The 110,099-nt window shown below is 71.0% G+C and carries 86 protein-coding genes; 47 read left to right on the top strand and 39 right to left on the bottom strand.

Features of this window, described 5'->3' with window-relative positions; translation table 11 throughout:
- Nucleotides 1–12: 12 nt before the first annotated feature.
- From KRR26_RS27245 to KRR26_RS27260, 4 genes are all read left to right on the top strand, one after another.
- Entirely contained in the window at nucleotides 13–522 is a 510-nt protein-coding gene (locus tag KRR26_RS27245) for a hypothetical protein (RefSeq protein WP_217081226.1), read from the top strand.
- Nucleotides 523–735: 213 nt separating this feature from the next.
- Nucleotides 736–1,665: a hypothetical protein gene (locus KRR26_RS27250; protein WP_147422919.1), complete on the top strand. Its 930-nt coding sequence runs from the start codon at nucleotides 736–738 to the stop codon at nucleotides 1,663–1,665.
- Between the two features lie 169 nt (nucleotides 1,666–1,834).
- Nucleotides 1,835–3,772 carry a serine/threonine-protein kinase gene (locus KRR26_RS37025; protein ID WP_236069254.1) on the top strand — a complete coding sequence of 646 codons (1,938 nt, stop codon included), beginning with the start codon at nucleotides 1,835–1,837 and terminating at the stop codon, nucleotides 3,770–3,772.
- Between the two features lie 10 nt (nucleotides 3,773–3,782).
- Nucleotides 3,783–4,274, top strand: coding sequence for a hypothetical protein (locus KRR26_RS27260; protein ID WP_217081227.1), 492 nt, complete (start codon nucleotides 3,783–3,785; stop codon nucleotides 4,272–4,274).
- A gap of 9 nt (nucleotides 4,275–4,283) precedes the next feature.
- Here KRR26_RS27260 and KRR26_RS27265 read toward each other — a convergent pair whose 3' ends face one another.
- Nucleotides 4,284–5,060, bottom strand: a complete 777-nt coding sequence (locus KRR26_RS27265; RefSeq protein WP_120204445.1) for a transglycosylase domain-containing protein — start codon at nucleotides 5,058–5,060, stop codon at nucleotides 4,284–4,286.
- Nucleotides 5,061–5,116: 56 nt separating this feature from the next.
- Between KRR26_RS27265 and KRR26_RS27270 the strand changes: the two genes are divergently transcribed.
- Nucleotides 5,117–5,809 (top strand): ferredoxin reductase domain-containing protein, encoded by a 693-nt coding sequence (locus KRR26_RS27270; RefSeq protein ID WP_120204444.1) that lies wholly within the window; start codon nucleotides 5,117–5,119, stop codon nucleotides 5,807–5,809.
- Here the strand turns inward: KRR26_RS27270 and KRR26_RS27275 are convergent.
- The 4 genes from KRR26_RS27275 to KRR26_RS27290 all read right to left on the bottom strand — a co-directional run bounded on the left by KRR26_RS27275 (nucleotide 5,803) and on the right by KRR26_RS27290 (nucleotide 11,408).
- Nucleotides 5,803–7,428, bottom strand: a complete 1,626-nt coding sequence (locus tag KRR26_RS27275; RefSeq protein ID WP_217081228.1) for a WD40 repeat domain-containing protein — start codon at nucleotides 7,426–7,428, stop codon at nucleotides 5,803–5,805. The two genes, KRR26_RS27270 and KRR26_RS27275, sit on opposite strands and share 7 nt — an antisense overlap.
- Nucleotides 7,425–9,575 carry a penicillin-binding protein activator gene (locus KRR26_RS27280; protein WP_199723723.1) on the bottom strand — a complete coding sequence of 717 codons (2,151 nt, stop codon included), beginning with the start codon at nucleotides 9,573–9,575 and terminating at the stop codon, nucleotides 7,425–7,427. The genes KRR26_RS27275 and KRR26_RS27280 overlap by 4 nt, the downstream gene beginning before the upstream one ends.
- A gap of 168 nt (nucleotides 9,576–9,743) precedes the next feature.
- Entirely contained in the window at nucleotides 9,744–10,868 is a 1,125-nt protein-coding gene (dnaJ, locus tag KRR26_RS27285) for a molecular chaperone DnaJ (RefSeq protein WP_120204438.1), read from the bottom strand.
- A 99-nt stretch (nucleotides 10,869–10,967) separates the two neighbouring features.
- Nucleotides 10,968–11,408 carry a hypothetical protein gene (locus tag KRR26_RS27290; RefSeq protein WP_120204437.1) on the bottom strand — a complete coding sequence of 147 codons (441 nt, stop codon included), beginning with the start codon at nucleotides 11,406–11,408 and terminating at the stop codon, nucleotides 10,968–10,970.
- A 156-nt stretch (nucleotides 11,409–11,564) separates the two neighbouring features.
- Here KRR26_RS27290 and KRR26_RS27295 point away from each other — a divergent pair, with 156 nt between their 5' ends.
- Nucleotides 11,565–13,328, top strand: a complete 1,764-nt coding sequence (locus KRR26_RS27295) for an ABC transporter ATP-binding protein (RefSeq protein ID WP_217081229.1) — start codon at nucleotides 11,565–11,567, stop codon at nucleotides 13,326–13,328.
- Nucleotides 13,329–13,514: 186 nt separating this feature from the next.
- On the top strand, nucleotides 13,515–13,895 hold the full coding sequence (locus KRR26_RS27300; RefSeq protein ID WP_217081230.1) for a hypothetical protein: 381 nt from the start codon (nucleotides 13,515–13,517) through the stop codon (nucleotides 13,893–13,895).
- Nucleotides 13,896–14,892: 997 nt separating this feature from the next.
- Here KRR26_RS27300 and KRR26_RS27305 read toward each other — a convergent pair.
- Complete coding sequence (locus KRR26_RS27305) at nucleotides 14,893–15,522, bottom strand: hypothetical protein (protein WP_199723722.1); 630 nt, start codon at nucleotides 15,520–15,522, stop codon at nucleotides 14,893–14,895.
- Between the two features lie 127 nt (nucleotides 15,523–15,649).
- On the opposite strand from KRR26_RS27305, the gene KRR26_RS27310 reads away from it, so the two are divergent.
- The 4 genes from KRR26_RS27310 to KRR26_RS27325 all read left to right on the top strand — a co-directional run bounded on the left by KRR26_RS27310 (nucleotide 15,650) and on the right by KRR26_RS27325 (nucleotide 17,933).
- Nucleotides 15,650–15,886 carry a hypothetical protein gene (locus KRR26_RS27310; RefSeq protein ID WP_120204433.1) on the top strand — a complete coding sequence of 79 codons (237 nt, stop codon included), beginning with the start codon at nucleotides 15,650–15,652 and terminating at the stop codon, nucleotides 15,884–15,886.
- Nucleotides 15,887–15,902: 16 nt separating this feature from the next.
- Nucleotides 15,903–16,667 (top strand): hypothetical protein, encoded by a 765-nt coding sequence (locus KRR26_RS27315; protein WP_120204432.1) that lies wholly within the window; start codon nucleotides 15,903–15,905, stop codon nucleotides 16,665–16,667.
- A gap of 3 nt (nucleotides 16,668–16,670) precedes the next feature.
- Nucleotides 16,671–17,225 (top strand): hypothetical protein, encoded by a 555-nt coding sequence (locus KRR26_RS27320; protein ID WP_120204430.1) that lies wholly within the window; start codon nucleotides 16,671–16,673, stop codon nucleotides 17,223–17,225.
- Between the two features lie 102 nt (nucleotides 17,226–17,327).
- Nucleotides 17,328–17,933 carry a hypothetical protein gene (locus KRR26_RS27325; RefSeq protein ID WP_217081231.1) on the top strand — a complete coding sequence of 202 codons (606 nt, stop codon included), beginning with the start codon at nucleotides 17,328–17,330 and terminating at the stop codon, nucleotides 17,931–17,933.
- A gap of 12 nt (nucleotides 17,934–17,945) precedes the next feature.
- On the opposite strand, the gene KRR26_RS27330 is transcribed toward KRR26_RS27325, so the two are convergent.
- From KRR26_RS27330 to KRR26_RS27355, 6 genes are all read right to left on the bottom strand, one after another.
- A complete protein-coding gene (locus KRR26_RS27330; protein ID WP_147422918.1) occupies nucleotides 17,946–19,013 on the bottom strand; it encodes a hypothetical protein in 1,068 nt (355 codons plus the stop codon).
- Between the two features lie 166 nt (nucleotides 19,014–19,179).
- The gene (locus tag KRR26_RS27335) at nucleotides 19,180–19,911 is read right to left on the bottom strand and encodes a VOC family protein (RefSeq protein WP_233576776.1); all 732 of its coding nucleotides are present in this window, start codon (nucleotides 19,909–19,911) and stop codon (nucleotides 19,180–19,182) included.
- Nucleotides 19,887–20,840 (bottom strand): hypothetical protein, encoded by a 954-nt coding sequence (locus KRR26_RS27340; protein WP_120204425.1) that lies wholly within the window; start codon nucleotides 20,838–20,840, stop codon nucleotides 19,887–19,889. Before KRR26_RS27340 ends, KRR26_RS27335 begins: the two co-directional genes overlap by 25 nt.
- 3 nt (nucleotides 20,841–20,843) lie before the next feature.
- A complete protein-coding gene (locus KRR26_RS27345; RefSeq protein WP_321202759.1) occupies nucleotides 20,844–22,352 on the bottom strand; it encodes a pilus assembly protein in 1,509 nt (502 codons plus the stop codon).
- 23 nt (nucleotides 22,353–22,375) lie between these two features.
- A complete protein-coding gene (locus tag KRR26_RS27350; RefSeq protein WP_217081232.1) occupies nucleotides 22,376–23,167 on the bottom strand; it encodes a TadE family protein in 792 nt (263 codons plus the stop codon).
- 131 nt (nucleotides 23,168–23,298) lie between these two features.
- The gene (locus KRR26_RS27355) at nucleotides 23,299–26,352 is read right to left on the bottom strand and encodes a helicase-related protein (protein WP_120204420.1); all 3,054 of its coding nucleotides are present in this window, start codon (nucleotides 26,350–26,352) and stop codon (nucleotides 23,299–23,301) included.
- A gap of 315 nt (nucleotides 26,353–26,667) precedes the next feature.
- Here KRR26_RS27355 and KRR26_RS27360 point away from each other — a divergent pair, with 315 nt between their 5' ends.
- From KRR26_RS27360 to KRR26_RS27400, 9 genes are all read left to right on the top strand, one after another.
- The gene (locus KRR26_RS27360; RefSeq protein WP_236069255.1) at nucleotides 26,668–28,917 is read left to right on the top strand and encodes an ATP-binding protein; all 2,250 of its coding nucleotides are present in this window, start codon (nucleotides 26,668–26,670) and stop codon (nucleotides 28,915–28,917) included.
- 265 nt (nucleotides 28,918–29,182) lie between these two features.
- A complete protein-coding gene (locus KRR26_RS27365; protein WP_217081233.1) occupies nucleotides 29,183–31,039 on the top strand; it encodes a cytochrome c3 family protein in 1,857 nt (618 codons plus the stop codon).
- Between the two features lie 28 nt (nucleotides 31,040–31,067).
- The gene (locus tag KRR26_RS27370) at nucleotides 31,068–32,228 is read left to right on the top strand and encodes an FIST signal transduction protein (RefSeq protein ID WP_120204417.1); all 1,161 of its coding nucleotides are present in this window, start codon (nucleotides 31,068–31,070) and stop codon (nucleotides 32,226–32,228) included.
- Nucleotides 32,229–32,231: 3 nt separating this feature from the next.
- Complete coding sequence (locus tag KRR26_RS27375; RefSeq protein WP_120204415.1) at nucleotides 32,232–35,186, top strand: response regulator; 2,955 nt, start codon at nucleotides 32,232–32,234, stop codon at nucleotides 35,184–35,186.
- On the top strand, nucleotides 35,179–35,592 hold the full coding sequence (locus KRR26_RS27380) for a response regulator (RefSeq protein WP_120204413.1): 414 nt from the start codon (nucleotides 35,179–35,181) through the stop codon (nucleotides 35,590–35,592). The genes KRR26_RS27375 and KRR26_RS27380 overlap by 8 nt, the downstream gene beginning before the upstream one ends.
- Before the next feature lie 220 nt (nucleotides 35,593–35,812).
- Nucleotides 35,813–37,645, top strand: coding sequence for a tryptophan 2,3-dioxygenase family protein (locus tag KRR26_RS37030; protein ID WP_120204411.1), 1,833 nt, complete (start codon nucleotides 35,813–35,815; stop codon nucleotides 37,643–37,645).
- Nucleotides 37,642–38,790 carry an aminotransferase class V-fold PLP-dependent enzyme gene (locus tag KRR26_RS27390; RefSeq protein ID WP_217081234.1) on the top strand — a complete coding sequence of 383 codons (1,149 nt, stop codon included), beginning with the start codon at nucleotides 37,642–37,644 and terminating at the stop codon, nucleotides 38,788–38,790. Before KRR26_RS37030 ends, KRR26_RS27390 begins: the two co-directional genes overlap by 4 nt.
- Nucleotides 38,787–39,821 carry a methyltransferase gene (locus KRR26_RS27395; protein WP_199723721.1) on the top strand — a complete coding sequence of 345 codons (1,035 nt, stop codon included), beginning with the start codon at nucleotides 38,787–38,789 and terminating at the stop codon, nucleotides 39,819–39,821. The genes KRR26_RS27390 and KRR26_RS27395 overlap by 4 nt, the downstream gene beginning before the upstream one ends.
- A gap of 102 nt (nucleotides 39,822–39,923) precedes the next feature.
- A complete protein-coding gene (locus tag KRR26_RS27400; protein ID WP_236069256.1) occupies nucleotides 39,924–40,718 on the top strand; it encodes a dienelactone hydrolase family protein in 795 nt (264 codons plus the stop codon).
- Between the two features lie 88 nt (nucleotides 40,719–40,806).
- Here KRR26_RS27400 and KRR26_RS27405 read toward each other — a convergent pair whose 3' ends face one another.
- On the bottom strand, nucleotides 40,807–41,868 hold the full coding sequence (locus tag KRR26_RS27405) for a PAS domain-containing sensor histidine kinase (RefSeq protein WP_217081235.1): 1,062 nt from the start codon (nucleotides 41,866–41,868) through the stop codon (nucleotides 40,807–40,809).
- Between the two features lie 129 nt (nucleotides 41,869–41,997).
- Between KRR26_RS27405 and KRR26_RS27410 the strand changes: the two genes are divergently transcribed.
- Together KRR26_RS27410 and KRR26_RS27415 are read left to right on the top strand one after the other, a co-directional pair.
- Nucleotides 41,998–42,381, top strand: coding sequence for a response regulator (locus KRR26_RS27410; protein ID WP_120204406.1), 384 nt, complete (start codon nucleotides 41,998–42,000; stop codon nucleotides 42,379–42,381).
- Between the two features lie 141 nt (nucleotides 42,382–42,522).
- A complete protein-coding gene (locus tag KRR26_RS27415; protein WP_120204936.1) occupies nucleotides 42,523–42,918 on the top strand; it encodes a response regulator in 396 nt (131 codons plus the stop codon).
- A gap of 12 nt (nucleotides 42,919–42,930) precedes the next feature.
- On the opposite strand, the gene KRR26_RS27420 is transcribed toward KRR26_RS27415, so the two are convergent.
- The gene (locus KRR26_RS27420; RefSeq protein ID WP_217081236.1) at nucleotides 42,931–44,238 is read right to left on the bottom strand and encodes an ABC1 kinase family protein; all 1,308 of its coding nucleotides are present in this window, start codon (nucleotides 44,236–44,238) and stop codon (nucleotides 42,931–42,933) included.
- 77 nt (nucleotides 44,239–44,315) lie between these two features.
- Nucleotides 44,316–46,124, bottom strand: coding sequence for a serine/threonine-protein kinase (locus KRR26_RS27425; protein WP_199723720.1), 1,809 nt, complete (start codon nucleotides 46,122–46,124; stop codon nucleotides 44,316–44,318).
- Between the two features lie 629 nt (nucleotides 46,125–46,753).
- Here KRR26_RS27425 and KRR26_RS27430 point away from each other — a divergent pair.
- From KRR26_RS27430 to KRR26_RS27440, 3 genes are all read left to right on the top strand, one after another.
- Nucleotides 46,754–48,472, top strand: coding sequence for a cobalamin-dependent protein (locus KRR26_RS27430; protein WP_217081237.1), 1,719 nt, complete (start codon nucleotides 46,754–46,756; stop codon nucleotides 48,470–48,472).
- A gap of 200 nt (nucleotides 48,473–48,672) precedes the next feature.
- Nucleotides 48,673–50,199: an acetaldehyde dehydrogenase ExaC gene (gene exaC, locus KRR26_RS27435; RefSeq protein WP_120204399.1), complete on the top strand. Its 1,527-nt coding sequence runs from the start codon at nucleotides 48,673–48,675 to the stop codon at nucleotides 50,197–50,199.
- 10 nt (nucleotides 50,200–50,209) lie between these two features.
- A complete protein-coding gene (locus KRR26_RS27440) occupies nucleotides 50,210–50,599 on the top strand; it encodes a DUF779 domain-containing protein (RefSeq protein ID WP_120204398.1) in 390 nt (129 codons plus the stop codon).
- 18 nt (nucleotides 50,600–50,617) lie between these two features.
- Here KRR26_RS27440 and KRR26_RS27445 read toward each other — a convergent pair whose 3' ends face one another.
- Nucleotides 50,618–53,302 carry a PAS domain-containing sensor histidine kinase gene (locus KRR26_RS27445; protein ID WP_120204396.1) on the bottom strand — a complete coding sequence of 895 codons (2,685 nt, stop codon included), beginning with the start codon at nucleotides 53,300–53,302 and terminating at the stop codon, nucleotides 50,618–50,620.
- Nucleotides 53,303–53,662: 360 nt separating this feature from the next.
- Between KRR26_RS27445 and KRR26_RS27450 the strand changes: the two genes are divergently transcribed.
- On the top strand, nucleotides 53,663–54,316 hold the full coding sequence (locus KRR26_RS27450; RefSeq protein ID WP_158611419.1) for a peptidoglycan-binding domain-containing protein: 654 nt from the start codon (nucleotides 53,663–53,665) through the stop codon (nucleotides 54,314–54,316).
- A 20-nt stretch (nucleotides 54,317–54,336) separates the two neighbouring features.
- Entirely contained in the window at nucleotides 54,337–56,286 is a 1,950-nt protein-coding gene (locus tag KRR26_RS27455; RefSeq protein ID WP_120204395.1) for an HNH endonuclease family protein, read from the top strand.
- A gap of 6 nt (nucleotides 56,287–56,292) precedes the next feature.
- Here the strand turns inward: KRR26_RS27455 and KRR26_RS27460 are convergent, their stop codons facing one another.
- Nucleotides 56,293–56,706: a response regulator gene (locus KRR26_RS27460; protein ID WP_233576773.1), complete on the bottom strand. Its 414-nt coding sequence runs from the start codon at nucleotides 56,704–56,706 to the stop codon at nucleotides 56,293–56,295.
- 145 nt (nucleotides 56,707–56,851) lie between these two features.
- Here KRR26_RS27460 and KRR26_RS27465 point away from each other — a divergent pair, with 145 nt between their 5' ends.
- Both KRR26_RS27465 and KRR26_RS27470 read left to right on the top strand, forming a co-directional pair.
- Nucleotides 56,852–58,198 (top strand): short-chain fatty acid transporter, encoded by a 1,347-nt coding sequence (locus tag KRR26_RS27465; RefSeq protein ID WP_120204931.1) that lies wholly within the window; start codon nucleotides 56,852–56,854, stop codon nucleotides 58,196–58,198.
- A gap of 85 nt (nucleotides 58,199–58,283) precedes the next feature.
- Nucleotides 58,284–58,793, top strand: coding sequence for a hypothetical protein (locus KRR26_RS27470; protein ID WP_120204391.1), 510 nt, complete (start codon nucleotides 58,284–58,286; stop codon nucleotides 58,791–58,793).
- An 85-nt stretch (nucleotides 58,794–58,878) separates the two neighbouring features.
- Here the strand turns inward: KRR26_RS27470 and KRR26_RS27475 are convergent, their stop codons facing one another.
- The 4 genes from KRR26_RS27475 to KRR26_RS27490 form a co-directional block, all read right to left on the bottom strand.
- The gene (locus KRR26_RS27475) at nucleotides 58,879–60,711 is read right to left on the bottom strand and encodes a DUF4397 domain-containing protein (protein ID WP_147422917.1); all 1,833 of its coding nucleotides are present in this window, start codon (nucleotides 60,709–60,711) and stop codon (nucleotides 58,879–58,881) included.
- Between the two features lie 64 nt (nucleotides 60,712–60,775).
- Entirely contained in the window at nucleotides 60,776–63,484 is a 2,709-nt protein-coding gene (locus tag KRR26_RS27480) for a hypothetical protein (RefSeq protein ID WP_217081238.1), read from the bottom strand.
- Nucleotides 63,485–63,593: 109 nt separating this feature from the next.
- Nucleotides 63,594–63,887 (bottom strand): virginiamycin B lyase family protein, encoded by a 294-nt coding sequence (locus tag KRR26_RS27485; protein WP_217081239.1) that lies wholly within the window; start codon nucleotides 63,885–63,887, stop codon nucleotides 63,594–63,596.
- Between the two features lie 208 nt (nucleotides 63,888–64,095).
- A complete protein-coding gene (locus tag KRR26_RS27490) occupies nucleotides 64,096–65,139 on the bottom strand; it encodes a type 2 periplasmic-binding domain-containing protein (protein ID WP_217081240.1) in 1,044 nt (347 codons plus the stop codon).
- Between the two features lie 780 nt (nucleotides 65,140–65,919).
- Between KRR26_RS27490 and KRR26_RS27495 the strand changes: the two genes are divergently transcribed.
- The 3 genes from KRR26_RS27495 (at nucleotide 65,920) to KRR26_RS27505 (ending at nucleotide 69,613) form a co-directional block, all read left to right on the top strand.
- Nucleotides 65,920–68,427: a sodium-translocating pyrophosphatase gene (locus KRR26_RS27495; RefSeq protein ID WP_120204383.1), complete on the top strand. Its 2,508-nt coding sequence runs from the start codon at nucleotides 65,920–65,922 to the stop codon at nucleotides 68,425–68,427.
- Nucleotides 68,428–68,718: 291 nt separating this feature from the next.
- Nucleotides 68,719–68,922 carry a cold-shock protein gene (locus tag KRR26_RS27500; RefSeq protein ID WP_120204381.1) on the top strand — a complete coding sequence of 68 codons (204 nt, stop codon included), beginning with the start codon at nucleotides 68,719–68,721 and terminating at the stop codon, nucleotides 68,920–68,922.
- 331 nt (nucleotides 68,923–69,253) lie between these two features.
- Complete coding sequence (locus KRR26_RS27505; protein WP_233576772.1) at nucleotides 69,254–69,613, top strand: hypothetical protein; 360 nt, start codon at nucleotides 69,254–69,256, stop codon at nucleotides 69,611–69,613.
- An 18-nt stretch (nucleotides 69,614–69,631) separates the two neighbouring features.
- On the opposite strand, the gene KRR26_RS27510 is transcribed toward KRR26_RS27505, so the two are convergent.
- The 6 genes from KRR26_RS27510 to KRR26_RS27535 form a co-directional block, all read right to left on the bottom strand.
- Nucleotides 69,632–70,126, bottom strand: a complete 495-nt coding sequence (locus KRR26_RS27510; RefSeq protein ID WP_407931742.1) for an NUDIX hydrolase — start codon at nucleotides 70,124–70,126, stop codon at nucleotides 69,632–69,634.
- A 71-nt stretch (nucleotides 70,127–70,197) separates the two neighbouring features.
- Nucleotides 70,198–71,715 carry a TolC family protein gene (locus tag KRR26_RS27515; RefSeq protein WP_217081241.1) on the bottom strand — a complete coding sequence of 506 codons (1,518 nt, stop codon included), beginning with the start codon at nucleotides 71,713–71,715 and terminating at the stop codon, nucleotides 70,198–70,200.
- 45 nt (nucleotides 71,716–71,760) lie between these two features.
- On the bottom strand, nucleotides 71,761–74,883 hold the full coding sequence (locus KRR26_RS27520; RefSeq protein WP_217081242.1) for an efflux RND transporter permease subunit: 3,123 nt from the start codon (nucleotides 74,881–74,883) through the stop codon (nucleotides 71,761–71,763).
- Between the two features lie 57 nt (nucleotides 74,884–74,940).
- Nucleotides 74,941–76,044, bottom strand: coding sequence for an efflux RND transporter periplasmic adaptor subunit (locus KRR26_RS27525; protein WP_217081243.1), 1,104 nt, complete (start codon nucleotides 76,042–76,044; stop codon nucleotides 74,941–74,943).
- Nucleotides 76,041–76,811, bottom strand: coding sequence for a TetR/AcrR family transcriptional regulator (locus KRR26_RS27530; protein ID WP_120204372.1), 771 nt, complete (start codon nucleotides 76,809–76,811; stop codon nucleotides 76,041–76,043). Before KRR26_RS27530 ends, KRR26_RS27525 begins: the two co-directional genes overlap by 4 nt.
- A gap of 134 nt (nucleotides 76,812–76,945) precedes the next feature.
- Nucleotides 76,946–77,623 (bottom strand): DUF2293 domain-containing protein, encoded by a 678-nt coding sequence (locus tag KRR26_RS27535; protein ID WP_120204370.1) that lies wholly within the window; start codon nucleotides 77,621–77,623, stop codon nucleotides 76,946–76,948.
- Between the two features lie 117 nt (nucleotides 77,624–77,740).
- Between KRR26_RS27535 and rnz the strand changes: the two genes are divergently transcribed.
- Nucleotides 77,741–78,664 (top strand): ribonuclease Z, encoded by a 924-nt coding sequence (gene rnz, locus KRR26_RS27540; protein ID WP_120204368.1) that lies wholly within the window; start codon nucleotides 77,741–77,743, stop codon nucleotides 78,662–78,664.
- Between the two features lie 42 nt (nucleotides 78,665–78,706).
- Here rnz and KRR26_RS27545 read toward each other — a convergent pair whose 3' ends face one another.
- Nucleotides 78,707–79,222: a hypothetical protein gene (locus KRR26_RS27545; RefSeq protein WP_233576771.1), complete on the bottom strand. Its 516-nt coding sequence runs from the start codon at nucleotides 79,220–79,222 to the stop codon at nucleotides 78,707–78,709.
- Nucleotides 79,223–79,484: 262 nt separating this feature from the next.
- Here KRR26_RS27545 and KRR26_RS27550 point away from each other — a divergent pair, with 262 nt between their 5' ends.
- Entirely contained in the window at nucleotides 79,485–80,786 is a 1,302-nt protein-coding gene (locus KRR26_RS27550) for an NAD(P)/FAD-dependent oxidoreductase (RefSeq protein WP_217081244.1), read from the top strand.
- Between the two features lie 85 nt (nucleotides 80,787–80,871).
- Complete coding sequence (locus tag KRR26_RS27555) at nucleotides 80,872–82,572, top strand: amidohydrolase (RefSeq protein ID WP_217081245.1); 1,701 nt, start codon at nucleotides 80,872–80,874, stop codon at nucleotides 82,570–82,572.
- 14 nt (nucleotides 82,573–82,586) lie between these two features.
- Here KRR26_RS27555 and KRR26_RS27560 read toward each other — a convergent pair whose 3' ends face one another.
- Nucleotides 82,587–83,588: a LysR family transcriptional regulator gene (locus tag KRR26_RS27560; protein ID WP_236069258.1), complete on the bottom strand. Its 1,002-nt coding sequence runs from the start codon at nucleotides 83,586–83,588 to the stop codon at nucleotides 82,587–82,589.
- Between the two features lie 121 nt (nucleotides 83,589–83,709).
- Here KRR26_RS27560 and KRR26_RS27565 point away from each other — a divergent pair, with 121 nt between their 5' ends.
- On the top strand, nucleotides 83,710–85,002 hold the full coding sequence (locus KRR26_RS27565) for an MFS transporter (RefSeq protein ID WP_120204361.1): 1,293 nt from the start codon (nucleotides 83,710–83,712) through the stop codon (nucleotides 85,000–85,002).
- Nucleotides 85,003–85,018: 16 nt separating this feature from the next.
- On the opposite strand, the gene KRR26_RS27570 is transcribed toward KRR26_RS27565, so the two are convergent.
- A complete protein-coding gene (locus KRR26_RS27570) occupies nucleotides 85,019–87,013 on the bottom strand; it encodes a hypothetical protein (protein WP_217081246.1) in 1,995 nt (664 codons plus the stop codon).
- A gap of 140 nt (nucleotides 87,014–87,153) precedes the next feature.
- Here KRR26_RS27570 and KRR26_RS27575 point away from each other — a divergent pair, with 140 nt between their 5' ends.
- A complete protein-coding gene (locus KRR26_RS27575; protein WP_120204357.1) occupies nucleotides 87,154–87,477 on the top strand; it encodes a DUF4286 family protein in 324 nt (107 codons plus the stop codon).
- A gap of 61 nt (nucleotides 87,478–87,538) precedes the next feature.
- On the opposite strand, the gene KRR26_RS27580 is transcribed toward KRR26_RS27575, so the two are convergent.
- Complete coding sequence (locus tag KRR26_RS27580) at nucleotides 87,539–87,976, bottom strand: organic hydroperoxide resistance protein (RefSeq protein ID WP_120204355.1); 438 nt, start codon at nucleotides 87,974–87,976, stop codon at nucleotides 87,539–87,541.
- A gap of 26 nt (nucleotides 87,977–88,002) precedes the next feature.
- The gene (locus KRR26_RS27585; RefSeq protein WP_120204353.1) at nucleotides 88,003–88,437 is read right to left on the bottom strand and encodes a MarR family winged helix-turn-helix transcriptional regulator; all 435 of its coding nucleotides are present in this window, start codon (nucleotides 88,435–88,437) and stop codon (nucleotides 88,003–88,005) included.
- A 139-nt stretch (nucleotides 88,438–88,576) separates the two neighbouring features.
- Here KRR26_RS27585 and KRR26_RS27590 point away from each other — a divergent pair, with 139 nt between their 5' ends.
- The 3 genes from KRR26_RS27590 to KRR26_RS27600 all read left to right on the top strand — a co-directional run bounded on the left by KRR26_RS27590 (nucleotide 88,577) and on the right by KRR26_RS27600 (nucleotide 90,779).
- Nucleotides 88,577–89,359, top strand: a complete 783-nt coding sequence (locus KRR26_RS27590) for a HipA family kinase (protein ID WP_217081255.1) — start codon at nucleotides 88,577–88,579, stop codon at nucleotides 89,357–89,359.
- Entirely contained in the window at nucleotides 89,337–89,735 is a 399-nt protein-coding gene (locus KRR26_RS27595; RefSeq protein ID WP_120204350.1) for a DUF3037 domain-containing protein, read from the top strand. The genes KRR26_RS27590 and KRR26_RS27595 overlap by 23 nt, the downstream gene beginning before the upstream one ends.
- 69 nt (nucleotides 89,736–89,804) lie before the next feature.
- Nucleotides 89,805–90,779, top strand: a complete 975-nt coding sequence (locus KRR26_RS27600; protein WP_120204348.1) for an endonuclease/exonuclease/phosphatase family protein — start codon at nucleotides 89,805–89,807, stop codon at nucleotides 90,777–90,779.
- Between the two features lie 5 nt (nucleotides 90,780–90,784).
- Here KRR26_RS27600 and KRR26_RS27605 read toward each other — a convergent pair whose 3' ends face one another.
- Complete coding sequence (locus KRR26_RS27605; RefSeq protein ID WP_217081247.1) at nucleotides 90,785–91,534, bottom strand: DnaJ domain-containing protein; 750 nt, start codon at nucleotides 91,532–91,534, stop codon at nucleotides 90,785–90,787.
- 141 nt (nucleotides 91,535–91,675) lie between these two features.
- On the opposite strand from KRR26_RS27605, the gene KRR26_RS27610 reads away from it, so the two are divergent.
- Nucleotides 91,676–94,306, top strand: coding sequence for a M1 family aminopeptidase (locus KRR26_RS27610; protein WP_120204344.1), 2,631 nt, complete (start codon nucleotides 91,676–91,678; stop codon nucleotides 94,304–94,306).
- Between the two features lie 27 nt (nucleotides 94,307–94,333).
- Here KRR26_RS27610 and KRR26_RS27615 read toward each other — a convergent pair whose 3' ends face one another.
- On the bottom strand, nucleotides 94,334–96,484 hold the full coding sequence (locus tag KRR26_RS27615) for a M13 family metallopeptidase (RefSeq protein WP_217081248.1): 2,151 nt from the start codon (nucleotides 96,482–96,484) through the stop codon (nucleotides 94,334–94,336).
- A 268-nt stretch (nucleotides 96,485–96,752) separates the two neighbouring features.
- Here KRR26_RS27615 and KRR26_RS27620 point away from each other — a divergent pair, with 268 nt between their 5' ends.
- Nucleotides 96,753–98,696, top strand: a complete 1,944-nt coding sequence (locus KRR26_RS27620; protein WP_120204341.1) for a PAS domain-containing protein — start codon at nucleotides 96,753–96,755, stop codon at nucleotides 98,694–98,696.
- Between the two features lie 142 nt (nucleotides 98,697–98,838).
- The gene (locus KRR26_RS27625) at nucleotides 98,839–99,006 is read left to right on the top strand and encodes a hypothetical protein (RefSeq protein ID WP_199723719.1); all 168 of its coding nucleotides are present in this window, start codon (nucleotides 98,839–98,841) and stop codon (nucleotides 99,004–99,006) included.
- Nucleotides 99,007–99,008: 2 nt separating this feature from the next.
- Here the strand turns inward: KRR26_RS27625 and KRR26_RS27630 are convergent, their stop codons facing one another.
- The 4 genes from KRR26_RS27630 to KRR26_RS27645 all read right to left on the bottom strand — a co-directional run bounded on the left by KRR26_RS27630 (nucleotide 99,009) and on the right by KRR26_RS27645 (nucleotide 104,091).
- Nucleotides 99,009–99,659, bottom strand: a complete 651-nt coding sequence (locus tag KRR26_RS27630; protein ID WP_217081249.1) for a hypothetical protein — start codon at nucleotides 99,657–99,659, stop codon at nucleotides 99,009–99,011.
- Between the two features lie 35 nt (nucleotides 99,660–99,694).
- The gene (locus KRR26_RS27635; protein WP_217081250.1) at nucleotides 99,695–102,742 is read right to left on the bottom strand and encodes a CHAT domain-containing protein; all 3,048 of its coding nucleotides are present in this window, start codon (nucleotides 102,740–102,742) and stop codon (nucleotides 99,695–99,697) included.
- A gap of 2 nt (nucleotides 102,743–102,744) precedes the next feature.
- Nucleotides 102,745–103,392: an RNA polymerase sigma factor gene (locus KRR26_RS27640; RefSeq protein ID WP_158611417.1), complete on the bottom strand. Its 648-nt coding sequence runs from the start codon at nucleotides 103,390–103,392 to the stop codon at nucleotides 102,745–102,747.
- Between the two features lie 180 nt (nucleotides 103,393–103,572).
- Entirely contained in the window at nucleotides 103,573–104,091 is a 519-nt protein-coding gene (locus tag KRR26_RS27645) for a TspO/MBR family protein (protein WP_217081251.1), read from the bottom strand.
- A 116-nt stretch (nucleotides 104,092–104,207) separates the two neighbouring features.
- Between KRR26_RS27645 and KRR26_RS27650 the strand changes: the two genes are divergently transcribed.
- The 4 genes from KRR26_RS27650 (at nucleotide 104,208) to KRR26_RS27665 (ending at nucleotide 108,889) form a co-directional block, all read left to right on the top strand.
- Nucleotides 104,208–104,798 carry a DUF924 family protein gene (locus tag KRR26_RS27650; protein ID WP_120204331.1) on the top strand — a complete coding sequence of 197 codons (591 nt, stop codon included), beginning with the start codon at nucleotides 104,208–104,210 and terminating at the stop codon, nucleotides 104,796–104,798.
- A gap of 137 nt (nucleotides 104,799–104,935) precedes the next feature.
- On the top strand, nucleotides 104,936–107,281 hold the full coding sequence (locus KRR26_RS27655; RefSeq protein ID WP_407931743.1) for a CHASE2 domain-containing protein: 2,346 nt from the start codon (nucleotides 104,936–104,938) through the stop codon (nucleotides 107,279–107,281).
- Between the two features lie 31 nt (nucleotides 107,282–107,312).
- A complete protein-coding gene (locus tag KRR26_RS27660; protein ID WP_328707223.1) occupies nucleotides 107,313–107,888 on the top strand; it encodes an SH3 domain-containing protein in 576 nt (191 codons plus the stop codon).
- Complete coding sequence (locus KRR26_RS27665) at nucleotides 107,885–108,889, top strand: M48 family metalloprotease (RefSeq protein WP_120204328.1); 1,005 nt, start codon at nucleotides 107,885–107,887, stop codon at nucleotides 108,887–108,889. Before KRR26_RS27660 ends, KRR26_RS27665 begins: the two co-directional genes overlap by 4 nt.
- A 33-nt stretch (nucleotides 108,890–108,922) precedes the next feature.
- Here the strand turns inward: KRR26_RS27665 and KRR26_RS27670 are convergent.
- Nucleotides 108,923–110,099, bottom strand: a 1,177-nt coding sequence (locus tag KRR26_RS27670) for an extensin-like protein (protein ID WP_328707224.1), incomplete at its 5' end; no start/stop codon positions are given.

Raw genomic sequence — 110,099 nt, forward strand, 5'->3', positions numbered from 1 at the left:
GTTGTGTTTAAGTTGTTGCCGGCCGCGCAGGTGCAGGTCCCCGCCGCGCTGCCCGCGAGCGCCGCTCGGCCGCCACCCGCCAAGCCCGCCGCGCCCACGCCTCCTCCCGCGAAGCCCGCCGCCGCCGCGCCGCCGCGCCCGCCGCCCATGGAGAGCGACGACGACAAGACGCCGCCGCCCACGCGCAATCCCTTCGGCCGCGCCGACGCCGCGGAGGAGTCCACCAACGCCGGCCCGATGCCGTCCGAGGCCAAGGTGGAGGTGTCCGAGGACCTGCTCGCCGATGACCCGAGCGCGCGGCCCCACATCCCGCGCCGGCCCGCTCCCGCGCTGCGGCCCTCGCCCAGCACGCCCCCGAGCGCGCGCCCCGCCATTCCGCCGCGCCGTCCCCCGCCTGGGATGCCGCCCGCGCGGCCCGCCGCCGAGGCCCTGGACGACGAGGGCGAGGACGACGCACTGCCCGAGCCGCAGAACTCGGAGAAGACGCAGATTCGGCCCGCGCCGGATCGCCCGCGTCGGTAGCGCGGCGCCCGACGTCTCGCGTTGCCCGGGAGCGCGGACCTCCGCGTCCGCGCTTCGGCCACGCCCCCACGCCCCGGGTGCGCTCCGTGACGGACCCGCGGCATGCTCGGCGCGAGGTGGGGACCTGTCGCACTGTCATGCGAACGGGCCCGTGTTGCGTGCGCATGCACCGTGTCCTTGCGAGACGGGCAAGTCGGGGAGAAAGTGGCCGATGTGTTGATTCCGCTCCTCGTCGCGCTCACCGTGGCCGCTGCATCTCCCGAGGCCCCCGTCACCGTGCTGCTGGCTCCTCCGGATGCGTCGGGCGTCCCCAGGCACATCGCCGAGTTCGCCCAGGAGCACGTGGCCCAGCAGCTCAAGTCGCGCGACCTCCAAGTGGTGCGCATCGAGGAGGTCACTCGGAAGCTGACCGCCCGGCAGCGCAAGGCCGTGCTGCGGTGCGATCGCACGGAGGCGGGCTGCATCGTGTCGCTGGGCGCGGCGGGGAAGACCGAGGTGGTGGTCGTCTCCGAGGTGGTCCCCTTCCTCAGCGGCTTCCGCGCGGGCATCCGCGCCTACCAGTCGCGCGATGGCCAGCTCCTCGCCGCGAATCAGGTGTCCGGCGTGAAGGAGGACCAACTCCTGGATGGGCTGACGCAGGCGCTCGATGTGGTGGTGCCCAAGGTGAAGAACACGCTGCGTCCGCCGCCGCCCGTGGTCGCGCCGCCTCCGCCGCCCGTGGTCGCCGCGCCGTCGCTGGTCGTTCCGCCGCAGCCCGTCGTGCCCGTGACTCCGGAGCGTGCTGCGCCGACGCATACGTGGAAGACGCCCACGGGCATCGTGGGGGTGAGCGCGGGCGCGCTGGCCATCGCGGCGGGCGTCCTCTTCAGCACGCAGGCGAAGAGTTCGCGCGACGACATCGACGCGGCCTATCGCGACAATCCCGCGGGCCCCACACAGGAAGAAGTGCGCGGCTCGCTGTCGAACCACTACGACGACCTCAAGCGACAGCGCACGTTGGCCCTGGCCAGCGGTGGCGTGGGGCTCGTGCTGGCGGGCGTGGGCGCGTACCTGTGGCTCTCGGATGGCCCTCCCGAGCGCGCGGGCAGCACGCGGGTGATCGCCGGCCCCACCAGCGTGGGCGTCCTGGTCCGGCTCCCCTGATGAAGCGGGACGCGCATCGCCATCCGCCCAACACCCGTCTGACCCCGCCGACGGAGAACTGTTGGCTGGCGGGAAGACGGGCGGCCGGGCCATGTCCGCTCGCGGGCCCTGACTCGCTCGGACGCGTCGCGTCTCGGGTATCCACCTGTTACCCTGCGTCTCGTTTGCGATGGCACCCGAGCTGATCTGCGAAACCTGCGGCCTCGCTGTCCCGTCCGACACCTCGGTGTGTCCGCGCGACGGAACGGTGCTGCTTGCCTCGTTCAGCGTGCCGGCCTCCGCGGAGCCGACCGTGGTGGTGCGGCAGAGCGCGTCCGAGCCGCCTCCCGTTCCCCCTCCCGCCGAGCCGCCCCGCGACCCGCTCATCGGGATGAAGCTGGGTGAGTACGAGCTGCGCTCGCGCATTGGCGTGGGCGGAATGGGGCTGGTGTACGACGGCATCCAGCCGCTGATTGGCAAGCGCGTGGCGGTGAAGGTGCTGCGGCCAGAGCTGGCGCACTCGGCCGAGCAGGTGGCCCGCTTGCTCGCCGAGGCCCGCGCGGTCAACGCCATCCGTCACCGCGGCATCATCGACATCTTCGGCTTCGGGCAGGTGCCGGACGGTCGGCAGTACATCGTCATGGAGTTCCTGGACGGGCAGCCGCTGGACGCGGTGCTCGCGGAGAAGGGCCGGCTGCCCGTGCACGAGGCGCTCGCGCTGCTCGAGGAGGTCCTGGGCGGATTGGCGGCGGCGCATGGCGCGGGCGTGGTGCACCGCGACCTGAAGCCGAGCAACATCTTCCTGGTCCAACAGCCCGACGGCTCTCGCTACGTGAAGCTGTTGGACTTCGGTCTCGCCAAGCGCGGCGAGGGCCCCACCGGTCGCACGGCGCAGACGCGCACGGACATGGTGGTGGGCACGCCCGAGTACATGGCGCCGGAGCAGGCCCGCGGCCAGGAAGTCGGGCCGATGACGGACCTGTACGCCATGGGCGTCGTCACCTTCGAGATGGTGACGGGCCGCCTGCCGTTCGTGGGCAGCTCTCCGGTGGACCTGCTGATGAAGCACGTGGAGGCGCGCCCACCGCGTCCGTCCGAGTTCGTCCCCGACCTGCCGCCCGCGCTCGATGCCTTCGTGTTGCAGATGTTGACGAAGGACCCCGAGACGCGCCCCAACTCAGCGGACACGCTGCGGCAGCAGCTCCAGCGCCTGCGGCGCACGCTGCGCGCGACGCGGACGAACCCCACCGCGCCCGCGCCCACGGAGCCCGCCAGTGCGCCGGCGCGCGCGGAGCTGGCGGATTCACGACGGCCCACCACGAACGTGCCCGCGCCGGTGCCACCGGAGCTGACGACGCAAGAAGTCCGAGCGGTGGGGCGGAACACGCTCGTGCGGCGGCTGCTGCCCGCGGGACTGGGGGCCGCCGCGTTGCTGGCCGCCGTGGGCGTGGTCGCCGTCACGCGAGGCGCGGGAGAAGGGGCCACCGCGCAGGCCGGCACGGCCGCAGGTGGCGCACAGCCGCAGCCCTTGGGCGCTCAAGGTGCTCCGTCGGGCACGGCCGTTGGCGGCGCTCAAGCGGGTGCGCCGACGCAGGTCGTGGACGGTGTCGCGGCCGGCGTACAGGCGGGCCCGGGCGCAGGAGGCACGCAACCTGGAGCACCCGCGCAGGGCGGGAGCGCCGCCGGCGTTCAGCCAGGGGGGGCCCAAGCCGGTGCACCGACGCAGGCCGTGGGCGGTGTCGCTCCCGGCACGCAGGCAGGCAGCGTCCAGGCGGGTGCATCGGCGGAAGCAGCGGGCGGCGTCGCCACAGGCGCGCAGTCAGCACCGGGCACGCAGCCCGGCGCACCGGCTCAAGCCCTCGCCGGAGCGAGCGCGCCTCAGCGCGGCGTTGGCACCGCGAGCACCAAGCCGGGCGCTCCTTCTCAGAAGGACCTCTTCGCCCGCATCCGCCGACTGGAGACGCGGATGAACGTCGTCTTCCCCATCGGCTCGCAGAGCGGCGACGGGGCTCGCAACTCGCTGGAGGGGCTGCGCCAGAAGACGAAGCTCGCGCAGGACGAAGGCAGCCGGCTCGACATCGCCAGCGCCCTGAACTCGTGGGAGCGGATGTTCCTCAAGAAGCGGTAGCCCTCGCTCCATGACCGAGCCGAACGGCGCGGAGTCGCCGGGACTCCTCGCGGTCGACCTGGGACTTCGCTCAGGACTCGCGCGCTATCAGCGCGACGGGCGGCTGCACTGGTATCGCTCGCAGAACTTCGCCACCCAGTCCCGCCTGAAGCGCGCGGTGCCCCAGGTGCTGCACGCCGCGGCGCCGCTCGCGTGGCTCGTGTTGGAGGGCGGTGGCCCCGTGGCCGAGGTCTGGGAGCGCGAAGCCCAGCGACGCGCCCTGCCCGTGCTGCGCGTCTCCGCCGAGGACTGGCGCGCCCGCCTGCTCTACGCCCGCGAGCAACGCAGCAGCGCGCTCGCGAAGGACGCCGCGGATGGGCTCGCCCGCCGCGTCATCGAGTGGTCCCACGCGGACCGGCCCACCTCGCTGCGCCATGACGCGGCGGAGGCCGTCTTGCTGGGACTGTGGGCCGTGCTCGAAGTGGGCTGGCTCGACCAGGTGCCCAACGGCCTGCGCCGCTGAGCGCGGGCCCTACTTCGTCGACAAGCACGCCACCGGCTCGGCGATGGCATTGCGCGCGCGGTCCTCGCTGACGAGCTGCCAACCCGCGAGGTCGCGCAACAACAGGTCGCGGTTCTGCCGGATGAGCGTGGCGTTCTTGCACTGCTTCAGGTCGGTATAGAAGCCGTAGGGCGGCAGCGCGAGTTGCAGCTCCGCCAGCTCGGACAGCGACAGGTCCGCCAGCGGCTGACCGAAAATCTTCTGCGCCGCGTCCTCCACGCCGACGATGCCGCGCTCGAAGCGGATGATGGCCAGGTCATAGGCGATGAGCTGGTCCTTCTGAAGGAAGCTGTGGAGCCGGTGCGCCGCCACCGCCAGCTCCAGGTTGTCCTTGATGCCGAGCGCCCGCGCGATGCGCACCGCCAGCAGGCGCTCGCACGCCCCATCCCCCGGCGGACGCGCGCCCAGGGCCACGCCCGCGAACAGGCGCCACGCCCAGGCCCGCCCATCCTCGCGGGGGGTCTGGAAGTAGGTGGGGCACTCCATCTGGCGGATGTAGAGCGCCACCAGGTCCTTCGGCAGCCGAGAGAAGTCCGGCTTGGCGAAGGTCAACGGCTTGTTGCCTCGGTCGACGAGCCCGACCGCCACACTCATCCGCTCATCCTCGATGCTGTGGCGCAGCTGCTTCTCGACGTCCGTCTCGTTCTCCAACGGCGGCAACTTGCTCGCCGTGTAGAGATACGTCAGCGGCACCACCACGCCGGTCAGCCCGACGAGGAACATGAGGATCCAGAACACGGTCTTCACGTCCCCTAGGCTACCAGGGGCAGCACTCGGATGGCGCGCAGGTTAAAACTGGGCCTATGACCGACTGGCACCCGGCAGCCATCGCCGCCCGCTCGCCCGCCGCGGATGGCCTCACCGACCTCGTCCTGGACATTGGCGGTACCCCGCTCGTGGGCGCGCATGCTCGGCCCGGTCAGTACGTGCGGTTGCGGATGCCCGAGCACAAAGAGGCCCTCTTCGCCATCGCCTCCCCCCCCGACCCCCAGGGCACCCGCTGGGAGTTCCTCCTCAAGGGCGGCAGCCCGCTCGCCGACGCCCTCATCCACCTGCCCGTGGGCACGCGGGTGGAGGCGTCCCGCCCCGAGGGCAAGGGCTTCCCGCTGGAGCAGGCCCGGGGACGCGACGTGCTCTTGTTCGCCACGGGCTCGGGCATCTCCGCCATCCGGCCCCTCATCGCCAGCCTGCGCCAGGAGCGAGGCGCCTACGGCCGGGTGACGCTCTACTTCGGCGCGCGCACCCCCAGCGCCTTCGCCTACTCGGACGAGTTGCACGAGTGGGAGGCGGGCCACGTGCGCGTGGTGCGCACCGTGAGCCAGCCCGGCGTCAGCGGCTGGCAGGGACTCACCGGCTACGTCCAGGCCCACCTGGGCGAGGAGCCCCTCCAGGACGCCATCGCCTTCGTCTGCGGACAGTCCGAGATGGTGCAGGGGGTCATGGCGCAGCTCCGGGAGCGAGGCGTGCCCCGGAGCGCCATCTTCCTCAACTACTGAGCCGCGACGGGCGGCTCGCGCCGCTCGACGATGGGCGCCACGTAGCGCACCCCGGTGAGCACCGCGGAGGGGTCACTCTCCTGATTGCCGGTGGCCTTCTGGGGCGTCCAGGCCGCCACGCCCAGCCACTGCCCATCCGGGCTGAAGCGCACCCGCCGCACGGACCAGCCGAACGCCCGCTCACCCCGAGGCGCGTCCTCGCCCTCCGCGAACAGGTACACGCGCTTGTCCCACCCCCCCGAGGCCAACGCGCGCCCATCCGGAGAGATGGCCGCCGTGGACACCACCCCGTGGTGGCGCTCCCACTTGCGCAGCACCTGCCCCGTGGCCGCGTCCACCATCGCGCCGGCGTTCCACGGGCCGCGCGGCTCCTCGATGTTCTTGCGCTCGCGCTCGTAGACGGTGCGGGAGCGCTCCGCCTTCTCCTCGCTGAAGGCCACGCCCAAACGGGCACCGCGCGCGTCCACGGTGACGTCGTTGACGTGCCCCTCGTAGGAGAAGTCCGAGCGAGGCTCCAGCACCAGCGTGGCCACCGCGCTCGCGTCCGACGGCGCCCCGCCCTTCAAGCTCAGGAGGGCCTCACCCGCTGCCTCGTCGAAGCTCACCTCCACCCGGTCGGTGAAGGGCGCGCCGAGGACCCCCTGAAGGCCCTGCGGCACGCACGCGTCGCAGATGGCCACGTCCACGCCATCCACCGCCAGCGACTTGAAGCGCAGCGACTGGCCATGCGCCACCCGCGCCACCGTCGTCCCCAGCGCGCCGGGCACCGAGAGGCTGTCGGTGAGCGCGGCCACGTTGATGCCCGCCGCGCCCGCCGCCGCCGTCGTCAGCAGCACCGCGGGAGCGCGCGCATCCAGCGCGAGCGCCACCGGGGCCTTGCCCTGGAGACTGCCTTGCACCACCGCGAAGCCGCCCTGCCGCGCGAAGCGCGTGCGCGCATGGTCCGCCCGCGCGCGCTGCTCGGACGCGCGGAACGCGCGCAGGTGCTTGTCCCAGCCGCCCGTGTACAGCGTCCCATCCAGCGCGAACGCGAGCGCGCTCACCGGCCCCGTGTGCGCGCGCAGCTCCGTGGCGAACGTCAGCCCCGGCACCGACACGACGGAGACAAGGCCCTGCGCGCTGCCCAGGGCGAGCCAGCGGCCGCTCGGGTGGAAGGCCACCGACACCAGCGGCTCCTCCGTGGTGAAGACGCCCTGCACCTGTCCCGAGGCCGCGTCGAACACGCGCACCGAGCCGTCGCGGCTGACCGCGGCCACGCGCGCGCCGTCCGGCGAGAAGGCCACGCCCTCCACGTCCCACTGCTGCGCGTTGATGTCCGGATCCGTCATCAGCCGAGGCTCCGGCGTCAGCGACCAGACGGACAGGTTGTAGGCCTTGAGCCCCAGGCGCGAGTACGCGACCCGGCCGCCCTCGGGCGCGAAGTCCAACGCCCAGATGAAGTCCTGGTTGTTGAGCACGGAGGTGTCACCTCCGAGTCCCATCACCGGGCCTGCCAGATAGCCCCGCGGCGTCTCGGCCAGTCGCGCCAGCGTCTCGGGGGGAACCGAGGGCGCGTGCGCGCAGCCCTGCGCCAACGCCAGCCCCGCCACGAGCGCGAGGCGCCCCACCCCCGCCTTCATGTGCCCGAGCCTCCCGCCGCCGCCTTCTCCTTCTCCACGTTGATCTCGGAGACGCCCTTGTTGTCGATGGCGATGAGGAACAGCTGCTTCTGCGCCTCGCGCTTCTCGTTCATGGACGTCTTGCCGGTGGCGCCCTCGAAGTCCTTCAGGTTCGCCAGCGCCTGCCGCATGTCCGCGCGCGTCTGAGGCCGCTGCTTCTCGATGATGTTCCGCAGCATGCGCGCCGAGTCGTAACCAATCGCCTCCAGCAGACCGGGGTCACGCCCGCCCTCGCGATACGCCTCGCGGTAGTCCTTCACGAAGCGGCGCGTGGCCGGCCGCTGCGAGTCCACGAAGAAGCCATCCACGTACACCGAGCAGGTGACGAACTTGCCGCCGCGCTCCAGCAGCTCCGGCAGGCCCGAGCGCCCCTTCGGGCTGCTCCACTGGTTGGTGCCGAAGAGCGTCACCGTCTTCAGCTCCTTCTTGCCCGTCGTCTTGCGGATGCGCTCCAGGTCGCGCGGGTCGCACGCGTTGGTGACGATGTCCTCCACCGCCAGCGCCGGCGCCACCAGGCTCACGCGGCGCCAGTCGTCCGGGATGAAGAGGCCCTCGAAGTCGATGATGGGCTCCACGCCGCTGCGCGCCTTCTCCATCGCCTTGCGGCGGCGGAACGCGTCCAGGTTCTCGCCCTGCACGTCGCGCACGGCCTCGGCGTAGTCGCTGCGGTCATCCAGGTAGTAGCGGCCCACCAGCTTCTTGGCCTCGCTGGTGAATGTGGTCTGGTCGTGCGCGTAGTTCTCCGCGCCGCGCATCACCCCGCCGTGTTCCAGCACCTCGTCCCAGAACTCGTTGGCCAGCTCCACGCCATACGGGATGTTCGGGTAGAGCACCGCGAATCGCTTGTAGCCCTTCACGTTCATCGCGTAGTCCGCGATGGCGCGCGCCTGCGCGGAGTTGGTCAGCATGTTGCGGAAGACGTAGGGCCCGATGTCGGTGATGCCCTCCTGCCGGCTCATGGTGAGCAGCGGAACCTGAAGCTCCTCGGCCGCCAGCGCCGCGCGCTTGGTGTCCTCCGTCAAGAGCGGCCCGAGCGCCGCGATGGCGCCGTCATCGAACGCGAGCTGCTCCATCGCCTGGCCCGTCTTGTTGACGTCGCCCTGCGTGTCCTTCACCACCAGCTCGATGTCGCTGCCGTGGAGCGCCAGCTGCACGCCGCGCAGCACCGCCTCGCCAATGGGCTGGTAGCGGCCCGTCATGGGCAGGAGCACCGCCACCGCCTTGGGCTTGGCCTCCACGCGGCGCGTGGCCCGCGCCAGCAGCTCGCGCGCCTGGGGGGCGAAGCTGCTGTTGGGCGCCTCGCGCAGGAAGCGCTGGAGCGTCTCCTCCAGTCGGGTCCAATCGCGCAGGTGGTAGTAGATGCGCGCCAGCTTGAACGTCAGCACCGGCCACGCGGGGTTGGACGAGGACAGCCCGTCCGCCACGCGCGCGATGTCCACGAAGTCCGCGCGGCCCTCCACCAGCTGCTCCACCTTGGCCACCGCCTGGGCCTGGGCCTCGGCGCCCTGGGCCTCGCCGGCGTCCTTCACGGCCATGGTCAGCGCCTGCGAGTACAGGCCCGCGCCCTCGGCCGCGCGCGACAGCTCCTTGAGCAGCTGCTCCTTCTCCGCGCCCTCCGCGCGCTCGGCCAGGCTGGAGAGCGTCTGGTACGCGTCGCGGTAGGCGCCCACCGCCATCGCGGAGAGGGCCAGCTTGTGCTTGGCGTCATCCGCGCGCGGATACAGCGGGTTCTCGAAGAGCAGCTCGTTGAAGGACTTGCGCGCGTTCACGTAGTCCCGCGACTCGTAGAACAGGACGCCCGCTTGATAGAGCGCCTCCTGGCTCGCGGTGGTGGCGGGGTACGCCTTGCGCACGGACAGGTAGGCCTCGGCGGCCTTGCGCTTGTCCGCGCTGCCCTGCGCGGTGGCCCGAGCCTGGGCGAGCGCGGCGTCCGCGGACGCGTCCTGCTTCGCCTCCAAGCTGGGCCGGGTGGGGAACGGCTCGCCCTCGGGGTTCTCGCCCGGGCCACCCGTCCCGCCAGCGGTGCGGGTGGGCGCCTTGGGACAGGCGGACATCAGCAGGGCCAGCGCCAGAACGAGCGCGCGGCGCGAAGCAGAGAGGACTTCCATGGCGAGGTGCATAGCAGCGCGGGTGCGCCTCCGTCGACAACGGAGCAGGGGGAAGATTCCCCAGGGAAAACTCCCACCCCATTGCACCGCGCATGCCCCCCGCCCACCCCTCGAAGCGCGGCTGCGGGGCCACGCGAACGTGGCCCGCGGCGCACGCCCCGATGCTCGCTAGCCGAACAGCTCCTTCACCTTGGCGAAGAAGCTCTTGGACTGCGGGTGGCTCTCCTCGCCGGCCAGCTCCGCGAAGCGCTCCAGCAGCTCGCGCTGCTTCGAGGACAGCTCCGTGGGCGTCTCCACCACCACGCGCACGTGCTGGTCGCCCCGCTGCTGGCTGTGCAGGTGCGGGATGCCCTTGCCGCGCAGGCGGAACACCTTGCCGGACTGCGTGCCCGCGGGGATGGTCATCTTCACCTTGCCGTCCAGCGTGGGCACGTCGATCTTCGCGCCGAGCGCCGCGTGCGTGAAGGAGATGGGCACCTCGCAGAAGACCTCGTACTCCTCGCGCTGGAAGAGCGGGTGCTCGCGCACGATGACCGTCACGTACAGGTCGCCGGGAGGTCCGCCTCGGTCGCCGGGCTCGCCCATGCCCGCCAGGCGCACGCGCGTGCCGTTGTCCACGCCGCCCGGGATGGCCACCTCGATGACCTCGTCCGAGGGAATCTTGCCCGAGCCCCGGCAACGCGCGCACGGGTCCTGGATGGTGGTGCCCGCGCCGCCGCAGTCACCGCACGGGCGCGACACGGCGAAGAAGCCCTGCGTGTAGCGCAGCTCGCCGCTGCCGCCGCACGAGGCGCACGTCCGAGCCCCCGCGCCGCTCTTGCTGCCCGAGCCCGAGCACGTGTCGCACTTCTTGGGACGGGGGATGGTGACCTTGGGGCGGCAGCCGAACGCGGCCTCCTCGAAGGAGATCTCCAGGTTGTAGCGCAGGTCCGCGCCCCGGCTCGTCTGCCGCCGGCCGCCGCCACCCCGCGCGCCCCCGAAGATGTCTCCGAAGATCTCCCCGAAGATGTCGTTGATGTTGACGCCCTGGAAGCCGCCGCCCGCGCCCTCGAACGGGTTGCCGGCGTGGCCGAAGCGGTCGTACTTCGCGCGCCGCTCCGCGTCGCTCAGGACCTCGTAGGCCTCGGAGGCCTCCTTGAACTTGTCCTCGGCGTCCTTGTTCCCCGGGTTGCGATCCGGGTGGTACTGCAGCGCGACCTTGCGGAACGCGCTCTTGAGTTCCTGCGCCGACACGGTCTTCTGGACGCCCAGGACCTCGTAGTAGTCGCGCTTCTGCCCCGCGGCCGCTGCCATTCCGTCAAACCCCTGGAAATTGCTGGTGTTTTCCTACTGCGTACAAATCCGAATCACTATAACGCAGCGAAACGCACCAGCAATCCAGGGGTGTTGGCCCTAGACGGTCCACACGCGATTGACGGTCAGCTCCATGCGGGCCAGCCGACGCTTGAGCGCCGGGTCGACGGGGCCATGGGCGGCCCATTTGGGGACCACGAAGTGCAGCTCGGCGTTGTAGAGCTTGGCGGCGCTGGCCAGCAGGCTCCACCGGTTCTCCGCGAGCGGGTCATCCACCAGCTCCGGGGTGACGATCTCCAGGATGATGGGCGTGTGGGCGGAGTCCGATTGGCGACAGGTGAAATCCGGCCGATGGTCCTCGATGGTCCCGGACAGGATGGGCGGAGGCATGAAGCCCGGCAGACGGGCCTTGATGTCCGTATAGCCAATGGTCCGGAAGTACTCGGCCATCAGCCAGAGCAGGCGACGACGGTCCTCCTCTTCCACCACCGGTTCGCAGCCCGGATTGAACAGGGCCTCTTTCTCGTTGTTGGTCTCCATGGCTCCCGGAAACCTGTCCGCCGGGTCCACGGGGAGCAACGAACGACCCTGCGGGCTGCGTCCGCATGGCCGCCCGGCAGCCAACGGACACGGGGCCGGGATGCCCCTTTGGCTTGGACGTCCTCGTCGCATCGATGACAGAGTGCGCGCCCACCCGTGGCTCCCCGTCCTTCCGCGCATGTCTATCGCCGGCTGCTCGGCTACCTGCGGCCCTATCGCCGGCTGCTGGTGGCGGGGACCTCGGCGTCGCTCGTGGCCGCCGTCGCCACCTCGGGTTACGCCTGGTTGGTGGGCCCCCTGCTGCGCGCGGTGCTGACCGGCGCGCCTGTCACGGTGGCGGGCGTGGCGCTCCCCATGGACGCGCTGCTCAAGCGACTCCCCTTGTTGGTGGTGGCGGTGGCCCTGGTGAAGTCCACGGCACAGTTCCTCCAAGGGGGACTGATGCAGCGGCTGGGCCAGCGCGTCATGGCGGACCTGCGCGGCTTCCTCTACGAGAGCCTGCTCGCCCAGCCGCCCGCGTTCTTCGAGCGGCGGCACTCGGGGGAGCTGGTGGCGCGCTTCACCGCGGACGTGCCGCTGGTGGAGTTCTCCGTCACGCAGGCGCTCACGTCCTATGTGCGGGACGGGCTGCAAATCCTCGCCCTGCTGACGACGTGCTTCCTCATCGACGGGAAACTGTTTCTCTTCACCTTCGTGGTGGTGCCGTTGACGGTGCTGCCCATCAACCGCTTCGCCCGCTCGCTGAAGAAGGTCGTCACGCGCTCGCAGGCGAGCCTGGGCGCGCTCACCGCCATCACCGCCGAGCAGCTCCAGAACCTGCCGGTGGTGCAGGCGTACGGCACCGTGCCCCGCGCGCTCACGCGCTTCGACGCCGAGGCGGATGAGTACCTGTCCGAGATGCGCCGCTCGCTCTTCATCCGCGGCGCGGTGAGCCCCACGGTGGAGCTGCTGGGCATCGTGGGTGTGGCGGTGGCGGTGGCCTGGGGCGCGCGCGCGGTGTCGGTGGATCCAGGGCTGGCGGGGCGCTTGCTGTCCTTCATGGCCGCGGCGCTGCTGCTGTACCAGCCGGTGAAATCGCTGAGCGGCACGCTGTCGCAGGTGCTCACGGGGCTGGCCGCCGCCGAGCGGCTCTTCTCCCTGGCGGATGAGCCCGCGCCGCCGGACGTGGGCGCCGAGGCCGCGCCGCTCTCCCGAGCGCTCGAGCTCGCGGGCGTGCGCGCCACCTACTCGGATGGACGCGAGGCGCTGCGCGGCGTGGATCTGACGGTGCCTGCGGGCGCGCGCGTGGCGCTGGTGGGCGCGTCGGGCGCGGGCAAGACGACGCTGTTCTCCGTGCTGCTGGGCTTCCTCTCCCCGAGCGGCGGGCAGGTGCGCTGGGATGGACGGGCCTTGTCGGAGCTGAAGCCCTCCAGCGTGCGCGCGCAGCTCGCGTGGGTGCCGCAGGAGCCCGTGCTCTTCTCGGGCACCGTGCGCCACAACCTGCGGCTGGGTCGTCCCGAGGCCACGGACGAGGCGCTGTGGGAAGCGCTGCGGTTGGCGCACGCGGAGGACTTCGTGCGCCAGCTCCCCGGCGGACTGGACGAGCCCGTGGGTGAGCGAGGCGGGCGGTTGTCCGGAGGGCAGCGGCAGCGGTTGGCGCTGGCGCGCGCCTTCCTGTGCCGGCCGTCGGTGCTGCTGTTGGATGAGCCCACGAGCGCGCTGGACGCGGCGAGCGAGGCCGCCGTGAGCGAGGGGCTCGCCGCGCTCATGAAGGGGCGCACCGTGCTCGTCATCGCGCACCGGCTGTCCACCGTGCGCGACGCGGACCTCATCGCGGTGATGGAGGCGGGCCGCATCGTCGAAGCGGGCACGCACGAGGAACTGCTCGCGCGCCGAGGCCGCTACGCGCGGTTGCTCGGAGAAGGCGCCGTCGCCGCCTGATTCGTCGCGGCGCCGCGTGCACCCCCTGATGCGTGCGCCTGGACGCACCGCCTCGGGGTCCGAGTTCTCGCAGCACCGCGCCAATCCCCGTGCACTCGCGGAGCATGGCCCTTCGCGGTCCGCGCCATCGCGGTGCCCGCGCTTGCGCGTGCATCCGTGCTCTGCCACCGTCACGGGCCCACGCTCATGCCGTCGCCTCGGGAGCCCCTGTCCCTCAACGCGCTGCTGCTGGTGCCCGCCCTCGCGCTCGCGGGGCTGGCCTGTGTGGCCGTGGCCGCTCGGCACTTCGCCCTCGCCACCGCCACCACCCTCACGCTCGCGCTCGTCCCGCTCGTCTTCCGGCTGTGGACGCGCACCTGGTATCGCGGCCTCGTCCTGCGCGGCCTGGGCCTCTTCGTGGCCGGAATGAACGCGCCCATCCTCGTGGGCGGCGTCATCGCCTACGGCCGCCTGGGCTGCGAAGGCCCCGAGTGCGGGCACCTCCTCCTCGTGGGCATCCTGCTCGCCCCCGTCGTCGGCACCCTCTGCTCCGTCGTGTATTGGCTGGTGGGTCGTCCCCCAGTCTGAATTCACAGCTTTAGCAGGAGAGACTACTATTGCCGGAAATGCTTGTTCCGGCCCGTCCTCGCCTCACCCCAGGTCTGCTCGGCGCGGCGACCCTGCCCGCCATCGTGGCCCTGTCCAGCCTCGTCCTTCCGCCGCTCTTGGGCGATGCCGGGGGGCTGTCGGGCGTCGTGAGGGCGGCGGGTCCGTTCGCGGCGCTGGTGGCGCTGACGCTGCTGGTGGCGGTGCCGCTGCTGACGTTGATGCTCGCCTACACGGGCCTGGGGCGCCCGGTGCCGCTGGCGGTGATGGTGGGCGTGGCCACGCTGCCGTGGATGTTGGGGCTCTTGGGGTCCGAGGTGCAGTTGGAGGCGGCCTGGGGGGAGCCGCCTTCGCTGGAGCTGCTGGACGCGGGCGGGCTGTTTCCGTCGGGCAGCGCCGCGGCCATGGCACCTCGGCTGTTGGGGGCCTGGACGAGCGCGATGCTGCTGGGCGCGCTCGCGGTGGGACTCGCGCTGGCGCGGCTGGCCCCCGCATGCGCCCGAGAGCATGGCGCGCGGCCGGGGACGCGCGGCGTGCTGTTGCTGGGCAGCGCGCTGTCCGCCGTGCTCGCGTGTGTGGCGCTGGTGGGCGCGATGGAGGCGCATCACCTGTTCGCCCTGCTCAATCGGCTCGGGGAGGGGCCGGACCTGGAGCTGCCCGAGGGCCTGGGCGATGTGGCCTCGCTGCATGCCGCGCGCTGGACGTGCATCGCGTTGTTGGCGGTGCTCGCGTTCGCGATGGGGGCGCGGCGCGCGAGGGAATGTCGGCCGCACGCGATGGAGTGGATGGGCGGCCTGGTCCTCACCGCGGCGCTGGCGGGCCTGCTCGTCCTGGACGCGCATCCGCCGAGCGCGACGGGCCATGGTGAGCGCGCATCCCCGCTGGCGCCCGCGCAGCACGCCTCCGGGTGGGGCTTGGACATGCGGCGGCTGCTGGGACAGCGGAGCCTGGCGCCCCGCCCCGCCCCGCGGCAGGTCCATCAGAGAAGCCAGAAGAGCAGGACCACGGTCAACGCGGTGGCCACGCCAAAGACGGCGAGCATCACCAGCCCCTCCGAGTGGCGCACCACCGGCGGCAGCACCTCGTTGGGCAACGACTGACCGAAGCGCAGCGGCGCCGCGGGCGGCGCGGGCTCGACCACGGGGGGCTCGGGTTCGACGACGGCGGGCTTCGCGCGCGTGGCCTCCACCCGCGCCAGCTCCAGGCCCTCGCGAGCGAGCGCCAGCACGCGCTGGATGTGGAGGATGTAGCGGTCCTGCCCTTCGTATGAGGACAGCGCGCTCGCCGCGTCCAGCACGCGCCCGGGCACCAGCTCCGCGTCCGTCTGGACCACCGAGGACGCGGGGCCTCCCGGGGCGCCCTCGCCACGCTCGACGCGGCCGGTGCGCACGCCCTCGCCGCTGGCCCACACACAGTGGTCCTCCAGCAGCGTGAGCTCCTGGCGCTGCACGCGCCCGTCGCGATCCACGAGAGACAGCAGCTCGGCGCCGGCCGCCCCGAGGTGCCAGACGGTGCGCAGCCCGTTCTCGCCGGGCGGTCCCTCCACCGCGCGAACGCCATACAGGGCCTGCATCGCGCGCTTCCGAGTCTCTTGCGAGGGGTCTGACATGAAGGGCGCCAGACTAGGAGCGCGCGCGCGGAAACGGAAGACAACTGGACGCTCGTCCGCCCGACCGCAGACGCCATGCCCGGCGCTGCACAGCTTGAAGTGTCCTGACCCTGACTGGAGGTCTTCCATGGCCATCGAGATTCCGGATTCGCCGCTCGACACCCCGTTCAGCGTCCCGCCCTGGCCCCGCACGGAGGTGACGGACGAGCCTCCTCGCCTGCCCGGCTTCGACCCGCGCTACCCGGACGTGAGCTGGGACGGCGAGGCGCAACATGGCGGGGGGCACGTGCCCGACGACTTCGCCTGGACCGGCAATCCGAAGGAACACCAGGACGAGTTGATGGGCGAGTGGCCCGCCCATTGATACGGTCCGCGCGCCCATGAGCCGCAGCCGCGACCGAGGAACCGAGTTCACCCGTCAGTTCGAGGGACCGCAGACGCTGGATGGATTGTTGGACCTCGCGGGCAGCCCCTGCGACACCCCCGAGGTCCTCACGCGCATGCGCGAGGCGCGCGCGAAGGGACGGACGCACAGCGACGTCATCCCCACGCTCTTCCCCGAGGAGCCGCGCTTCCCTTCACCGGAGCTGGCGCGGCGCCTGTACCAGAACCTGCTGGGCCTCTGGGACCTGGTGGAGGAAGGCGGCGCCATCCGACTGGAGGACGAGGGGCCGCGTGCCCCCCGGCCGAAGAAGGAGCGGCGCGTGGCCCCCGCGCCCTTCCATCCAGGCGAGCCCTCCAGCGAATTCGTGGAGGCCGCCTGGCGTTATCTGGAAGACGACGAGAAGGCGCGCACCCGGCTCTTGCACGCGTTCGAGAACCGGCAGGATGGCCTGCTGGGCGCGCTTGACGCCGCGGGGCTCACGGACGAAGGATACGGCGTCGCCCGCCACCTGCTCTTCGAGCTGCACGCCATGCTGGAGCTGGGCTGCCCGCCGGGGCCTGGGTTCGTGGATCCGGCGGCGCTGGAGAAGGACTCGGACGCTCCGCCCGTGCCCGTCAGCCTCCAGGCATACGCGGACGAAGCGCTGTTCGAGGCGGAGCAAGACGAGGAGCAGCCCCTGTCCCCCGAGGAACTGGAGCGGTTGCGTCCCCTCGTCCGGCGAGGACTGGCGGCGCTGTGGCAGGCCCGCAAGGGGAGATGAAGGATGGCGAAGGACGACAACGACGGTGGTGGCTTCAGCGGCAAGCGCAACAAGAGCTGGCGCGAGCTGGATGCCCAGCGCGGCAAGAGCCGCTACCACTCCCGTCAGGACGACCCGGCGCAGCAGAAGATTGAGCGCAGCGCCAGCTACCAGAAATACAAGACGGCGGCGGACGCGCTCTTCACGGGCGGCGAGCTGCCCGAGGGGCTCGCCAAGACGTTCGACCCCGAAGGCAAGCGCAAGGCCCAGAAGCAGGCGATGATGAAGGTCCAGGAGTCCGAGACGCGCGCCGCCTGGGTCACGGCGGTGGTGGACTACCTGGAGAAGTATCCGGACCTGCCCGACGACGCGTACTTCCTCGACAGCCTCCTGGACCACCCGCGCGAGCGCATCGTGGACAAGGCGCTGGCGAAGCTGGAGGCGCTCCAGGAAGAGGGCAAGCTCAAGGCGAAGGTGCCGCAGAGCCTGGAGCAGCGCCTGAAGTCCGTGGAGCTGACGGGCTCGGACCCGGACACCCAGGGCCGAGCGAAGGCGCTGCGCGAGAAGCTGCGCACCTGACCGCCGCGCGCGTCCCGCCTGGGGCCCGCCCGCTCGGGTGTTGTCCCCCCCGCGCTCGCGCTCCACCTTCCTTCGCGGGGTGAACACGCCAAGGGGGCAGGCATGAGGGCGGGCATTGGACTGGGGCTGTGTGTCGCGCTGCTGGCGGGCGAGGCGATGGGCACGTCGCAAGGCGCCTCGGCCCGGCACGCCGGCTACATCGACTGGAGAGGGCCCTACTTCCTCTTCGCCGCCGGCGCGGAGGGCTACACCGGCAAGCTCGCCCCCAACCTCAACCCTGGGCTGGCCTACGGCGTGCTCGTGGGCTACCGGGCCACGAACCTGCTGGGCGTGGAGGTGGGCTACAGCGGCGGCATCAACGACGTGCAGGGCTCGCGCGGCAACGGCGGCCCGGACATCGTGCGCAACGGCGCGCAGGCCGCGTTCACCGTGGCCGTCACCTCCACGCGGCTCCAGCCCTTTGGTTACGCGGGCCTCGGCGTGGAGCGCTACTCCGTGCGCCACGGCTTCTCGTTCCAGTTCATCGACGACACGGGCGGCTACGCGCCCCTCGGCGCTGGCTTGCGCTACCAAATCACCCCGTCGTTCACCGCCGAGTTTCGCGGCGGGTTCAGCTTCCTGTTCGGCCAGGACTTCGCCTTGGTTCCTGGACAGGAGGCCCTGGACGGGCGCTACCACGCGCTGTTGCAACTGGGTGGCAGCTACTGACGCCCGCGCGGCTCACCAGATGTAGCGGAGGATGAGCTGCGCGTAGGTGAGCGTGGGCTTGCCGGACTCCTGGTCGCGGCCCTCGGGGCCCAGGCCCTGGAGGGGCTCGGCGGACAGGGTGGCCACCGCGCCCAGGCCCACCTGGAGGCTGGGGCGGCCGGTGTAATAGAGCCCCAGGGCCAGCGTGCTGAGGCCGAGCGTGCGGTTCTTGCGGAACACCTCTTGTTGCGTGCCCGTGCGCAGGGCGTACTCGCCCATGAGGCCCACGGGGACGTGCACCACCGGCTGGAAGTCCACGGCGGCGGCCAGCGCCAGGTCCACGCGCACCGCGTGCGTCGCCTGCTCGGTGCGGGTGCCCAGGGACACGTCGAAGGGCTTGCGTTTCTGCCATGCGTACTCGGCGCTGGCGGAGGCCTGGAGCGAGAGCCACGTGCCGAGCGCCTGCGCCACGAAGAAGCCGCCCCCCGCCGTCTTCTCCGTGCGAGGCAGCAACACGAGTTGGCCCAGGCGGCCCTCGCCCACCGAGTCCACCGTGGGCTGGGGCGAGTTGACGATGGCATTCACCAGGGGAAGCACCTGGATGCCACGCTGATTGCTGAGGCCGAAATGTCCTCGGACGGAGAGCTGGGTGCCGGTGTCCTCGATGCGCAGCACGCGCCCCACCACGCCCAGCTCGCCGAGCAACTCGAACGACGCGCCGCTCGCGACCAGCGACGCGGCGTTCACGCCGCTGATGACGTTGGCGCGAGCAAAGCCCGTCAGCCCCAGCCACGGCGTCACGCGAAGGCCCAGGTCGAGCGTCTGCTGGAAGCCCGTCAGCGTGACGTCGTAGGTCCCGAGCCGTCCGGCGGGGAGCTGCGGCACCGCGTAGCGCGCCAACCCCTCGCGGATGCCCACGTGCGTGGTGACGAAGGCGCTCTGCTGGAGGATGGGGAACAGGAAGGTCTGTCCGCCCAATCGCCGCGTGGCGGCCTGTTCACATTCCTGGGACTGACCCTCGGCCTCGGCGGCAACTGGCGCGGCGGCCACTCCCGGAGCCGAGCCCAGCAGCCACAACAACCCCCATGTCGTCAGCGTCATGTCCGCGAACGTGGGGAAGCCACCCTGTTGTGACCATCACCCTCGAGACCCGGGGCCGCGTCCACCACCGCACCCCACGGCGCGAACACGCCTGAGGATGCGCTCGCGTCCGCCGCGGCGCGCGCGCAAGACGCGACCTCGATGCGGCCGCATCGCCGCGACGCGACTACCGGGCGCGGCCTCGGTACACGAGCACCACGGCGCGCAGCCCTCCGGCGCCGGGTTGATGCACCACGCGCAGCTCTTCGTTCGCGCGCGTGTAGAGGCCGGCTTCGTCTCCGCGCCTCCAGCCCGCGGCGGGCAGCGCGCGCGCGTAGAACGCGTCCACCTGTTCACCGCTGAGCGCGACGTGAAACGCCAGGGTGCGCGAGCCCTCGCCGCCCACGCGCAGCACCTCGCGGGCGTCTGGCGGCAGGGGCGCGAAGTCGGGGGACGCGTCGGGCGCGCGGCGCAGCACGTGGTTCGCCTCGCCCAGGTACACGAGCGTGGTGCCATCGGGTTGCGCCTGGAGGATGGCCGTGTACGTGAGGCCTCGCTCCATGTCCGCCGCGGTGAGCATGGCGGCATTGCGCGCGAGCTGCGGCTGCTCACGCCCCGGTGGCACGAAGAGCCCCGCCGCGAGGAACGCGTCCGCGAGCTTCTGCACCACCTCGGCGGGAGACTCCTTCACCTGCACCGCGCGCAGCGCCACCGGAAGCCCCGCGGCCTCCACGACCTCGCTCGCCTCGACATGGGACACCACCCGGAACAGGGGCCAGGCGAAGCGCGGAGGCTCGGCGCCCGCGTCCTGCTGGGCGCGGGCCACAGGCGACAGCAGTCCCACGAGGCACGCCAGGAGCCACGCCGCGAAGCGCGCGCTGTCGCGCCAGGCCCTCACCGCGGCACGCCGCCCAGCCAACTGTTCTCCCGAGGCACGTCATAGCGAGGGCCGCCCGGGGGCACGTGGAAGGGCGTCACCTCCCAGCGCGACTGGCCGCCCGCGTGCGTGGGGCCGATGTTCTCCTCGTAGCCATCCTCTTCGCCGCGGTAGCTCATGAAGAACTGGTCCTCGTTGACGCCGGGCGCGCCCACGAGCGCCGCCAGCGCGCTGCCCGCCCCGCCGCCACCGCCGTTGGCGCGGAACACGCGCTGCGTCCACTGGTAGTAGTCCGAGTTGGCGCAGCGGCTGGCGCCGTTGATGTTCAGCGCGCAGGGGCGGCCCTCCGCCACGCCCGCCAGCCCCCAGTCATCCAACAGGAGCGCGAAGCGACCCGGGCACGCGCCCCCCTTCGCGCGTCCCGCAGCGCACACCGTGAAGGCGTTGGCCGCCTTGCGCTGCGCCTCATGGAAGGGAGGCTCCAGGAACTTGCCGATGCGCGACGCGCTCAGCCCCGAGGACGCCGTGCACGTCATGCCCGGCGACACCACCGTCATGGACTGGGCGAGCGCCGAGCTCCCACCCGCGTCGCCGGGGGCGATGCCTCGCAGCCCGTTGGGCAAGCCCGCCTCGCAGTTCACCCGGATGGGCGTGGCGCGGGCGATGGCCTGCTGGAGCGTGACGGCGCCGCTGCCCTTGCTCTCGCGCCCGTCGAAGTCCTGGTAGCGCCGCGAGGCCTCGGCCTCGGCGAGCGACACGGCGTTGTCGCGCTGCCACTCGTTGGACTCGGGAGAGTGCTGCACGTGGGCCGTGGCGTCCCACAGCGCGAAGTTGGCCGCCTCCTGGACCTTCAGCGTGATGGCGCCCACCTCCGCGAAGTAGATGCCGAACAGGAGGATGGTGACGAACACCATCAACCCCAGCGACGTCTCCACCAGCGATTGCCCGCGTCGGGCCGCGTGCGTGCGCATGGCTCAGTACCGTCCCCCGCGCCGACTGCCGCCCCGATAGCCCGCTTTGTCCAACTGACGCAGGGCCGCGGCGTGGTCAGTGAAGCCCGCGGCGGAGAGGCTCTCCGCGGGCTTGTCGTCGTCGGCGCCCTCGGCGCTCACCAGCGTGGCGCGCCAGAAGGGGTTGAGGAAGTTGGGCGGCTCGCGCCACCCCCCTCCCGCCGAAGCGGGCCGAGGCCGGTGGTAGTAGGCGATGCCCGCCGCGAGGGCCACCTGGTTGCGCGGCACCTCTTCGCGCCCCGTGGGCTGGATGCGGCCCAGCGGACTCGCGTTGTCGAACTCCGTGTCGCTCTGCTCGGTGAAGTGGAAGCGGAAGTAGAGGTTCCAGGGGTCCGGATGCTTCCGGCGCGAGTCGCTCGCGTAGTCGCGGAACAGGATGGAGTACAGCTTGGGCTGCCCGTACTGGTTGCCCCCACCCGCCCCCAGCGCCGTGGTGTTGTAGCCCATGGAGAAGGGCCAGATGCCCGGGCACACCACGCAGGTGCCCAGCGTGTGCCGGTCCCCCATCTCCTCCGCGTTCTCGGGCTGCTGCCCCGGAGGCGTGCGCGTGCCGTACACGTGCTGGTCCTCGCGCGTCTGGCGCTCGTCGGACATCACCCACGCGCTCGTCACCGGCACCACCGGCGGCTTGGGCGGGGTGAGGCAGCGCGTGGGCACGACCACGGTCGCGTGGTCATGGCCCCACGAGTTGCGCCCCGAGACGGTGCCGTAGCGCGACGGATCCATGCCGGCCGGGCTGTTGTAGTGCCGGAAGGCCGAGGACGACGCCGCGTTGCCCGAGCCGAAGCCCGCCGAGCCTCCCGCGCGGTTGTGCACCCACGTCCAGCCCAGGCTTCCCATGGTCGCGTGCAGCGAGGGCCGCGTGCTGCCGCCCGCCGGACACACCGCGCCGGAGACCGCGCCACAACCTCCGCCGGGCGCCGTGCCGGTCTTCTGCCCCTGCATGACCTCGGACTCCTCGGGCACGGGGCCGTCGCCGTTGACCTCCATCAAGCTCTTGGCGGCGCCCTCGGCCGGGGCCTGCAACTCCGCGTTCGCCTCGCGGGCGATGCGCGCGGCCAGCTTCTGATCTCCCAGTTGCTCGGTGAGCAGCTTCGAGTAGAGCGTCAGCGACGCGCTGTAGAGCGAACCCGCTTGTCCTTGGAGCGAGCGCGTCTGGGCGGCGGCCGCCTTGTCCGCCGCGAACCACGCGGCCTCCAGCACGTTGCCCGGGCACGCAATCTGGTGCGCCGCGTACACCTGGCCGCTCTTGCTGATCATCGCCTGCGTGCCGGCCATCGCCACCATGTGCGCGACCTGGGCGCGGTTCATCACCGCGATGGCGTTGAAGGTGCGGGCCACCGACACGGCCTGGCTGTACGCCGCCGCGTCCGCCGCCATCTGGATTTCGACGCGCTCCTTGGCGCGCATGCCGAAGCCCAACGTCATCAGCACCATCAGCGCCATGAGGAGCAGCGTCAGCGCGAAGAGCACCAGCGCCTGTCCCCGACGGCGCCTCAGAATCCGGTGACCGGGCATCCGCCCCCCCGCTGGAAGTAGTCCGCCATGGCGGGCGTCATCATCCGCATGGAGGCGTTGACCTGGATGGGGAAGACGAAGTGGCCGCTGTCGCTCCAGGCCACCATCCGCCGACCCAAGTCCCCGCCCGGCCAGTCATCCGGGCCGAGCGTGAGCGGCTCGTCGCCCCACCAGTCCGACTGCTTCTGCACCGGCATGAGGGGGTTGGCCGCCGTGTAGCGCTTGAGGTGGAAGTGAGCCAGGAACATGCGGCTCATCACCCAGTTCGCGAACGGGATGCGCATGTAGTACCAGGCCACCATGCGGATCTCGAGCGTGCGCGCGCGCACCTCGGCGCGCGAGTCCGTGGGCGCGTCGAACATCAGGTCCTCGCCCGAGTCGAGCCCGCGCACCCAGTCCGCGTCCGGGGACTCGCGCACGATTTCGATCATCGGCCCCTGGAAGTCCTCGCCGTAGGAGCTGCGCACATCGTAGCGGTTGTCGCGCCGGCGCTCGAAGGCCTTGGCCAGCCGCGCGCCCGTGTCCGTGCGCGCCACCGTGGGCAGCATCGTCACCATCGCCGCGTGCATCATGGGGCGGCAGTCCCCATGGTTCAGGCTCCCGGCGCGCACGGCCCGGTAGGCCGCCACCTGCGCGAGGATGCGCCCCTGCAACATCATGAAGAGCTGCAGCGTGCCCAGCAGCAGGAACACGACCAGCGGCAGGCTCAGGGCTGCTTCCACGGCCGCCTGGCCGGATTGCTTCGCGGTCTGTGCAGCCTGACCAGCCATAGGATTGGGGAGAGCATCCAGGAGCGGGGGGAGACGGACACTCCAGCTCGCAGATTCTCGACAATCGAGGAATCAGTCAAATGGCCGGGGGCGGAAAGTTTCAGTCATCCGCCCCCGGTGACCGCCACCGCTCAACGGTTCAGCGTGAAGCCGCAGGCCGAGTCGAGCACCGGCCTGGCGCCCGCAAGCGCCTGGAGCAGCCGATCATGGTGTGCCCGCTCGGCGCCGAGCTGGGCCTCCACCGCCTCGGCGGCGAGCCCCTGGTGGGTGAGCGACAGGCGCAGCCGCTCCAGCGTGGCGTCGCGCTCCGCCTCGATGCCCTTGCGCGCCTGGGTGGCCAGCTTCTCCAACGCGGCGGCGGCGGCCTGCTCGGCCACGGGCACCGCCGCGTCCACGAAGGCGCCGAAGCCCGGGAACGCGCGCAGCACCTCGTCGCCCTTGAGCGCGCGGCCCTCGAGCTCCAGCGCGGGGAGGACAGAGGTGTCGGCCTTGGGGCCGCCCGCGGACTCCACCACCGCGAGATGCAGCAGCGAGCGCTCCAGGAAGCGCGCCAACTGGCGGCTGGGCACGCGCGCGCCGGGCGAGGTGTCCTCGGGCTCGGGGAGCTGCACGTGGAAGAGGAACTCCATGCCGCGCGCCTTCTGGGGCCCTCGCTTCTCGATGGCGCGGAAGGCGCTGCGCCCATACGGGCCATCGCGCAGGAAGCCGAAGAGGGCCTCCACCAGCGGGTGGCCCGTGGCGAAGTACTCCAGTTCCTCGGCCTCCACCGCGGTGTCGCGCCAGAAGGTGCCCAGCACCGTGCGGTCCTCCATCACGTCGATGCCCGGCAGGCCGTCCACCTTGAGCGCGTGGCCGAAGTGGAAGGCCACCTGGAACGCGTCCACCTGCTCGTCCGTGTCCACGCCAATGCCCACGCGGCGCGCGAGTTCGGTGACGGTCTCCTCCAGGCGCTCGTCGAGGTCGCGCGCCACGCCCCACAGCCCGTCCTCCAGCGGCTGGGCCTCGGCGTCCTCGTCCTCCTCGTCCTCGTCGGGCTCCTCGCCCATGCGGACCAGCGCGCGCTTCACCAGCCGCTCCACCGCCGGCTTGTCGAAGCTGCGCAGGTCCAGCAGCGGATCATACGCGCGCTTCACCTGCGCCCGCGCCGCCTCCACGCGCGCCTTCAGCTCCTGCGCGTACGCCATGCGCTCCTCGCGCGGCACCAGCGCCAGCTCCGCCAGCCGGTCCTCCACCTCCTCCAGCACCGCGTCCAGGCCGCCCACCGTCTCGCCGAAGACGCCCACCGCGTCCGACAGGAGCATCAGCACGTCCGCCGCCAGCGTGCCCGCCGGGTCGAAGACGTGGATCTCCACCGGGTGCGCCTGACCGATGCGGTCCAACCGGCCGATGCGCTGCTCCACCGTGGCCGGGCTCCAGGGCAGGTCGTAGTGCACCAGGTGGTGCGCGAATTGGAAGTTGCGGCCCTCGCCGCCCACCTCCGTGCACAGGAGCACCTTGGGGCCCTCGGGGTCGCGGAAGCGCGCCACCTGCCGGTCCCGCTCCACCAGCGGCAGGTCACCGTGGTAGCCGAGCGACTCCACGCCCTCGCGCCCCAGCTCCGCCTGGAGCATGTCCAGCGTGTCGCGGCTCTCGGTGAAGACGAGCACCTTGGCGCGCGGCGCTCCCTTCCAGATGACGCCCTGGAGCACGCGCAGGAACGCGGAGAACTTCGCGTCGCGCGCGGGCAGCAGCTTCAGGCCCGAGTCCTTGAGCGCCGGGTTGGAGCGCACCGCGCCGGCGAAGGACGCGGTGCTCGACTCCAGCCGCCGCAGCACGTTGCCCAGCGGCGCGCCCCGCAGCGATGACTTCGCCAGCACCGCCAGCGCCGCGTCGCGCACCTTCAGCTCCTCGGCGCTCAGCGTCACCGGGTGGCGGTGCAGGCGCCGCGTGGAGAAGCCGCCCACCACCGCGCGCCGGTTGCGCACCAGCCGGTCGGACAAGCTGTACGTCTCCGCCAGGTGCGCCAGCAGCGCCTCGCGGTCCTTCAGCGACGTGAGGCGGCTGTCCTCGGGGAAGCGCCTGGCCAGCGCGCGCACCGCCTCGGAGGCCTTGCCACCTTCCAACAACGAGCGCACCGCGGCGGACAGCTCCTCCTGCCGCTGGAGCCGCGCCTCGAAGCCCGCCACGGTGGGCGCGGTGGCCGCGTCGATGAGCGTGAGCAGGCCGTGGTACTCGGCCGGGTCCAGCTGCATGGGCGTGGCGGTGAGCAGCAAGAGGCCCCACGAGTTGGCCGCGAGTCCGCGCGCCGCGGCGAAGGCCTTCTCGCCCTTGAGGTGGTGCGCCTCGTCGATGATGACCAGGTCCCAGAACGCGTCCTCGCCGGCCACCTCGCGGCGGTGCTCCTCCGAGCGCGCGAGCAGCTCCAGGCTCGTCACCACCAGCGGGAAGCGCGCCCACGGCGACACCCCGGGCGCCTCCTTGAGCGACTGCGCGTGGCGGTCCGAGTCCATCAGCGTGAAGAGCTGGTTGAACTTGTGGAACAGCTCCACCAGCCACTGCACGGTGAGGTGGCTGGGCGCCACCACGAGCACGCGCCGCGCCAGCCCCACCAGCCGCAGCGCGCTGAACACCATGCCCGCTTCAATCGTCTTGCCCAGGCCCACTTCGTCCGCGAGCACGAAGCGCGGGCGCCGCGCGGACAGCACGCGCTGCACCACGCCCACCTGGTGCGGCTTCACCATCACGCGGCTGGCGAGCAGCGCGCCCAGCGCATCGCCGCGACGCTCGTCATCCAGGATGAGCGCCTGCTTGCGCAGGGTGAAGGCGCGGGCCTCGCCCACGCGCCCCTCGCGCAGCGTCGACACCAGGTCCGAGCGCGGCGGCAGCGCGCGCACCTCGGACTCGGGCAGCTCGTCCTCTTCGCCCGTGTCGGAGAAGCGCACCACGTAGCGGCGCAGGCCGCGCGCGCCGGGCTCCTCGCCCAGGATGACGGCCTTTCGTCCCTTGGGGGTCTGCACCGGCTCGCCGCGGGCCAGCGCGGTGGGCACCAGCGCCCCGCCCTTGGCGGACACCAGCACGGGCGCGTCCTCGCGCCCCGGGAAGGCAACGAGGGCCCGGGCCCCCTCCTCCTGAAGCGACAGCAAATGCCCCACGCCCCATTCGGGCTGGGGGAGGTAGCGGACCTTCAAACCTTCAACGAGGGACATGGCGCTCCATAACCCCGGCCCGCCGCGAAGGCCATCTCGTTGCCGTCCCCCCGCACTTCCGCGCGCCCCGGTCAACTCCCCCGGTTGCCGTGCCCCACCCGCGCAGTGTCCACGGCCAGACGCCCGGTCCGGTCCGCCCGCGGTCCACCGCGTCCGCGCGCCTTGCCCACCCGGGCCACGTCCTCGGGGCGAGTGCGCTGTCCGTGGGTCAACGAGGCCCCGTCCGCGGGTCCCATGTTGGGGCAGGGCCCGCATCGGGGATGTTGAGGGGCGGACGGCGCGCCCGCACGCGGTGCCGTTCGGGGGGAGTGCAACATGCTGCGCCGTTGGACCTTCGCTCAGCGAGTGGGGGCAGGTCTGTCCGCCTGCCTCCTGACCGGCCTCGTCCTCCTCGGCACCTTGTTCTCCACCGCGCGCACGCTCGCGTCCGACGAGGACTCGGGCACGCACCAGGCCTCCGACTTCCTCGTGGAGGTGGAGCGGCTGCGGCGCGCCTTCGCGGAGATGGTGGCCACGGGGCGCGGCTACATGTTGTCCGGCGCGCCCTCGGACCTGAGGGCGCGCGAAGTCGCCCGCGAGCGCTTCCGGGCGTCGCTGCGCCGGCTGGAGCTGCACCCGGCCGGCCGGCCGTTCCAAGCCGAGGTGGCCGCCCTGCGCAAGGCCGAGGAGGCGGCCGAGACCCATGTGGCGGACGCGGTGGCGCGCGGCCCCCTGGACCCGCTGGAGCACCGCGTGCGCGCGGAGGAGACGCCGGCGCGCCAGGAGGTGGAGCAGCGGATGGAGGCGCTGGCGGACACCGCCGAGAGCGCGCTGGTGACGCGGCTGTTCGCGCAGCACGAGGCGGCGCGGGGCTGGCTGCACCACGCGCTGGTGGCGGGCGTGCTGGGGCTGGCGGGGGTGGGCGCGCTGGGGTTCGTCCTGCGCCGCTCCCTGGAGCCGCTGCACAACGAGCACGTGCAGAGCGAGCGACGGCTGCACCTCTTCATGGACGGCGTATCGGACTACGCGCTGTGCTTCCTGGAGCCGGACGGCGCGGTGTCCGGCTGGAGCACCGGCGCCGAGCGCCTCACCGGCTGGACGTCCGAGGACATCGTCGGGCTGGGCGTGGAGGTGCTCCACCCCGAGGAGGCCCTGGCCACCGGGTTGCCCCGCAGCTACCGCGAGCGCGCCGCGCGCGAAGGTCGCCTCCAGTCCGAGGGCTGGCGCCTGCGCCGCGACGGCTCGCGCTTCTGGGCCGAGACGCTGCTCACCGCGCTGCACGACGAGCGCGGCCGGCTCCAAGGCTTCGCCGAGGTGACGCGCGACATCACCGAGCGTCGTCGCGTAGAGCGCATGCAGGCCCTGCTGGTGGAGGCGGGCCGCGTGCTGCCCTCGCTCGCCACCGCCCCCGAGCTGGGCGCGGCGCTCACCCGCCTGTGCGTCCCGGAGATGGCCGAGGCGTGCGTCCTGTACTCGGAGGACGATGACGGCGCGGTGCGCCCGGTGGCCGTGACGTGCGCGGACCAGGGCACGCGCGAGCGGCTGTGGGAGCCGCTCCTGAGCCGCCCCGAGGCCGACGAGACGGGCCCCGGGCGCGTGGTGCACACCGGCCGCGCCGAGCGCTTCCTGGAGGTGGACCCCGAGCGCCTGCCGCCCGCCGTGCGAGACAGCGCCCAAGGGGAGCTGTGGCGCGCCCTGGGCGTGCGCTCCGCCCTCACCGTGCCGCTGGCGGTGGGCCCACGCACCGTGGGCGCGCTGAGCCTCTTGTCCACCCGCCCCCACCGCCGCTACGGCGCCGCGGACCAGGCCCTGCTGGAGGAGCTGGCCGCGCGCGCCGCGCTCGCCATGGACAACGCGCGACTGTTGGCCGAGGCCCAAGGCGCGCTGGAGCTCATCGGCGTGGCGGCGCACGACCTGGGCAACCCGCTCAGCTCCCTACAGCTCCGCCTGCGGCGCATGCGCATGCTGACCGCGAGCGCCCCGGACGCGCGCCTGCGCGATGGGCTCACCCTGGCCGAGGGCGAGACGCTCCGCCTGGGGCGGCTGGTGCACAACCTGCTGGACCTGTCGCGCCTGTCCGCGGGCCGGCTGGTGCTGGACACCGAGGAGCTGGACCTGGCGGAGCTGGCGCGCGAGGTGGTGGACCGCCACGCGGACCAGGCCGCCGCCGCCGGGTGCGCCCTGAGCGTGCGCGCCGACGAGGGCGCCACCGGCCCATGGGACCGCCAGCGCCTGGACCGCGTCCTCACCAACCTGGTCAGCAACGCCCTCAAGTTCGGCCCGGGCCAGCCCGTGGAGGTGCTCGTGGAGGTGGATGAGCACCACGTCCGGCTCGTCGTGCGCGACCGCGGCGTGGGCATCCCCAGCGACGCCCAGGAGCGCCTCTTCTCCCGCTTCGAGCGAGGCCACGCCACCGGCCACCAGCCCGGCTTCGGCCTGGGCCTCTACATCGTCCGCCAGCTCGTCGAGGCCCACGGCGGCTCCATCCGCGTCCACAGCCGGGTCGGGGAAGGCTCGGAATTCACGGTGGAACTTCCGCGCCTCCCCGCCGCGTCCATCCCCCTGGCGGCCGAGGCCCGTGCCTAGCGCCCTGGGGTGAGTACACCCCAGGCATGGCTTTCTATCTCCTTGATAACACTCGCCGTTCAGTCCCCAGCGGAATTGTTTCTTAAAAGTTGAACCTGTCTGTTCAATACGGATATTCTTCGTACGGCTAAAAAGTCCTGCTCTCCGAAAAGTCGGGAACAGGACGGATGCCGCCCTCCTCGCCCCCCAGCGAAAGAGGCCTTCGGCTCCACCAGCCAGGACGTCCCCCAGGCGTCCGCTTTCACACGTACGAAGGAGTTCCCCCATGGGTGGCATTGGAGCAGCTCGGACGCCTTGGACGCGTCTGGCGCGCGTTGCATCCCCCTCAGGAGTCCCGGGTCGTGCCTCGCTGCTGGCGATGGTGGCGGGCTTGATGGTCGCGTGCGGTGGGCAGGAGGCGGACGGCGAGCCGGCATCGTTGGAGTCCCAGGGACAGGCGCTGGCGGCGGACGACTCGGACCTCGCGCGCCGGCCGACCCAGGCGGCCGCGGTGCCGCTGGCCCTGGAAGTGAACAACGGCCAGGGCGTGCCCCTGAAGGTGCGCGCCGGCCAGGCCTTCTACGTGAACCAGCTGGACATCCGCGCGTCCATCAACGCCTTCAAGGATGAGGGCGTGAACGGGCTGCGCCGCGACGGTGACTTCACCGGCGTGGGCTGGATGGGCGTGCAGCAGGCGGACCAGGAGTTCGTGCTGCTGTCCAACGCGGACGGCACCTATACCCGCCGGCGCTTCTTCCGCGGCGCGGCGTGGATGGACCTGCCCAGCTTCTTCATCGTGGAGCCGGTGGACGCGCGCGGCTTCCTCACCGGCCTGCCCATCGTGCTCAACGCCGGCACCGAGCACGAGCGCCGCACCAACCAGGACGACTTCTTCATCCGCCGCTTTCGCGCCATCCAGTGGACGCGCGACTGCGTCAGCACCGAGAGCTGCGCGGGCGCCAAGGTCTTCGAGGAAGAGGCCCTGGTGGAGCTGAGGAACGCCTACGAGCACTCCAAGGCCCAGACGCTCACCTTCCGCGCGGACACCCGCGGCGTGCGCCTGCGCTGGAGCCTGCGCCCCGCCGCCCCCTGGTTCATCCCCGTGGAGCAGGTGAAGAACCCCGAGTTCGCCTACGGCTTCGGCATCGACATCCAGGCCCTTACGCCGCCGGGCGCCAACGGAACCTACGCCCCTGGGTCGGACATCACCTTCCAGCTCACACTTCGTGACGGCGCCGGCAAGCGACTTCACCCGAAGGGCAGCCTGCCCACCTACAATGAGGTCGTTCCGCCCGGCGCCCCCGGCAACGCGGCGGGAATTCAGTATTATTCAGCTTTCTTCGACCCCACGACGACGTATTACCGGCGGAAGCACCGGGAGCGGATGATGATGACGCAGCTCATCGGGCCGGCGCAGGACATCCAGCCCATCCGCACCATCATCGACCTGGAGGCCTTCCTGGATGACTCGGCGGACGTGCAGACGGTGGCGACCCCCGAGCGCGATGGCGTCTATGGCCAGTTCATGACGTTCCCGCCGGCCAACAAGCTCTTTGGCGGCGCCTTCTTCCCCAACGAGGGCCGCTGGGACGCGCCCGTGAGCGACACGTGGACGTACCACCTCCCGGCGAACGCGCGCTCCGGCACCTATCTGGTGTCCGCCAAGGCCCGCCGCGTGTACCTGGGTGAGGACCGTCCGGCGTCGCGCACCATCGAAATCCAGGTGGGCAGCCCGGTGCACACCGAGGCCAAGCTGACCACGGGCCCGTGCAACAGCTGCCACAGCCAGGGCGGCCAGCTGGCCGAGGTGCTGCACGGCAACGACAACCGCGCCGCGTGCGCGGCGTGCCACGCGCCGCTGGGCTTCGAGCTGGAAGGCCCCATCGTCGTGCGCACGCACTTCATCCACTCGCGCTCGAACCGGTTCGACGCGCCGCTGCAGAAGTGCTCCTCGTGCCACCTGACCCAGGACAGCACGCAGCGGACCAGCAAGGCCGCGTGTCTGTCGTGCCACAAGAGCTACCCGGACAGCCACGTGGCGAAGTTCGGCCCCATCGAGAGCATGTACGTCGGCGGGGGCCGCGAATCCTTCCAGCAGTGCACCGGCGCCTGCCACAAGACACACCCGGGCAGCGGCTTCTAGGCCGCCGCCCTTCTCGAGGAGGTCCTCCATGGCCCAAGTGAAGATGCAGACGGCTCGCACCACACTCGCCGAGCCGGCCGCCGCCGCGGAGGACCTCCTGCGCCAGCTCAACGGGCCTCCGCCCAAGTTGGTGACGCTGTTCGCGGCGCGCAACCGCAATCAGCTGGAACTCAATCGCGCGGTGCGCGCGCGGCTGCCCAAGGAGACCCGCCTGGTGGGCGCCACCACCGGCGGAGAGCTGGACAACGACGGCATCCACGAGGACACCGTGGTGCTGGGCGCCATGTCCGGCGACTTCGAGGTGGGCCTGGGGCTGGGCAGCGGCCTCACCGTGGACGCGTTCGGCGCGGGCGCGGCCGCCATCAAGCGCGCGTGCGAGGAGCTGGGCGTCCGGCAGCAGGACCTCAATCCGCGCCACTACGTCGGGCTCGTGATTGACGACGGCTTCCGCTACAAAAAAGAAGAGCTGCTCCTGGGCATCCTCGACAAGAGCCAGACGCTGGTGCTCGTGGGCGGCGGCGCCAGCGACTACAGCCGGGACCCGGCGCGCCAGTCCGCGCTGGTGCACGTGGACGGCGAGGTGGCCGGCGACGGCGTGCTGGTGGCCCTGTTCAAGACGAACGCGCCGTGGGGCGCGCTGCGCTCGCACTGGTACGTGCCCACCGGCGAGAAGCTCACCATCACCCGCGTGGACGAGACGCACACGCGCGCGCTGGAGATTGACGGCAAGCCCGCGGCGGCGCGCTACGCGGAGCTGTTGGACGTGCGCCCGGAGGACCTGGAGTTCGGCAGTCCGCGCGGCTTCGCGGTGCGGCCCACCGCGCTCAAGGTGGGCCGGGAGTACTTCATCCGCGCCGCGTGGCGGCCGCTGGAGGACGGCTCCATCCTGTTCGCCAACCTCCTCGAGGAGGGCAGCGAGCTGGAGCTGATGAAGATTGGCGACATGGCGGGCATGACGCGCGCCTTCTTCACCGAGGAGCTGCCGCGGCGGGTGCCCAACCCCCAGGCCACGCTCCTGTTCCACTGCAGCGGACGCATGTGGTACGCGGGCGCCACCGGCTCGGTGCCCCAGCTGTCGGAGGCGATGAAGGTCGCTCCCACGGCCGCTGGGATGAATGTGCACTTCGAGATCTACTCGGGGTTCCACATCAACACCACGCTGACCGTGCTGGCTTTCGGGGCGAACTGATTCATGGCCACCCAATCGTCTGTCGCGGAGCCCGTCGCGGGCCCTCCCTCCACCGTTCTGCTCGTCGGTAGCGAGCGGGAGTACGCCCTGGCCCGCACGGCCCTGGGGCGCGCGGGCGTCGCCGTGACGCTGGAGGTCGTCAGCACGCCGCCGGCGCTGGAGGCCGCGCTCGGCCGTCCGTGGGCGCTGGTGCTGTGCGGCGCGGAAGCGCAGGGCCTGGACTGGGCCAGGGCCCACGCCACCTGGAAGGCGCGGGGCCTGGAGCTGCCCTTCGTGGTGCTGTCGGGAGAGTGGAGCGAGTCCACCCTGTCGGCCGCCATGCGCGGCGGCGCGCGGGACTACGTCACCGAGGACCGCTACGGCCACCTGCCCTTCGTGGTGGAGCGCGAGCTGCGCCTGGCCTCCGAGGAGCGCCAGCACCTGGACACGGCCGGGGAGCTGAAGCGCACCAATTGGATCCTCGGCAACATCATCGACTCGCTGCCCTTCGTCCTCTTCGTGAAGGACGCGCAGACGCGCCGGCTGGTGGTGGCCAACCAGACGTTCGCGGACGCGTTCAAGGTCACCAAGGAGTGGCTGCTCGGGAAGCTGGACCACGACTACTTCCCGCAGGAGCAGGCGGACTCCTTCGTCGCCATCGACACGGAGATCCTCGAGACGAAGAAGATGAAGACGTTCGAGGAGGTGGCCCGCGCCGGAGGCGTGGACCGCATCTTCGCCACGCGCAAGATTCCGCTGCTGGATGACACCGGCACCGCGCGCTACGTGCTCGGCGTCACCGAGGACATCACCGAGCGCAAGCAGAACGAGGAGATGCTGCGCGCGTCCACCACGGAGCTGGCCGCGGCCAACCGGCAGCTCGCCGCCAGCCTGGAGGAAATCAAGCGCACGCGCGCCGTCTCCGCGCGCTCGCTCGCCAGCTACCAGCAGCGCGCGCTGCAGATGGAGATCATCCGCCAGCAGAACGAGGACCTGGACCGGCTGGCCCAGGAGCTGGCGGTGGCCAAGCGCAACGAGGAGGAGCGCGCCCGCGAGGCCGAGGCCGCCGCGCGCCTCAAGAGCGAGTTCCTGGCCAACTTCAGCCACGAGATTCGCACGCCGCTCAACGGCATCATCGGCTACTGCGACCTGCTCATGCGCGAGGAGGGCAACCGGCTCACGCCGCACGGCCGCCGCGACCTGGGCGTGGTGAAGACGAACGCGAAGACGCTGCTGGCGCTCATCAACGACATCCTCGACCTGTCCAAGATTGAAGCGGGCCGCGTGGAGGTCGTCACCGAGCAGGTGGACGCGCAGGAGCTGGCCGACGAGTGCATGGCCACGGTGAAGGAGTACCTCAAGGGCAAGGACGTGGCCCTCACCACGCACATCGACGACGTGGCGCGCATGGTGCGCACGGACGCGCTGAAGCTGCGGCAGATCATGCTCAACCTCTTGAGCAACGCCGCGAAGTTCACCGAGACGGGCGAGGTGGCGCTGTCCATGGCCTCCGCGGGCGGCGGTGAGCTGCTCATGAAGGTGGAGGACACGGGCGTGGGCATCCCGTCCGACCAGCTCCCCTTCATCTTCGAGAAGTTCCGCCAGGTGGACGGCTCCACCACGCGCAAGGTGGGCGGCACCGGGCTGGGGCTCGCCATCGTGCGCGAGCTGTCTCGCGTGCTGGGCGGCACCGTGGCGGTGACGAGCACCCTGGGCCGCGGCTCCACCTTCAGCGTGCGGCTGCCCAGCGTGCTCGCGGACTCGCCCAACCACCCGCGGCAGCACAGCGAGCGGCTGGTGCCGGTGGAAGAGGTGGCCGGGCAGCTGGCGCCCATGGCGCAGCCAGGGAGCACCGTGCTGGTGGTGGACGATGATCCGCTCATCCAGCAGCTCGTCGTGGGCCAGCTGGAGCCCGCGGGCTTCAAGGTGGTGACGGCGGATGACGGCATCTCCGCGCTCAACCTCGCGCGGCAGGTGAAGCCGCAGGCCATCCTCCTGGACATCCACCTGCCGCGGCTGGACGGGTGGTCGGTGCTCAGCCAGCTCAAGGGCGAGCCGACGCTGGCGGGCATCCCCGTCATCCTCGTGTCCGTGGAGGAGCAGCGCGCGCGCGGCTTCAGCCTGGGCGCGTGCGAGTACCTGGTGAAGCCCGTGGAGCCCGAGCGGCTGGTGGAGGTGGTGCAGCGCTGCCTTGCCACCTCGGGCGTCACCTCGGGCTCGGGCACCGCCGAGGTGCTGGTGGTGGACGACGACGCGGCCACCCGCGAGCTGGTCAGCCGCAACCTGCGCCGCGCCGGCTTCTCCACCAACGAGGCCCGCAACGGAGAGGACGCGCTGCTCAAGGCGCGCGTGTCGCCGCCGTCGCTGGTGGTGTTGGACCTGATGATGCCCAACCTGGACGGCTTCGAGGTGCTGCGCCGGCTGCGCGCGGAGAAGCTGGCCGTGCCGGTGGTGGTGCTCACCGGCAAGTCGCTGAGCCACGACGAGGAAGCGCTCCTGCGCGACGGCTTCGCGGGCTTCGTGCGCAAGGGCGGTCACGCGCTGGAGGACGTCATCGCGCAGGCCAAGGGGCTGCTCTTGTCCCAGCGCGCCGCCAGCGCCGGGCGGCTGCCCCGCGTGCTGTACGTGGAGGACAGCGCGCAGAACCGAGACATCGTCCGCCGCTACCTGGGCGGGCTGTTCGACCTCATCGAAGCGGAGGACGGCGAGCACGGCCTCGAGCGCGCCACCCGCGACAACCCCGACCTCATTCTGATGGACCTGTCTCTTCCCCGCCTGGACGGCTGGGAAGTCACCAGGCGGTTGCGAGCACTTCCCTCCGTGACGCAGGTCCCCGTGATTGCCGTCACGGCCCACGCCGGAAGGGAATACCAGGACAAGGCGCAGGCGGCCGGGTGCAATGCGTACCTGACCAAGCCCTTGGATCGTGAACAGTTGCTCGAGACCATCCGCAAGCATCTAGGGAGAAGCCATGGCTGAAGCAAAAACTCGCGTCCTCGTCGTGGACGACGACCCCGACCTGCTCGACCTCGTGCAGCGCTCGCTGAGCGCCTACGGATTCGAAGTGCAGACCCACACCTCCGCGCTGGGGGTGTCCAACATCGTGCGCGCGTCCGAGCCCGACTTCGTGCTCATCGACGTGAACTTCCCCGCGCTCAAGGGCGACAAGGTCGTTGGCCTCGCGCGTCAATACGCGCCGCCGGGGACGCGCTTCATCCTCTACTCGGCCTCGGATGAGTCCAAGCTGCGCTCCTTGGCGTTGGCCTCGGGCGCGGATGGCTACATCTCCAAGAGCGTCCAGGGCGCGGAGTTGGCCCAGAAGCTCCAGGCCATGCGCCTCAAACCCCGCCCGCCCAATCCCAATCCCGCACCTGTCGAGGGGTGAGCATCTGTCCGCGTGAGGCAATTCCCCCACGCGCGGGCATTTGGTGGTATGCAGCGAATTGATGTGACTCGCAGTAGTGATGTCATCACTGTTAGTCTCGTAGCTGCTTTACCCGTTTGAGCAGTGCCGTACCTCTGGTGCCCGCGGCTCCCCAGTCCCGCGGGCACGACCCCCAACGAAGTCCCTTCCGAAGTCCCTCACCCCCCGCTCGGAGGGCCTCATGCACTCGACCACTGATTACAGCCACGCGGAAAAACTGCGCCTCGAGCTGGAGCAACCGCTGTTCAACCCGCTGTTGAAGAAGTGGGTAGGCCGAGGGGAGTTGGACTACGAGCTGTATTTGAAGACGCCGACGCTGCTGTCGCTCCAGTCCACGGAGACGGAGCTGGTGGCGCATGACGAGCTGATGTTCCAGATCGTCCATCAGTCGCAGGAGCTGTGGCTGAAGTTGGTGTCGCGCGAGATGGTGGAGGTGGTGGACGAGTTGGATCGCGACTCGCTGTGGGCCGTGTCGTCGCGGCTGGAGCGCGTGGCGCGAATCCTCCGGTGCGTGTCGGCGGAGATGGCGGTGCTGGAGACGATGACTCCAGACACGTACCAGACCATCCGGCGCAGCCTGGGCAATGGCAGTGGTCAGGAGTCCCCCGGCTACAACACGCTGCGCACGGCGGCGAGCGGCATGGAGGACGCGCTGGACCGGCTGCTGGCGCGGCGGAGCACCACGCTGATGGCGGTGTACTCGGGCCACGGCACCACGGACCTCAAGCGCGTGTGTGAGCAACTGGTGGACGCGGACGAGGCCTTCCAGGGCTGGCTGTACGCGCACTTCCAGCTCGTCCGGCGGACCATCGGCGTGGACCGTCAGGTGAAGGCGCTGGATGGGTTGCCTTCGCAGGTGCTCGCGGCGCGGATGAACCTGCCGCTGTTCCGCAAGCTGTGGGACGTGCGCGTGGAGATGACGACGGCGTGGAAGCGCGAGGGCGGCCACGCGCCCGGCGTCGAGCGGAGCGCCGGCGGTGGATGCCCGGCCATGGCGGAGCTGCGCGCCGAGGCAGAGGCCGCGCGTGCCGCGGCGGGGGCGACGCCGGTGCTCGCGGATGCGGCCCGGACCGAGGCCGCCCAGGTGCCCGTGGCGGCGCACGCGGCCGGGGCGACGCAGGTGCCCGCGGCGATGCACGCGAGCCCGGCGCCGCAGGTGCACGCGGACCCGGCGCCCCCCATGCCCACCGCTGTCGCGAACCTGCCGTACAGCCGCGAGGAGATTGCGCGGATGGCCGCGGCGGCTGGCTGCCCCATGCACGCGGAGCTGGCGAAGCGTGGCGAGGACAGCGCCAAGGCGAACGCGATGAAGGCACCGCACGCCGAGGCCCACGCGGACGCGACGCACGGGCGCGACGACGCGCCTCGCGCGGCCGGGGCCCACGCTGGGCATCCGGAGCCGTCGCACCGTCGCCCCGAGGCGCCGCGCGCGGGAGCGCCGCACCTCACGCACGGGACTCATGCGGAGCCGCATCGCCGAGACGACACCCCGCGCCCCGCGCTCGCGCACGGAGCGCATGCGGAGCCTCAGCGCCGCGATGAGGCGCCGCGCGCCGGTGCCGCGCACGTCGCTCATGCGGAGCCGCATCGTCGCGATGAGGCACCGCACATCGGCGCGGTGCATGTCGCGCATGCGGAGCCGCATCGTCGCGACGACACCCCGCGCCCCACGCTCGCGCACGGAACGCATGCGGAGCCACATCGTCGTGAGGACACCCTGCGCGCCAGTCTGGTCCACGGTGCTCATGCGGAGCTTCGTGTCGGAGCGGTGCATGGCGTGCACTCGGAGGCGGTCCATCACGGGGGCCATGCCTCACATGCCCATGTGGACTCCGCGCACCGTCGCGACGAACTGGGGCGCAGCGCGGGAGGCCACCCCACGTCGCCCCATCGCGCGGTGGATCCCATCACCGCGGGCGCGCACCACGCTTCGGACTCGTCCACCCGCGCGAGCGTGGGCAGCCCGGCTCCCGTGCCCTCCACGTACCTGAACCCGCCCAGAGGGCGGTCATGACCGCTGCGCCCACGTCGCTCACGACGCTGCGCGCGCACTATCCCGTCCTCGCCTCCTGCACGTACCTCAACAGCAACTCCACCGGCGCCCTGCCGGTGGCCGTCGAGCGGGTGCTTCGCGAGTACTGGGACACCCTGCGCGCCTGGCGAGATGACGCGTGGGAAGGCTGGATGAACGGCATCCTCGGCTACGCGAACACGGTGGCTCGCCTCATCGGCGCGCCGCCGGGCTCGGTGGCCACGGATGTGAGCCTGAGCACCTTGCTCGGGCGGCTCGGCACCTGCTTCGACTGGAGCGGGCCGCGCCGCCGCGTCGTCGTGACCGACCTGGAGTTCCCCACGGTTCCCTTCCTGTGGAAGGGCTTCGAGCGCTACGGCGCGGAGCTGGTGGTGGTGCCCTCTCTCGACGGGCGCGTGGACGAGGAACGCCTGTGCTCGGCCATCGATGAGCGGACGCTGCTCGTCTGCGTCTCGCACGGGAGCTTCTCCACCGGCGCCGTCCTCGACGCCGCGCGCGTGGCGAAGGCCGCCCATGCGATGGGCGCGCTCGTCGCGCTCGATGCCTACCAGACCGTGGGCACCGTGCCGGTGGACGTGAGCGCGTTGGACGTCGACTTCCTCCTGGGGGGCGCGCACAAGTGGCTGAGCGGCTCCGAGGTCGCGTACCTGTACACGCGCCCCTCGCTGCTCTCCACCCTGCGCCCGGCCGCCACGGGCTGGCTCGCGGGCGATGCGCCCTTCACCTTCCTGCCCTCGGGAGACTACGCGCCGGACGCGCGCCGCCTCATGGCGGGGACGCCCGCGCCGCTGCTCGCCCTGCTGTCCCGTCCGGGCCTGGACCTGCTGCTGAGCGTGGGCGTGGAGGCCATTCGCGCCCACTCGCTCGCGCTCACCTCGCGCATCATCGCGCGCGCCGACGCGGCGGGACTGACGGTCGTGACGCCCCGCGAGCCCCATCGGCGCGGCGGAGTGGTGTGCCTGCGATTCCCCGGCGACACGGACGTGGTGAAGCGACTGGCCGCACGGTCTTTCATCTGCAGCCACCGCGGCTCACTGCGCATCGGGCCGCACTTCTACAACACCGCGGAAGAAGTGGAGGCCTTCATGGATGCGCTGACCGAGGAGCACCGGAGGGCGGCGGCATGAGCGCGCTCGCCATGGATGCAAGCTCGCCGCGCGCGCTGTTGCACCTGCTCTTCAATGGCGCGCGCGCCGTGGACGTGTTGGAGACCGCCCTGGCCCTGGGCCTGCTCGACGTGCTGGAGCCCGGCCCCGTCACGCTGGGCGCGCTGGCCGCGCAGCACAAGCTGGTGCCCGGCCGGCTCTACAAGTTCCTCGACTGCCTGGAGAGCCTGGGCCTGGTGAAGCGCGAGCAGGACTCCGACGCGCTGGAGTCCGCGCGCTACCGCGCCGTGCCGGGGCTGCGCGCCGCGGCCGAGTCCGTGCTGGGCCTGCACTCCCTGGAACGCGACCGCGAGCAGTACGCCTGGCAAGAGCTGCGCGGCCGACTCCCCGAGGTGCTGCGCGGCGCCCACTCGATGTCCACCGCGTCCTTCGACTGGCCTCCGCGCACCGCGTCGCAGGTGGAGGGCTTCGAGTCCAGCATGGCCGCGGGCCTCGGCCCCATCCTGGAGACGTTCCGCACGCACGCGGAGAGCCTCTTCTCGGCGGGGGCGCGGCTGCTCGACGTGGGCGGCGGCGATGGGACGCTCGCGGGGCACCTGCTCCGCGACCACGCGGGGCTCAGCGTGGACGTCTACAACCTGCCGGCCACCGAGCCGCTGGTGGCGCGCACGCGTCAGCGCTTCGAGCACCCCGCCGCGCGCATGGGCTTCGTGGGAGGAGACTTCCTGCGCGAGGCCCTGCCCACGGGTTACTCCGCGCTGTCCTTCGTGCGCGTGCTGCACGACTGGCCAGCCGAGGTGGCGCGGTCGCTGATGAAGGCCGCGTACGATGCGCTTCCCTCGGGCGGGCGCATCCTCATCTGCGAGGAGTTCCGCACCCCCGAGCGACTGGCCGCGCAGTTCTTCTGGTCCTACTTCCTCATGGGGGTGGACTCGTGCGTCAGCCGACTGCGCGAGGTGGACTTCTACCTGCGCACGCTGGAGGACGTGGGCTTCCACGCGCCGCACGTGAAGCCCGGCCCGTTCGAGCTGGTCGTCGCCCACAAGCCCTGAGGGCGGGTGTCTCGCAGCGGACGGAAGGGCGCGGTTTCTTGCTCACCGCGCCCTCGGCAATGCTCAACTCCCTGAAGCCATACGCAGACGGGAGGAGCCTCCATGAAGGGTCCCCGGTCACGGTCGGGGTGGAGCGCCGCGTTGAGCGGCGTGGGACTGGCGGAAGCGGAGCCTGGCCCCCGCGAGCACGGGGACGCGGGCGTGGGGCGAGTCGGCCCCGAGCGCGAGGTCATGGTGCCGGTGGATGACGCCACCGTGCTCAGGGGGCGCCTGGCGATTCCACCGAGCGCGGTGGGCATGGTGGTGCTGGCGCGCGGCAGTGACAGCAGTCGCGGCAGCCTCCGGCTCGCGCAGACGGCGGGGCTCTTGCGGCAGGCCGGGTTGGGCACCCTGCTCCTGGACCTGCTGACCCACGTCGAAGAGGAGGAGCGGCGCACGCGTCAGCTTCGCTTCAACATCGGACTGCTCGGCCTGCGCATGGCGGGCGCGGCGCGCTGGCTCCAGCGCGGCGCCACCACGGCCCGGCTGCGCGTGGGCTACTTCGGCTCGCACACGGGAGCGGGCGCCGCATTGTGCGCGGCGGCCTTGCGTCCAGACTGTGTGCACGCCGTCGTGTCGCGCGGTGGGCGGCCGGACCTCGCGGGGAGCGCGCTGACGCGCGTGCGAGCGCCCACGCTGCTTTTGGTGGGAGGAGCGGACGCGCTGGGCCTGGAGGTCAACGACCGAGCCTGCGCCACGCTGCGGGCCGACAAGCACGTCGAGGTCATTCCCGGCGCGACGCATCACTTTCACGGCCCCGGGGAGCTCGCGCGAGTGGCCGAACTCGCCTGCCAGTGGTTCCTCCAACATCTGGCCGAAACGCCCGCGTCCGCCTGGGAGGAAGCGCCCCCGCCATGAAGCGCGCGCGCCCCGGCGAGCGGCCCGCGGGAGGAGCGCAGCGCCGTGAAGAAGGCCTGTGCTCCGGGCGCGGGGCTCGCGCCCCCGCTCAACGCCCCGGACGAGGTGGCCAGCGCGGCAGCCACGCGGTGAACGTCGTGCCGCCCGACTCGGTGGAAGTCACCGCCAAGGTGCCGTGATGCGCGAGCACAATCTGCCGCGCGAGGAAGAGGCCCAGGCCCACCCGGCCCGCCTCCGTGTGCTCGCGTGGCTCGAAGAGGTGCGGCAGCCGCTCGGCGGGAATCGCCGGGCCTTCGTTGTGGACCTCGAACCGGACACCGTCCTGCGCGCCGTGACTGCCCACCGTCACCACGCCATCCGGCGCCCCGTGCAGCACGGCGTTGCTGACCAGATGCACGAGCAGCTGCCCCACGCGCTCGGGATCCCAATCACCATGGCCCTCGCCGGACTGCGCGTGCCGCAGCGCTCGGCCCGCATGCGCCTGCGCCATGCCGTCCAGCGCGTGCTCCACCAGCTCGTGCAGGTCGAACGAGCGGTACTGGAGCACCAGCCCTCCGCCCACCTTCGCCTGCGCGAAGTCGAGCACGCTCCCGAACACGCGGTGCACCCGCTCGGCCGAGGCGAAGATGCGCCCCACCGCGGACTCCAGCCGCCCGCCCAGCTCGCCGCTGCGCAAGAGCGCCAGCGCCAGCTCCTGGAGGGTCGCGAGCGGCCCATCCAGGTCCTCGCGCAGGATGCCCAACACCCGTCGCTCGAACGCCTCGTGCTCGCGCAGCATGTCCGCGAGCCCGCCGTCCTCCGCGTGCAGCACCACCCCGAAGCCGCCCGTCTCCGGCGGCAGCCGACGCACCGTCACCCGCGCCAGCTCGGTGCCCCCGTCCCGCCGCGCCACGGCCAACCGCTCCCGCGCGACGCCGTGCGCCTCCGCCTCTCGCAGCAACCGCGCGGGTCGTCCCTCGCGAGCCTCCCCTGCCCCGAAGAGGGCCTCGAACGGCTGACCCACGCGCTCCGCCGCGGGGTGCCCCCATCGGCGCTCGGCCCCCACGTTCCAGCTCGCCACGCGCCCCCCTGAGTCCACACGGACCAAGGCGAGCGCCTCCAGGTCCTCCACCGGCACGGTCCATCGCGAATCGACTTCAGGTTCGGCCATGACTTCCTCGTTGAGGCGCGCCAGCCAACGTTCCCCTCGAACTCAAGTACAGCTTGAAATCGAACAAGGACCGCAAATGGGTGGAATTTTTCACTCCCACGCGCACGGCCCGCCCGTTACGTTGTCCAGGTGCCAGCCGAGACCTCACAGCGCACGGTTCTCGTCGTGGAGGATGACCCAGACATCCGGGGGGCGGTCTGCGAGCTGCTCGAGCTGGAAGGCTACGGCATCGCCTCCGCCCGCCACGGCGCCGAGGCGCTCCAGTACCTGGACGGGCGGGCGCACCTGCCCTCCCTCATCCTGCTGGACCTGATGATGCCGGTGCTGGACGGCCAGGGGCTGCTGGAGCGGCTCCGCGCCGACACGCGGCTTTCCACCATCCCCGTGCTGGTGCTGACAGCGAGCCCCATGGACGCGCCGCCCGTGGGCGCCGTGGGGCTGCTGCGCAAACCCGTGCAGTTGGAGGAGCTGCTCGATGAGGTGGCCCTGCGCTGTGCACCGACGACGCACTGAGCCCGCGTGTCCCAGGAACGAACGCGCGGCCGGGATGGCGACAGCGCGTCGGGGCTGGGTGATACTCGGGGCGAGACGGGCCGTTCACATGGGAGTGCGGCCTGAACCTGTGGTGTCCGCGCGAACTTGGGGGGCAGTGCCTTGTCGGAGATGAAGATCCGCGTGCTCGTCGTGGACGATGACCAGGACCAGTTGGTCCTGGCGGAACGGACCTTGAGCGCCTTCGGGTTCGACGTGCGGACGCACCGCTCCTCGCTGGGCGTGTCCAACCTGGTGCGCACGACGACGCCGGACCTCGTCCTCCTGGACGTGAACATCCCGGCGCTCAGCGGCGACAAGGTGCTCGCGCTCGCCCGCGCGCAGGCGCCCAAGAGCACGCGCTTCATCCTCTTCTCCGCCTCGGACGAGTCCAAGCTGCGTGCGCTCGCGCAGGCCTCGGGCGCGGATGGCTACATCTCCAAGAGCGTCCAGGGCGCGGACCTGGCCAAGAAGCTGGAGCAGCTCCACAAGAAGGGCCGTCCTCCGACCCCGACCTGAGCGGCGCCACGCTCAGGCGGAGGGCAAGGCCGCCACCTCCAGGAAGGCGCCGCGGAAGTCGCCGCTCGCGCCCACCATGCGGAGGTTGAGGTTCAGCCCTCCGGTGGAGCGGAAGAACATCACCGCCTCGGGCGGCGGCTTCACCTTGAGGAAGCGCGTGGCGTTGCTGGAGAAGTGGTTGCGCAGGTCGCGGCTGACGGTGCAGGTCGCATAGTCATACGGCGTCGCGCGCAGCGGCCGGCCCGCGATGTGGAGCACCTCGCTGAGCAGCCCAGCGGCCTCGGGCCCCGGCAGCTCCACGGTGAAGCCCACCTCGCGACACAGCTCCAGGATGTCTGGCATCTCGTGCTCCAGGGAGAGCGCGAACATGCGCCGATTGACGTCCACGAAGCGCGGGCTGAAGCGTTTGACCGAGCCAAAGTCGAGCAATCCCAAGCGCCCGTCCGGCATCACCATGTAGTTCCCCGGATGCGGATCCGCGTGAATCTCACCCGCGCAGAAGAAGGGCCCGTAGGTGGCGCGGATGAGCTGGCGCGCCACGCGGAAGCGGTCCTCGGGCGAGGGATTCGTCGTCCCCCAGTCCTTCAATGTCTGTCCTGGCAACAGCTCGAGCGTGAGGACTCGCTCCGCGCTGAGCTCCTGGATGACGGTGGGCACGTACAGGTCTGGCAGGCGCGCCACGCTGCGCTTGAAGCCCTGGGCCAGCGAGGCCTCGCGGCGATAGTCCAGCTCCAGCATCAGCTCGTCGCGGAACTCCTGGAAGTAGGCGGTGCCGTCCAGCAAGCGGGACGTCTTGGACACGGTCTTCACCACCATGCCCAGGTTCTCCATGTCGTGGAGCATGGAGCGCGCGATGCCCGGGTATTGCACCTTCACCGCCACCGGCTGCCCGTCCTTCAACACCGCGCGGTGCACCTGCCCCAGCGACGCGGCGGCGAACGCCTCGGGCGTGAACTCGCGGAACAGCGCTTCGGGCGGCGCGCCCAGCTCCTCGCGCACCACTTGAACGACCTGCGCGTAGGACATGGCCGGGGCCTGGTTCTGCAAGCGGGCCAACACCTGCCGCACCTCGGGCGTGGCCAGGTCGGGGTCCATGGAGATGGCCTGCCCCAGCTTCATGGCCGCGCCCTTCATCTCGCCCAGGGTGGCGACGAGCTTCTCGGCCGTCCCCCGGCCCATCAGCTCGGGCGCCTGCCCGGCCATCCGCTTCGCCCCGGACTTGAGGGCCTCGGCCCCTACCTGGACGGAGAGCCCCGCCAGCTTGCGCAGCCGGGTGAAGCGACCCTGTGGAGGCAACGAATCATCGGAGTCGGAGGACATGACCGGACTGGATTAACGAGGAGCCCGTCCGGGGACGCAAGGCAAGCGCGGGTACCGCGAGCGCTCGATTACCCGCCCTACTTGGGGGATGGAGCGCCGCGCAGGCGGGACTTGAGCGCGCGCCAGCGCTTGAGCCCCTCCAGGTCCAGCGGGTCCACGCGCAGCGCCTGCTCGTAGGCGGCGAGCGCCTCCGCGTACCGGCCCACCGACGCGAGCGCATCGCCCGACATCCGATGCACCGCGGCCCGGCCATCCCGCCCGGGGTTGGCCGCGAGGAAGCGGCGGCGGCACTGCTCCAGCATCGTCACGGTGAGGCCCGCGGACAGGCAGCGCTCGATGCCCTCCACGTTGCCCAGGGCCGCGTCGTACTCGGCGCGGCGCTCCACGGGGCCCAGCGTCTGGAACGCCAACACCAGGCGCTCCAGCGTGCGATCCACCTGGGCGCGCTGGCTGGCCGACAGGGGCCGGGACTTGAGCAGCTCCAGGGAGCCTCGGGCGCGCTGGGTGCTGGTGCGCACCGCCTCGGCGGTCGCGTCGCGCGGCAGCTCCAGCACCGCGTAGTGGTCACCGGCCAACCGGCGGCGGAAGCCCTGGAGGATGACCTCCGCCTCGGGGTCCTCCGGCGCGGGCGTGGGCGGCGGCGTCAACGGGGTCTTCCGGTCGCCCGACTTCAAGCGCGCCAGGGCATCATGGAAAGCGGGGCCGGTGTCGCGAAGCTGCACGCCGAAGCCCGGCTGCATCCGCCACGCGCGCGCCTGCTCCACCGTCACGTGGCGCACCACCTCGCCGGAGCACGACAGCTCTCCGCCCGGAAGGCGCAGCACCAGGCTCACATCCGACAGCACCGGCGGCGGCGCCCCCTCCATCTGGAGGAACAGGCCCATGCGGCCCACCCACTCGCAGCGCAGGTCCTGCGTCGCGCTCGAGCCATCCCAGCGCACCCGCGCGGTGAAGGCGGGCGGGGCGGTGGGCGCCTCCGGCACCAGCGAGGTCTCGAGTGCGGCACGCAGCGCGGCGGCGGAGGCGAAGCGATCCTCGGGGCGCTTGGCCAACGCGCGCAGCAGCACGCGAGACAGGGCCTGGGGCACGCCGGGCCGCAGCGTATGCGGCGCCGCGGGCGTCTTCTGGAGGTGCCCGATGAGCACCTCCGCCGCGTTGCGCCCCGCGAAGGGCACCTGCCCGGTGAGCAGCAGGTAGCCCAGCACGCCCGCGGCGTAGATGTCCGTGCGCGCGTCCACGGCGCCGTCGCCGCACTGCTCGGGGGCCATGAACTCGGGCGTGCCCAGCAGCACGCCGACCTCGGTGGTCATCTGACCCACGGGCCGCGACAGCAGCTTGGCGATGCCGAAGTCCAGCAGCTTCACGCGGTGCTTGCCGCCGGTGCCCGGCACGAGGAAGACGTTGGCGGGCTTGAGGTCGCGGTGGACGATGCCGTGGGCGTGCGCGGCGCCGAGCGCGTCACACACCTGCATCATCAGCTCCACGACGAGCGCCGGGGCGAGCGGCTCGGTGGCGAAGCTCGCCAGGTTCTGCCCCTCCAGGTACTCCATCACCAGGAACGGCCGTCCGTCGCGCGCGTCCAGGTCGTAGAGGGTGACGACGTTCTCGTGCTGCACCAGCGTCAGCGTGCGCGCCTCGGACAGGAAGCGGGACACCAGCTCCGGCTCTTGCGCCAGATGCGGGTGCAGCACCTTGATGGCCACGCGCTTCTGGATGAGGGCGTGCTCCGCCAGCACCACCGTCCCCATGCCGCCCCGGCCCAGCTCGCGCACCACGCGGAAGCGGCCGAACTCCTGGCCCACCAGCGACTCTGCCGCGCCCGCCATCAGCGGCGCCACGGGCGTCACGCCGGGGGACTCGGGAGGCGGCGTCCCCGCGTACAGCATCGTGCTTCCCCCCGTGTCCCGGTCACGCAGCAGCGTGGGGCAGTCCCCCGCATGGGAATGCGGATGCGGACACGAGCAACTCTGGGACGACGGAACGAGCACGGGGTTCAGGGGACGTGGGGTGTTGGAAAAGTGACGCGGCGGGGCGTCTTGCGATGGCCGTGCCACGAAGGAAACAGGCGCAGGGCCGCGGTGGCGAGAAACGATGGCTGGGAGGCGCCTCGGACTGTGGGCAGTGTTCGCAAACGTGCGCTCCCGGACTCGCGCGGAGCTCCTCCTGTCCTCCGGCGAAAGCTACAGCCATCCCATTGAAGAATCTTCTTTCCCCACCACACAACGCACATCCTGTGACTTCTTGAGCATTATCCGCCAGCGAACAGGCTCCTTCGAGCAGGCGACCTCTCCGGTCCGAGGGCGAATACCGCTCAAGCCTTGAAAGTGACGACAGGTATCCGGGCTCCGCGTGGAGCCCTGGACTTGAGGCGGAGGGCTGTTCCGGTCGTCCAGGAGAGACGCGGTCGCGTTCTGGTCGGACGCTCGCCGGACGGGAGGGCGCCCACCATTCCGCGCCGGGGGGCGGGGGTGTTCGTCTACTGTGGCTCGGTCTCGGAAAGGTCAGTGCTCGCCTCATGGGTAGTGGTCGTGTGCTCTCGCCAGTTCTCCTCGTCGGCGCCGGAACGGGCGAGGCCACCTGCGGCATTCTCTATCTGGCCAGCTACCTGAGGCGCGGCGGCATCGAGGCCTTCGTCCGGCTCTACGACGGAGACGAGACCGAGGCCGAGGTCGCGCGCACGTTCGAGGCGCTCATCGCCCGAGTGCGGCCCAAGCTGGTGGGCATCAGCTTCAAGTGGTTCCACCACGTGGACCGCGCGCTGCTCATCGCCCGGACCGTGAAACGCATCGACCCGGAGATTCAAGTCGTCGTGGGCGGCAACTCCGCCTCGTATTGGTGGCGGGAGCTGAGCGCGTACGACTGCATCGACCGCATCATCTTGGGTGACGGAGAGCGGCCGTTGCTGGCGGTCTGCCAGGGAGATGCGTCACCGCCCAACTGCGTGACGCGGGCGCCGGACGGACAGCCGCGACGCCTGCCGCTGGGGTACGTGCAGGGCGCGACCAACAGCGAGGACGTCCACTACTCGCACTTCCACGAGATGTTCCTGAGCCAGATGGACCTGCACTCCTTTTCGGGGTGGGTGGCACCGGGCAAGGGGTGTGGCGAGAACTGTCTGTATTGCGGCGGGGCGCGCGGCAATCAGAAGGCGGGGTTCGGGCGCGCGAAGCCCTTCCTGCGCGCGGAGGAGAGCGTGCGCAAGGACCACGCCGAGATCGCGTCGCGGACGTGGCAGCTTCGCTATGACTTCTCGGGGAGCACGGCGGAGTTCCTGGGGGGCACGTGGGCGGGCGTGGACTTGTCGCGCCACTGCTGCACGTACTTCCTGTGGGGCGTGCCGCGCGTGGAGCTGGTGGACGCGCTGGCGGCGACGTTCCAGCGCGTCTACATGGTCGTCGACATCGGGTGTTTCTCCGAGCAGCAGCGCCTGGAGCAGATGCGTCGCGGGTTGCTGAAGCCCTGCGCCACGGACGCGGAGCTGCTGGCGCTCATCGAGGCGAGTCGTCGCCACGCGAACCTGGGCATCGAAATCTCCGGCATTGGCGGGCTCCCGTTCGCGAGCCGGGACACGCTGGCCGAGGAGCTGCGGCTGGTGGAGCGCATCATCGGGATGGACTGCGTGGTGGGCTATCAGCGGCTGGAGGCGCAGCCCGGCGCGCTGGTCACGGAACATCCCGCGCGCTTCGACATGGAGACCGAGGCGAGAACGTTCACGGAGTTCCTCGACTACTTCGAGCGGCGCGAGCCCGGGAACCACTCGGTGCCGATGATCCGCTTCCGCGATGCGGGGCTGGAAGCGGCGGTGCAGCGCACGTCCGACCGCGTGGACGCGATGGCCTGGAAGCACCGGGACGCGAAGCGACAGGTGACGGTGAATGACGGGACGCGGCTGCGGAACACGGCGCCGTGGACCCAGCGCTTCACGTTGGGCGAGTGGCTGGGGAATCACCGGGCCACGGCGAAGGTGGCGCAGGAGCCGGTGACGGTGCTGCGCTCGGTGGATGGCATCACGCTGAGCTGCGCGCCGTCCGTGAGTCCGCGGAAGTTCTCGGACCCCTCGCTGGTGCAGGGCGAGGACGGGACCATCCTCCTGAAAGCGCTGGGCACATTCGAGCGGCCCACGACCGTCTCCAGCGCGGTGGCGCAGCTCGGGAAGAAGGCGCGGTTGGATCCGCACTCCGCACGCGAAGTGATTGACCACCTCGTGGACGGCCGCTTCCTCCAGCCCGCCTGAAGCGCCCCTTCGGGAAAGGACCCGAGGGCTCTCCGCCGCGTCCAATGCCAAGAAGTGGTCACTCCCCTTTCCATGGGGCAGGCGGGACTCCACCTCGGCGTGAAATGATCACCACCGAACAGGGTCGGACATGTGTTGAGCGCTGATCGCGCGGGCCCCTGCCTATCGTGCGGACCTCCATCCAACTCGGGAGTCCCCGCATGTCGACGGTCTACGAAGCGCCGGGTCAGAAGGGCAGCAAGGCGCAGTTCAAGAGCCGCTACGGAAACTACATCGGCGGTGAGTTCGTCCCGCCCGTGCGCGGGCAGTACTTCGAGAACATCAGCCCCGTCACCGGCAAGCCCTTCTGCGAAGTGCCGCGCTCCACCCACGAGGACATCGAGAAGGCCCTCGATGCCGCGCACAAGGCCAAGGACTCGTGGGGCCGCACCTCCGTCACCGAGCGCTCGGACATCCTCCTGCGCATCGCGGACCGCATGCAGAAGAACCTGGAGATGCTCGCCGTCGCCGAGACCTGGGACAACGGCAAGCCCGTGCGCGAGACCCTCGCCGCCGACCTGCCCCTCGCCATCGACCACTTCCGCTACTTCGCCGGCGTCATCCGCGCCCAGGAAGGCACCCTCGGGCAGATCGACGAGCACACCGTCGCGTATCACTTCAAGGAGCCGCTCGGCGTCGTGGGGCAGATCATCCCCTGGAACTTCCCGCTCCTCATGGCCGCGTGGAAGATGGCCCCCGCGCTCGCCGCCGGAAACTGCGTGGTCCTCAAGCCCGCCGAGCAGACCCCCGCCACCATCCTCGTCCTCATGGAGCTGGTGGGCGACCTGCTCCCCCCCGGCGTCGTCAACGTCGTGAATGGCTTTGGCATCGAGGCCGGCAAGCCGCTCGCCAGCAGCAAGCGCGTGGCCAAGGTGGCCTTCACCGGTGAGACCACCACCGGCCGCCTCATCATGCAGTACGCGTCCGAGAACCTCATCCCCGTGACGCTGGAGCTGGGCGGCAAGTCCCCCAACATCTTCTTCGAGGATGTCTTCGCCAAGGACGATGACTTCGCCCAGAAGGCCCTCGAAGGCTTCACCATGTTTGCCCTCAACCAGGGCGAGGTCTGCACGTGTCCCTCGCGCGCCCTCGTCGCCGAGCGCATCTACGACGACTTCATGCAGAAGGCCGTCGAGCGCACCCGCAAGGTGGTGCAGGGCAACCCGCTCGACCCGGAGACGATGATTGGCGCGCAGGCCTCCAACGACCAGTTGGAGAAGATCCTGGCGTACATCGACATCGGCAAGAAGGAGGGCGCCAAGGTGCTCATCGGCGGCGGCCGCAAGACGCTGCCCGGCGCGCTGGCCGAGGGCTACTACGTGGAGCCCACCATCTTCGAAGGCCACAACAAGATGCGCGTCTTCCAGGAGGAGATCTTCGGCCCCGTCGTCTCCGTGGCGAAGTTCAAGGACGCGCAGGACGCGCTCGCCCTGGCCAATGACACCCTCTACGGCCTGGGCGCGGGCGTGTGGACCCGCGACACGCACACGGCGTACCGCATGGGCCGCGCCATCCAGGCCGGTCGCGTCTGGGTGAACTGCTACCACCTGTACCCGGCGCACGCGGCGTTCGGCGGCTACAAGCAGTCCGGCATCGGGCGCGAGACGCACCACATGATGCTCAATCACTACCAGCAGACGAAGAACATGCTCGTCAGCTACGACCCGAAGCCCATGGGCTTCTTCTGAGCCACCGCCCATGCGCGTCCCGCGCGTCGATGTGACGCCCACCGCCGAGGCTCTGCTCCGCAAGATGCAGGGCCTCCACGGCCCGCTGATGTTCCACCAGTCCGGAGGATGCTGCGACGGGAGCGCGCCCATGTGCTTTCCCCGAGGCGACTTCCTCGTGGGCCAGGAGGACGTGTACCTGGGCAGCATCGTGGACACGCCCTTCTACATCTCGGGGCCGCAGTTCGAGTACTGGCGGCACACGCACCTCACCGTGGACGTGGTGCCCGGTCGCGGCAGTGGCTTCTCCGTCGAGGCTCCCGAGGGCGTGCGCTTCCTCATCCGCTCACGCGTCTTCACGGATGACGAGTACCGCGCCCTTCAGCAAGAGGGACCTCCACCCCGAGGCCCCCAGCCCTGAAACCTCCGCCGCCCGGCCTCACGTGCCGGGCGGTGGAGCGCACGGCAGGTGCACGGTGAAGGTGGCGCCCTGCCCCGGCAGGCTTTCGACCTCGATGCGCCCGCCCAGCGCCTCCACGATCTGGCGGCTGATGTAGAGCCCCAGCCCCAGGCCTCCGTAGTTCCGCTCGGACACCGCGCGCTCGAAGCGCCCGAACAGGCGGGGCAGCGCGTCTGCGGGAATCCCAATCCCCTCGTCGCGGACCTCCACCCAGGCCTCGCCACGCTCGCTCCGGCCCGTGCTCACCCGGACGGGCCGACCCGCGCCGTACTTCGCCGCGTTGGTGAGCAGGTTCACCAACACCTGGTCCAATCGCAGCGCATCCCATTGCCCCCGCAGCGGCTCGCGCGTCTCCACCGACACGGGACACCGCGCCTGCGCGAAGACCTCGCCCAGGCGATCCACCGCGTCGCGCGCGGCCTGCGCCAGGTCCACCTCCGTGGGCGCCAGCGACAGATTGCCCAAAGACAGCCGGCTCACGTCCAACAAGTTGTCCACCAGCGCGGTGAGCCGCTGAACCTGCCGCATCGCCGTGGTCAGCCGCAGCCCCACCTGCGAGCCCGTATCCGGCCCCAGCGCGCGCTCGATGAGCCCGTGCTGGAGGATGAGGCTGGTGAGCGGGGTCTTCAGTTCGTGGCTCGCCACGGAGAGGAACTCGTCGCGCATCCGCACCGCCGCCTGCGCTTGCGCGTGCGCGACCTGGAGCGCCTCGTACAATTCGGCGCGCTCCAATGCCTGGGCGCACTGCCGCGCCAGCGCGTCCAGGAAGGTGCGCTCCGCGGACGTGAAGTTCCGCGTCGCCTCCCAGCCGAGCAGCAGGTAGCCCATCACCCGCAGCTCGGTCATCAAGGGCAGCGCGGCGCGCGCGCCCTCGCCCGTGGACTCCGTCGCGGCGAACTCCTCGGGGTGCTCGGCATGGAGCACGGACCGCGAGGAGAACCACAGGGACTCACGCCGCGCTTCCACGCGCGCCAGCATGGGCGTCGAGGCCACCGTCTGGAGCATCTGGAGGCGCTCCTTCATGACGGGGCCATAGCCCGCGAGCCGAAGGGGCCGCACCCGCCCCACCGCGTCTCGCATCAGCACCGCGCCGCGCACGGCGCCGCTGGCTTGCAATCCCTCTCGCACCAGCACGTCCGCCACGTCCTCGGCGGTGACCGCGCGAGACAGCGCGGCGGTGACCGCCTGGAGCCGCTCGGTGCGAGCCTGCGCCTCGCGCGCCTCCGCGTACAGCAGGGCGTGGTCCGCCGCGAGGCTCGCGCGCCGAGCCAGCTCCATGGCCAGCGCGAGGTCCGCCTCCGAGTAGCGCCGCCCGCCGTCCTCCACCACGAAGCTCACACACCCCAGCACGCGCCCGCGCGCGCGCAGCGGCACCACCATGAGGCCGCGCAGGCCCCACGCGCGCAGCAGCGCCAGGTGCTCGGCGTCCCGGGCGAGCGCGTCGCGCTGCGCCTCCGTCAAATCTGGGAGGAACCAGGGCTGCCCCGCGCGAAGCACCTCCGCGACATCGCCCTCGGGCCCCGCGCCGAGCGGCCAGCGGCGCCCCAGCTCGCGCGCGATCCCCGCGCGCTCCGGGTCGCGGTGCGACAGGGCCACCCGCTCCACCGTCCCATCCTCGGTGAGCAGATCCACCGCGCAGCCATCCGCGAGCCTCGGCACCGCCAGCTCCGTCAGCCGTTGAAGCAGTGGGCGACACTCCAGCGACGACGACAGCACCTCGCCCGCGTGCTCCATGAACGCGAAGCGATCCTCGGCCGCCTTGCGCTCTCGGAGGTCCTGCACCACCACGGCGCGGTAGGCCACGCGTCCATCCGCGCCGCGCAGCGCCACCGCGTCCACCAGCACCGGGAACTGGACGCCGTTGCGCTGGACGCGCACCTGCTCGTAGGTGTGGTGCCCTCGGTCCAGCGTCGTGGCGAGCTGGGCGGGAAACGCCTCCCAGGACTTGGCGGACATCAGCGCGCGCACCGGCACGCCGATGAGGTCCGCGGGGCAGTCGTAGCCGTGCATGCGCGCGTAGGCGGCATTGACCGCGTCCAGGAGGCCCGTTTCGGGATCCACGCTCGCCATGCCCAGCGCCGCGTGCGCGAAGAGGCGCTCCCATCCGTCGAGCGCGCGCGCCTGCCGGGCCATGCCCTCTTCCAGCACCTCGGCGCGTTGGAGGGCACGCACCTGGGACGTGACCTCCACCACCGCCATCAGCACGCCGTCCACCTGCCCGTCGGCGTCACGCAGGGGCTGGCACAGCATGTCGAAGAGGGCCTCGTCGAGCTGGCCGTCTCCGTGTCGGTCCAGCGCCACGGGGAACGCATCTCCGACGAAGGGCTCGCCCGTGCGCAGCACGCCCTCAATCATGTTCATCACGCGAGGCTGCGCCGCGACCTCCGGCAGCACGACGCGCAAGGGCAGCCCCAGCGAGATGCCCCGCCCCACGAACTTCTCCGCGCGCGTGTTCACCAACTCGAAGACGAGGTCGGGGCCCCGCAGCAACACCAACGCCACCGGGGCCTGCATGAGCAGGGAATGAAAGGGCGCCAGCGAACCGGGCCACGGCTCGGCCGCCGAGACCATGGCCCGAGCCAGCGCCTCCACCGATGCGGAGGCGTGCTCGGGAATGGGCTCCGGGGCAGGAACCACCGGCGGGACTGGGGAGAGAGCCGACATGGGGCGTCCCAGATAATGACGCCAGCCACGCGGCGCCGACGGCCCGAGGCCCCCGCGCACGAGCCAACTGTCATCCAGACAACCTCGCAGACCGCTGGAAGAGCAGGTTCCCCCCAGGCATGGACCGCCGCGTCATGGCGCCCGGCGCGTCACCCCAGAACGCGCCCGCGTTCCTTCCGCACGCGCGCCGCGATTCCACCCCCACGGGCCGGGCCCATCGGGCGCCCCTGGGGCCGCGCCTCGGGCGACTCGCCGCGCCGCCGACACGCCAGGTCTGCTCCTTCTGCGCCCCCACCCCACTCCCGAAGGCACCCTCGCCAACGGAGAGCCCGAGGCATGTCGCATGCAACGCAATGTTTCATGGGGAACAAACTACAGACGGGCACCCATCACACGGTGCTCGCGGGGGAGAGCATCGAGAGCCTGGCCTACGACTCGGGACACATCGGCACCACGCTCTGGGACCACGCGGAGAACGAGGCCCTCCGACAGAAAGGCCGAGACCCCAACGCGCTCGCGGAAGGTGACGTCGTCTTCATCCCGCCGTTTCGCGAGAAGAAGGTCGGAGTCAAGACAGGCGCGGTGCACAAGTTCACGCGCCGGGGCGTGCCCTCGGTGCTGCGCTTTCTTCCGCTTGTCTTTGGACAGCCCTTGCCCAACACGCCCTTCACGGTCGTGGTGGATGGCAAGGAGACCCCGGGCAGGACGACCGACAAGGGCCTCGTGCAGTGCTTCATCCGCCCCGATGCGCCGCGCGCCACGGTGCTCGTGGGCGAGGAGCCCGTCCTCCTCACCTACGAGTTGGACCTGAGGTTGCTCGCGCCCGTGGAGACGCCGCACGGGACGCTCACGCGGCTGCGCAATCTGGGGCTCTATGACGGCCCGCTGGAGAATCCGGCCGAGGACGCGCTGCCGAGCGCCCTGCGCCGCTTCCAAGAGCAACAAGGACTTCCCTCCACGGGTGAGCTGGACGCACGCACCCGCGAAACCCTCCTCGCGCGCCACGGGCGCTGAGCCACCTCCCGAGCCTACCCATGATTCAGATCTCAGCTGCCCAGAAGGGTGCCCCTCCCGCCAAGCTCATGGAGGCCGCGAAGCAGGCCGCCGCGTGGCTGGTCGAGTACAACCAGTTCGCGTCCTCCGGCCTCTCGGCGGATAAGATCGCGGAGAACCAGGCCAAGTTCCTCAAGGAGCTGGAAATCAGCTCAGACAGCTACGCGCCTCCCGCGGTCAAGGAGCAGCTCGTCACCTGTCATCATGGGAAGTGCGCGTACTGCGAGACGCGCATCATTCATAACCACTACGGTGACGTGGAGCACTTCCGTCCCAAGAAGGGCGTCACCTTCTACGACAAGACCGGGAAGATGGCGACCATCCCCGACGCGTACTTCTGGCGCGCGTTCGACCTGGCCAATCTCTTCCTGTCGTGTGGTGTCTGCAACGAGCAGTACAAGAAGAACTATTTCGGGTTGCTGCCGGACCTCACCCCCACCGACGCCGAGCGGACCTACGTGGGCGTGGGGCCCTTGCAGAAGAAGCCCATCGCGGAGCGGCGACAGAGCCCCGCGCACCCCAACCTCGTCGAGCATGCGGTCCTCATCGATCCAGGACTCGATGATCCACGGCTCCTCCTCTACTTCAACCCGGAGACCGGCGAGGCTCTCCCCAGTCCGCACATCCAGTTGGTCGGCGGCGACAAGGACCTCGCGTTCGCGCGCACGCACAAGACCATCGAGGTCATGGGCTTGAATCGTCCGGCGCTCCTTGCGGAGCGCAAGCTGCATCTCCAGGGCTTGAACCTGCTCCTGATGCCCATCCTCAACGACCTCCACGGGCTCGTGGCCTTCGCGAAGTTCGGGGCGTTGATCGAGCAGAAGAAGCTCCCCACGCCCCCGCGCTCCGATCCCTACGCCGGGGCGCTCGCGCAGGCCGCGGCGGCCGTGAAGCAGCAGCGATCCGGCACGGCGGCCGCGCTGGCCTTCGACCGGCTCGTCGAGAGCATCCAACCCTGGGCTGAGTACTCAGCGCTCGCGTTGGACGCGGTCACGAGATGGAGCGTGGTGGAGTACATGAAGCTGAGCGCCGCGCAGTCCGTCCAAGCCACGACGCAGGCCTCGGCGGGGAGCGCGCAGATTGGCGCCACGCATACCCTGGCGCCTCGGGTCCCAGAGATGTTGCTCAAGACGCTGGCGAATCAAATCCCAGACTACCGACAGGTGGTCACGCTCTATTGCAAGCACCGTTGGGCGGCCAGCGCCGAGGACAAGGACGAACAGACCGAGTTGCGGCGACAACTGCATGGGGAGATGAACGCGCTCATCAACGACTATGAGTACCGGTGGAAGGCGTTCAGTCAGCGCATCACGGAGTTCAGCACCCAGGAAGGCATGCTCCGCCACAACTTCCTCAAGGAGGAGGTGGAGAACTATCAGGCGGACCTTGCCCGAGGCATCGAGGACGCGGCGGATGAGCCACACCTCCTCGACTGTCTCCAGAACGTGGACAAGGCACTCACCCCCGTCTTCGCTCAGATGCTCGCGAGCAAGGACATCGACCAGGCCAAGGCACTCAACGCGCATCACCGCAAGCTCCTGGTGACGGAGATACCTGCGTTCTATGTGCAGCGGATCCAGATCGCGAACACGCAACATGCTTCCACGAAGTCGATGACCCACTGGCAGAAGCAGCATGGGTTCTTCATGGAGCGACTGGACCACACGCTCGGAGCGGCGCCCCTCGACAAGTTCAGGAAGGACTTCCTGGAACTCACCGAGGATGACTTCATGGACCTCTATGAGCGCCTCACGGACCTCATCGTGCGCTACCGGCTCGGAGACCTCTACAACAAGACCTCGAGCAGCCGCGCGGACCCGCTGAAAGAGGGGATCCAGGAGATGCTCGTGCAGATCCGTACCCTCGGCGCAGGCAAGCCGCTCGCCAAGATCGCGGCGATGAAGCGGCTCACCGCCATCAGCATTCGCTGAGTGGCCTCAGCCGCGTCGCGCGGGAGCGAGCGCTTGGTAGACTTTCTCCAGCAGGGTCTGGATGTCGAAGGGCTTCTGGATGAACTCCAGCTCGGGAAACTTCCGGCGCAGGAGACTCACGTCCACCGCGCTCATTCCCAGCAGCGCGATGTCCCGCAGTCTGGGATTGGCGCGGATGGCCTCCACCAAGGCCGGCCCATCCAACACCGGCATCATCCAGTCCGTCAGCACCAGGTCCGGCGTGTCTCGCTCCAGATGCGCCAGGGCCTCACGGCCGTGCGCGGCGCAGAGGACTCGAAAGCCTTCGTCGCGGAGGAGATCCGCCACCGCTTCGAGGATGCCCTGCTCGTCCTCCACCACCAGCACCGTGACAGGCCCCGCCACGCGCCCCGCCGCCTCCGAAGCCTTCAGCTCATCCAAGACACACCCGCTTCCCCTCCCCTGCCTCGGGTCTCGTTCCTTCCGCCGACTCCGGTTGTTCGGCAGAGGACATGACGCTGGCTCATACCGTAAAAGGCCGTGACTCGCCTCTGTCACGCACCGGCGAGCCATGGGAGCGCGCACCGTGGAAACCCTCGTCCGCTTCGCCGAAGGACTCGGCCGCTTCTCCGCCCGATTCGTCCCCAGCGCCTTCGCGATCGCCGTGCTGCTCACCCTGCTCACCATGGGGTTGGCCTTCGGCTGGGCCGGGGCCACGCCTCCCGCCATCCTCGACGGCTGGGGCGGCGGCTTCTGGGAGCTGCTCACCTTCTCCATGCAGATGGCGCTGGTCATGTTCACCGGCTACCTGCTGGCCCTCACCGCCCCGGTGAAACGGCTGCTGGAGAAAGTCGCCGGACTCGCCCACTCCCCACGCGGCGCCACCGCACTCATGGCCCTGGTCTCCATGGGACTGGCCTACATCAACTGGGGCCTCTCGCTCGTCGCCAGCGCCATGCTCGTGCGCTTCATCGCGCGACGACGCCCCGACGTGGACTATCGCCTCCTGGTCGCGTGCGCCTACTTCGGCATGGGCGCCACGTGGCACGCGGGCCTGTCCGCCTCCGCGCCCCTGCTCGTCGCCACGCCCGGTCACTTCCTCCAGAAACAACTCGGCATCATCCCCATCGACCGCACGCTGTTCTCCGCCTTCAACCTGGGCCTCACCGCCGCCTCCGTCGCGCTGCTCACCGCCCTGGCGTGGGCGCTCCACCCCAGCCCCGGCCGCGCCGTCCACGTGGACCCCGCCGTGCTGGAGAAGCTCAGCGACTTCGTCCCGCCCGAGCGTCCTCCCGGCAAGCTGGCCCCCGCCGTGTGGCTGGACCACTCGCGGTGGCTCAACACCGTGTTCGGCGTGCTGGGGCTCGCGTGGCTGGGACACACGCTGTGGCTCAACGGCGGCTGGCGCGCGCTCAACCTCAACGTGGTGAACTTCACCTTCCTCACGTTGGCGGTGCTGCTGCACGGCACGCCCGCGCGGCTCTTGAAGGCCAGCGAAGAAGCGGGCGGCGTGCTGCACGGCATCGTGCTCCAGTTCCCGCTGTACGCCGGCATCTACGGCATCTTCAAGGCGACAGGACTCACGGACCGGATCGGCGAGCTGTTCGTCTCGCTCTCCACGCAGAAGACGTTCCCCGCCATCGTCTATCTGTACAGCGGCGTGGTGAACTACTTCGTCCCCTCGGGCGGCTCCAAGTGGGCCATCGAGGCGCCCTACCTGCTCGACGCCGCGAGCCGCCTGGGCGTGTCTCCCGAGAAGGTCGTGCTCGCCTATGCGTGGGGCGACATGGCCACCGACCTCATCCAGCCCTTCTGGGCGCTGCCCCTGCTCGCGGTGGCACGGCTGGAGTTCAAGGACATCCTCGGCTTCCTCCTGGTGGCCTTCCTGGCCTACCTGCCGCTGGTGACGCTGGGCTTCTTCCTCTTCGGGTAGGAAGGGGGCTCGGAAATCGTGCTACACCACGCGCTGTGGCCGGATGTGGGCCGGCCCGCAATCACAAACGAGGGGACCCCAAGCCATGATGAAGACCCTGACGCGGAGCGTGGTGTGTGCGGTGGTGAGCCTGGCGCCGATGGCGATGGCGCAGGACGCGGCAGCGCCCGAGGCGCCCAAGGAGCAGGTGAAGGCACCGAGCGCGGACGCCGTGCGCGACACCTGGAACTACTTCTACAAGGGGCAGGGCCAGGGTCCCATCCTGGTGGAGGCCAAGCTGTGCACCGAGGTCGCCAAGGAGGGCGCGAACAAGTTCGAGTGCACCGGCGAGGTGGGCGCCGAGGGCGTGAAGGCCGGCACCTCCGTCATGCTGTGGCAGAGCTACCTGGTGCCGCAGGGTGACTCGGTGGAGGACCTGCTGGTGCAGGTGAAGCAGGGCAACGTGGTGCGCGAGACGAAGGACGTGAAGGTGAAGGGCGATGGCTGGCGCGCGCGGCAGTGGACCGGCGTGCGGCTCAACAAGCCCGGCGCGTGGACCGTGAGCATCATGCGCGGCGACACCGTCCTCAAGGAGGTCCAGGTCAAGGTGCTGTAGTCCCCGCGCCACTGGACGGAAGCACACGACGCCCGCCCGGGACCGGAACACGGCCCCGCGCGGGCGTTGTCACGTCTCGCGATGACTACGGCGCCACGTAGCCCGCCTGCGCCGCCGAGGTGGCCCACTGCGGCGTGCGCGTGTTGATGAGGCGGTGTTGCAACACCAGACTCCCGCTCGTCGCGTCCGCGTCACCCAACAGCACCACGAAGCTGGGCGCCACGGGCCGCACGCCCGTGGCGTACCGCTCGAACGGCGTCGTGCCAGCCGCGGACTTGATGCCGAAGTAGGAGAACGGCGCTCCGGCGGAGGGAGTCACCACGGGGGGCTCGAACGTCGCGCCCGCCGCGGGCCCCACCACCGAGGCATACGCCGCGCCCGAGAGCACGGGCGTGAAGGCCCCCCGAGCCACACCATCCGGTGCGAGCGCGCAGTAACCGAAGTCGAGCGGCTCCGGCACGGTGGGCGAGGCGTTGACGAAGCGCACGAGCGGGCGCGCCAGTGGCTCGGGCTCGAAGGCCTCTGGGATGAGCGTGAGCCGAGGGCTCGCCTCCTGGCGTCCGCTCACCACGGCCAGATAGCGACGGCCCGCCTCCAGTGGGCCCGTCTGCGTCTCGGGCACCACCGCCGTGCCTCCACCCGAGAGCACGATGGAGAGCGCCAGCCCCGTGGACGTGGCGGGCAACTCGGCGACCTTGGGGAGTTGGCCGTAGCGGAAGTCATTGACCACCACCGCGCCCGAGCGCAGCGCGGACAATCGAGGCGCCGCCGAGCCCGTGGCGGGCAACACCGCGTTGAAGAAGTACACGAGCGGATCCCGCTTCACGCGCACGAAGCCGTCCTCGCCCGCGCGAATCCAGAGCAGCGAAGGCGCACCCTCATCCGCGAGCGACCGCGCGACGTTGCCGGTGAGCACCGCGAAGTAGGTCGCCCCCGCGACGAGCATCCCGTCCCGCAGCGTGAAGAACAGCTTGCCGCTCTGAGAGGGAACGAACGTCGGGTCGCCCGACACCGCGAGCCGCGTGAGCGCCGCGGGCAGCGACTTGCCCTCGGGCGTCGAGTCCACGCCATACGGGCTCGTGGTCGCGTACACGGTGGCGCCCAGCTCATCGGTGAAGTTGCGGCTGTCGGAGTCCACGGGCCCGGCCACGAGGTCCGCGGACACGAAGCGGACGCGCACGCGGCCCGCGTCGACCGCGCCAAACGCCTCGGACAACGCCAGCGCCCGAGGACGATCCGACGCATCCGGAGCCCCCGCCGGCAGCAGCCCCGCGCCCACCAGCGTCAGGTGCTGCCCCGCATGCAGCTCCACGGTGGTCGTCGTCAGCGGCTCGGCGCTCGCGACGGAATCCGCGTCCCGCAACGTGAAGCGCACCGGCCCGCCCGCCGCCGGTATCTCCACCGAGGCATACGCGGTCACCGCCGCGTCTCCCGGCTTCACCGCCGAGAACACCTTCACGTCATTCGCATAGACATCCACGCGGAACGGCTCCCACCCCGCGTTGTCCGCCGTGCCGCTGCGCAGCCCCGAGAACGCATGCACGAAGCGGACGAGCGCGCGGGCCGAAGGCACTCCTCCTCCGCAGCCTCCATCCGCGCCCGGCGTGCCTCCATCCACGCAGGTGCCCGCATCGCCCGCGCCCGCGTCGACGCCGCCCGCATCGGGGGTGCTCGCGTCGACGCCACCCGCGTCGGGCGTGCCCGCGTCTCCCTGCCCCGCATCCACCGGCGCGGGTGGCCTCGGAACAGGGACCGCCGCGCACTTCTCTTCACGGCAGACCCACACCTGCCCCTCGGGAGCAGGGCCCTGGTCGCGGCAGTCAAAGGCATCTCGACACTCCACGCCGCTGCACCCAGCCCACCAGGCCACGCAGAGCGCGACGACCCAGGCACTGCCCTGAAACGTTTGTCTCTTCACGCGATGCTCCCGTTCCGCGAGGGGTGAAGGGACGGGCCGCGCGGGGCGGACCGCGCCCCGGGGTTCAGCGTTTCTCGCACTCGGTGCGCAGGGGATAGAAGCGCTCCTGGACCAGCACGTCGCGGAAGTCGCGCACGTAGAAGTAGGCCATCACGCCCGCGTTGAACTGGGCATGGCGCAGCCACTCCGCGACCGCGTCCGGGTCCGCCCCCGTGCGAATGACCTCCGTCAGCGGGTTGTCCACCGTGCAGATGGCTTCCCACATCCGCGCTCCGCCCACGGCTTTCACGTTGCCACTGTGCGGCTCCAGCGAGCCCGAGCCGAACTTCCCGGCGCGGACCAGGTCGCACGCACCGCGCGCCGCGCCCAGCATGTTGGCGCCCCAGCGCGCCCAGTCCTTGAGGTCTGGAGAGAAGTCGATGTCCACCTCGCCGTACTTCACCCAGGCCTGCATGAACTCCTCGGTGAACTTCACGCTCGTCCCGCCCGAGGCCATCCACACCAGGTAGCGCGCGGCGCCGTCCGCGCCATACGCGGACTCGAACAGCGCGCGGTTGGGCGCGCCCTCCGGCGTGCTCCCGAACAAGCCATGCGTCAGGTCCGCCACGCGCGCGCCATTGAACGCCACCAGCGTCTTGGCGGCACCGCTCTGCCCGTTCGCCGCGCGGCCGTGGCAGTTGGCGCAGACACCTTGAAACACCGTGGCGCCCGGCGTGGAGAAGTAGAGATAGCCCCACGGCAGCCGTGGGTTGCCCAGCCGATCCAACATCCACGGCTCCACCACCCGGGGCGCGGGCGCGCTGGCGTCGAAGGAGCACTCGTCCTTGGGCACCCAGAAGTTGGTGGCGAAGGGCGCCCGGGCCAGCGCCTCATGCGCGGGCGTGATGCGGTAGCCCGTCAGGTAGGTGTTCTCGGGCAGGGCCATCAAGGACCGCCACGCGGTGTTGCGCGGCTCGTAGGGGACCTTGTCGGTGAAGTCCTCGCCCACCCAACGCACGTCCGCGGGAGGTACGCAGTCCTCGCGCACGGCGGCGTCCGCCTGTCGCAGCCGCTCCTGCTTCGCGGCGGCGCGCTGCTCGGCCGTGAGCCCCTGGTCACGCGTCTTCCAATCCAACGTGGCCAACCAACGCGCGACCCGAGAGGCCGCGCGACAGTCCTGGCCCGGGACGTTGGCGGGCATGTGGATGAGGCGCTCGTTGGTGGGACGCGCCACGCGTTGGTAGAGCGCGCTGGCGGGCTCGGGGCTCTTCAGCTCCGTGACGAAGTTCTCCACCTCCTGCGCGTAGAAGCGCAGCCCGTTGGTCTCCTTCACGAACGGGTCCCACGTGTAGAGGCTGCCGCCCGCGGAGAAGTCGAGCGCCTGGAGCGCGGGGTTGCTCTGCACCGCGAAGCCGCTCGGGTTGTGGCACTGCGAGCAGTTGGGCACCAGATAGGCCTGGAGCGCGAGTTCCTCCGGCGTGCGCGCGGCCTTGCCCTCGCGCGAGGTGAGCGTCTCCAGTCGCGGCAGCTCCGCCGCCGAGCGCAGGCCGGTGAGGACACCCAGCCGGATGAGGCGGTCCACCTGCGAGCGCTCGTCCTCCTGAAGCACCGCGTCCGCATCCAGACCACCCTCTCCGGGCGCGCGGCGGTTCATCTGCAATGGGGTGAAGCCCAGGACGAAGTTGTGCGCCTCGGCGCCCATGTGACAGTTCACGCAGCGGTGGCGCCCGGGCACCGCGTAGTTGCGCGTGGCGTCCGCTGAGCGCTCATCCGTGCGGTACACGATGACGCGATCCGAGAACGGCGAGCCGTCGCGGTAGCGCAGGTCGTGCAACTCCGCGACCGTCTCATCCGCGTTCCAGAGATAGGTGCCGAAGAGGGCGTCCTGCCAGCGCGCGCGCGTGACGATGAGGCGCGTCTCGATGCGGCGGTAGCGCGTCTGTCCATCCGCGCCCACCACGGCCTTGAAGAACGTCTTGTAGAAGCGCGTGTTGGGCGGGACCTTGAACGAGCGCGAGGCCGCGTCGTACGCAATGGACTGTCCCGCGGGCACGTGGACCAGCCGCAGCTTCTTCGCGTCGTCAGAGAACAGCGCGTAGGTGGGCGCGAAGGCAAACGTCCCGTGGCGCGCCAGCCGCGCGGTGTTGAGCGTGGCGACCTCCGAGTCCGTCTCGGACAGGAAGCGCGGCAGCTGCGCCAGCGAGGCGAAGTACGCGTCCTTGTCCGGGTCTTCCCCCCGGAGCGAGTCCTCGGGGATGCAGTGCCCCAGGTCCGTCATCCCGTCCGCGACATACGCGGTGACCGCCGTGCGCGGGCCATCTCCCGGCGCGTCCTTCACCTCGAACGTGCCCTGCGGCGCGCCCTGCTCCAGCCACGCCAGGAGCACCCGCCCCACCTCCACCGCCTGACGTTGGGTGTCCGCGCTCGCGCCCGGCGGCATCGCGCCCTGGAGGATGCGCTCCGCCATGCGATGCCCTTGCGCACCCAGGCTGTCGCGCGTGTCCTCGAAGGAGAAGTTGCCCACCGCCTTGGGGGCCCGGTGACACTCGGCACACAGCGCATCCACCCGCGCCGTGAGCCCGGTGAAGGACTCCTGGGTCCCCGAGGGGAGCGCCTCGCCCTGGCGCAGCGGAATCCGCTCCCCGGAGCGGGAGGAGGCGCAATGCGCCGCGTCTGGGTCCACGCCCGGAGGCATCTCCACGGGAGGCGCGGGGCGCGGGTCGGACGAGCACCCGAGCCCCAGCAGGAGCAGCATCCACCCGATGCGAGCGCGACGGTTCCACCGCTTCGCCATGACAGACTCCTCCCCATGTCTGGTGTTGCGCCGCGCCCGCATAGCAAAGACTCATCAACCCCAGGCAAAGACAATCACACCGTGACGCAATCTTTGGCGTGCCTTGACCTCACCGTGACGGCACCGGAGGCGCGCGCACCTTGCCCAGCCTGTCGCCCGCGAACTCGGTGAACCACAGGTGGGCGTCCAGGCAGAACGGCCCGGGCGGGGCGAAGACGATGCCGGCCGGAACGCTGTCCAGTGCGGGGAGGGCGAACTCGGTGATGACGCCGTCCCGGGTGATGCGCGCCACCTGATTGGACAGACGCTCCACGAACCACAGGTTGCCATCCGGCCCGAGCGAGAGCGCGAGAGGACCGCCGCCCGGCGTGGGCACGGCGCACTCGGTGACGCCCCCCCTCACGCGCGATGCGGCCCACCTTCATCGGGGGACGGGGGTCTGCGCGTGCGTGGGCGCGCCGGTGAGGAAGGCAGCGGCGAGGAGCGGCGAGCGAGAGACATGGCGGTGCTCTCCAGGGCAACAGCGCACGGCAATGGCCCGAGGACCGGAGCGCGCGACGCGCCCCGGCCCCCGGGCACAGGCTCGACGCAGGAAGAATGGGAGGGGCGCCTCAGTGGCAGACGCCCGCGCCGCGCCCGACGCCGTCACCGCCGCAGTCGAGCGGGCTCACGTCGCTGCACGCGATGAAGCCCTGGTCCACGAGGATGTTCTCGAAGTCCTGCGTGTTGGTGACGTAGATCCACCGGTAGAGGCGGTTCTCCTCGGTCGTCTTGGTGAAGTTCTTGTTCTCGTTGAGGAAGAGGCGGCGAGACAGCGGGTACACGCCGGACGCGCCGGACAGCAGCTTGCGCACGTTGGCGGCCGTGGGGGCGATGCTGTCCACCGTGAGGGCCACGTTGCCCGCGCGCCTGGCCGAGTCACCGGCGTAGCCCACCGCGTTGGCGTTGTTCTCGGTCAGCTTGCCAATGCAGGTGGTGGCGCTGTCGGACGCGGTGCAGGGCGAGGGGTTGCTGGCGGACTCGTCGGTGATGACCGTCACGTCCGCGCAGAAGGTGGTGCAGCCCAGCAGCGTCTTGAAGGTGTCCGTGGTGCCGGACAGGTCATCGCGGCGGTACTTGCTGATGGTGCCCCCGGTGGCGCGGCCCACGCCGCTCCAGTCGCTGACACACGTGGCCGCCGAGCCCGAACCGTCACCGCAGTAGAGCTTCTTCAGGTTGGCGCTGGTGATGTTGGACAGGCCGTTGGTGGACTTCACGAACGCGTTCACCGCGTCCAGACCGATGACGTTGCTGGACTCGCCCGCGCAGCACGCGCCCGTGGACGCCCCGCCGCCGGAGCACGTGCCCGCCTTCAGGTCGCGCGACATGGGCGCCAGCACCTGCTGACGGCCATTGCAGTACGTGCTCGAGCCGTTGCGCAGACAGCCCTCGCCCACGCCCGAGCCCTTCCCCTCGATGGACAGACCCGCCAGCGCGTCATTGTTCGCGCGGACGAACGCCTCCTTCAGCGTGTCCGAGCCGTAGAACTCCTTGTTGGGGCCCAGCGACTGCACGGCGCTCCCCGGAGGCGCGACCGGCGCCTCCGCCTCGGGCCCGCACGCCAGGGTTCCCATCGACAGGACGACCGCGGACATCACCCACTTCATCGTGTTCATGGTGTGCTCCTCATGGCTGCATGCTGCGCGTTGGATGGGCCCCGCTCCGGCCTGGGTCATCCCCAGGCAAGGCAGGGCCCTCCCGCCTCGGCGCGGACGAGAAGGCGTGATGCGGGCGGGAGAGCCATCGAACCCGGAGCCCCGGGATTCGACGCGACACACCGTGCCTCAAAGGCAGACATGCCGCTGCCCCAACTTGGTCAAGACTCCGCCAGCGTCAGGTCACACCGCCCGAGCGGATTCTTCCTCGCGCGCCCCGTCACGCACCGGTTCACACTCCGGTAACTGGATGGCGATAGCGGTCAGCATGACTCTTCTTGCATCGCAACCCTGCTCACACGGATTGTCCGTTAGTTGATACTCGTGCCAGCGCTCCTCGTGCCCCCCTTGCCCCCAACCAGGAGAACGCCCCGAGTGCGGGTTGACCGCACGAACAAACACCTTGAGTGCGAATTCTCGTCGACCCCATGTGGATTTTTCGGGTTTTCCGAGCCCAATCCATCCAGCAGGGTAGGGCCCACCCCGGTGCCCAGGAAGGTCAGTCCAACGGAAGGCAGACGCCTCCGGGGAATTCGACTTTCACTCTTGGTCCGTGATACTTCGAAACTGCCTTCGGGCGAGCAGCATGCCCTGAAGGGCGAGGCTGTGCTGAAGCGTCGGCGTGCGGAACGTCTCCGCCCGCAGGCGGCCAACCCCTCGACATCCACTCCACTGTTTCATCTTGGGACACGAGGCATCCAGCCTCGGACCCGTCGAGTCACTGTGAGGAGTTGCACCCCCATGACATCCACCGTTTCACCGATGGGCGCCCTCTGGAAGGGCGTTACTGGCACGGCAGCTCGGGTCTTCGGACTCCTGGCGCTGCTGGCGGGCAGTACCGCGCGCGCGAGCGAGGCGGACCTCAAGCTCCCCGACTTCCGCGGGGTCAGCTTCCTCGGCGGCGTTGATGGACACACCCTGCTCTTGTCCGGCATCGCGGTGTGCGTGTTCGGGCTCGTCTTCGGCTTCATGCAGTACGCGACATTGCAGAAGCTGCCCGTGCACCGGGCCATGCTCGAGATTTCCGAGCTCATCTATGAGACCTGCAAGACCTACCTGATGACGCAGCTCAAGTTCATCATGGTCCTGTGGGTGCTCATTGGCGCCGTGATGGTCGTCTACTTCGGCGTGCTCTTGCACATGGAGGTGGGCCGCGTGGCGGTCATCCTCGTCGCCAGCCTGGTGGGCATCGCCGGCAGCTGTGGCGTGGCCTGGTTCGGCATCCGGGTGAACACGTTCGCCAACAGCCGCACGGCGTTCGCGTCGCTGCGAGGCAAACCCTACCCCACGTACGCCATCCCGCTGCAGGCGGGCATGTCCATTGGCATGGTGCTCATCAGCACCGAGCTGCTCCTGATGTTGGGCATCCTGCTGTTCGTCTCGCCGGACTTCGCCGGCTCGTGCTTCATCGGGTTCGCCATCGGTGAGTCGCTGGGCGCCTCGGCGCTGCGCATCGCGGGCGGCATCTTCACGAAGATCGCCGACATCGGCTCGGACCTGATGAAGATCGTCTTCAAGATCAAAGAGGACGACGCGCGCAACCCAGGCGTCATCGCGGACTGCACGGGAGACAACGCGGGCGACAGCGTGGGCCCCTCGGCGGACGGCTTCGAGACCTACGGCGTCACGGGCGTGGCGCTCATCACCTTCATCCTCCTGGCGGTCCCCACGAACGAGACGCGCGTCCAGTTGCTCGTGTGGATCTTCATGATGCGAATCGTGATGGTGGTGGCCTCGCTGGTGTCCTACTGGATCAACAACATCGTCCAGGGCGCCAAGTACAAGAACGCGGACCACATGAACTTCGAGACGCCGCTCACCGTGTTGGTGTGGCTGACGTCCGTGGTGTCCATGGCCCTCACCTTCCTGGTGAGCTACCTGCTCATCCCCACGCTGGGCGACGGCACGCTGTGGTGGAAGCTGTCCGCCATCATCACGTGCGGCACGCTGGCGGGCGCCATCATCCCGGAGGCCATCAAGGCCTTCACCTCCACGGAGAGCCGGCACGTGCGCGAGGTCGTCACGGCCAGCCGCGAGGGCGGCGCGTCCCTCAACGTCATCTCCGGTCTGGTGGCGGGCAACTTCTCCGGCTACTGGATGGGGCTCATCATCGCGGGCCTGATGGGGCTGGCCTACTGGTTCAGCGGCATGGGCGTGGGCAGCCTGATGGTGGCCGCGCCGGTGTTCGCCTTCGGCCTGGTGGCGTTCGGCTTCCTGGGCATGGGCCCGGTCACCATCGCCGTGGACTCGTACGGCCCGGTGACGGACAACGCGCAGAGCGTCTACGAGCTGTCGCTCATCGAGAACGTCCCCAACGTGAAGGCCGAAATCCAGAAGGACTTCGGCTTCACGCCGGACTTCGACAAGGGCAAGGAGTACCTGGAGGAGAACGACGGCGCGGGCAACACCTTCAAGGCCACCGCCAAGCCGGTGCTCATCGGCACCGCCGTGGTGGGCGCCACGACGATGATCTTCTCCATCATCGTGCTGCTCGTCGGACTCACCCCTGATTCCATGGGCCAGCTGGCCCTCAACGCGGTGAAGGCGCAGAACCTGTCGCTGATGCACGCGCCCTTCCTCCTGGGCCTCATCACCGGCGGCGCCATCATCTACTGGTTCTCCGGCGCGTCCATGCAGGCGGTGTCCACCGGCGCCTACCGCGCGGTGGAGTTCATCAAGGCCAACATCAAGCTGGAGGGCGTGGAGAAGGCCAGCGTGAGCGACTCGAAGAAGGTCGTGGAGATCTGCACCCAGTACGCGCAGAAGGGGATGATCAACATCTTCCTCGGCGTGTTCTTCAGCACGCTCGCCTTCGCGTGCCTGGAGCCGTACTTCTTCGTGGGCTACCTCATCTCCATCGCCATCTTCGGTCTGTATCAGGCCGTCTTCATGGCCAACGCGGGCGGCGCCTGGGACAACGCCAAGAAGCTGGTGGAGACGGAGCTGAAGGCCAAGGGCACCGAGCTGCACGCGGCCTGCGTGGTGGGTGACACGGTGGGCGACCCGTTCAAGGACACGTCCTCCGTGGCCCTCAACCCGGTCATCAAGTTCACCACCCTCTTCGGCCTGCTCGCCGTAGAGCTGGCGGTGGAGATGAACGCCGCGGGCCAGGGCACCCTCTTGGGCGTGTTCTCGGCCGTGTTCTTCGTCCTGTCGATGTTCTTCGTCTACCGCAGCTTCTACAACATGCGCATCGAGAGCAGCCCCACCGCCGAGGTGAAGACCAACGCCGTGGCCAAGGCGGCCTGATCTCCCGCGTCGCGCGCAAGCCCCGGAGCGGCAGGGCGCCCACCTCGGGCCCTGCCGCTTTTTCATGTCCGGTGATCAGACACCCCCGCATGGCCAGACACCCCATGGCGCAAGACGGACCCAGAGGTGCGGGTGGGAAGGATTCCCACCCGAGGAAGGCCTGGCTGTATGCCTGGGGGGCTTCCACTCGCACGGCCGGCGCGTGCAAACTGTGCCCTGCACTCAGACCCTCACATTTCGAGAGGGTGGACGCCGCGCGGAGTGCCGCACTTCCAGCGAGAGAAACGATTCATGGCTACGGGTACCGTGAAGTGGTTCAACGATGCGAAGGGGTTTGGCTTCATCGTGCAGGACGGCGGGGGTGAGGACGTGTTCGTCCACCACTCGGCCATCAACATGGATGGCTTCCGCACCCTCCAGGAGGGGCAGAAGGTGGAGTTCGACGTCGGCCGTGGCCCCAAGGGCCTGCAGGCGCAGAACGTCCGCTCCACCTGAAGCACGGCTCGGAAGCACCACCGCCTGCGTCCACCAGTGAGGGCCCGGTCTCGCCTGATGCGAGGCTGGGCTTTTTCATGCGCGGGAGCGGATCATTCCAGACCCTCCGCAGCCCTTCTCACGCGGCGAAATTGTTCCACCCCAGGCGGTTGGCGGGCGCGCAATCTGTAGCAAGTATTCCACTCCCGCCCCATTTCAGAGGAGGGCGTGAGCAAGAAAACAGACTCTGGTAGAGTTTGTATGCGCGCGAAAAAAAGGGGAGGGCGCACTTATGTTCGAGGTCACCAATGATGTGAGCCGTCGGACCATCACCGCCAGAATGAGTGGCTTCATGCGGCCGAACGAGATGAGGGAGTTCGCCACCATCTACCGCAAGGCAACGGATTCGTACTCGGGGGGGCGCCACCTGGTGCTCGCGGACATGCGTGGACTGAAGGCCCTCGAGCCTGAGTCCGCCACGCTGTTCTCGGACGTCATCAATCACGGCCGCAAGAATGGCTGCGTGATGTGCGCCCACGTCTCGGACTCCACCATCGCGCGGCTGCAGACGGCGCGCGTGGCCTCGGAGGCCTCGCCCAACGACGACATCACGATGGACTGCGTGTCGCTCGACGAAGCGCACGTGCAGTTGGCCAAGGCCCGCTCCCGGTTCTTCCTGGGCAGCGAGCACGGCACGGCCCAGGCGCGCTGAGCGCGTGGGGCAGGAGCATCAGCGGCGCGTGGCCCGCGAGGACCTGCGCCGCCGGGCATCCTCCAGGTAGGTCCGGACGAGCGACGACACCGGCAGACGCAACGCCATCTCCAGGTCGATGAAACCCGCCCACACCACCTCTCGGTCATCCACCGCGAGGGTGGGCTCCGTTTCCACCGTGACCTCGAGGAAGTGGACGTGGTCCTGCTTGTGCTCGTCCGTACCCACGGTCTCGAAGCAGGGCCGCAGGGCGTGGGGGCCCAGGCGTACGCCCACTTCTTCCTGGAGTTCACGCGCGCCTGCCTCCGCGGGAGACTCCCCGCGATGCAGGCCGCCGCCCGGCATGCTGAGCTGCCGCTTGTAGGAGTTCTGCAACAGCAGCACGCGCTCGCCACACCAGATGCCCACGAAGACGCCGTGGGTCTGCGGGTGGCGAACGCGCCAGTACACCCTCGCCAGGTTGTAGGCGCTTCGGTACGCCACGCGCGCCAGCGCATCCACCAGAGGCTTCACGCCCATCTCTTCCTCGCGCCCCTCGCCGGGGCGCGTGTGCATCCACGCACGGCCGAAGCAGCCGCGCTGCCCTACCCGCCCTGCGCGCCGAGGGCGAGCTCGGCGAGCCCTCCCTCCGAGGCGGCCAGCTCCGCGCGGCGGATCTCCAACGTCGCCCGGGCCTGGGCCGCGCTGCTCTGCGCGAGGAAGCGGCGGTTGTCCGCGTCCGTCACTTCCAGGTTGGTGGCCATGCCCGCCTGCGCCTGCGCGCTCACCTGCTTCTGCGCGCGCGCGGCCAGCTGCGCCTGCGCGTCCGCCTGGGCCAGCGCGGCCTGCGCGGCCTGGACGTTGGCGCGGGCCGCCACCCAGCTGGCGCGCGCCTTGGCGCGACCCGCGACAAGCGAGGCGCGGGCCTGAGCCAGCTTCGCCTCGTCCTCGTGCTTGGCCGCGTAGCGCACGCCCCGGTCATACAGCGGCACGGTGATGGCGAGGATGAGGTCGTAGCTCGTGGTGCGGCCACTGAAGCCGCTGTTCGAGTTGTAGTTGCCCTTGGCGATGGCGGCGAGGCTCGGCAGCCACGCGAAGCGGTCGTAGGTGACGACGCCCTCCGCCGACTCCACCACCTTGGCGGCGCTGCGCACCGAGTAGACCTGCTCCCACGGTTGCTCATCCTCCGTGTGCAGCGCGCCCCACGGCATGTCGTCCGTGCCCGGCGCGGCGGGGCGGATGGACTCGCCCACGAGCGCCCCCAGGAGCGCCATGAGCTGCGCCCGCTGGCCCTCCAGCTGCGCCATCTGCGTGCGAGCCTGCGCGGTGTCCGTCTGGGCGCGCAGGAGCGCGACCTCCACGGACACGCCCGCGTCCAGCAGCGCCCGCGCTTCCTTCTCGCGCTGCAGCGCCACGTTCTCCGCGTCGCGCGCGGCCTCGAGGAGCTGCTCGATGCCCTGGAGCCCCAGGTACGTGCGCGCCACCCCGAGCAGGATCTGCTCGCGTGCCTCCTGCGCCCCCAGCTCGGCGGCCTCCGCGCCGCGCTTCGCGGGAGAGATGAGGAACGCGCCCTGCGGCGTGAAGAGCGGCTGGGAGAGCTGCAAGGTGCCGTAGCGCGACCACTCCGCCACGATGGGCACCGGGGGCGGGAGCATGGCCGGGTTGGGCGGCGGCAGGCCGTAGATGGCCCCCACGCCGTTGAAGATGCCGCCCAGGTCCAGCACGGACGGCGCGCTGGTGCGCACGAGCTGCCCGGACGCCGTCAGCTCCGGCAGCCACGCGCTCCAGGCGCGCTGCACGCTCGCGCGAACCACCGCGGCCTGCGCGCGAGCCACCGCCACGTCCGGGCTCTGCTTCGCGGCCAGCGCCAGCGTGCCGCGCAGCCCCAGCGCACGGGCCGCGACGGGCGTCACCGCGGCATCCCCAGCCGAGGCGGACGCGGTGGAGGCAGGCGCCGAGGCCGAGACCGGCGCGTCCGCGGGGGCCGGAGAAGGTGGCGCCACGGATGACTGGGCGAAGCCGGACAGCGGGGCCAGCGCCGCCAACAGCGCGAGCGAGGACAGCCGGCGGACGGGCGCGGCGGCCGAGGCGCCGCCGCGCTGAGACGAGGAACGGGTCGTCATGGAGAGAGTCCTGATGGGGGACGTCGTGTCGGAAGAGAGGAGGCCTCAGGCGGCGCGGCCGGGATGCTCCGTCGCCGGGGAAGGCTGAGCCGGGGGAGCGCCCGCCGCGTGACTTCCGCGACGCTTGAAGCCCACGCGCTCCATGCCCGCGAACACCACGGGCACCACGAGCAGCGTGAGGAAGGTGGAGGTGATGACGCCGCCAATCACCGCGATGGCCATGGGCGCGCGGAACTCGGAGCCCGTGCCCGAGCCCACCGCGGTGGGCACCATGCCGATGGCCATGGCGGCGCTCGTCATGAGGATGGGGCGCAGGCGGCGGGGGCCCGCCTTGAGCAGCGCCTGGTCCACCGTGTCGCCCTCGCGCAGGTGCTGGAGCGCGCCGTCGACCAGCAGGATGGCGTTCTTCGTCACGAGGCCCATGAGCAGGATGACGCCAATCATGGCGCCCATGCTCAGGTGGTAGTTGGTGACCACCAGGCCCAAGAGCGCGCCCACGAGCGCCAGTGGCAGCGACACCATGATGGTGAACGGGTGCTTGAAGGACTCGAACTGGCTGGCGAGCACCATGTAGATGAAGACGAAGGCCAGACCGAACGCCATGCCGAACGCGTCGTTCTGCTCATCCAGGCTCTTGATCTGCCCGTCGTAGATGATGGCGTAGCCCGGCGGCAGCGGCTTGGCGGCCACCGCGGCCTTGAGCTTCACGGCCACGTCGCCCAGCGGCGCGCCCTTGGCCAGCTGCGACAGCACGGCGATCTGCCGCTCGCGGTTCTCGTGCTCGATGACGCTGGGGCCGTCCTTCAAGTCCACCTGGGCCACGTCCGTGATGGGGCGCAGGCCCTTGGGCGTGTAGATCTCCAGCTGGCGCACGCGCTCGGGCGTGCTGCGGTCGCTCTCGGCCAGCCGCACGCGGATGTCCGTCTCGTTGGTGCCCTCGCGCAGCTTGGCCGCCACGTCGCCGCTGATGGCCAGACGCATCTGGGCGGCCAGCGAGCCCGCGCTCAGGTCCACGTCGCTGGCGCGCGCGCGGTCGATCTGAATCTGCAGCTCCGGCTTGGGCGGGTTGGAGTCCACGCGCACGTCCGCGGTGGTGCCCATGTCGCGGAGGATGCCCGCGATGCGCTCGGCCTCTTCGTTGACCCGCGCCAGGTCCGGGCCCACCACGCGCACCATGATGGGGTACCAGTCGCCCAGGCCCTCAATCGTGGGCGGGTCGGAGAGGTTCACGCGGGTGGCCACCAACGCGGGGCTGAGCAGCGCGCGGGCCTCTTCCTTCAGGATGGGCACGCCCTTCTTGCGCGCGTGCTTGGCCACGGTGAGCACGCGCAGGCGCGCCTTGTTCACGTCGCCGCTGAGGCCGACGATGGCGTAGACGTCCGTCACCTCGGGGATGCGCTTGAGCAGCGCCTCGGCCTCGGCGGTGCGGGAGCGCGTCTCCTCCAGGCTGGCCGAGTCCGGCAGCTGCAGGTCCACGAGGAACTGCGAGCGGTCCTCCGCCCCGATGAACTCCGCGCCCAGGCGGCTGGCCGCGCCGAAGGACAGCACCAGCACCACCACGGTGATGGCCACCGTCTTCCACTTGTTCGCCAGCACCCAGCCGAGGATGCGCGCGTAGAAGCGCTCCGTCCCGTCCAGGAAGCGGCGCAGCATGCCCATCACCGCGTTCTCGGTGTGCACCTCGCCCGGCTTGCGCGCCTTGGCGAGCCGCGCGGACAGCATGGGGTCCAGCGTGAAGGAGATGAACAGCGAGATGAGCACCGCCATGGAGATGGTGATGCCGAACTGCTTGAAGAACTGGCCCACGATGCCGGGCATGAAGGCCACCGGCACGAACACGGCCACCAGCGACATGGTGGTCGCGAGCACCGCCAGACCCACGTCCCGCGTGCCGTTGGAGGCCGCGCTCATGGGGTCCTCGCCCTGCTCCAACCGGTGGGTGATGGCCTCGCGGACCACCACGGCGTCGTCGATGAGCAGCCCGATGGCCAGCGACAGCGCCAGCAGCGTCATCTGGTTGAGCGTGTAGCCCAGCACGTACATCACGAAGAACGTCCCGATGACAGACGTGGGCAGCGCCAGCGCGGAGATGAACGTGCCGCGCGGGTCCAACAGGAACATGAGGATGATGAGCACCGCCATCGCGCCGCCGAACACGAGCGCGACCCACACCTCCTTGGCGTTCTCGCGGATGAGCTCCGACTGGTCGATGAGCAGCGTGGACGTGAAGCCCTGCCCCACCGCCTTGCCCATCTTCGCCAGCGTGCCCTTCACCGCGTCGCTCACCGCCACGGTGTTGGAGCCCGGCTGCTTCACGATTTCGAGGATGACGGCGTCGTTGCCGTTGAGGCGCGCGGTGGTGCGGCGCTCGGCCACGCCATCCGTCACGGTGGCAATCTCATCCAGGCGCACCTGGGCGCCCGTCTTGCTCTTGGCCACCGGCAGCCGCCGCAGCTCCTCCACGTCGTGGAACTGTCCCAGCGAGCGCACCGTCAGCTCGCTCGGGCCCAGCTGGAGCCGGCCCGCCGGCAGGTTGAGGTTCTCCTGGCCCACGCGCTGGGCAATCTCCAGCGGAGACACGCCCACCGAGCGCGCCTTGTCCAAGTCGATGTCCACCTGGATTTCGCGCGTGTCACCACCGGTGATGCGCACCTCGGCCACGCCGGCGAGCTGCGCGAGCGCGGGCTTGATGCGGTCATCGATGAGCTTGCGCAGGTCCTGCGACTTCATCTGCGCGGACACCGCGTAGGTGAGGATGGGCGTGGCCGAGATGTCCACGCGGCCGATGATGGGCGCGTCCGCGTCCTGCGGCAGCTTGTTGGCGATGCCGGCGACCTTGTCGCGCACGTCCTGCACCGCGGAGTCCAGGTTGGTGGACAGCGTGAACTGCACCACCACCGTGCCCAGGTTCTCGCGGCTCCAGGAGTGGATCTTGTCCACGCCGCTGATGCCGGCGACCGCGTCCTCCACCGGCTTGATGACCTGGGTCTCGATTTCGCCCGGACCCGCGCCCTTATAGATGGTGTTGACGACCACCACCGGGAAGGACACGTCCGGATAGAGGTCCGTGCCCAGGCGCTTGAGCCCCATCACCCCCAGCACGATGAGGCAGAGCGACAGCATGGCCGTGAACACCGGCCGGCGGATGGAGACATCACTGAGAATCATTCGAGGCTCGCTGCACCTGCGGGTTGGGCCTGCGAGGGCCTGGCACGAAAGGGGGGCTTACTTCACGGACACGCGGCTGCCATGGGACAGGCCGGGGGTCGGATAGTCGATGACCTGCTCGAGCGCGGACGGCGACAGGACGACCACCTCGCTCGCGCGGCGCTCCAGCACCTGCACGTCCACGCGGCGCACCTCGCCGCCGGAGACGATGAACACGTGGTCGCCGTTGGCCGAGGACAGCGCCGTGTTGGGCAACACCTGCGCGGGCTGCGTCTCGCCCATCTGGAGGACGGCGCGCGCCAGCGTGTGCGCCACGAAGCGGCCATCCGCGTTCGGGACCTCAATCTCCACCGGGACGCGGCGGGTGTTGGCGTCCGCCGAGGGCACGATGAGGCGGACCACGGCGTCGTCCGTGAAGACGTTGGCGCCAATGGACTCCACGCGCACCTTGCTGCCGGGCTTGAGCCGCGCGCGCGCGGACTCGGCCACCGTCGTGCGCAGCACCAGGGTGTCCAGCGTCTCCACCGTGAAGAGCGTCGCGCCCGGCCCCACCGTGGCGCCCGTCTGGTCCGGCGCGTCGATGACGGTGCCGCTGAACGGCGACTTCAGGTCGTGCCGGCGACGCGACGCGCGCGCCTGCGACAACTGCGCCCGGGCCGCGAGCAGCTGCGCCTGCGCCTGCGCGGCGGTGGCCGTGGACGAGCGGTTCTGCAGGTCGCTCACGTTGCCCTCGGACTTGAGCTTCTCGTTGCGCTGCGCCACGTCGGTGGCCATGGTGGCGGCGGCCTCCGCGGCGGCCACGGCGGCCTCCGCCTGCGCCACCTGCGCGTCGGAGATCTCGGTGTTGAGCTGGGCGAGCGTGTCGCCCTTCTTCACCGTCTGGCCCTTCTTCACGCGCACCGTCTCCAGCCGGCCCCCCACCTCGAAGCCCACCTGGAGCCCCTGTGCGGGGAAGAGGGTGCCCGTCACCTGCTCGCTGGGCGCGGACTGCACGGTGCGCGCGGCGACGACCTTCACCGCCGGCGGCGCCTCCGCGGTGGCCTTGGGCGTGGCGGGCGTGGAGGAGGCATCCGCCTTGCCACAGGCGGACAGCGACAGCGCGGCGGCGGCACCCACGGCGGCGAGGGCACGGGCGGGGGACGGCTTCGAGAACGACTTCATGAACGTTTCCTCGGAGAACGGCGGGTGGATGCGCGGGCCTGGGGCCGACGCGAGGAAGGCTTGCGCGAAGGGACGCGGGCGGCGGCGGGGAGCGCCGGGGGTGAGACGGGCAGCGGCTCGCGCGGCGCGGCCCCCTCGTGGATGATGCGTTGAACGCTGGAGGCCCACACGGCCAGGTCCGGCTTGCGGCGCATCGTGCACATCTGCTTGGCCAACAGCAGGTAGGCCCCCACGATGAAGGAGCCGAACAGCTCCGGGTCGTGGCTCGAGTCCGCCATGCAGGACACCTGCATGTTGCGGTACTCGCGCGAGATGCGCGCCACCTCCTGGTCCACCAGCCCCCACAAGGAGGATTCGAACTCCGTGCCCTGGCTCCCGCGGATGAGGACCGAGACCACATCCCGGTAGGCCCACAAGAGCTCCAAGAGCTCCAGGTCCAGCGCGGACTCCGCCTGGATGAACCGAAGGTACAGCGGGCTGCGCGTGGCGACGTCCTGAACCGTGGGGTGACCCTCTTCACGGTGGAAGCGCTGCATGCCCTCCACCCGCCGGGTGCTCATGTCGGCCATGGAGGACTGGAAGGCCGTCACCAGTTCGCCGAACAACGCCTCCTTGGTGTCGAAGTGCAGGTAGAAGGCGCCCTTCGACAGGCCGCACGCCGCGGTGATGTCCTCGATGCGCGCGCCCTTCAGGCCCTTGCGCGCGAACTCGGCTCGCGCCGCGGCGATGAGGGCTGCTCGGGCGTGAGGGTCTGCGGGGCGGGCCATGGCGGGTCGGTTGCTAACCGGGCGGTCAGAAATGAGCACGCATTTCTGAATGCGCGGTCAGAAACCTGGAATGGTCGCTTATAGGACGAAGAAGTCCCAAGCAAGGTGGTCACACGTAGGGCGGTGGGCGCGCCTCAGGGACGTGTGAGCGAGGCGCAGAGCGGGCAGCTCGCCGGGACGTGGGGGGTATCGCGACGGTGCAGGTCGAGCAGGGCGCGAGACACCTCGGCCAGCTCCCGGCGGACCTCGCGGCGGGCGCCCTTCACGCGCTGGATGCTCATGTCGTCGTAGCCGGTGGTCTGGTGGCGCATCCAGGCGATGACGGCGGCCTCGGCGCGGCGCTCGATGGGGATGCGCTCCGTGCGGGCCACGGTGCCGCTGCCCACGGGGGTGGCGTGCGTGGCCACCCGCACCGCGAGCTGCTTGGCGTGGGCGAGCCACGCGGGGCTGAAGGCGAGGAAGCGCAGGACGGCGTTGGCGAAGTCGACCTCGTACTCCTCCTGCTCGCGTGCCCGGCGCTCACGGCCCTGGGCCAGCTTGCGGGCATAGGCCGGGGTGGCGCGCTCGGCGTCCAGCGCGGCGCGGGCGTGGTGGACGTGGGCCTCGGGGGCCCAGACGCCTCGGGAGAAGAGCTTGCGGCCCACCTTCTCCACCACGGTCCAGGACGGGCCCGCGGCCTTCACCCGGCGCGTCAGGCCCGCGTCACCGGGGGGCAGGAGGGTCCAGCCCTCGGGCACGGTGAGGATGCGGCCATCCGGGGCGCGCACGCGGCGGGGGTCGGCGGTGGGGGAAACCGTCAGGGAGTCGGACATGGGCGGGGTGGGAAGGGGGGCGGCTTGATAGCATGACCGCGTCCAACCCTGGTAAATGGCCCCCGCGCGCGCCGGCGTCCTCGGCGACGGAGGCCTTTTCTCTTGGGAAGCGCCGGCATGTCCCTCCTCAGGCTTACCTTCCTCGGCACCTCGGCCGCTCAACCCACGCTGCATCGCAACCTGTCCGGGCTGGCGGTGAAGGCGGATGGGGACCTGCTGCTGTTCGACTGTGGCGAGGGCACCCAGCGGCAGATGGTCCGCTTTGGCACGGGCTTCACCGTCGACGCGGCGTTCTTCACGCACTTCCACGCCGACCACTACCTGGGAATCATCGGGTTCTTGCGCACGCTGGGGATGATGGGGCGCACCGAGCCCATGTACCTCTACGGGCCGCAGCCCGCCCGGCGCCTCTTGCACCAGGCCGTGCACCTGGGCCTCGAGTCGCTCGCCTTCCCGGTGGAGATCCAGGAGCTGAAGGACGGGGACAAGGTGCAGCGGGGCGGCTACAGCGTGCAGGCCGTGGCGGTGGACCACCGCATCAACGCCCTGGGCTACGTGCTGGCCGAGGAGGAGCGCCCGGGCCGCTTCCACCTGGAGAAGGCGCGCGCGCTGGGCGTCCCGGAGGGTCCCAGCTTCGGCAAGCTCCAGCGCGGCGAGGCGGTGACGCTGCCGGATGGGCGCACGGTGAAGCCGGAGGACGTGCTGGGGGCGTCACGGCCGGGGCGCAAGCTGGTGCTGTCCGGGGACACGCGGCCCTGCCCGGCGCTGGTGAAGGCCTCGCGCGACGCGGACCTGTTGATCCACGAGTCCACCTTCTCCGATGACGAGCAGGAGCGCGCGCACGAGACGCGGCACTCCACGGCACGGGAGGCGGGGCGGGTGGCGCAGGAGGCGGGCGCCCGGCGCCTCATCCTCACGCACCTCTCCAGCCGCCACGACACCGACCCCACGCGCCTGCTCACGCAGGCACGCGAGGAATTCAAGGGACCGCTGGAGGTGGCCTATGACGGCCTCTCCGTCGAGCTGCCGCTGCGTGACTGAGGGTGCACGGCCCACCCTCGCACGCGCGGCGCGACCGCGGGGCTACTGAACCTTCAGCGCCTCGGCCTTGAGGGAGGCGGCGGCGTCAGGGTCCACCTTCTGGAGCAGCTCCCACTCCACCTCCAGGTCGCGCTTGCCCTGCGCGTTGCTCACGCCGCCCGGGGACTCCGACAGGTCCGGGCCTCGGCCCTGGGTGTCCGCCGCCGCGCGCGTCTCGGAGCGCTCGCGCTTCCAGAACTCCACCGAGCACTGGCCCGGACCGTGCTCCTTGCCGCGAATCATGTAGGCGCCGAAGGTGGTGCCCAGCGACGAGGCCGCGCTCAGCTGCAACTCGTGGGTGACCGCCTCGTAGCCCTCCTTGCCCGTCCGGAACGAGTAGCCCCGCGCCTTGAGGATCGCGAGCGCCTCGGGCCAGACCTCGGCGATGGGCTTGCGGTAGACGTGCGTGCCGGCCTTGTCCTCGAGGAAGGCCTGCTGACGGTGGGCGGCGCAGCCCGACAGGGCGAACGCGAGCGCGGAGACCACCCAGAGGGCGGCAGCGCGAGACGATGACTTCATGGGGTTCATCCTCCTGGCTCCCGGTCCGTGGGAGCACGGCTCGGGAACATCCCTCAGCACCCGGGTGGACGCCAAGTCCGCCCCCTCACCCGGCAAGCACCACCCCGCCCGGTCGCCCGCCTCTTCTCCAGCCCTCCCGAGCGAGGGGGCCACGGGTCGCGCTGCCAGTGCGTCCCGGCCACCCGAGATTGCCCGCATGAGCGAGCCGGGAATCACGCGGAATGGGAGCAGCAGGCCACTTTCCCGGACGAGGCGCCGACGCGTGCTCATCCTGGGCGGGGGCTTCGCGGGCATGTACGCCGCGCTGCACCTGGAGAAGCGGCTGGCGCGGCGGGACGACGTGGAGGTGATGCTCGTCAGCCACGACAACTACTTCCTCTTCACGCCCATGCTGCACGAGGTGGCCGCCAGCGACGTGGACCCCGCGGCCATCGTCGTGGCGCTGCGCAAGGTGCTGCCCCACGTGGCGTTCGTGGAGGGAGACGCCACGCGCATCGACCTGGGCGCGCGCGAGGTCCGGGTGTCACATGGCGAACAGGGTGGGCACGACCACGTGCTCGCCTATGACGACCTGGTGATGGCGATGGGCTCGGAGACGAACTTCTTCGGGCAGGAGGGCGCGAAGCGCCACGCGCTCACCATGAAGACGCTGGGCGACGCGGTGCTCCTGCGCAACCACCTCATCGACCGGTTGGAGGAGGCGGACACGGCCTGCATCACCCGAGGCGACCGCGACCGCGGGGTCACCTTCGTCGTGGTGGGCGGAGGCTTCGCGGGCGTGGAGACGGCCGGGGCCGTGAACGACTTCATCCGCGGAGCGCTGCCGTACTACCCGCGCATCCAACCCGCCGACGTGCGCGTGGTCCTGGTGCATGGCGGCGCGGAGGTGCTGCCCGAGCTGGGGGCGGGCCTGGGCGCGTATGCGCGGAACAAGCTCTCGCGCAACGGCGTGGAGGTGCTCACCCACACGCGCGTGGTGGAGGTGGATGGGCAGAGCGTGACGCTGTCGGACGGCTCGCGGCGGGCCACGCGGACCGTGGTGTGGGTGGCGGGCGTCACGCCGACGCCGCTCCTGGAGGACCTGCCGTGTGAGAAGCACCAGGGCCGCCTGCGCGTCACCGAGCGGCTGGAGGTCCCCGGCCATCCCGGCGTGTGGGCCGTGGGTGACTGCGCCTCCGTGCCCGACGTGACGCGGGGCGGACACCCCACCCCGCCCACCGCGCAGCACGCGCTGCGCCAGGGCGTCGCCGTCGCACGCAATGTGGAGGCGGCCTACCAGGGAAAGCCGCCGCGCGTGTTCCGCTACCGGATGGTGGGGCAGCTCGCCGCCATCGGCCGCCGCTCGGGTGTGGCGCGCATCCTCGGCCTGAAGTTCTCGGGCTTCGTCGCGTGGTTCCTGTGGCGCGGCGTGTACTGGTGGAAGCTGCCGCGCGTGGAGAAGAAGGTGCGCGTGGCGCTGGACTGGGCGCTGGACCTCTTCTTCCACAAGGACATCGTGCAGCTCATCGGCGCGCGCGAGCTGGAGCGCTTCCCCTTGCCCGTCCGCGAGCTCGTGCTGCCGTGAGCCCGGCATGGCCCTCTGGGCTCAGGTGCGCGAAAGTGCCCGGCGCATGGCCCCATGGGACGGGGCCCAGGGAAGGTGCGCGACGATGCGGAGACGTCTGGGTTGGGCCTTCGGTGCGGTGCTCCTGCTGGCGGGCATGACGGGCTGTGCCCGGCGCTCTCCCGAGACACCCTCGCGAGCGAGCGACGCGCACACCACCACGGTGTACGTGGCCAGGCAGGTGCGCACGCTGGACCCCGAGAAGCCCCGCGCCCAGGCGCTCGCGGTGCGCGACGGCAAGGTGCTGGCGGTGGGGAGCCGCGAAGAGGTGCTCGCCGCGGCCGGTCCCGACGCGCGCGTGACGGACCTGGGTGACGCCACGGTGGTCCCGGGCCTCACGGACTCGCACGGCCACCTGGAAGGATTGGGCCGCTACCTCGCGGGCGTGCAGCTGGTGGGCGCGGCGTCCAGGGCGGAGGCGTTGCAGCGCGTGTCGCGAGCGCCCGCCACGGCGCGCCAGGGCGACTGGCTGATGGGCCAGGGCTGGGACCAGAACGACTGGCCCGACAAGGTCTTCCCCACGCGCGCCGAGCTGGACGCCGCCTATCCCACCACGCCCGTGGTGCTCAGCCGCATCGACGGGCACGCGCTGTGGGTCAACGGCGAGGCGCTGCGCCGCGCGCACATCGACAAGAACACCGTGGACCCCTCCGGCGGGCGCATCCTGCGCGGCCCGGACGGCGAGCCCACCGGCATCCTGGTGGACAACGCCATGAACCTGGTGGAGGCGGTGATGCCGCCCGGCACCCCGGCGCAGTACGCCACGTGGCTCACGGCCGCGTTCGAGTACTGCGCGCGCGTGGGCCTCACCGGCGTGCACGACGCGGGCATGAGCCTGCGCACCTTCCGGTTGCTCCAGCAGTGGGACCAGGAGGGCCGCCTGCCCCTGCGCGTCTACGCCATGGCGGATGGCCAGGGCGCGGACCGCGAGACGTACCTGCGCGAGGGCCCCTACCAGGGGACGCTGCTCACGCTGCGCGCGGTGAAGCTCATCACGGACGGCGCGCTCGGCAGCCGCGGCGCCGCGCTGCACGAGGCCTACAGCGACGAGCCGGGACACCGCGGCCTGTTGCTCTTGCCGCCCGACGAGTATGCCCGGCGCGTGCATGACTTCATGGCGCGCGGCTTCCAGGTGGCCACGCACGCCATTGGAGACCGCGCCAACACGCTCGTGTTGGACACGCTCACGCGCGAGGTCGCGGCGCAGGGCCAGAAGGACGGCCGGCACCGCGTGGAGCACGCGCAAATCCTGCGGCCCGAGGACATCGAGCGGCTGGGCAAGGGCGGCTTCGTGGCCAGCATGCAGCCCGTCCACGCCACCAGCGACATGCCCTGGGCCCAGACGCGGTTGGGCGCGGAGCGGCTCCAGGGCGCGTATGCGTGGCGCAAGCTGAAGAACGCGGGCGCGGTGCTCGCCTTCGGCAGCGACTTCCCGGTGGAGCGCCCGGACGTGCTCGCGGGGCTGTACGCGGCGCGCACGCGGCAGGACGCGCAAGGCCAGCCGCCCGCGGGCTGGCTGCCCGACCAGCGCCTGAGCGGCGAGGAGGCCCTGGAGGGCTTCACCACCGGCGCGGCCTGGGCCTCGTTCGCGGAAGCGCGGCGCGGTCGGCTGCAGCCGGGCATGGACGCGGACTTCGTGGCGCTCTCGGTGGACCCCGTGGACGCGCCCCCCGCGGCGCTGCTCACCGGGCAGGTGCGCCTCACGGTCGTCGCGGGCCGCGAGGTGTACGGCGGTCGCACGCCGTAGCCCGCACCCCCTCTTCAGGAGCGCCGGGGTCGGGCCGCGTGCGCGGCCCCGGCGAGTGCCGTGGGAATCGACTGCCGCATGAGCGCCACGAACGCGCGCAGCCTCGCGGGGTGGAAGCGCGCGGCCGGGTAGACGATGGAGATGGGCAACGCGGCCGCTCGCCACTGAGGCGCCACGTGCCACAGGCGGCCTCGCTCCAGCTCCTCTTGGAACACCCAGGACGAGCCCACGCAGATGCCGACGCCCTTCACCGCGGCGCTGCGGATGGCATAGAGGCTGTCCGTGCTCAGTCGAGGCTGGAAGCTGATGCGCTGGACCTCGCCGGTGTCCACGTGGGTGAGGGACAGCTCGTTGCGGTAGTACGTGCGCAGTGACAGCCAGGGCAGGCGCGCCAGTTCGTCGGGATGGGTGGGCATGGGACGGCCCGCGAACAGGGACGGCGCGCCGGTGAGGATGCGAGGCACCTCGGCCACGCGCACCGCGACCACGCTGGGGTCGTGGATCTCGCCCACCTGGATGGCGCAGTCGATGCCATCCGCGATGAAGTCCACCGCTCGGTCATGCAGCAGCCAGTCGACCGAGACGCGGGCATGGCGATCCAGAAAATCCGTCAGGGGCTCCACCAGCAACGCCTGGCCGAACGCATGCGGCACGACGACGCGCAGCGTTCCCTCGGGCTCGTCGCTCGCGCCGCGCAGGTCGGCCTCCAAGCGCTCCCAGTTCGCCACCCACTCCTTCGCGCGCTCGTAGCAACGCGTTCCGTCCTCAGTGAGCTTCATCGCGTGCGTGGAGCGTTGCAGCAGCCGCAAGCCCAGGGAGCGCTCGAGCATCTGCAATCGCCGGCTCACGGTGGGCTGCGTGGTGCCCAACTGAGCGGCGGCGGAGGACAAGCTCCCCGCGTCCACGATGCGCAGGAACGTCTGCATCAGCTCCAACCGGTCGACGTTGGAGGCCGTGGACGACGGGGGGCGCGGAGCGGTCGCGCGCGGACGGTGGGACTTGGGGCGGTGGGGCATGGGGGCGCGCTTCACTCGGGCCTATACGTGAAACGTATAACCGCTGTTCCGCGCGTGCCACTACAGACGCAACACGCTCGGACGCATTGTCACCTCGTCCCGCAGTTCCGAGGTGAAGACCATGTCGTTCATTCGTCCCATACATGAGGCTGTTGGAACCGGCGCCACGCTCAAGACGGGCCCTGACGCCGTGGAGAGCCCCTTCCGGCTGGCGTCCGCCCGCCCCAGCGGCGACGTGGGCATGTCGCGCGGCCTGCGGCTCTTGCTCGCCGCGAGCGCGGGCATCTCCGTGGCGTCGCTCTACTACAGCCAGCCGATGCTGGGGGTGATGGGGGCCACCCTGGGCGCGTCGGAGGCCGCGGTGGGGCTGCTGCCCTCCCTCACCTTGCTGGGCTACGCGCTGGGCATCCTGTTGCTCGCGCCGCTGGGGGACCGGTTCGACCGGCGCCGCATCATCCTCGCGAAGGTGGGCCTGTTGAGCGTGGCGCTGCTGATGGGAGGGCTCGCGCCGGGCATCGGCCTGCTGCTCGCGGTGGGCTTCGTCATCGGGCTGATGGCGACGGTGGCGCAGGACATCGTTCCGGCCGCCGCGACGCTGGCCCCCGCGCGTGAGCGAGGCGCCGTGGTCGGTACGGTGATGACCGGCCTGCTGCTCGGCATCCTGTTGTCCCGCGTCGTCAGCGGCGTGGTGTCGGAGCAGCTCGGCTGGCGCGCCATGTACCTGATGGCCTCGGGCAGCGTGGCCCTGGTGGGCGTGGCGGCCTGGCGTGGACTGCCCCGCTTCCGCCCCACCAGCGCGCTCTCCTACACCGCCCTGCTCGGCTCGCTGACCGAGCTGTGGCGCAAGCACCGAGCCCTGCGCCGCGCGGCGGTGGCCCAGGGGCTGCTCTCGGTCGGGTTCAGCGCGTTCTGGTCCACGCTCGCGGTGATGCTGCATGGCGCGCCGTTCCACCTGGGCAGCGCGGTGGCGGGAGCCTTTGGACTGGCGGGCGCGGCGGGAGCCCTGGGCGCGCCGGTGGCGGGGCGCGTGGCGGATCGCTTCGGCTCGGAGGTCGTCACCCGCCTGGGCGCGAGCCTCACCGCCGTCTCGTTCGCCCTGATGTTCGCCCTGCCCTGGCTGGAGCCGCAGTCACGCCTGTGGCTGATTGGCGTGAGCGCGGTGGGGTTCGACCTGGGCGTGCAAATCACCCTGGTGGCGCATCAGAGCCTCGTCTTCGGCATCGACCCCGCGGCGCGCAGCCGGCTCAACGCGGTGCTGTTCGTCGGCATGTTCATCGGCATGGCGGTCGGCGCGGCGGGTGGCAGCCTCGTGTTGGCCCATGGAGGCTGGCTCGCCTTGACGGCGCTGGCGACCACCTCGGCGGTGGCGGCCTTGATGGTGCGCCTCACGTCGGGGACTCACGGCGCGCGCTGAAGGGAAGGAAGCACCGTCACGCGAGGGTGGACTCGTAGCTGAGGGCCTGGATGCGGCGCTGGATCTCCTCCTGGACCCGCTGCCGCTCCTTCTCCACCCGCGTCAGCTCCTGGCCAATGGCCTCCAGCCGGTCCTCCTGCTCGGTGAGCTTCGCCACGAAGCGGTCCGTCAGCTCGCGCTGCGAAGCCCCGCTGCGCAGCGACTCCAGGTTGGAGCGGATGCGCTCCTGGTCGCGGAACAGGTGGTTGCGCTCCTCGGTGAGCTGCTCCTGGGTGCGCGTCAGCTCCGCCCGCTGGCCACGCAGCGCCACCACGTCGCGCAGCGCCTGCGCCACGCCCTGGTCGATGAAGCGCGAGTCGAGGAAGAAGGCCACCTCGTCCAGGCCCACCTCGCCCACGTGGTACTGGCGATGCCCCCGCGTGCGCTCGGCGACGGTGAGCTCCTGGGTGGTGCCCGGGGACAGCTCGCGGCGGAAACGCCAGAAGTCATCCGTGGTCTCCGCGGGCTCGGGCATGTCCTTGAGCTCCCAGCCCGTGCGCGGGTGCTCCACGAACAACACCTGCGCGCGCGTCGACTTGTTGCGCACCAGGTAGCGCGCGTGTCGCAGGTGGTAGAACTCCACCATCAACGTGCCCCGGTTCACCACGGCGCGGAACACCGGCCCATCCTCCGAGCGGTCCTCCACCGACACCACGCACCCCAGCTCCACCGCGTACGGCACGAAGCGGCGGTCCCCGGGCTTCATCGTGTCGAGCATGGCCTCGCCCACGTACGTCTCCGCCTCCGTCACCGTCACCGGGCCACCCTCCAACGTCAGGCCCGTGGTGTTGGTGAACTCGATGCACGCCATGGGGTTCTTCTCGCGCGTGGCGCGGTTGTAGAGCAGCACGCGCCGCCCCTCGAAGGGCCGCTGGAGGATGGGCACCAGCGCGCTCTGGTTGCGGTGCACCGTCACCGGCTGGTCCACGCGGTACTCGAACAGGTCGCCCACCTCCTGGGTGAGCGTGGTCACCCGCGCGGTGCCCAGCCGCGCCTCGCGCATCGACCGGCTCGCCTCCGGAGCCTCCGCCCGCGCCCGGGAGCGCTTGGGCATGGGCGCCGGCGCCGCGGCGGCGGGCCCGCCCATGGACCCGGGCAGGCCCCCATCCATGTCCAGCATGGACGCGGACTCCATCAGCGCCTCCTGCGGAATCACCGGCGCCGCGGCGGCCTCGGTCCGCACCTCCACCACTGGCCGCTGGAGGTAGCGCGGGTTGTAGAGGTCATGCACGAAGGACACGGGCAGGCCCGCGATGAGCGACAGCCGGACGTCCACCCAGTCCTCGTCCCCCGTGTTGTCCACCAGCGCCCACCCCTGGAGCAGCGGCGCGTGGCCCTCCTCCAGCAGGATGCGGTAGCTCGTCTTCCACACCGGGGACTCGAGCACGTAGCTCACGAACAGCTCGCGCTCACCCTCCCCCGACGTGAGGATGGACATCCGCTTGGTGTCCTTCTTGTACGAGGACAGCACCGTGGCCAGATAGAACTCGAGGTCCTTGCGCACCGCCTCGTCCAGGAACTCCAGCTCGGACAACTCCAGCACGTCGAACGTGCGCAGGCTCCCGCCCACCAGCAGCGTGAGGAAGGGGCGCGCGAGGCTCGTCTCTCCCGCGGCCACCGCCAGCGTGTCCAGCCCGACGATGGCGCCCTCTATCTTTCCGCCGCCCACGCGCGCCCGCACGCGCGCGCCCTTCACCTGCCCCAGGAGCGCCGTGAGGCTGCCGTCCTCGGGGATGCGGATGGTGGCCTCCGCCAGGAGCTGCTCCAGCGGCTTCGTCGAGTCATAGCTCACGGCCGACACCGCGCCGCCGGACAGGTCCAAGACGGTCAGCGACTTGAGGACGTCGTTCATGTCGCGGGCCTTGAAGTCGAGCAGCAAGGGCTCGCTGCCGCTCACCCGCCCCCGACGTTCGAAGTAGCCCACACCGTGCTTGTAGAGGACGACGCGGCGGATGGTCAGTGCAGGGGCCATGGCTCAACGACCTCCAGGGGTGCTGGGAAAGGATTGGCGGCTCGGTGTATCAATTCAAAACCCAGCCCGCAGCGCCATCCCTCCCTCCCCGAGGTCGGTCCCATGCGCAATCCCTCTCCTCGCCGCTCACTCGAGTCCGCATGAGGCCCGCGCTCTACACCATCATCGCGGAAGTGGCCCCGGGCGTGGAGACCGCCTGGAATCAATGGCAGGAGGAGGTGCATGCCCAACGCGTGCTGCGCGAGCCTGGCTTCATCGCCTGCCGCAAGTGGCGGGACGCGGAGCCCACCCGCGATGGGTGGACGCGCTATGTCTGCCACTATGAGCTGACGGGGCTGGACGCCATGGAGGAGTACCTGGGCAGCGACACGGCCCGCCAGCTGCGCATGGACTCCGAGCTGCGCTTCGGCGCGATGATGCGCATCTCCCGGCAGATGCTCACCGAGGTGAAGCGCCTGGGCTGAAAAGGCACGGCCCCTCCCCCGCGCAAGGCGGAGGAAGGGCCGGCACTCCACGACGCGCGGCCTACTGCGCGACGGAGAGCTTCACCTCGATGTTGCCCGCCGTGGCGCGCGAGTACGGGCACACCGCGTGCGCCGCGTGCATGAGCTGGGTGGCCTCCTCCAGGGGGATGCCCGGCAGGATGCCCTTGAGCTCCACCGCGAGCCCGAAGCCGCCGTCCGGCGTCTTGCCCAGCGTGGCCGAGGCCGTGATGCCCGCGTCCGCGCCCAGGCGCTTGCCGGCCTTGCCCGCCACCAGCCGCAGCGCGCTCTCGAAGCACGCCGAGTAGCCCGCCGCGAAGAGCTGCTCGGGGTTCGTCACCGCGCCGCCCTTGCCACCCAGCTCCTTGGGCATGGCGAGCGGCAGGTCGAGGACGCCGTCGGACGAGCGGACGTGGCCGTCTCGACCTCCGTGCGTGGTGGCGGTGGCGGTGTACAGCGGGGTGATGGGGGTGGGAGCCATGGTGTTTCTCCTCGTCGTGAATGGGATTACTTCGAGAGCACTTCGAACAAGCGACGCATGTCCCGGCGCAGCCGGGTGACCTCTTCCAAAGACATCCCCAGGCGGCAGGACATCGCCTCGGGCACGGACGCGGCCTTGCGCTTCAGGGCGCGCCCCGACGTCGTCAGCGACACGCGCACCGAGCGCGCGTCCTCGGTGGACCGCTCGCGCCGCACCCACCCCTGGGTCTCCAGCCGCTTGAGCAGCGGCGTCAGCGTCCCCGAATCCAGGAACAGCCGCTCCCCCAGCACCTTCACCGACACCCCGTCCTCCTCCCACAGCACCAGCATCACCAGGTACTGCGGATAGGTCAGCCCCAGCTTCTCCAGGAGCGGCGCGTAGGCCTGCACCATCGCGCGCGCCGCCGCATAGAGCGGAAAGCAGAGCTGGCGGTCCAGCCGGAGCGAGTCATCCGTCGACATGGCCAATACCTAGTGCGCAATTAAATTGTGCGCAATCAATTTTGGGACTGGACCGTTCGGTTCTGGACGTTCACCGGGGAAAAGGCGCGTGGTAGAGGTCGCCCCGCTCCGGAGCCGCCGGAGGAGAACCGAGGACGTGATGCTGAGGACGGTCACCGCCACCCGCTATGTGACGCCGCTGCGCGAAGGGGGCTCGCTGCCCGCCATCGTGGAAGCGGACGACGCGGGCTTGTACGTCGTGAAGTTCCGGGGCGCCGGCCAGGGGGCCAAGGCCCTCATCGCCGAGCTGCTGTCGGGCGAGCTGGCGCGCGCCATGGGGCTGCGCATCCCGGAGCTCGTCTTCCTGGAGCTGGACCCGGCCCTGGGGCGCAACGAGCCGGACGGCGAGATTCGCGAGCTGCTCAAGGCCAGCGCGGGGCTCAACCTGGCCCTGGACTATCTGCCGGGCTCGCTGACGTTCGACCCGGTGGCGGACCGCGCGCCCGAGGCCGCGCTCGCGTCCACCATCGTCGCCTTCGATGCGTACGTCACCAACGTGGACCGCACGCCGAAGAACCCCAACCTCCTGACGTGGCACCGGGACCTGTGGCTCATCGACCACGGCGCCTCGCTGTATTTCCACCACGCGTGGGAGGGCTGGGAGGAGCGCAGCCAGAGCCGCTTCGCGCCCATCCGCGACCACGTGCTGCTGCCCTGGGCGCGCGCGCTGCCAGAAGTGGGCGCCGTGCTGCGCGAGCGGCTGACGCGGAACGTGGTGGAGGCGGCCGTGGCCGCCATTCCGGAGACCTGGCTGGGCACCGAGCCCTGCTTCGACAGCCGGGATGCCCACCGCGCGGCCTATGTCACGTGGTTCATGAAGCGGCTGGACGCGGCACCCGCGTTTCTCGAGGAGGCGGCGCGTGCCCACACCCAGCTCGTTTGACTACGCCATCATCCGCGTGGTGCCTCGCGTGGAGCGCGAGGAGTTCATCAACGCGGGCGTCGTCCTCTTCTGCGTCAACCACCGCTACCTGGGGGCGCGCACGGCGCTGGACGAGGACCGGCTGCGGGCCCTGGCCCCGGACGCGGACGTGGAGGCCATCCGAGGCCACCTGGAGAGCTTCCTGCGGGTGTCCACCGGGGGGCGGAACGCGGGCCCCATTGGGCAGCTCCCGCAGAAGGAGCGCTGGCACTGGCTGGTGGCCCCGCGCAGCACCATCATCCAGACCGGGCCCGTGCACGCCGGCTTGTGTGAGACGCCCGACAAGGCCCTGGAGCACCTGCTGGACCGCGTGGTCCGCGTGAAGCGCCCCGCCTGACGGCGGAGGCGGGGGTGATTAACTTCTCCCCGACGGCCTGCCGGTCCAGCGCCGGCAGCCCGCCCGCCCATGAGCGAGTCCGCGCTGCGCATCGTCACGTACAACGTCCGTTACTTCGGCCACATGCTCCGCGGGTTGGCGAGCACGGTGGGCCCGAAGCGGCGGGTGTCCGCGGCGCTCGCGGCGCTGGAGCCCTTGCCGGACATCGTCTGCCTCCAGGAAGTGGAGACCTCGTCGCTGCGCAGCAACATCGCGGACCGGCCCTTGAAGCCCGGCGAGACGCAGCTCCAGGTCTTCATGCGGCGCATGGAGGAGACGTTCAGCGCCCAGCGGCGCGACATGCCCTACGAGGCGTTCTACTTCCGCGCCCACCACTACAAGCTCGGGGAGGTGTCCATCTACACCACGGGGCTGGCGGTGCTCGTCAACACGCGCACGCTCCAGGTGGACACCCACAACGTGGCCGAGCCCGCGCACATCACCCATCACCACGTCCGCGGGCTGAAGGACCGCAAGCAGAGCCGCATCTGCGCGCACATGCGCCTGTTGCGCCGCGAGGACGCGCGCCCCTTCCACGTCTTCAACACGCACCTGAGCCTGCCCACGCCCTTCGCCCGTGAGTTCTGGGCCACGCGCGACAAGATGGGCGGCGGCGTCAATCAATTGCATGAAGCGCGCAAGCTGACCGAGTTCGTGCGCACGCATGCCCAGGCCGAGCCGTTCATCGTGTGCGGAGACTTCAACTCGCCGCCGGCCTCGCCCGTCTTCCGCTACCTCACGCAGGACGCGCGCCTCGTGTGCGCGCAGAGCCGCGTGGGACAGATAGACCCGAGCGTGTCCCGGGGCTTCCCCACCGCGGGCTTCATGCGCCTGCGCATGCACCTGGACCACCTGTTCTCCAGCGAGGACGTGCGCTGGCTGGACACCGACGACACGCGCCCCTTCGGGGACACCACCGGTCGCTTCCACGGCCTGTCCGACCATGTGCCGCTCGTCGGGCGCTTCACCTTGGAGGGCGTGGCCTCGCGCGACAGCGGGGCCTGAGGGCCTCAGCCCAGCTCGCGCTCCACCTCTGCCCATGCGTCGAGAATCTCACGCGTGCGCCGCTCGGCGAGCGCGTGGAACTCGGGGGCCAGGTGCGCCACCTTGTCCGGGTGGTACTGCGCGATGAGCGCCCGGAAGGCGCGACGGGCCTCGTCCGCGGAGGTGCCTCGCGCGATGCCCAGCACCGTCCACGGGTCGACCTTCCTGGGCTCGGGGGCAGGAGGCGCGGCGCGTGGGCGAGGGCGAGGAGGGGGCGTGTCCTCGAGGTCCTCCGCCTCGGGCGCGCGCGGGGCGCGGGGCGCGGGCTCCGGGCGTCGCGCCCCCGGGCGACGGGCCGGGTCGGGTGGAGGAACGCGAGGTGAGAGGCGACTGAGGGCCTCTTGGATGAACCAGAGGTCCTCGGCGGGCGGGCCGTGCTTGCGCACCACCAGGCGGGGGCGGCCGTCCTGAAGCAGCAGGTAGCCGGTGGACGCCGCGTAGGCCGCCTTCTTGTCGTTCGGGTACAGCCGCTCTCCCAGGTCGCCCAGCGGATCCCTCCACATGCCGTCCACGCCGCCCTCGTCCGCCACGAGCACCTGGGACAGCACCTCGCCGAAGACGTCCTCGAGCGCGGCGAAGGGCTCGCGCAGCTCGGGCGAGCGCTGGGTGGGGCCATGGCGCACGCCCGTCACGAGCAGCAGCCCGCGCGTCGCATCCACCCGCCCGAAGAGCTTCTCGCGCACCTGCTTGTCGGAAAAGAAGAGGACGGACTGCACGGCGCCCAGGGTAGTCCGAATGCACCCACCAGCGGGAGCATCCCGCGCGGCCCTGGCCCGAGGCGCCCCTTCTCCAGTGGGAGACAGTCCGTCCCAAGCGGCTCGACGCTGGCGCGGGCTTGAGAAAGAGTCCCAAGCGCCATGCGCTGCTGCCATCGCCACGCTCCCGCCATCGCCTCTTCCGAGCCGCACCCCTTCAGCCTCCCCGGCGCCACCGAGCACTACGCCGCCGAGCGCCCCGTCCGCGCCGAGCACATCCGCCTGGAGCTGGACCTGGACTTCGAGGCCCGCGCGCTGACGGGCCGATGCACCACGCGCGTGAGCGCCGTGCGCGCCGTCTCCACCGTGACGTTCGACGCGGTGGACATGGACATCACCGAGGCGCGCGTGGACGGCCGGCCCGCGCGCTTCTCCAACTCCGGCGCGCACGCGCGCGTGGAGCTGCCCGAGCCGATGGAGCCCGGTCAGGCCCGCGACATCACGCTCGCGTACCGCTGCCGGCCGCGCCGCGGGCTGTACTTCTGGGGCCCCGACGCGGGCTATCCCGAGCGCCCGCTCCAGGCCTGGACCCAGGGGCAGGACATCGACGCGCGCTGCTGGTTCCCCTGCCTGGACACGCCCGCGCAGAAGGCCACCACGGAGGTCATCGCCACGTTCCCCGCGCGGATGACGTCGCTGTCCAACGGCGTGCTCGTGCGCGACGTCACCGAGGGCGAGCGCCGCACCCAGCACTACCGCATGGAGCAGCCGCACTCGCCCTACCTCGTCACGCTGGTGGTGGGCGAGTTCGAGGAGGCGACGGACTCCGCCGGCACCGTGCCGCTGCGCTACCTGTACCCGCCCGGCCGCCGCGAGGACGCGCTGCGCTGCGTGGCGCGCACGCCCCAGATGGTGGCGCTCTATCAGCAGCTCACCGGCGAGCCCTTCCCGTGGAGCGGCTATGCGCAGGTGTTCGTCACCGAGTTCATCCTCGGCGGCATGGAGCACACCACCGCCACCACGCTGTTGGACAGCGTGCTGCACGACGCGCGCGCCCACGCGGACTACAGCGCCGAGCCGCTCATCGCCCACGAACTGGCGCACCAGTGGTTCGGCAACCTGCTCACCTGCCGCGACTGGCCCCACGGCTGGCTCAACGAGGGCTTCGCCACCTACGTGGAGGTGCTCTGGAAAGAGCACGCCGACGGCGCCGACGAGGCGGACCAGCACCGGCTCACCGACTTGAGCGCGTACCTCACCGAGGTGCGCGAGCGCTACGCCCGGCCCATTGTCGCGCGCAAGTTCCACGCGCCCATGGACCTGTTCGACCGGCACCTCTACGAGAAGGGCGCGCTCGTGCTCCACGAGCTGCGCCGCCGCGTGGGTGACGACCTCTTCTTCCGCGCCCTGCGCCACTACGTGTCCCGCCACCGCCACGGCGTGGTGGAGACCGTGGACCTGTCGCGCGCGTTCGAGGAGGCCACCGGCCACAACCTGGATCGCGTGTTCGACCAGTACGTCTTCTCACCCGGCCACCCCGAGCTGAAGGTGGAGGTCCGATACGACGCGGAAGAGGCGCGCCTGCGGCTCAAGGTCCGCCAGACGCAGCGGACCGACGCGGGCACGCCCGTGTTCCGCTTGCCGCTGGACGTGCGCGTCACCGTGGACGGCCGCGACACGCTCCACCGCCTGGACATCACCGACGCCGAGCACTTCTTCCACCTGCCCTGCCCCACCCCGCCCACGCAGGTGCGCGTGGATCCGCGCCGCGAGGTGCTCGGCGCCGTGGACGTGGACAAGGCCGTGGGCCTCTGGCTGGAGGAGCTGCGCGCCGCGCCCGAGGCCCGCGCCCGCACCGAGGCCGCGCACGCGCTGGGCAAGGACGGCGGCTCCCGCGCGGTGGAGGCGCTGGGCCGCGCGCTGGAGGACGACGCGCTGTTCTGGGGCACCCGCGCCGCGTGCGCGAAGGCGCTGGGCCGCATCCGCTCCCCCGAGGCGCGCGCGCGGCTGCTCGCGGGGCTCCCCGTCGCGCACCCCAAGGTGCGCCGGGCGGTGGTGGCCGCGCTGGGGGAGTTCCGGCGCGACGTGGAGGTGGCGGGCCGCCTGCGCGCGCTGCTGGAGGCGGGCGACGCCAGCTACTTCGTGGAGGCCGAGGCCGCGCGCGGCCTGGGGCGCGTGCGCGCCGTGGACGCGGTGCCGCTGTTGGAGGCGGTGGCCGCGCGGCCGTCGTTCCAGGATGTCATCGGCTCGGGCGCGCTCGACGGGCTCGCGGAGACGCAGGACCCGTCCGCCTTCCCCGCCGCCGTCGCGCGCACGGCCTACGGCCAGCCCGCGCACATGCGACGCACGGCCGTGTTCGCGGTGGCGAAGCTGGCCCAGGTGGCCCGGCGTGAGCGCGAGGCCGTGGACCTGCTCTCGGACCTGTTGAGGGATCCGCAGTTCCGCATGCAGTGGACGGCCTGCGAAGCGGCGAAGACGCTGGGGGACCGGCGCATGATTGCCGCGCTGGAGGGCACCTCGCTCAATGACCCGCGCACGCGCCGCGCCGCGCGAGAGGCCGTGCGGGCCTTGCGCGAGGGCGAGCCTCAGGCGCGCGAGGTGGCCTCGCTGCGCGAGGAGGTGGACAAGCTGAAGGAAGAGTCCCGTGCCCTGCGCGAGAAGCTGGAGGCGCTCGCCCTGCGCAGGCCGGAGCCCCCGCCGCCCACCTCACCGCCGCGGGGACGTGCGGCGGCGAAGCACGCGGCGAGGAAGTCCACGAGCCGGCGCGTCACCGGGCGGGGCCGAAGGAAGTAGCCCGCGCCCGAGGTCCGCGTCAGGCGACTACCAGACGCGCACGCGCTGCTCGGGCGTCAGGTACAGCTCCTGGCCCGGCTTCACGTCGAACGCCTCGTACCAACCGTCCTCGTTGCGCACCGTGGACGCGCGGAACTCGCCGGGCGCGTGGCCATCCGTCATGAGCAGCTGACGCAGCAGCGGCTCGCGGAACTTGGTGCGCCACACCTGCGCGAAGCCAAGGAAGAAGCGCTGCTCACCGGTGAAGCCGTCCTTCAGCTGCGCCGGCGTGTTCCCCAGCGACAGCCGGTAGGCGTCATGCGAGATGGCCAGGCCGGCCACGTCCGCGATGTTCTCGCCCAGGGTCAGCTCACCGTTCACCGCCATGTCCGGCAGCGGCCGGTAGGCGCTGAACTGCGCCGCGAGCGCCTGTCCCGCCGCCTTGAAGCGCTGCAGGTCGCTGTCCGTCCACCAGTTGGCCAGCTTGCCGTGCGCGTCGAACTTCGCGCCCACGTCGTCGAAGCTGTGGACGATTTCATGGCCAATCACCGTGCCGATACCGCCGTAGTTCACGGCCGGGTCCGCGTTCGGGTCGAAGAACGGCGGCTGGAGGATGGCGGCGGGGAAGATGATGGAGTTCTGCTGCGGCGAGTTCAGCGCGTTCACCTCCTGCGGCACCATGAACCACTCGGCGCGGTCCACCGGGCCGTTCAGCTTCGCCAGGTTGCGCTGGTACTCGAACAGCGAGGCGCGCTGGGCGTTGCCGAACGCGTCGCTCCGGTCCACCTTCAGCGCCGAGTAGTCGCGGAACCGCACGGGGTGGCCAATGCCCACCTGGAGCGTGGCCAGCTTCTCCTTCGCGCGCGCCTTGGTCTCCGGAGACATCCACGCGAGCGCGTCGATGCGCTTGCCGAAGGCCGCGATGATGTTGCGCACCATCGTGTCCGCCTGGACCTTGGCCTCCGCCGGGAAGTACTTCTCCACGTAGAGCTTGCCCACCGCCTCGCCCAGCGCGCCGTTCGTCATGGACACGCCGCGCTTCCACCGCTCGCGCAGCTGCTGCGCGCCGGAGAGCACCTTGCCGTTGAAGGCGAAGTTCTCATCGACGAAGGCCTTGGAGAGGAACGGCGCGCCGCGCGCGATGGCGCGGAAGGCCAGGTAGTCCTTCCAGCTCTGGAGGGGCTCTGCGCCCACCAGCTTCGCCATGCCCGTGATGGCGCTCGGCTGCCACACGAGGATCTGCTTCTGCCCGGACAGGCCCGCGGCCTTGAAGTACGCGGCCCAGTCGAGCCCCGGCGCCTTCTTGGCGAACGCCTCCTGGGCCCACGGGTTGTTCGTCTTGGTGACGTCCTGCGTGTCCACCTGGGGCCAGTGCGTCGCGGCGATCTTCTTCTCCAGCGCGAACACGCGGCTGGCGCGCGCCTCCGCGTCGGAGAAGCCCGCCAGCTTCATCATCGCGGCGATGTGGCCCTGGTAGGCCTGCCGCACCTCGCGGAAGCGGGGGCTGTCCACCAGGTAGAAGTCGCGGTCCGGCAGCCCCAGGCCGCCCTGCATCAGGTACGGGGCGTAGCGCTCGGGGGCGTTCAGGTCCTCGGTCACCCACAGGCCGAAGACGCGGTCCGTCGTCACATCGCCCGTGTTGAGCGCGTCGACGTCCGCGCGCAGCGTGGCGCCCAGCTCGGTGGCCAGCGCGCGCCGGTTCGCGATGCCCGCGATGCGCTCCAGCTCGGGCTTCAGGGGCGCGGCGCCCTTGGCCTCGATGGCCGCCTCATCCATGAAGCTGGCGAAGTAGTCGCCAATCTTGCGGGCCTCGCTGTCCGCGGGGGCCTCGGTGCGCGCGGCGTCCTCGATCAACGACCGGGTGCGCGCGGCGGCCTGCTCGGCCAGGGCCGTGAACATGCCGAAGTTGGAGCGGTCCGCCGGAATCTCCGCCGTCTTCATCCAGGTGCCGCTGGCGTACCGGTAGAAGCTGTCACCCGGCTTGACGGTGGCATCCATGCCAGCGGCGTCAAAGCCGAAGGTGCCGAACATGGGCTTGGGCGCCGGAGCGGGCGCGGCCACCACCGGGGCGGCCTCCGTCACGGGAGGGGCCGGCTTCTCCGCGGGAGTCGTGGTCGCGCAAGCGGCCAGCAGGGCCGTGGCACAGGCGGAGAGCGTCGCACGCGCGGCGCCCGGCAGTCGTTGAGAGGAGTCGTTCATGAAGGGTTCCTGGAGCGGCCTCAGGGTCGGCCGCGCGCGGATGATGCCATCAGCGCCCGGAAATCCTGACGCTTCCGTCACGAACCGCCCATCCCCGCCCTTATTCGCCACCCTCCGTCCGGACCTGGGACCGCGCCTCCCTGCCTCCCCCGGAGTTCTCGGCTTCACGGGAGCGCCACCGGGCCTGGGAGTGTCTACCTGTACCGGGAAGGGTGCGCGGAGCCTCGGGCGGGGGCGACCGAGGGAGCGCCCTGGGGAGACGCACGGCATGGCCCACGCGGCAGGCGAGCTCGAGGTCGTGATGGACGCCGCCGTGGATCCCCTCGTGGTGTGCGGCACGGACGAGCGCATCCTCCACGTGAACGCCGCCACGGAGCGCCTGCTCGGCTGGAGTCGCGCGCGGCTGTTGGGGCAGCCCGTGTCGCGGCTCTTCCCCGTCCGGCTGCGGACGTTCGCGGGGCACAGCCTGCCGCGCTACCTGCTGTCGCGGCGCGCCGCGCTCGGGGGCCGGCCCATCCGGGTCTTCGCGCTGCGCGAGGACGGCGTGGAGGTGCTGGTGGAGCTGACGGTGGGCACGGCGGGCGAAGGGGAGCACGCGCGCATCGCGCTCACCTTCCGCGGCTTGCACGAGGTCATCGACACGCTGGAGGACCCGGTGGAGCAAGCAGAGCCCGGCATGTCACGGCACCTGGACGACCGGGCGAGGGACCGCCTGTACCGGCTGCTGGTGGAGAACGCGCCGCTCGGCATCTTCCACTTCGACCGCACGCCGGTGGTGACCGCGTGCAACGAGCGCTTCGTGGACATGCTCGGCTCCACGAAGCGGGTCATCGTGGGGCTCAACCTGCTCACGCTGCGCGACGACCGGTTGATGGACGCGGTGCGCGAGACGCTGAAGGGCCACGCCTCGGACTTCGAGGGGGACTACGTCGCCATGACCAGCGGCAAGGTGACGCCGGTGCGGGTCCGCTTCGCGCCCTGCTACGCGGAGGACGGCCTCACGGTGGAAGGCGGCGTGGGGCTGGTGGAAGACATCAGCGAGCACCGCCACACCGAGGCGGAGCGCGAGCGCCACCTCGCGCAGCTCGACATGCTCTTTCACAGCGCCCCCATCGGGCTGGGGTTCGTGGACACGAACCTGCGCTACGCGCGCGTCAACGACGTGCTGGCCCGCATCAACGGCGTGCCCGCCGAGGCGCACCTGGGCCGCCGTCCGCACGAGGTGCTCGGCCCCGCGGGCGTGCCCATCGAGCGGATGATCCGCCAGGTGATGGAGACCGGCGAGCCCGCGGTGAAGCACGAGGTGCGCACCGACGTGGACCTGGGCGCGCCAGGGCCGCGTCGCTACCTGGCGGGCAGCTTCTATCCGGTGCGCGCGCCAGACGGACGCATGCTGGGCGTGGGCATCCTGGTGGAAGACATCAGCGAGCGCCGCCGCGCGGAGGAGGAGCGCAACCGCCTCTACCGCGAGGCCCAGGAGGCCATCCGCGTGCGCGACGACTTCCTGTCCATCGCGAGCCATGAGCTGAAGACGCCGCTCACCCCGCTCAGCCTCCGGCTGGAGACCCTGGAGCGGAAGCTGGAGCGAGGCGAGCCCGTGGACGCGTCCGTGCTGCACCGCGCGCGGCGACAGCTGCTGCGGCTGACGGGGCTCATCAACGACTTGTTGGACGCCTCACGCATCGAGGCGGGGCGGCTGGCCCTGCACCCGGAGCCCACGCGCTTCGACACGTTGGTGGAGAACGGCGTGCGCGCGATGGAGGCCCAGCGCGAGGACCACCTCATCACCTTCGAACATCCGCGCGAGCCCGTGCGGGTCCATGGTGACTCGTACCGCTTGGAGCAGGTGGTGACGAACCTGTTGGAGAACGCGCTGAAGTACAGCCCGGACGGCGGCACCATCCGTGTGGCGCTGACGGTGCGCGGGGACGTGGCGCTGTTGTCGGTGACGGACCCGGGCATCGGGATTCCACCGGACCAGCAGGCGCTCCTGTTCGACCGCTACTTCCGCGCGCGCAATGTCTCCGCGCGCTCGTATGGCGGCCTGGGGCTGGGGCTGTACATCAGCCGCGACATCGTCGAGCGACACGGCGGTCGCATCTGGGTGGAGAGCGAGGTGGGGCACGGCTCCACCTTCTACGTGGCGCTGCCGTTGCAGCCCGCGGCGCACGTGTCGCCGGACACTTCGCACGCGGGCCCTCCGGCGCACTGAAGCGCGCGCAGGGGGCGTTCCGAAAGAACTTCAGTCCGGGGTGTTGGGCGGTGGCCACGCCACCCGGGGGAGCGACAGGAATCACACGCCCCCGGGCGTGGCACGCGGGCTGCTGTCGGAGTCAGGCGGGAGGATGCAAGCCATGACGACGGACACGCCCGCGCTGACGCGTGACAAGGAAGGATGGATCGTCCGTGTGAAGTTGGGAGGACGGGTGCAGGAGGTTCGCTGCACCACCGAGAGCCAGGCCCGCTACGTCGCGGCGATGTTCGCCCTCCACGCGGCCCGCCCTCCCACGCTGCGCAACTGACTTCACCACCCGTTCTTCTGGCCGTACTCCTGCGCCTCGGACGTGAACTTGTGGGTGGACGCGGACATGGTCCACACGAAGTTGGCGCGGAGCTGATCCGGATCATTGATGCCCGGCGTCGGCTTGGGAGGAATTGGCACCTCGGCCTGGACGAAGACCGCCGTGCCGCCGCCGCCGTTGCCCTGGGCGTTGGGCAGGTTGGACAGCTCGGTGCGGATGGTGGAGAGGAACGAGGTCAGCTCCGTCGCGCGCACGCCCGTGAGGTAGAAGAACGTCTGGAGACTCTGGACGTCGAAGCCGTACGCGACGAACTGGGACTTGTCGGTGGGGTGGCGGTACACGGACACGTACGCGCTGCGCACCGTCACGGGGATGAACGGCGTGCCCACGGGCCAGTTGGCGACCTTGGTCGCCGCGGCTGGCAGCGTGGGCAGGGTGGGCACGGAGGTGACGACGCACGTCGCCCCCGCGTCCACGCCGGCGTCCACGCCCGCGTCCGCCAACGGCAGGTAGATGATGGGCGGCAGCGTGGTGACGGTGGACTGCTGCGTCACCTGCGCGGGCGCCTCCCCAGGCGGGACTTCTCCGGCCTCCAGGCCACAGGCCACCCACGCCAACGCCGAGCACACTCCGAGCACGAAGGCTCGCTTCATGGCACTTCCCCCTCTGTCTGGATGATGAGTTGTGACTACTCAAAGACAACGACGGTCTGCACCCAACTTCCCGGGTTCCTCCCGAGAAACTCCATCCGCTCGCGCTTCACGGCGACCGAGGGAGACGCTCCCTCGCGCACGCGGCGGCGCACGGCCTCGAAGAACGCACCGGCCTCGGCGTCTGGAATGTCCGACGGCGACGCGATGACGGCGCGCGCGCCCGCCTCCAGGAACGCGACCGGCAAGCTCCACGGCTCATGCAGATACGGCGCGGTCTCGGCGGCCCGGCACGACGCCAGGATGACCACCGGGGCGCGCGACAAGTGCTGGCGGCGCACCTCGCCCGCGGTCAGCGCGTAGCGGCCATCCGCCTGCGCGGACAGCACGATGAGCGACGCATCCGAGATGCCCAGGTTCACCAGCCCGTGCGCGTGGATGTCGATTTCATCCGCGCTCGGCATCTCGGCCAGGACGCGCTCCGGCGTCGCGGCGGCGCCCGTCAGGTCCACGCGGGGCGCGGTGGGCTCGGTGCCCGGCAGCCACGCGGACAGCCGCGGCAGCCCCAGCGCGGCGGGCGCGTTCACGTCACTGACCACCAGCCGTCTCGGCGCGCCCGAGGCCGCCACCGCGGGCTTCGAGTCCCCACGCTGATAGCTCCACGCGAAGTCGGGAGGCAGCAACCCCGCCCGCCCATGCAAGGGATAGCGGGCAAAGACAGACACGTGCTCGCAGGGGCGCAGCGCCTCCAGCACCGGCGCGGACACCAGCGAGGCGACGTCGAACGCGGGCGCGCCGCGGGTGGTGAGCGTGCCCACGGCCTCGCCCTTCGCGCCGCGCGCGGCCACCAGCATGCGCTCCTCGGCGATCTCCACGCCCAGCAGACAGCGCGTGGGCGCCGCGACGCCAGACTCACGGGCGAACCAGTCGAGCGCCCCCGCGAAGTCCCCCGCGCGACCGGCCTCCAGGATGAGCAGGGAGTAGCTCGCGGCCCGCGCCTTCTGCGCCCCCGTGTCCTCGCGCGGCAGCTTCTCCGCCGCCGCGATGAGGTCCTCCAACTGCCGCCGCCCCGCGACGCGGTCGTGCTCCAGCTCGGCGCGCGCGATGGCGTGGTCGACCATCAACAGCAGCCCGGGCCGCTTGCCGAGCCCCGGCTGCATACGAGCGGACGCCGCGAGCGCGCGCACCGCCTCCAGGTCTCCCGGCCGGGGCGCGACGCGCGACAGGTCCGCGAGGACGAGCGGGCTCAGGGCGGAGCGCGGCGACCCACACTCCGGCACCGCGCCCAGCTCGGTCCGCGCGGCGTCGAAGCGCAACTCGGAGGCGTCCAGCATCGCGAGCGTCTCGTGCAGGAAGACCTGGGCGGCGCAGACATCCGGCTGGCGCAGCGCGGACTCCCGCAGGTAGGCGCGCGTGAGCGCGAACGCGTCCCGGAAGCGGGCAATCTGCCCCAGGTGCTGGAGGAACTGCGTCTCCTGCTCGGGGTCGTTCGAGGCGCGCGCCCGCTCCAGTCCGCGCAGCGCGTGCTCGCGGGCCTCCACCAGCCGGTGCTGCGACGTGTAGAGGTACGTGAGCACCGACTCCAGCTCGCCGCAGCGCGCGTCCAGCTTGCGCAGCTCACAGGCGGGCAGGGCCTTCAGCAGCAGCGCCTCCGCGCTCGCCATCTCGCCAGCCGTCAGCCTGGCCTGCGCGCGCTGCAGCTCCGCGTTGACCTGGAACCATGGGTCGCCCACCGCGTCCGCCGCCCGAGCGTAGTCGTCCAGCGCCGCGGGCAGCCGCCCCAGCAGCGCGAGCGCGCCCAGCAGGATGTCCGAGTCCCCCGAGGCCCGCAGCGCCCGCACGAACCCATCCGCGCCCGCCATGTCGAAGGCGCCCGCCAGCACCTGGGCGAACGACGTCGCCAGCGGACCTCGCCGCGCGAAGTCCCGCTTCTGCGTCCGCTCGATGTAGCGGGCCAGCACGTCGCCGCCGTAGTGCGCGTCCAGCTCGCGCGCCTCGGGGAGCAGCGCGCGCACGCGCTCGGCGGTGGGCGCGGTCCAAGCCGCCAGATACAGGTACTTGCGCGCGAGCGCCGGGGCCTCGCGCACCAGCGTCGCCGGCAGGGGCGTGCCATCCGCCACCAGCGTCTTGTTCGCGGACCAGGCCTGGTTCCAGTGGTCCTGCCGCGCCTTCGTCTGGCGCCGCACCGCCTCGGCGCGCTCGCGCGCCTCCTGGCTCCAACCCGGCTCGTTCAGCGCGGCCACCTGCTCGAAGCCCTCGGCCGCGAGCAGGTCCAGGCCCAGCTCGCGCAACACGAGGCTGCGGTTCCACATCGCCGCCGCGTGCCGGGGCTCCTTCGCGAGCACACGCTCCAGCAGGACGAGGGCGTCCTCCAGGTCCCCGCGTTGCAGCGCCACCACGGCCCGGTCGCTGTCCACATCCGGAGAAGCAGGCGCGCGCTTCAAGTCCTCGCGCGCCTGATCCACTTCGCCGCGAAGCAGGTGTCCCGTGCCCAGCCCGTGCAGGTCCCCCGCCGCCTCCAGCTTCGCCAGCGCCTGGAGCGGCACCAGCTCGCGCGGACGCTCGTCGCCCGAGCGCTTCACGCCGTAGGGCCGATACCCGCTCGCCCCGGACCAGCTCAGCCGAGCCTCCAACGAGCGCGTGGGCGCCAGGGCCAGCGCCTCCGGCCCCACCACCTGCTCCGAGCCATCCGTCGAGGGCGAGCGGAACAGCGCCACCGTCAGCGCGGCCGTCAACGAACCGCTCAGCGCCACCGCCGCCACCCAGCGGCGACGCCCGCTCCACGCCGGACGGAAGGCGCGCGAGGGCTTCGCCTCGCGGGGAGCGTGAGGGGCAGGCGCCGCGGGGACGTCCGCGTCGCGCGGCGGCGACACCACGCGCAGCGGACGGACCTCCTCCTCGGCGTGGATTGCCTCGCCCGCGGACTTGAGCTCGAGGATGACGTCCAGCGCATCCATGCAGCGCTCGCAAGTGACCAGGTGCTCACGGAAGGACGCGGCCTCCTCCGGCGACAGCTCGTCATCCGCGAACAGGTGAACCTGGTCGTGGATGTCCAGCATGTCGAGGTCACGCTCGGAGTCGCTCATGGCTACTCGGTCTCCGGAGGCTGGGGGGTCAACAGCGCGTGGAGCTTCTGCCGCGCCCGGGCGAGGCGCGTACCCACCGTGTTCTTGTTGAGGCCCAGGTGGTCGGCAATCTCGATGTACGAGCGCCCTTCGATTTCCTTCATCCGGAACACCGTACGGAACTCCTCAGGAATCTGCTCCAGCGCCTCGCGAACTTCCGCGGTGCCGAACTTCGCCCACAAGGGCTCGTCCTCGGGCAGCGGCGCGGCGACCGTTTCCTGCACTTCTTCCGCGGACACCCCGGCCCGGCGCTCGCGCAGCTTCAGGCGGTGTCGATCGAAGAAGAGGTTGCGCTGGACGCGCAGCAGCCAGGCGCGCGCGTCCCCCTGCGTCTTCAGCTGCTCGCGGTGGCGCCAGGCGCGCTCGTAGGTGTCCTGGATGAGGTCGCCCACATCCGAGGCATTGCCGGCGAGCTGCATTCCCCGCGTGCGCAAGAGCGTGTCGTGCTGGCGAATGAAGGCGTCGAACCAGCGGCGGTCCTGCACTTCCAATGAAGGGGGCTCGCTCTCCACGCGGGACACAGGCTGGCTGGTCGGTTCGGGAGCAGTCAAGCGCCGCGAGCCCCGGACCGCCGGGAGCCGCCCCATCCACTCCAGCGCGAAAGTATCCATGGCGTCCCCGTCCTCAGGCCCTTGCGGAGAGTCCACCGCACTGCTCCGCTCCGCGCAGCCGTACCCACAACCCCGACGCGTGCATGTCTTCAGTCCCTCCCTGAACAAGCGGTCCGGAAGGGAAACGAAGCGTGTGGCCAATCTTCCCAGCGGGGATATTCGCGCCATTTCCTCCCGCGCTCAGGAAGGGCGACGCATTCGCGCCGCGCGCCGCGCGCAGGAGAAGCCCACCCAGCCGAGGACGGGCGCCATCAACAGCGGGGCCCGGGCGTCCACCTGACGCGCGGAGACGGTGTAGGCCACCGCGCTGCCCAGCCGCAGCGCGCGCTCCACCCTCGCGGCAGGCGCTCGACGCCCCCCGCCCCAGGGCCCGCTGAGATGGAGGCCCAGTTGGGCTCCCCACCACATCAAGGCCCGTGAGCGCGCCGGCCCCGCGGCCGAGCCCCACACGCGCCACGCCGACACGGCGAGCAGCGCGGACATCAGCGTCCACGCGGGCCCCGTCACGCCGTCTCGACGCGGCGAGGTCGACCGTCCCACCCCACGCCATGAGCGCGCGGGGGACGTCGTCCAGCGTGCGCCCCAGAGCGAAGCCCCCGCGGTCAGCGCCCCCATCACCCCGAGCGCCGCGGCCGACTCCCGGTTGAGCGTGGCGTTGCGCTGAAGCCCCGCGGGCGTACCCCATGCGGTCAGGTCCATGTGTCGTCCTCCCAGCGCCCCACGGGGAAGCTGGGCGCGCGAAACTCCCCGCGCCAGCCGCGCCCGCCCGCCAGTGTTACAAGAGACCTTTCCCGTGCCACGCGGCGAGGCTGCGCATGACGACTCCGGATGATGTCCTGGGCTTCTGGTTCGGCCAGCCCCCTGACCCCGCCCGAAATCCCACCTGCGCGAGGCCGCGCGCGCTGTGGTTTCAGCGGGACGCGGCCTTCGACCAGGCGTGTCAGCCATTCCTGGACGCGCACACGCACGCGGCCGCAGGAGACCTGAGGGATTGGGCGGACGAGCCACGCAGCGCCCTCGCGCTGGTGCTGCTGTTGGACCAGCTTCCGCGCAACCTCTTCCGAGGCTCCGCGCGCGCCTTCGCTTCGGATGCGCGCGCCCGAGAGGTCGCCCGGCACGCGCTGGCCCGAGGCCTGGACACCGCGCTGCCCCCGGTGTGGCGCTGGTTCATGTACTTGCCGTTCGAGCACAGCGAGGACGCGCACGACCAGCGGCTCTCGGTCTCCTTGTTCGAGCAACTCGCCCTGTCGCGCGGCGCGGACAGCACCTCCGCCATCGAGTCCGCGCGGCAGCACCGAGACATCATCGAGCGCTTCGGCCGCTTCCCCCACCGCAACGCGGCGCTGGGCCGCGAGTCCACCCCGGACGAAGTGGCCTTCCTCCAGGAGCCCGGCTCGTCCTTCTGAGGCGGCCCGCCTGGTCGCTCGGTCGGGCTGCGTCCGGCCGTGTGGGTTCACCCCGCCGCGCGGAGACGACGCGGGGAGGACTGCCGGGCGGAACGAGCGCTGGGGTAGCGTGCGCGCACCGTGCTCGCGGAGGGGACGTGGCGGCAGACATCGCGGACATCATCCGGCAGCGCTGGCGCAACCAGTGGAAGCAGATGCTGGGGGTCGCCCTGGGCGTCACGCTCGTGGCGGCGCTGTGTGGGTGGCGCGGGCTGTTGGATGACGCCGAGCACAGCGCCTACGACAAGGCGCTCACCACGTACACCCGCGCGCCCGGCCCGTCCTCGCGCGTGGTGGTGGTGGCCATCGACCAGTCGAGCCTGGATGAGATGGGCCGTGATGAGCAGTACCGCCGCAACTTCGGCATCTGGCCCTTCAGTCGCAACCTGTGGGCGCGCGTGGTGGAGGAGCTGAAGGCACGCGGCGCGCGCGCGGTCCTCTTCGACGCGGTGATGCAGGAGGCCTCCACCGACGAGGCCATGGACCTGTCGTTCGCGCAGGTGCTGCGCGACACGCACCTGCCCTTCTACCTGGGCCTCTCCACCCATGGCTCGGCGCTCCCGCTGCCGCGCGCGGAGGCCACGGCGCCCCAGCCCGTCGCGCCCCCCCCCGCGCCCACCGAGTCCGCGCCCGTCCAGGCCGTACCCGCCGGCGACGAGGAGTTCACCGACACGCCCGAGCCCACGACGCCCGCCGTAACGCCCGAGGAGCTGGCCCGAGCCCTGGCCTTCCCGGCGCGGCGCGACGACGCGCGGCTCTTGCCCACGCTGGAGTACGCAGCCAGTGATGGGGCTCGACGCATGCGCTACCCCGTGCCGCCCATCCCCGCCCTGGTCGGCGCGGCGAGCGGCTTCGGCCTGGTGGACACAGAGGTGGACGCGGACGGCTTCATGCGGCGCACGCGCTTCGCGTACACGGATGGCATCAACACCTACGCCACGCTGCCGACGCGGCTCGCCGCGGACCTGCTGGGCGCGAAGGAAGTGCGGCTGTCGGGGCGCATGCTCACGCTCGGCGAGCGTCACTTCCGGGTGGACGCGGATGGCAGCGCGGCAATCGACTATGGCGGCGCGATGCACGAGCGCTTCCAGTTGGTGCGTCTGGTGGATGTGCTGGAAGACTGGGCGCGACGCCAGCAGGGCCAACCGTCGCGACTGCCTTCGGACACCTTCACCGGGAAGGTGGTGGTGCTGGGCGGCACCGCGCTGGGCGTCAACGACATCAAGGCCACGCCCTTCTCCGCCGCCGAGCCGGGGCTGGTGAAGCAAGCCGCCGTGGTGGATGCGCTGCTGGGCGGCGCGTTCATCACCCGCGCGGCGCCCTGGGTGGACCTCACCGTCACCTTCCTGGTGGCACTGGTGTCCGCGGTGCTGCTGATGACCGCGCGCTGGACGCCGCTGGAGGTGCTCTGGCCCGTGGCCATCTTCTTCGGGCTGCACCTGGTGATGGGGCTCTTCCTGCGCACCGCGCACACGCACGTGCTCACCGCGATGCCCTCCCTGGCGGGCGTGGGCGCCAGCGTGGGCGCGCTGGCCTTCAATCACTTGCTGGCCAACCGCGAGGCCGAGTTCATCCGGCAGACGTTCAGCCGCTTCATGGACGCGCGGCTGGTGGACCAGATGCTGAAGGGGCACCAGCTCCCGCGGCTGGACGGCGAGAACAAGGAGATCACCGCCTTCTTCAGCGACATCCGCGGCTTCTCCACCTTCAGCGAGCGCTTCAAGGAGGACCCCCGCGCGCTGGCGCGAATCCTCAACACGTACCTGACGCGGGTGACGAACGCGCTCCTGCGCGAGGGCGCGTGCCTGGACAAGTACATCGGCGACGCGGTGGTGTGCCTCTTCGGCGCGCCCATGGCGCAAGCGGACCACGCGGTGCGCGCTTGCCGAGGAGCGCTGGCCGCGAAGGCCGAGGTGGACGCGCTGCGGGAAGAGTTCCGCGCCAGGGGCCTGCCGGACGTCTACACGCGCATCGGCGTCAACAGCGCGGTCAACTTCGTGGGCAACTTCGGCAGCGAGCAGCACTTCAGCTACACGGCCATTGGTGACGGGATGAACCTGGCGGCGCGGCTGGAGGGCGCGAACAAGGCCTACGGCTCGCTCATCATGATTGGCCCGCGCACCTATGAGCTGGCGCGCGAGCACATCGAGGTCCGCGAGCTGGACCGCGTGCGGGTCGCCGGCAAGACCGAAGCCGTCACCGTGTACGAGCTGCTGGCCCTCAAGGGCGGATTGAGCGCGCCGATGCGGCGCACGGTGGAGGGCTACCACGCGGCGCTCGCGCTCTATCGCGAGGCGCGCTTCGCGGACGCGGTCACCGCGCTCGAGGCGTTGCGGCGCGAGGCCCCCGAGGACGGGCCCACGAAAGCGCTGCTGGAGCGCTGCCGCGAGTACTTGGAAAACCCACCCGCGGTGTTCGACGGCGTGGCCAACCTGGAGAAGTGACGCCGTCCTGGCGTTGGGGGTCGTGATGCGGATGCGATGGAAGGCAGGCGTGGTGCTGCTGGCGCTGGGGGCGCCCGCCCTCGCGCTGGCGGTGAGTCCCGGCGGTTCGTTGTACGTGAAGGCCAAGAACACCCGGGTGATGAAGAGCCCGTCGCCCACGGCCGACGCGGTGGTGGTGCTCCAGCCCGGGCAGCAGGTGGTGTGGAACGGCGCGGAGCCCTCCAACAAGCAGTGGCACAAGGTGACGGCGCCGGGCGGCAAGCAGGGCTTCGTCTTCCAGACCAACCTGTCCACCACGCCGCCGCGCATGGAGCTGGTGGCCAAGGACGGCAACGCGCGCCAGGTGGACCCCGCGGCGTTCGTCGCCAGCGGCGCGGCGGTGAAGGCCCTGAGCCCCGGCGCCGAGCAGTACAGCAAGGAGAAGGGCGGCGACTACGCCCAGTCCGCCGAGCAGCTCAAGCAACTGGAGAAGCTGGCGCGCGACATCAAGCCCGCGGCCATCGCCAGGCACGTGACGGACGCGGAGCTGTTCCCCGTGGTGGGCGGCAGCGAGGTCGCGGGGGCCTCGGGCAGCTCGGCCGCGAAGAAGAAGGGGGGTGCGCGATGAGTCGCCACCTGTCGGTCATCGTCGCGGCGGTCCTCGGCGGGGCCTCGGCGGGCTGCGCCAACATCGCGCTCAACTCGAGCGCCCTGTCGAGCGGCAGCGCGTTCGCGGGCCGCGTGATGGAGAACGGCGCCAAGGCGGTGCACGACGCGAGCAAGTGCAATGCGTTCAAGGTCGAGCCGGCGGTGAAGGAGGAGTACGCGCTGGGCGGCGCGGTGGCCGTGCATTGGGTGCAGCGAGGCGGTGGGCTGCGCCTCAAGGGCAGCGGAGAGCCCGAGGTGAACGTCTACCTCAACACCGTGGGAAAGAACCTCGCGGCCCAGTCGGAGCGCCCCACCTTGGAGTGGACCTTCGGCGTGCTGGCGGACTCGAAGAACTTCACCGCGCTGTCCTCGCCCGGCGGCTACGTCTTCGTCACGCACCGACTCCTGGCCGGCGTGCAGAACGAGGCCGAGCTGGCCGGCGTGCTCTCGCACGAGATTGCCCACATCGTGCTCAAGCACGCCATCCACCAGTACACGAGTTCGAAGGTGAGCCTGTGCAAGGCGCTCGCGGTGGGCAATGCGGTGGGCGGCGCGCTCCTCCCCCCGGCCGTGGTGAGCACGGTGGTGTCGGGCGGTGACCACGGCACCCTGGACCTGGATGGCAACACGAGCCTCCTGGGCAAGCTGGCCGAGAAGACCATCGACCTGCTCGACAAGGGCAACAGCAAGGACGAGGAGTTGGAGGCGGACCGCATGGCCGCCCAGCTCATGATGTCCGCGGGCTACGACCCGCGGGCCTTCGTGAGCCTCCTCAAGCGCACGGACGAGGGCGGCGGCGTCTTCGCCAACCACCCCAAGCGCGACGACCGGGTGGAGAACATCGAGGACTACCTGAAGCAGGTGCGCGCGACGGAGGGGAAGCAGGAGTTCGCGGGCCTCACCACGCAGGGACTCAAGAGCCCGCCCCTGCCTCACGAGGTCACCGCCCAGCAGGGCGGGGTCGCGCGAGATACGAAGTAGGACGGCCGCGTCGCCGGGCCGTCCGCGTGCGCGTCAGCGCGCGGCGGCCTGGCTGAGCGCCCGGTGCACGGCCTCCAGCGCCTTGCGGGCCTCCAAAAGCTCGGCGCGCTCGGAGGTGAGCGAGGCCACCTGCTGCGCGAGCACGTCGCGCTCGCCCTGGAGCGTCTCCACGGCGCGGCGCAGGGACGCGGACTCGTCCTTGGCGCCCTCCAGCTCCGAGGCGAGGCGCTCCTCTTCGGCGAGGCTGTCCGCCAGCGCCTGCTTGCCGCGGACCACCTCGACCTCCAGGCCCTCGTGCTCCTTCGACGCGGCCTGGAGTGCCTGACGCGACTCCTGGAGGGACAAGAGCGCCTCGTCGCGCTCGCCCTCCAGCGCGGCCAGCTCGCGCTCCAGGTCGGCCAGCAGCTTCACGCGGCCTTCCATCTCCGAGGACAACCGGCGCGCCTCGTCCATGCGCAGGCGGGCTTCCTCGGTGGCCTTCTCGGCCTGACGGCGCGAGGCCTCCAGGTCCTGCGTGAGGGTGAGGTTGAGCGCCTTCACCCGCGTCAGCTCGGCCTGCAGGGTGGTGATGCGCTCCACCGCGCGCTGGCCGGCCTCCGCCACCGTGGCGGGCAGCGGCTCCGGGCGCGGGTTCTCGCGCACCGCCTTGAGCCGCGCCTTGAGCCGCTCACGCCTCGAGTCCGCGTCCAGGGCCTCCTCGCGCGGCGCGGCGGGCTGCTGCACCTCCACCTCCGCGGGCGGCGCCTCGGTCCGGGCCACCGTCTCGACACGGGCGGTCACAGCGGTTTGCGCGGGAGCGAAGGTCATCATGGGCGCGACCTCGGGGACGGCGGGCGGAGCAGGCACGACCGGATGCGCTTCAGCGGAGCCCCAGGCTGGGGCGGGCGCGGCATACGCCATCGGGGGCTCGGGCTCGGCCAGCATCGAGGGCGGCGGCGACGCGAACGTGACGGCCATCTCTCGCGCCGGGGCCGCCTCGCGCTCCCAGGTAGGGGCGACGGCGACGGGCTCCTGCCAGGGCGTCTCGGGGACCTCCCACGACTCGGCGGCCGTGGGCGGAGATACCAGCGCGGACAGCGCGTGGGCCACGGGCGCGGGCATCGTCGGCGCGGGGGCGGCGGGCTCGGCGGCCCGGGTCAGCAGGGCGGACGGCACGGCCGGCGCGCGCAGGGCGGCCTCCATCGCCTCGGCGGCGGTGGGGCGCGGGGCG

Origin of the sequence: Citreicoccus inhibens, assembly GCF_019039035.1 — a bacterium.
GTDB classification, from domain to species: domain Bacteria; phylum Myxococcota; class Myxococcia; order Myxococcales; family Myxococcaceae; genus Citreicoccus; species Citreicoccus inhibens.

Excerpts from the sequence above, each read along its gene's own strand:
- KRR26_RS37025 (WP_236069254.1), top strand. The coding sequence starts at position 1,835 with ATGGCACCCGAGCTGATCTGCGAAACCTGCGGCCTCGCTGTCCCGTCC.
- KRR26_RS27260 (WP_217081227.1), top strand. The coding sequence starts at position 3,783 with ATGACCGAGCCGAACGGCGCGGAGTCGCCGGGACTCCTCGCGGTCGAC.
- KRR26_RS27270 (WP_120204444.1), top strand. The coding sequence starts at position 5,117 with ATGACCGACTGGCACCCGGCAGCCATCGCCGCCCGCTCGCCCGCCGCG.
- KRR26_RS27275 (WP_217081228.1), bottom strand. The coding sequence starts at position 7,428 with ATGAAGGCGGGGGTGGGGCGCCTCGCGCTCGTGGCGGGGCTGGCGTTG.
- KRR26_RS27280 (WP_199723723.1), bottom strand. The coding sequence starts at position 9,575 with ATGGAAGTCCTCTCTGCTTCGCGCCGCGCGCTCGTTCTGGCGCTGGCC.
- dnaJ (WP_120204438.1), bottom strand. The coding sequence starts at position 10,868 with ATGGCAGCGGCCGCGGGGCAGAAGCGCGACTACTACGAGGTCCTGGGC.
- KRR26_RS27290 (WP_120204437.1), bottom strand. The coding sequence starts at position 11,408 with ATGGAGACCAACAACGAGAAAGAGGCCCTGTTCAATCCGGGCTGCGAA.
- KRR26_RS27300 (WP_217081230.1), top strand. The coding sequence starts at position 13,515 with ATGCCGTCGCCTCGGGAGCCCCTGTCCCTCAACGCGCTGCTGCTGGTG.
- KRR26_RS27305 (WP_199723722.1), bottom strand. The coding sequence starts at position 15,522 with ATGTCAGACCCCTCGCAAGAGACTCGGAAGCGCGCGATGCAGGCCCTG.
- KRR26_RS27310 (WP_120204433.1), top strand. The coding sequence starts at position 15,650 with ATGGCCATCGAGATTCCGGATTCGCCGCTCGACACCCCGTTCAGCGTC.
- KRR26_RS27315 (WP_120204432.1), top strand. The coding sequence starts at position 15,903 with ATGAGCCGCAGCCGCGACCGAGGAACCGAGTTCACCCGTCAGTTCGAG.
- KRR26_RS27320 (WP_120204430.1), top strand. The coding sequence starts at position 16,671 with ATGGCGAAGGACGACAACGACGGTGGTGGCTTCAGCGGCAAGCGCAAC.
- KRR26_RS27325 (WP_217081231.1), top strand. The coding sequence starts at position 17,328 with ATGAGGGCGGGCATTGGACTGGGGCTGTGTGTCGCGCTGCTGGCGGGC.
- KRR26_RS27330 (WP_147422918.1), bottom strand. The coding sequence starts at position 19,013 with ATGACGCTGACGACATGGGGGTTGTTGTGGCTGCTGGGCTCGGCTCCG.
- KRR26_RS27340 (WP_120204425.1), bottom strand. The coding sequence starts at position 20,840 with ATGCGCACGCACGCGGCCCGACGCGGGCAATCGCTGGTGGAGACGTCG.
- KRR26_RS27350 (WP_217081232.1), bottom strand. The coding sequence starts at position 23,167 with ATGGCTGGTCAGGCTGCACAGACCGCGAAGCAATCCGGCCAGGCGGCC.
- KRR26_RS27355 (WP_120204420.1), bottom strand. The coding sequence starts at position 26,352 with ATGTCCCTCGTTGAAGGTTTGAAGGTCCGCTACCTCCCCCAGCCCGAA.
- KRR26_RS27360 (WP_236069255.1), top strand. The coding sequence starts at position 26,668 with ATGCTGCGCCGTTGGACCTTCGCTCAGCGAGTGGGGGCAGGTCTGTCC.
- KRR26_RS27365 (WP_217081233.1), top strand. The coding sequence starts at position 29,183 with ATGGGTGGCATTGGAGCAGCTCGGACGCCTTGGACGCGTCTGGCGCGC.
- KRR26_RS27370 (WP_120204417.1), top strand. The coding sequence starts at position 31,068 with ATGGCCCAAGTGAAGATGCAGACGGCTCGCACCACACTCGCCGAGCCG.
- KRR26_RS27375 (WP_120204415.1), top strand. The coding sequence starts at position 32,232 with ATGGCCACCCAATCGTCTGTCGCGGAGCCCGTCGCGGGCCCTCCCTCC.
- KRR26_RS27380 (WP_120204413.1), top strand. The coding sequence starts at position 35,179 with ATGGCTGAAGCAAAAACTCGCGTCCTCGTCGTGGACGACGACCCCGAC.
- KRR26_RS37030 (WP_120204411.1), top strand. The coding sequence starts at position 35,813 with ATGCACTCGACCACTGATTACAGCCACGCGGAAAAACTGCGCCTCGAG.
- KRR26_RS27390 (WP_217081234.1), top strand. The coding sequence starts at position 37,642 with ATGACCGCTGCGCCCACGTCGCTCACGACGCTGCGCGCGCACTATCCC.
- KRR26_RS27395 (WP_199723721.1), top strand. The coding sequence starts at position 38,787 with ATGAGCGCGCTCGCCATGGATGCAAGCTCGCCGCGCGCGCTGTTGCAC.
- KRR26_RS27400 (WP_236069256.1), top strand. The coding sequence starts at position 39,924 with ATGAAGGGTCCCCGGTCACGGTCGGGGTGGAGCGCCGCGTTGAGCGGC.
- KRR26_RS27405 (WP_217081235.1), bottom strand. The coding sequence starts at position 41,868 with ATGGCCGAACCTGAAGTCGATTCGCGATGGACCGTGCCGGTGGAGGAC.
- KRR26_RS27420 (WP_217081236.1), bottom strand. The coding sequence starts at position 44,238 with ATGTCCTCCGACTCCGATGATTCGTTGCCTCCACAGGGTCGCTTCACC.
- KRR26_RS27425 (WP_199723720.1), bottom strand. The coding sequence starts at position 46,124 with ATGCTGTACGCGGGGACGCCGCCTCCCGAGTCCCCCGGCGTGACGCCC.
- KRR26_RS27430 (WP_217081237.1), top strand. The coding sequence starts at position 46,754 with ATGGGTAGTGGTCGTGTGCTCTCGCCAGTTCTCCTCGTCGGCGCCGGA.
- exaC (WP_120204399.1), top strand. The coding sequence starts at position 48,673 with ATGTCGACGGTCTACGAAGCGCCGGGTCAGAAGGGCAGCAAGGCGCAG.
- KRR26_RS27440 (WP_120204398.1), top strand. The coding sequence starts at position 50,210 with ATGCGCGTCCCGCGCGTCGATGTGACGCCCACCGCCGAGGCTCTGCTC.
- KRR26_RS27445 (WP_120204396.1), bottom strand. The coding sequence starts at position 53,302 with ATGTCGGCTCTCTCCCCAGTCCCGCCGGTGGTTCCTGCCCCGGAGCCC.
- KRR26_RS27450 (WP_158611419.1), top strand. The coding sequence starts at position 53,663 with ATGGGGAACAAACTACAGACGGGCACCCATCACACGGTGCTCGCGGGG.
- KRR26_RS27455 (WP_120204395.1), top strand. The coding sequence starts at position 54,337 with ATGATTCAGATCTCAGCTGCCCAGAAGGGTGCCCCTCCCGCCAAGCTC.
- KRR26_RS27470 (WP_120204391.1), top strand. The coding sequence starts at position 58,284 with ATGATGAAGACCCTGACGCGGAGCGTGGTGTGTGCGGTGGTGAGCCTG.
- KRR26_RS27480 (WP_217081238.1), bottom strand. The coding sequence starts at position 63,484 with ATGGCGAAGCGGTGGAACCGTCGCGCTCGCATCGGGTGGATGCTGCTC.
- KRR26_RS27490 (WP_217081240.1), bottom strand. The coding sequence starts at position 65,139 with ATGAACACGATGAAGTGGGTGATGTCCGCGGTCGTCCTGTCGATGGGA.
- KRR26_RS27495 (WP_120204383.1), top strand. The coding sequence starts at position 65,920 with ATGACATCCACCGTTTCACCGATGGGCGCCCTCTGGAAGGGCGTTACT.
- KRR26_RS27500 (WP_120204381.1), top strand. The coding sequence starts at position 68,719 with ATGGCTACGGGTACCGTGAAGTGGTTCAACGATGCGAAGGGGTTTGGC.
- KRR26_RS27505 (WP_233576772.1), top strand. The coding sequence starts at position 69,254 with ATGCGGCCGAACGAGATGAGGGAGTTCGCCACCATCTACCGCAAGGCA.
- KRR26_RS27515 (WP_217081241.1), bottom strand. The coding sequence starts at position 71,715 with ATGACGACCCGTTCCTCGTCTCAGCGCGGCGGCGCCTCGGCCGCCGCG.
- KRR26_RS27520 (WP_217081242.1), bottom strand. The coding sequence starts at position 74,883 with ATGATTCTCAGTGATGTCTCCATCCGCCGGCCGGTGTTCACGGCCATG.
- KRR26_RS27525 (WP_217081243.1), bottom strand. The coding sequence starts at position 76,044 with ATGAAGTCGTTCTCGAAGCCGTCCCCCGCCCGTGCCCTCGCCGCCGTG.
- KRR26_RS27530 (WP_120204372.1), bottom strand. The coding sequence starts at position 76,811 with ATGGCCCGCCCCGCAGACCCTCACGCCCGAGCAGCCCTCATCGCCGCG.
- KRR26_RS27535 (WP_120204370.1), bottom strand. The coding sequence starts at position 77,623 with ATGTCCGACTCCCTGACGGTTTCCCCCACCGCCGACCCCCGCCGCGTG.
- rnz (WP_120204368.1), top strand. The coding sequence starts at position 77,741 with ATGTCCCTCCTCAGGCTTACCTTCCTCGGCACCTCGGCCGCTCAACCC.
- KRR26_RS27545 (WP_233576771.1), bottom strand. The coding sequence starts at position 79,222 with ATGAAGTCATCGTCTCGCGCTGCCGCCCTCTGGGTGGTCTCCGCGCTC.
- KRR26_RS27555 (WP_217081245.1), top strand. The coding sequence starts at position 80,872 with ATGCGGAGACGTCTGGGTTGGGCCTTCGGTGCGGTGCTCCTGCTGGCG.
- KRR26_RS27560 (WP_236069258.1), bottom strand. The coding sequence starts at position 83,588 with ATGCCCCACCGCCCCAAGTCCCACCGTCCGCGCGCGACCGCTCCGCGC.
- KRR26_RS27565 (WP_120204361.1), top strand. The coding sequence starts at position 83,710 with ATGTCGTTCATTCGTCCCATACATGAGGCTGTTGGAACCGGCGCCACG.
- KRR26_RS27570 (WP_217081246.1), bottom strand. The coding sequence starts at position 87,013 with ATGGCCCCTGCACTGACCATCCGCCGCGTCGTCCTCTACAAGCACGGT.
- KRR26_RS27575 (WP_120204357.1), top strand. The coding sequence starts at position 87,154 with ATGAGGCCCGCGCTCTACACCATCATCGCGGAAGTGGCCCCGGGCGTG.
- KRR26_RS27580 (WP_120204355.1), bottom strand. The coding sequence starts at position 87,976 with ATGGCTCCCACCCCCATCACCCCGCTGTACACCGCCACCGCCACCACG.
- KRR26_RS27585 (WP_120204353.1), bottom strand. The coding sequence starts at position 88,437 with ATGTCGACGGATGACTCGCTCCGGCTGGACCGCCAGCTCTGCTTTCCG.
- KRR26_RS27590 (WP_217081255.1), top strand. The coding sequence starts at position 88,577 with ATGCTGAGGACGGTCACCGCCACCCGCTATGTGACGCCGCTGCGCGAA.
- KRR26_RS27600 (WP_120204348.1), top strand. The coding sequence starts at position 89,805 with ATGAGCGAGTCCGCGCTGCGCATCGTCACGTACAACGTCCGTTACTTC.
- KRR26_RS27610 (WP_120204344.1), top strand. The coding sequence starts at position 91,676 with ATGCGCTGCTGCCATCGCCACGCTCCCGCCATCGCCTCTTCCGAGCCG.
- KRR26_RS27615 (WP_217081248.1), bottom strand. The coding sequence starts at position 96,484 with ATGAACGACTCCTCTCAACGACTGCCGGGCGCCGCGCGTGCGACGCTC.
- KRR26_RS27620 (WP_120204341.1), top strand. The coding sequence starts at position 96,753 with ATGGCCCACGCGGCAGGCGAGCTCGAGGTCGTGATGGACGCCGCCGTG.
- KRR26_RS27625 (WP_199723719.1), top strand. The coding sequence starts at position 98,839 with ATGACGACGGACACGCCCGCGCTGACGCGTGACAAGGAAGGATGGATC.
- KRR26_RS27630 (WP_217081249.1), bottom strand. The coding sequence starts at position 99,659 with ATGAAGCGAGCCTTCGTGCTCGGAGTGTGCTCGGCGTTGGCGTGGGTG.
- KRR26_RS27635 (WP_217081250.1), bottom strand. The coding sequence starts at position 102,742 with ATGAGCGACTCCGAGCGTGACCTCGACATGCTGGACATCCACGACCAG.
- KRR26_RS27640 (WP_158611417.1), bottom strand. The coding sequence starts at position 103,392 with ATGGATACTTTCGCGCTGGAGTGGATGGGGCGGCTCCCGGCGGTCCGG.
- KRR26_RS27645 (WP_217081251.1), bottom strand. The coding sequence starts at position 104,091 with ATGGACCTGACCGCATGGGGTACGCCCGCGGGGCTTCAGCGCAACGCC.
- KRR26_RS27650 (WP_120204331.1), top strand. The coding sequence starts at position 104,208 with ATGACGACTCCGGATGATGTCCTGGGCTTCTGGTTCGGCCAGCCCCCT.
- KRR26_RS27660 (WP_328707223.1), top strand. The coding sequence starts at position 107,313 with ATGCGATGGAAGGCAGGCGTGGTGCTGCTGGCGCTGGGGGCGCCCGCC.
- KRR26_RS27665 (WP_120204328.1), top strand. The coding sequence starts at position 107,885 with ATGAGTCGCCACCTGTCGGTCATCGTCGCGGCGGTCCTCGGCGGGGCC.